Origin of the sequence: Sporolactobacillus laevolacticus DSM 442 (assembly GCF_000497245.1) — a bacterium.
GTDB lineage: Bacteria > Bacillota > Bacilli > Bacillales > Sporolactobacillaceae > Sporolactobacillus > Sporolactobacillus laevolacticus.
Map to the genome: position 1 here is coordinate 54,100 of NZ_AWTC01000006.1, position 115,343 is coordinate 169,442.

Annotated in this window: 129 protein-coding genes, 1 other RNA gene, 2 pseudogenes and 3 riboswitches (1 of these 135 running past the window's edge); of the genes and pseudogenes, 37 read left to right on the forward strand and 95 right to left on the reverse strand. The window is 41.6% G+C overall.

Features of this window, described 5'->3' with window-relative positions:
* The 34 genes from P343_RS26740 to P343_RS26860 all read right to left on the reverse strand — a co-directional run.
* Positions 1–1,031, reverse strand: partial view of a phage portal protein gene (locus tag P343_RS26740; RefSeq protein WP_023509867.1) — the 5' portion only. It extends 427 nt beyond the left edge of the window; only the first 1,031 of its 1,458 coding nucleotides appear in the window; the start codon lies at positions 1,029–1,031; its stop codon lies beyond the left edge, outside the window.
* Positions 1,028–2,254: a PBSX family phage terminase large subunit gene (locus P343_RS26745; RefSeq protein WP_023509868.1), complete on the reverse strand. Its 1,227-nt coding sequence runs from the start codon at positions 2,252–2,254 to the stop codon at positions 1,028–1,030. The genes P343_RS26740 and P343_RS26745 overlap by 4 nt, the downstream gene beginning before the upstream one ends.
* Complete coding sequence (gene terS / locus P343_RS26750) at positions 2,241–3,083, reverse strand: phage terminase small subunit (RefSeq protein ID WP_023509869.1); 843 nt, start codon at positions 3,081–3,083, stop codon at positions 2,241–2,243. Before terS ends, P343_RS26745 begins: the two co-directional genes overlap by 14 nt.
* Positions 3,084–3,119: 36 nt before the next feature.
* Positions 3,120–3,347: a hypothetical protein gene (locus P343_RS26755; RefSeq protein ID WP_031263838.1), complete on the reverse strand. Its 228-nt coding sequence runs from the start codon at positions 3,345–3,347 to the stop codon at positions 3,120–3,122.
* Positions 3,348–3,481: 134 nt separating this feature from the next.
* On the reverse strand, positions 3,482–4,696 hold the full coding sequence (locus P343_RS26760) for a site-specific DNA-methyltransferase (RefSeq protein ID WP_031263841.1): 1,215 nt from the start codon (positions 4,694–4,696) through the stop codon (positions 3,482–3,484).
* A gap of 704 nt (positions 4,697–5,400) precedes the next feature.
* Positions 5,401–5,718 (reverse strand): hypothetical protein, encoded by a 318-nt coding sequence (locus tag P343_RS26765; RefSeq protein ID WP_023509873.1) that lies wholly within the window; start codon positions 5,716–5,718, stop codon positions 5,401–5,403.
* A gap of 118 nt (positions 5,719–5,836) precedes the next feature.
* On the reverse strand, positions 5,837–6,100 hold the full coding sequence (locus P343_RS26770; protein ID WP_023509874.1) for a hypothetical protein: 264 nt from the start codon (positions 6,098–6,100) through the stop codon (positions 5,837–5,839).
* Positions 6,101–6,497: 397 nt separating this feature from the next.
* On the reverse strand, positions 6,498–7,181 hold the full coding sequence (locus tag P343_RS26775) for a hypothetical protein (RefSeq protein ID WP_023509875.1): 684 nt from the start codon (positions 7,179–7,181) through the stop codon (positions 6,498–6,500).
* Positions 7,182–7,385: 204 nt separating this feature from the next.
* Positions 7,386–7,799 (reverse strand): hypothetical protein, encoded by a 414-nt coding sequence (locus tag P343_RS26780; protein ID WP_023509876.1) that lies wholly within the window; start codon positions 7,797–7,799, stop codon positions 7,386–7,388.
* Between the two features lies 1 nt (position 7,800).
* The gene (locus P343_RS37130; protein ID WP_023509877.1) at positions 7,801–7,941 is read right to left on the reverse strand and encodes a hypothetical protein; all 141 of its coding nucleotides are present in this window, start codon (positions 7,939–7,941) and stop codon (positions 7,801–7,803) included.
* A gap of 92 nt (positions 7,942–8,033) precedes the next feature.
* Positions 8,034–8,507: a hypothetical protein gene (locus P343_RS26785; protein WP_023509878.1), complete on the reverse strand. Its 474-nt coding sequence runs from the start codon at positions 8,505–8,507 to the stop codon at positions 8,034–8,036.
* Positions 8,504–8,701, reverse strand: coding sequence for an XtrA/YqaO family protein (locus P343_RS26790; protein WP_023509879.1), 198 nt, complete (start codon positions 8,699–8,701; stop codon positions 8,504–8,506). The genes P343_RS26785 and P343_RS26790 overlap by 4 nt, the downstream gene beginning before the upstream one ends.
* An 84-nt stretch (positions 8,702–8,785) precedes the next feature.
* Positions 8,786–9,193 (reverse strand): hypothetical protein, encoded by a 408-nt coding sequence (locus P343_RS26795; protein WP_023509880.1) that lies wholly within the window; start codon positions 9,191–9,193, stop codon positions 8,786–8,788.
* Between the two features lie 72 nt (positions 9,194–9,265).
* Positions 9,266–10,189 (reverse strand): DUF3102 domain-containing protein, encoded by a 924-nt coding sequence (locus P343_RS26800; protein ID WP_023509881.1) that lies wholly within the window; start codon positions 10,187–10,189, stop codon positions 9,266–9,268.
* Positions 10,186–11,697, reverse strand: coding sequence for a PcfJ domain-containing protein (locus P343_RS26805; RefSeq protein ID WP_023509882.1), 1,512 nt, complete (start codon positions 11,695–11,697; stop codon positions 10,186–10,188). Before P343_RS26805 ends, P343_RS26800 begins: the two co-directional genes overlap by 4 nt.
* 15 nt (positions 11,698–11,712) lie before the next feature.
* The gene (locus tag P343_RS0118735) at positions 11,713–12,075 is read right to left on the reverse strand and encodes a hypothetical protein (RefSeq protein ID WP_023509883.1); all 363 of its coding nucleotides are present in this window, start codon (positions 12,073–12,075) and stop codon (positions 11,713–11,715) included.
* Complete coding sequence (locus P343_RS37465; RefSeq protein WP_023509884.1) at positions 12,065–12,661, reverse strand: hypothetical protein; 597 nt, start codon at positions 12,659–12,661, stop codon at positions 12,065–12,067. Before P343_RS37465 ends, P343_RS0118735 begins: the two co-directional genes overlap by 11 nt.
* Positions 12,662–12,663: 2 nt before the next feature.
* On the reverse strand, positions 12,664–12,837 hold the full coding sequence (locus tag P343_RS37135) for a hypothetical protein (protein ID WP_023509885.1): 174 nt from the start codon (positions 12,835–12,837) through the stop codon (positions 12,664–12,666).
* A 6-nt stretch (positions 12,838–12,843) separates the two neighbouring features.
* On the reverse strand, positions 12,844–13,296 hold the full coding sequence (locus P343_RS26810; protein WP_236620344.1) for a DUF1064 domain-containing protein: 453 nt from the start codon (positions 13,294–13,296) through the stop codon (positions 12,844–12,846).
* Positions 13,297–13,552: 256 nt separating this feature from the next.
* Positions 13,553–13,900 carry a BC1872 family protein gene (locus P343_RS26820; protein ID WP_023509888.1) on the reverse strand — a complete coding sequence of 116 codons (348 nt, stop codon included), beginning with the start codon at positions 13,898–13,900 and terminating at the stop codon, positions 13,553–13,555.
* A gap of 105 nt (positions 13,901–14,005) precedes the next feature.
* Positions 14,006–14,158, reverse strand: a complete 153-nt coding sequence (locus tag P343_RS37140) for a hypothetical protein (protein WP_023509890.1) — start codon at positions 14,156–14,158, stop codon at positions 14,006–14,008.
* Positions 14,159–14,176: 18 nt separating this feature from the next.
* Positions 14,177–15,025 carry a DnaD domain protein gene (locus P343_RS36375; protein WP_023509891.1) on the reverse strand — a complete coding sequence of 283 codons (849 nt, stop codon included), beginning with the start codon at positions 15,023–15,025 and terminating at the stop codon, positions 14,177–14,179.
* Positions 15,026–15,053: 28 nt separating this feature from the next.
* A complete protein-coding gene (gene ssb, locus P343_RS26830) occupies positions 15,054–15,533 on the reverse strand; it encodes a single-stranded DNA-binding protein (RefSeq protein WP_023509892.1) in 480 nt (159 codons plus the stop codon).
* Between the two features lie 11 nt (positions 15,534–15,544).
* On the reverse strand, positions 15,545–16,249 hold the full coding sequence (locus P343_RS26835) for an MBL fold metallo-hydrolase (RefSeq protein ID WP_023509893.1): 705 nt from the start codon (positions 16,247–16,249) through the stop codon (positions 15,545–15,547).
* Entirely contained in the window at positions 16,249–17,388 is a 1,140-nt protein-coding gene (locus P343_RS0118750; RefSeq protein WP_051384736.1) for a hypothetical protein, read from the reverse strand. Before P343_RS0118750 ends, P343_RS26835 begins: the two co-directional genes overlap by 1 nt.
* Positions 17,389–19,380 (reverse strand): hypothetical protein, encoded by a 1,992-nt coding sequence (locus P343_RS0118755; protein ID WP_051384737.1) that lies wholly within the window; start codon positions 19,378–19,380, stop codon positions 17,389–17,391.
* 72 nt (positions 19,381–19,452) lie between these two features.
* Complete coding sequence (locus P343_RS26840; protein WP_023509894.1) at positions 19,453–19,656, reverse strand: hypothetical protein; 204 nt, start codon at positions 19,654–19,656, stop codon at positions 19,453–19,455.
* Between the two features lie 14 nt (positions 19,657–19,670).
* On the reverse strand, positions 19,671–19,844 hold the full coding sequence (locus P343_RS37145; protein WP_023509895.1) for a hypothetical protein: 174 nt from the start codon (positions 19,842–19,844) through the stop codon (positions 19,671–19,673).
* Positions 19,837–19,986, reverse strand: a complete 150-nt coding sequence (locus tag P343_RS37150; protein WP_023509896.1) for a hypothetical protein — start codon at positions 19,984–19,986, stop codon at positions 19,837–19,839. The genes P343_RS37145 and P343_RS37150 overlap by 8 nt, the downstream gene beginning before the upstream one ends.
* Entirely contained in the window at positions 19,983–20,249 is a 267-nt protein-coding gene (locus tag P343_RS26845) for a hypothetical protein (protein WP_023509897.1), read from the reverse strand. The genes P343_RS37150 and P343_RS26845 overlap by 4 nt, the downstream gene beginning before the upstream one ends.
* Entirely contained in the window at positions 20,246–20,860 is a 615-nt protein-coding gene (locus tag P343_RS26850; protein WP_023509898.1) for a hypothetical protein, read from the reverse strand. Before P343_RS26850 ends, P343_RS26845 begins: the two co-directional genes overlap by 4 nt.
* A gap of 53 nt (positions 20,861–20,913) precedes the next feature.
* Positions 20,914–21,222 (reverse strand): helix-turn-helix domain-containing protein, encoded by a 309-nt coding sequence (locus tag P343_RS26855; RefSeq protein ID WP_023509899.1) that lies wholly within the window; start codon positions 21,220–21,222, stop codon positions 20,914–20,916.
* Positions 21,223–21,237: 15 nt separating this feature from the next.
* Positions 21,238–21,366 carry a hypothetical protein gene (locus tag P343_RS37615; RefSeq protein WP_023509900.1) on the reverse strand — a complete coding sequence of 43 codons (129 nt, stop codon included), beginning with the start codon at positions 21,364–21,366 and terminating at the stop codon, positions 21,238–21,240.
* 78 nt (positions 21,367–21,444) lie between these two features.
* Positions 21,445–21,669, reverse strand: a complete 225-nt coding sequence (locus tag P343_RS26860; protein WP_023509901.1) for a helix-turn-helix domain-containing protein — start codon at positions 21,667–21,669, stop codon at positions 21,445–21,447.
* Positions 21,670–21,814: 145 nt separating this feature from the next.
* On the opposite strand from P343_RS26860, the gene P343_RS26865 reads away from it, so the two are divergent.
* From P343_RS26865 to P343_RS26910, 12 genes are all read left to right on the forward strand, one after another.
* Positions 21,815–22,177, forward strand: a complete 363-nt coding sequence (locus P343_RS26865) for a helix-turn-helix domain-containing protein (RefSeq protein WP_023509902.1) — start codon at positions 21,815–21,817, stop codon at positions 22,175–22,177.
* A 112-nt stretch (positions 22,178–22,289) separates the two neighbouring features.
* Positions 22,290–22,778 carry a hypothetical protein gene (locus tag P343_RS26870; protein WP_023509903.1) on the forward strand — a complete coding sequence of 163 codons (489 nt, stop codon included), beginning with the start codon at positions 22,290–22,292 and terminating at the stop codon, positions 22,776–22,778.
* A gap of 310 nt (positions 22,779–23,088) precedes the next feature.
* Positions 23,089–23,322, forward strand: a complete 234-nt coding sequence (locus P343_RS26875) for a hypothetical protein (RefSeq protein ID WP_023509904.1) — start codon at positions 23,089–23,091, stop codon at positions 23,320–23,322.
* 26 nt (positions 23,323–23,348) lie between these two features.
* Positions 23,349–23,936 (forward strand): DUF4236 domain-containing protein, encoded by a 588-nt coding sequence (locus P343_RS37155; RefSeq protein ID WP_168371026.1) that lies wholly within the window; start codon positions 23,349–23,351, stop codon positions 23,934–23,936.
* 84 nt (positions 23,937–24,020) lie between these two features.
* The gene (locus P343_RS26880; RefSeq protein ID WP_023509905.1) at positions 24,021–24,419 is read left to right on the forward strand and encodes a hypothetical protein; all 399 of its coding nucleotides are present in this window, start codon (positions 24,021–24,023) and stop codon (positions 24,417–24,419) included.
* 72 nt (positions 24,420–24,491) lie between these two features.
* Entirely contained in the window at positions 24,492–24,821 is a 330-nt protein-coding gene (locus tag P343_RS26885; protein ID WP_023509906.1) for a DUF4064 domain-containing protein, read from the forward strand.
* A 19-nt stretch (positions 24,822–24,840) separates the two neighbouring features.
* Positions 24,841–25,218, forward strand: coding sequence for a PH domain-containing protein (locus tag P343_RS26890; RefSeq protein ID WP_023509907.1), 378 nt, complete (start codon positions 24,841–24,843; stop codon positions 25,216–25,218).
* A 76-nt stretch (positions 25,219–25,294) separates the two neighbouring features.
* On the forward strand, positions 25,295–26,266 hold the full coding sequence (locus tag P343_RS26895) for a DUF6731 family protein (RefSeq protein WP_023509908.1): 972 nt from the start codon (positions 25,295–25,297) through the stop codon (positions 26,264–26,266).
* Between the two features lie 14 nt (positions 26,267–26,280).
* On the forward strand, positions 26,281–26,964 hold the full coding sequence (locus P343_RS26900; RefSeq protein ID WP_023509909.1) for a hypothetical protein: 684 nt from the start codon (positions 26,281–26,283) through the stop codon (positions 26,962–26,964).
* 154 nt (positions 26,965–27,118) lie between these two features.
* Positions 27,119–27,727 carry an ImmA/IrrE family metallo-endopeptidase gene (locus P343_RS0118765; protein WP_023509910.1) on the forward strand — a complete coding sequence of 203 codons (609 nt, stop codon included), beginning with the start codon at positions 27,119–27,121 and terminating at the stop codon, positions 27,725–27,727.
* Positions 27,705–28,058, forward strand: a complete 354-nt coding sequence (locus tag P343_RS26905; RefSeq protein WP_023509911.1) for a hypothetical protein — start codon at positions 27,705–27,707, stop codon at positions 28,056–28,058. The genes P343_RS0118765 and P343_RS26905 overlap by 23 nt, the downstream gene beginning before the upstream one ends.
* Positions 28,059–28,130: 72 nt before the next feature.
* A complete protein-coding gene (locus tag P343_RS26910) occupies positions 28,131–29,339 on the forward strand; it encodes a tyrosine-type recombinase/integrase (RefSeq protein WP_023509912.1) in 1,209 nt (402 codons plus the stop codon).
* Positions 29,340–29,399: 60 nt separating this feature from the next.
* Here the strand turns inward: P343_RS26910 and P343_RS26915 are convergent, their stop codons facing one another.
* From P343_RS26915 to P343_RS26930, 4 genes are all read right to left on the reverse strand, one after another.
* Positions 29,400–29,639, reverse strand: coding sequence for a hypothetical protein (locus P343_RS26915; RefSeq protein WP_023509913.1), 240 nt, complete (start codon positions 29,637–29,639; stop codon positions 29,400–29,402).
* Positions 29,640–29,862: 223 nt separating this feature from the next.
* Positions 29,863–30,201 carry a hypothetical protein gene (locus P343_RS26920; RefSeq protein ID WP_023509914.1) on the reverse strand — a complete coding sequence of 113 codons (339 nt, stop codon included), beginning with the start codon at positions 30,199–30,201 and terminating at the stop codon, positions 29,863–29,865.
* Positions 30,202–30,213: 12 nt separating this feature from the next.
* Positions 30,214–30,306, reverse strand: a riboswitch (SAM riboswitch).
* Positions 30,307–30,396: 90 nt separating this feature from the next.
* Positions 30,397–30,500: riboswitch (SAM riboswitch) on the reverse strand.
* Positions 30,501–30,592: 92 nt separating this feature from the next.
* Positions 30,593–30,868 (reverse strand): LysR family transcriptional regulator, encoded by a 276-nt coding sequence (locus P343_RS26925; RefSeq protein ID WP_023509915.1) that lies wholly within the window; start codon positions 30,866–30,868, stop codon positions 30,593–30,595.
* A 77-nt stretch (positions 30,869–30,945) separates the two neighbouring features.
* A riboswitch (SAM riboswitch) is annotated at positions 30,946–31,051 on the reverse strand.
* Positions 31,052–31,212: 161 nt separating this feature from the next.
* Positions 31,213–31,668: a MarR family winged helix-turn-helix transcriptional regulator gene (locus P343_RS26930; RefSeq protein WP_023509916.1), complete on the reverse strand. Its 456-nt coding sequence runs from the start codon at positions 31,666–31,668 to the stop codon at positions 31,213–31,215.
* A gap of 222 nt (positions 31,669–31,890) precedes the next feature.
* Here P343_RS26930 and P343_RS26935 point away from each other — a divergent pair.
* Positions 31,891–32,898: pseudogene (locus P343_RS26935) on the forward strand (MFS transporter); the annotation flags it as partial.
* Positions 32,899–33,121: 223 nt separating this feature from the next.
* Here the strand turns inward: P343_RS26935 and P343_RS0118770 are convergent.
* The 3 genes from P343_RS0118770 to P343_RS26945 all read right to left on the reverse strand — a co-directional run bounded on the left by P343_RS0118770 (position 33,122) and on the right by P343_RS26945 (position 36,337).
* On the reverse strand, positions 33,122–34,351 hold the full coding sequence (locus P343_RS0118770) for a class I SAM-dependent methyltransferase (RefSeq protein ID WP_023509918.1): 1,230 nt from the start codon (positions 34,349–34,351) through the stop codon (positions 33,122–33,124).
* Between the two features lie 12 nt (positions 34,352–34,363).
* A complete protein-coding gene (locus tag P343_RS26940) occupies positions 34,364–35,230 on the reverse strand; it encodes a GNAT family N-acetyltransferase (protein ID WP_023509919.1) in 867 nt (288 codons plus the stop codon).
* A 99-nt stretch (positions 35,231–35,329) separates the two neighbouring features.
* On the reverse strand, positions 35,330–36,337 hold the full coding sequence (locus tag P343_RS26945) for an NAD(P)/FAD-dependent oxidoreductase (RefSeq protein ID WP_023509920.1): 1,008 nt from the start codon (positions 36,335–36,337) through the stop codon (positions 35,330–35,332).
* Positions 36,338–36,594: 257 nt separating this feature from the next.
* Here P343_RS26945 and P343_RS26950 point away from each other — a divergent pair, with 257 nt between their 5' ends.
* Positions 36,595–37,059, forward strand: a complete 465-nt coding sequence (locus tag P343_RS26950) for a hypothetical protein (RefSeq protein ID WP_023509921.1) — start codon at positions 36,595–36,597, stop codon at positions 37,057–37,059.
* Positions 37,060–37,086: 27 nt separating this feature from the next.
* A complete protein-coding gene (locus P343_RS26955; protein WP_023509922.1) occupies positions 37,087–37,596 on the forward strand; it encodes a hypothetical protein in 510 nt (169 codons plus the stop codon).
* Here P343_RS26955 and parC read toward each other — a convergent pair whose 3' ends face one another.
* From parC to P343_RS26995, 9 genes are all read right to left on the reverse strand, one after another.
* A complete protein-coding gene (gene parC, locus P343_RS26960; RefSeq protein WP_023509923.1) occupies positions 37,597–40,044 on the reverse strand; it encodes a DNA topoisomerase IV subunit A in 2,448 nt (815 codons plus the stop codon).
* Between the two features lie 2 nt (positions 40,045–40,046).
* On the reverse strand, positions 40,047–42,005 hold the full coding sequence (gene parE / locus P343_RS26965) for a DNA topoisomerase IV subunit B (protein WP_031263865.1): 1,959 nt from the start codon (positions 42,003–42,005) through the stop codon (positions 40,047–40,049).
* Between the two features lie 104 nt (positions 42,006–42,109).
* Complete coding sequence (locus tag P343_RS26970) at positions 42,110–43,621, reverse strand: carboxypeptidase M32 (protein ID WP_023509925.1); 1,512 nt, start codon at positions 43,619–43,621, stop codon at positions 42,110–42,112.
* Between the two features lie 209 nt (positions 43,622–43,830).
* Positions 43,831–44,967 (reverse strand): THUMP domain-containing class I SAM-dependent RNA methyltransferase, encoded by a 1,137-nt coding sequence (locus P343_RS26975; protein ID WP_023509926.1) that lies wholly within the window; start codon positions 44,965–44,967, stop codon positions 43,831–43,833.
* Positions 44,968–45,184: 217 nt separating this feature from the next.
* Positions 45,185–45,573: RNase P RNA component class B (gene rnpB, locus P343_RS36715), an RNA gene on the reverse strand.
* 72 nt (positions 45,574–45,645) lie between these two features.
* Positions 45,646–45,957 (reverse strand): cell division regulator GpsB, encoded by a 312-nt coding sequence (gene gpsB, locus P343_RS26980; RefSeq protein WP_023509927.1) that lies wholly within the window; start codon positions 45,955–45,957, stop codon positions 45,646–45,648.
* 173 nt (positions 45,958–46,130) lie between these two features.
* The gene (locus tag P343_RS26985) at positions 46,131–46,721 is read right to left on the reverse strand and encodes an SLOG family protein (RefSeq protein ID WP_023509928.1); all 591 of its coding nucleotides are present in this window, start codon (positions 46,719–46,721) and stop codon (positions 46,131–46,133) included.
* Between the two features lie 147 nt (positions 46,722–46,868).
* Positions 46,869–48,152: a ribonuclease H-like domain-containing protein gene (locus P343_RS26990; protein ID WP_031263867.1), complete on the reverse strand. Its 1,284-nt coding sequence runs from the start codon at positions 48,150–48,152 to the stop codon at positions 46,869–46,871.
* Positions 48,153–48,154: 2 nt separating this feature from the next.
* Positions 48,155–50,413 (reverse strand): DEAD/DEAH box helicase, encoded by a 2,259-nt coding sequence (locus tag P343_RS26995; protein WP_023509930.1) that lies wholly within the window; start codon positions 50,411–50,413, stop codon positions 48,155–48,157.
* Between the two features lie 115 nt (positions 50,414–50,528).
* On the opposite strand from P343_RS26995, the gene P343_RS27000 reads away from it, so the two are divergent.
* Positions 50,529–51,260, forward strand: coding sequence for an SIR2 family NAD-dependent protein deacylase (locus P343_RS27000; RefSeq protein ID WP_023509931.1), 732 nt, complete (start codon positions 50,529–50,531; stop codon positions 51,258–51,260).
* 11 nt (positions 51,261–51,271) lie between these two features.
* On the opposite strand, the gene P343_RS27005 is transcribed toward P343_RS27000, so the two are convergent.
* From P343_RS27005 to P343_RS27025, 5 genes are all read right to left on the reverse strand, one after another.
* Positions 51,272–51,922: an HAD family hydrolase gene (locus P343_RS27005; protein WP_023509932.1), complete on the reverse strand. Its 651-nt coding sequence runs from the start codon at positions 51,920–51,922 to the stop codon at positions 51,272–51,274.
* Between the two features lie 146 nt (positions 51,923–52,068).
* Positions 52,069–53,178, reverse strand: a complete 1,110-nt coding sequence (menC, locus tag P343_RS27010) for an o-succinylbenzoate synthase (RefSeq protein ID WP_023509933.1) — start codon at positions 53,176–53,178, stop codon at positions 52,069–52,071.
* Position 53,179: 1 nt separating this feature from the next.
* Complete coding sequence (gene menH / locus P343_RS27015; protein ID WP_023509934.1) at positions 53,180–54,016, reverse strand: 2-succinyl-6-hydroxy-2,4-cyclohexadiene-1-carboxylate synthase; 837 nt, start codon at positions 54,014–54,016, stop codon at positions 53,180–53,182.
* The gene (gene menD, locus P343_RS27020) at positions 54,006–55,748 is read right to left on the reverse strand and encodes a 2-succinyl-5-enolpyruvyl-6-hydroxy-3-cyclohexene-1-carboxylic-acid synthase (RefSeq protein ID WP_023509935.1); all 1,743 of its coding nucleotides are present in this window, start codon (positions 55,746–55,748) and stop codon (positions 54,006–54,008) included. Before menD ends, menH begins: the two co-directional genes overlap by 11 nt.
* The gene (locus tag P343_RS27025) at positions 55,745–57,148 is read right to left on the reverse strand and encodes an isochorismate synthase (protein WP_023509936.1); all 1,404 of its coding nucleotides are present in this window, start codon (positions 57,146–57,148) and stop codon (positions 55,745–55,747) included. The genes menD and P343_RS27025 overlap by 4 nt, the downstream gene beginning before the upstream one ends.
* A 295-nt stretch (positions 57,149–57,443) precedes the next feature.
* Between P343_RS27025 and P343_RS0118780 the strand changes: the two genes are divergently transcribed.
* Both P343_RS0118780 and P343_RS27030 read left to right on the forward strand, forming a co-directional pair.
* Entirely contained in the window at positions 57,444–58,040 is a 597-nt protein-coding gene (locus P343_RS0118780) for a DUF1361 domain-containing protein (protein ID WP_023509937.1), read from the forward strand.
* Between the two features lie 575 nt (positions 58,041–58,615).
* Complete coding sequence (locus tag P343_RS27030; RefSeq protein ID WP_023509938.1) at positions 58,616–59,845, forward strand: EAL and HDOD domain-containing protein; 1,230 nt, start codon at positions 58,616–58,618, stop codon at positions 59,843–59,845.
* 19 nt (positions 59,846–59,864) lie between these two features.
* Here the strand turns inward: P343_RS27030 and P343_RS27035 are convergent, their stop codons facing one another.
* Complete coding sequence (locus P343_RS27035) at positions 59,865–60,152, reverse strand: NUDIX hydrolase (RefSeq protein WP_051384739.1); 288 nt, start codon at positions 60,150–60,152, stop codon at positions 59,865–59,867.
* Between the two features lie 403 nt (positions 60,153–60,555).
* Between P343_RS27035 and P343_RS27040 the strand changes: the two genes are divergently transcribed.
* The 6 genes from P343_RS27040 (at position 60,556) to hpaB (ending at position 66,897) form a co-directional block, all read left to right on the forward strand.
* Positions 60,556–61,227, forward strand: a complete 672-nt coding sequence (locus P343_RS27040; protein ID WP_023509940.1) for a response regulator transcription factor — start codon at positions 60,556–60,558, stop codon at positions 61,225–61,227.
* On the forward strand, positions 61,224–62,564 hold the full coding sequence (locus tag P343_RS27045; protein ID WP_023509941.1) for a HAMP domain-containing sensor histidine kinase: 1,341 nt from the start codon (positions 61,224–61,226) through the stop codon (positions 62,562–62,564). The genes P343_RS27040 and P343_RS27045 overlap by 4 nt, the downstream gene beginning before the upstream one ends.
* A gap of 351 nt (positions 62,565–62,915) precedes the next feature.
* Positions 62,916–63,830 (forward strand): ABC transporter ATP-binding protein, encoded by a 915-nt coding sequence (locus P343_RS27050; protein WP_023509942.1) that lies wholly within the window; start codon positions 62,916–62,918, stop codon positions 63,828–63,830.
* Complete coding sequence (locus P343_RS27055; protein WP_023509943.1) at positions 63,830–64,525, forward strand: ABC transporter permease; 696 nt, start codon at positions 63,830–63,832, stop codon at positions 64,523–64,525. Before P343_RS27050 ends, P343_RS27055 begins: the two co-directional genes overlap by 1 nt.
* A gap of 1 nt (position 64,526) precedes the next feature.
* A complete protein-coding gene (locus P343_RS27060; protein WP_023509944.1) occupies positions 64,527–65,261 on the forward strand; it encodes an ABC transporter permease in 735 nt (244 codons plus the stop codon).
* Positions 65,262–65,457: 196 nt separating this feature from the next.
* Positions 65,458–66,897, forward strand: coding sequence for a 4-hydroxyphenylacetate 3-monooxygenase, oxygenase component (gene hpaB / locus P343_RS27065; protein WP_023509945.1), 1,440 nt, complete (start codon positions 65,458–65,460; stop codon positions 66,895–66,897).
* Positions 66,898–66,927: 30 nt separating this feature from the next.
* Here hpaB and P343_RS27070 read toward each other — a convergent pair whose 3' ends face one another.
* The 3 genes from P343_RS27070 to P343_RS27080 all read right to left on the reverse strand — a co-directional run bounded on the left by P343_RS27070 (position 66,928) and on the right by P343_RS27080 (position 72,313).
* Positions 66,928–68,793 (reverse strand): ABC transporter ATP-binding protein, encoded by a 1,866-nt coding sequence (locus tag P343_RS27070; protein ID WP_023509946.1) that lies wholly within the window; start codon positions 68,791–68,793, stop codon positions 66,928–66,930.
* Positions 68,786–70,534, reverse strand: coding sequence for an ABC transporter ATP-binding protein (locus tag P343_RS27075; RefSeq protein WP_023509947.1), 1,749 nt, complete (start codon positions 70,532–70,534; stop codon positions 68,786–68,788). Before P343_RS27075 ends, P343_RS27070 begins: the two co-directional genes overlap by 8 nt.
* Positions 70,535–70,645: 111 nt before the next feature.
* Entirely contained in the window at positions 70,646–72,313 is a 1,668-nt protein-coding gene (locus P343_RS27080) for a PucR family transcriptional regulator (protein ID WP_023509948.1), read from the reverse strand.
* A 281-nt stretch (positions 72,314–72,594) separates the two neighbouring features.
* Between P343_RS27080 and ald the strand changes: the two genes are divergently transcribed.
* The gene (ald, locus tag P343_RS27085) at positions 72,595–73,734 is read left to right on the forward strand and encodes an alanine dehydrogenase (RefSeq protein ID WP_023509949.1); all 1,140 of its coding nucleotides are present in this window, start codon (positions 72,595–72,597) and stop codon (positions 73,732–73,734) included.
* A 194-nt stretch (positions 73,735–73,928) separates the two neighbouring features.
* Here the strand turns inward: ald and P343_RS27090 are convergent, their stop codons facing one another.
* From P343_RS27090 to P343_RS27145, 12 genes are all read right to left on the reverse strand, one after another.
* Positions 73,929–74,444, reverse strand: a complete 516-nt coding sequence (locus P343_RS27090) for a GNAT family N-acetyltransferase (protein WP_023509950.1) — start codon at positions 74,442–74,444, stop codon at positions 73,929–73,931.
* 35 nt (positions 74,445–74,479) lie between these two features.
* Positions 74,480–75,472 (reverse strand): S66 family peptidase, encoded by a 993-nt coding sequence (locus P343_RS27095; RefSeq protein ID WP_023509951.1) that lies wholly within the window; start codon positions 75,470–75,472, stop codon positions 74,480–74,482.
* A gap of 4 nt (positions 75,473–75,476) precedes the next feature.
* Positions 75,477–76,253, reverse strand: a complete 777-nt coding sequence (locus P343_RS27100) for an aminoglycoside adenylyltransferase domain-containing protein (protein ID WP_023509952.1) — start codon at positions 76,251–76,253, stop codon at positions 75,477–75,479.
* Positions 76,254–76,258: 5 nt separating this feature from the next.
* Positions 76,259–76,693: a GNAT family N-acetyltransferase gene (locus P343_RS27105; RefSeq protein WP_023509953.1), complete on the reverse strand. Its 435-nt coding sequence runs from the start codon at positions 76,691–76,693 to the stop codon at positions 76,259–76,261.
* On the reverse strand, positions 76,690–76,878 hold the full coding sequence (locus P343_RS27110) for a hypothetical protein (protein WP_023509954.1): 189 nt from the start codon (positions 76,876–76,878) through the stop codon (positions 76,690–76,692). Before P343_RS27110 ends, P343_RS27105 begins: the two co-directional genes overlap by 4 nt.
* Before the next feature lie 42 nt (positions 76,879–76,920).
* On the reverse strand, positions 76,921–78,642 hold the full coding sequence (locus P343_RS27115; RefSeq protein WP_023509955.1) for an ABC transporter ATP-binding protein: 1,722 nt from the start codon (positions 78,640–78,642) through the stop codon (positions 76,921–76,923).
* A 23-nt stretch (positions 78,643–78,665) separates the two neighbouring features.
* The gene (locus P343_RS27120) at positions 78,666–80,588 is read right to left on the reverse strand and encodes an NAD(+) synthase (RefSeq protein WP_023509956.1); all 1,923 of its coding nucleotides are present in this window, start codon (positions 80,586–80,588) and stop codon (positions 78,666–78,668) included.
* Positions 80,589–80,826: 238 nt separating this feature from the next.
* Entirely contained in the window at positions 80,827–81,636 is an 810-nt protein-coding gene (locus tag P343_RS27125) for a serine hydrolase (RefSeq protein WP_031263873.1), read from the reverse strand.
* A 66-nt stretch (positions 81,637–81,702) separates the two neighbouring features.
* Positions 81,703–82,599, reverse strand: a complete 897-nt coding sequence (locus tag P343_RS27130) for a C40 family peptidase (RefSeq protein ID WP_023509958.1) — start codon at positions 82,597–82,599, stop codon at positions 81,703–81,705.
* Between the two features lie 13 nt (positions 82,600–82,612).
* A complete protein-coding gene (locus P343_RS27135) occupies positions 82,613–83,695 on the reverse strand; it encodes a mandelate racemase/muconate lactonizing enzyme family protein (RefSeq protein ID WP_023509959.1) in 1,083 nt (360 codons plus the stop codon).
* Between the two features lie 50 nt (positions 83,696–83,745).
* Positions 83,746–84,666, reverse strand: coding sequence for a S66 peptidase family protein (locus tag P343_RS27140; RefSeq protein WP_023509960.1), 921 nt, complete (start codon positions 84,664–84,666; stop codon positions 83,746–83,748).
* A gap of 83 nt (positions 84,667–84,749) precedes the next feature.
* Positions 84,750–85,082 (reverse strand): DUF3870 domain-containing protein, encoded by a 333-nt coding sequence (locus P343_RS27145; RefSeq protein ID WP_023509961.1) that lies wholly within the window; start codon positions 85,080–85,082, stop codon positions 84,750–84,752.
* A 389-nt stretch (positions 85,083–85,471) separates the two neighbouring features.
* Between P343_RS27145 and P343_RS27150 the strand changes: the two genes are divergently transcribed.
* Positions 85,472–86,248: a hypothetical protein gene (locus tag P343_RS27150; protein ID WP_031263874.1), complete on the forward strand. Its 777-nt coding sequence runs from the start codon at positions 85,472–85,474 to the stop codon at positions 86,246–86,248.
* Entirely contained in the window at positions 86,241–86,690 is a 450-nt protein-coding gene (locus tag P343_RS27155; RefSeq protein WP_023509963.1) for a membrane protein, read from the forward strand. Before P343_RS27150 ends, P343_RS27155 begins: the two co-directional genes overlap by 8 nt.
* Here the strand turns inward: P343_RS27155 and P343_RS27160 are convergent.
* From P343_RS27160 to P343_RS27175, 5 genes are all read right to left on the reverse strand, one after another.
* Positions 86,657–87,124: a Fur family transcriptional regulator gene (locus P343_RS27160; protein WP_023509964.1), complete on the reverse strand. Its 468-nt coding sequence runs from the start codon at positions 87,122–87,124 to the stop codon at positions 86,657–86,659. The two genes, P343_RS27155 and P343_RS27160, sit on opposite strands and share 34 nt — an antisense overlap.
* Positions 87,125–87,544: 420 nt before the next feature.
* Entirely contained in the window at positions 87,545–87,793 is a 249-nt protein-coding gene (locus P343_RS36720) for a hypothetical protein (RefSeq protein WP_084297756.1), read from the reverse strand.
* A 97-nt stretch (positions 87,794–87,890) separates the two neighbouring features.
* Complete coding sequence (locus P343_RS27165) at positions 87,891–88,208, reverse strand: ArsR/SmtB family transcription factor (protein ID WP_023509965.1); 318 nt, start codon at positions 88,206–88,208, stop codon at positions 87,891–87,893.
* Between the two features lie 85 nt (positions 88,209–88,293).
* Positions 88,294–89,844: an ABC-F family ATP-binding cassette domain-containing protein gene (locus P343_RS27170; protein ID WP_023509966.1), complete on the reverse strand. Its 1,551-nt coding sequence runs from the start codon at positions 89,842–89,844 to the stop codon at positions 88,294–88,296.
* Positions 89,845–90,151: 307 nt separating this feature from the next.
* On the reverse strand, positions 90,152–90,637 hold the full coding sequence (locus tag P343_RS27175) for a GNAT family N-acetyltransferase (protein WP_023509967.1): 486 nt from the start codon (positions 90,635–90,637) through the stop codon (positions 90,152–90,154).
* Between the two features lie 199 nt (positions 90,638–90,836).
* Here P343_RS27175 and P343_RS27180 point away from each other — a divergent pair, with 199 nt between their 5' ends.
* Complete coding sequence (locus P343_RS27180; protein WP_023509968.1) at positions 90,837–91,208, forward strand: hypothetical protein; 372 nt, start codon at positions 90,837–90,839, stop codon at positions 91,206–91,208.
* A 253-nt stretch (positions 91,209–91,461) separates the two neighbouring features.
* Here the strand turns inward: P343_RS27180 and P343_RS27185 are convergent, their stop codons facing one another.
* From P343_RS27185 to P343_RS27200, 4 genes are all read right to left on the reverse strand, one after another.
* On the reverse strand, positions 91,462–92,913 hold the full coding sequence (locus tag P343_RS27185; RefSeq protein WP_023509969.1) for an NADP-dependent glyceraldehyde-3-phosphate dehydrogenase: 1,452 nt from the start codon (positions 92,911–92,913) through the stop codon (positions 91,462–91,464).
* Between the two features lie 722 nt (positions 92,914–93,635).
* The gene (locus P343_RS27190; RefSeq protein ID WP_023509970.1) at positions 93,636–93,854 is read right to left on the reverse strand and encodes a hypothetical protein; all 219 of its coding nucleotides are present in this window, start codon (positions 93,852–93,854) and stop codon (positions 93,636–93,638) included.
* An 86-nt stretch (positions 93,855–93,940) separates the two neighbouring features.
* Entirely contained in the window at positions 93,941–94,426 is a 486-nt protein-coding gene (locus P343_RS27195; protein WP_023509971.1) for a dihydrofolate reductase, read from the reverse strand.
* The gene (locus P343_RS27200) at positions 94,423–95,217 is read right to left on the reverse strand and encodes a thymidylate synthase (protein ID WP_023509972.1); all 795 of its coding nucleotides are present in this window, start codon (positions 95,215–95,217) and stop codon (positions 94,423–94,425) included. The genes P343_RS27195 and P343_RS27200 overlap by 4 nt, the downstream gene beginning before the upstream one ends.
* A 208-nt stretch (positions 95,218–95,425) precedes the next feature.
* Here P343_RS27200 and P343_RS27205 point away from each other — a divergent pair, with 208 nt between their 5' ends.
* The gene (locus tag P343_RS27205; protein WP_023509973.1) at positions 95,426–96,409 is read left to right on the forward strand and encodes a hypothetical protein; all 984 of its coding nucleotides are present in this window, start codon (positions 95,426–95,428) and stop codon (positions 96,407–96,409) included.
* Positions 96,406–97,206, forward strand: a complete 801-nt coding sequence (locus tag P343_RS27210; RefSeq protein ID WP_023509974.1) for a protein-glutamine gamma-glutamyltransferase — start codon at positions 96,406–96,408, stop codon at positions 97,204–97,206. The genes P343_RS27205 and P343_RS27210 overlap by 4 nt, the downstream gene beginning before the upstream one ends.
* On the opposite strand, the gene P343_RS37160 is transcribed toward P343_RS27210, so the two are convergent.
* The 3 genes from P343_RS37160 to trhO form a co-directional block, all read right to left on the reverse strand.
* Positions 97,194–97,346: a hypothetical protein gene (locus P343_RS37160; RefSeq protein WP_023509975.1), complete on the reverse strand. Its 153-nt coding sequence runs from the start codon at positions 97,344–97,346 to the stop codon at positions 97,194–97,196. The genes P343_RS27210 and P343_RS37160 overlap by 13 nt on opposite strands.
* A gap of 95 nt (positions 97,347–97,441) precedes the next feature.
* The gene (locus P343_RS37690) at positions 97,442–98,116 is read right to left on the reverse strand and encodes a type II toxin-antitoxin system HicB family antitoxin (protein ID WP_023509976.1); all 675 of its coding nucleotides are present in this window, start codon (positions 98,114–98,116) and stop codon (positions 97,442–97,444) included.
* Positions 98,117–98,250: 134 nt separating this feature from the next.
* Positions 98,251–99,180: an oxygen-dependent tRNA uridine(34) hydroxylase TrhO gene (trhO, locus tag P343_RS27220; protein WP_023509977.1), complete on the reverse strand. Its 930-nt coding sequence runs from the start codon at positions 99,178–99,180 to the stop codon at positions 98,251–98,253.
* A gap of 180 nt (positions 99,181–99,360) precedes the next feature.
* Between trhO and P343_RS37475 the strand changes: the two genes are divergently transcribed.
* Complete coding sequence (locus P343_RS37475) at positions 99,361–100,746, forward strand: BaiN/RdsA family NAD(P)/FAD-dependent oxidoreductase (protein ID WP_023509978.1); 1,386 nt, start codon at positions 99,361–99,363, stop codon at positions 100,744–100,746.
* A gap of 276 nt (positions 100,747–101,022) precedes the next feature.
* Here P343_RS37475 and P343_RS27230 read toward each other — a convergent pair whose 3' ends face one another.
* The 8 genes from P343_RS27230 to P343_RS37165 all read right to left on the reverse strand — a co-directional run bounded on the left by P343_RS27230 (position 101,023) and on the right by P343_RS37165 (position 105,373).
* The gene (locus P343_RS27230; protein ID WP_023509979.1) at positions 101,023–101,427 is read right to left on the reverse strand and encodes a phage portal protein; all 405 of its coding nucleotides are present in this window, start codon (positions 101,425–101,427) and stop codon (positions 101,023–101,025) included.
* 300 nt (positions 101,428–101,727) lie between these two features.
* On the reverse strand, positions 101,728–101,919 hold the full coding sequence (locus tag P343_RS27235; protein WP_023509981.1) for a hypothetical protein: 192 nt from the start codon (positions 101,917–101,919) through the stop codon (positions 101,728–101,730).
* 436 nt (positions 101,920–102,355) lie between these two features.
* Positions 102,356–102,664, reverse strand: a complete 309-nt coding sequence (locus P343_RS27240; RefSeq protein ID WP_023509982.1) for a hypothetical protein — start codon at positions 102,662–102,664, stop codon at positions 102,356–102,358.
* Positions 102,665–103,203: 539 nt separating this feature from the next.
* Complete coding sequence (locus P343_RS27245; RefSeq protein ID WP_023509984.1) at positions 103,204–103,557, reverse strand: hypothetical protein; 354 nt, start codon at positions 103,555–103,557, stop codon at positions 103,204–103,206.
* A gap of 392 nt (positions 103,558–103,949) precedes the next feature.
* A complete protein-coding gene (locus P343_RS27250) occupies positions 103,950–104,279 on the reverse strand; it encodes a hypothetical protein (protein ID WP_023509986.1) in 330 nt (109 codons plus the stop codon).
* Between the two features lie 13 nt (positions 104,280–104,292).
* Positions 104,293–104,649 (reverse strand): hypothetical protein, encoded by a 357-nt coding sequence (locus P343_RS27255; protein ID WP_023509987.1) that lies wholly within the window; start codon positions 104,647–104,649, stop codon positions 104,293–104,295.
* A 12-nt stretch (positions 104,650–104,661) separates the two neighbouring features.
* A complete protein-coding gene (locus P343_RS0118790; RefSeq protein ID WP_023509988.1) occupies positions 104,662–105,186 on the reverse strand; it encodes a YcxB family protein in 525 nt (174 codons plus the stop codon).
* A gap of 22 nt (positions 105,187–105,208) precedes the next feature.
* Positions 105,209–105,373 carry an XtrA/YqaO family protein gene (locus tag P343_RS37165; RefSeq protein WP_023509989.1) on the reverse strand — a complete coding sequence of 55 codons (165 nt, stop codon included), beginning with the start codon at positions 105,371–105,373 and terminating at the stop codon, positions 105,209–105,211.
* Positions 105,374–105,530: 157 nt separating this feature from the next.
* Here P343_RS37165 and P343_RS27265 point away from each other — a divergent pair, with 157 nt between their 5' ends.
* Positions 105,531–105,716, forward strand: coding sequence for a hypothetical protein (locus P343_RS27265; protein ID WP_023509990.1), 186 nt, complete (start codon positions 105,531–105,533; stop codon positions 105,714–105,716).
* A gap of 917 nt (positions 105,717–106,633) precedes the next feature.
* Here P343_RS27265 and P343_RS27275 read toward each other — a convergent pair.
* Positions 106,634–107,278, reverse strand: coding sequence for a DNA adenine methylase (locus P343_RS27275; RefSeq protein ID WP_317134703.1), 645 nt, complete (start codon positions 107,276–107,278; stop codon positions 106,634–106,636).
* A gap of 69 nt (positions 107,279–107,347) precedes the next feature.
* Between P343_RS27275 and P343_RS37170 the strand changes: the two genes are divergently transcribed.
* Together P343_RS37170 and P343_RS27280 are read left to right on the forward strand one after the other, a co-directional pair.
* The gene (locus tag P343_RS37170; protein ID WP_023509993.1) at positions 107,348–107,521 is read left to right on the forward strand and encodes a YjfB family protein; all 174 of its coding nucleotides are present in this window, start codon (positions 107,348–107,350) and stop codon (positions 107,519–107,521) included.
* 198 nt (positions 107,522–107,719) lie between these two features.
* A pseudogene (locus P343_RS27280) lies at positions 107,720–107,989 on the forward strand (NAD(P)/FAD-dependent oxidoreductase); the annotation flags it as partial.
* Positions 107,990–108,111: 122 nt separating this feature from the next.
* Here P343_RS27280 and P343_RS27285 read toward each other — a convergent pair.
* Complete coding sequence (locus P343_RS27285) at positions 108,112–109,803, reverse strand: formate--tetrahydrofolate ligase (protein ID WP_023509995.1); 1,692 nt, start codon at positions 109,801–109,803, stop codon at positions 108,112–108,114.
* Positions 109,804–109,953: 150 nt separating this feature from the next.
* Between P343_RS27285 and P343_RS27290 the strand changes: the two genes are divergently transcribed.
* Positions 109,954–110,376 (forward strand): reverse transcriptase-like protein, encoded by a 423-nt coding sequence (locus P343_RS27290; RefSeq protein ID WP_023509996.1) that lies wholly within the window; start codon positions 109,954–109,956, stop codon positions 110,374–110,376.
* On the forward strand, positions 110,376–111,302 hold the full coding sequence (locus P343_RS27295; protein WP_023509997.1) for a DMT family transporter: 927 nt from the start codon (positions 110,376–110,378) through the stop codon (positions 111,300–111,302). Before P343_RS27290 ends, P343_RS27295 begins: the two co-directional genes overlap by 1 nt.
* A 200-nt stretch (positions 111,303–111,502) precedes the next feature.
* On the opposite strand, the gene P343_RS27300 is transcribed toward P343_RS27295, so the two are convergent.
* Together P343_RS27300 and cshA are read right to left on the reverse strand one after the other, a co-directional pair.
* Complete coding sequence (locus tag P343_RS27300) at positions 111,503–111,730, reverse strand: IDEAL domain-containing protein (RefSeq protein ID WP_023509998.1); 228 nt, start codon at positions 111,728–111,730, stop codon at positions 111,503–111,505.
* A 272-nt stretch (positions 111,731–112,002) separates the two neighbouring features.
* Positions 112,003–113,445: a degradosome RNA helicase CshA gene (gene cshA, locus P343_RS27305; RefSeq protein ID WP_023510000.1), complete on the reverse strand. Its 1,443-nt coding sequence runs from the start codon at positions 113,443–113,445 to the stop codon at positions 112,003–112,005.
* 350 nt (positions 113,446–113,795) lie between these two features.
* Between cshA and zwf the strand changes: the two genes are divergently transcribed.
* Positions 113,796–115,268 carry a glucose-6-phosphate dehydrogenase gene (gene zwf, locus P343_RS27310; protein ID WP_023510001.1) on the forward strand — a complete coding sequence of 491 codons (1,473 nt, stop codon included), beginning with the start codon at positions 113,796–113,798 and terminating at the stop codon, positions 115,266–115,268.
* Positions 115,269–115,343 lie beyond the last annotated feature (75 nt).

Sequence of the window (115,343 nt, forward strand, 5' to 3'; positions counted from 1 at the left end):
GTCGTCCCAAATGATTCATCTGAGAAGTTCACGGACTTAGAAAAACGCATGATGTTCTCTTCTAGTCGGTCCAGATGATGTTCAATAATGCTGTCATTCAGTTCCTTGGTCAGATACTTCACGTCCTGCGTTTCATCGTCCAGATTGATAACACCTGTACGCTTCATATTCTCCTGATCTGTTTCATCCAGGAACGCACCTTTTGCCACCAGATATGCAAGCCGGTACTGCTCAATTTCGTTGCTCACATCGCTCAGCGTGCGGTCATAAGCATCAATCAGCGGCAGTACCTTTTCAGCGTCGCCTTTCATCTCCTGGTTGTTTGGTACACCGAACAGCGGACAATAGTCGAACATATGTGGTTTAGATTCTTTCAGCAAGTAATCTTCGCCGTCTGTTGATTCGAAATGAAAGATTGTGGCCACATCATAAAAATCAGCGTTAAACACATCCACCTTTTCATCCGGGTTCTTCCCATTAGCACCCCAGGTAAACGTTTTATAGTAACGTAGCGCATACTTCGGATTTGTAATGTCATCCGTTTCCGATAGGATAATAGCTTCCCACGGATTAACGGTCATTGCTGCTTCATTGCCGTCAGGATCAATATAGAGCAACCTGGCGCCGTAACCGCAGATGGTTGCCTTTTTTCCCAGCTCAGAATCAGCATCTTCAATATTGTTCCGCTTATTAAAATCAGACAGAGTCTCTTGTATTCCCGTCTGTTCATCCGCATTGTACGTAATCGGACTACCGAATAAATAGCCGACCTTTGTATCTGTGATTTCCGCGTCATACGCATTGTTGATCTTGTTATTCACTTTGTCATCAATACGGATCACTTCTTGCCCTTTGACCTCATCGTACTTGATCGGCTTACGGGTCAGTATTGGCACCCCAGATGCAGAAGCCTTGTAACGCTCGTAGAAGTTGACCATGCGATCATGATCAGGTTTGTGATCATTAATCATCACTCGTATGATCTCACTTGTAATGCCGTCCTGTTCAATCAGAGGAATATATTCGTTCATGTACTCACCTTCTTTCCTGTCCGTCGTCTGAATGGTTTTAGTTGCGTATAAATGGCGTATCTCAAAGCGTCAAGAACATCGTCCCAAAGCTTTACCGGTTCGCCCGTCGTCTCGTTCCAGACGTACATGTAAATCTCTTTTTTAAATCGCTGGACACGCTCTTTCACGATAAGCAACTTCTTTCGTTTAAACAGCCGCGCAACTTCTTCAATTCCTGAAATGACCGCTTTGTCTGCATTGATCGCATGGAAATGCTCTCGTCTTAAACGCTTAATATGTTCAGGTCGTGCTGTATCACAATAAAAACGGATGTCACCATAGCGGTTCTTTATTCCGCTGGCAACATCCACCCAGTAATCGATCTCTTCAAATTGTTTCGCGTGTTCCTCAATTAAGTAAAAACTCCCTTGATCATCCTCGCCAATGACAACCATAACTCCGTGGTGATCATAACCAAAATCGACACCGGCAAAGTACTTCACAAAGTTAATTTCGCTTAGTTTGGATTCGCTGATGTAGTGAATATCCTTGTTGAAATCCTTGTATACAACGCCTTCAGCAGCGCACCACAGACCATTAATGTCTCTGTCATAGAACATGCCACTTGGTGTTGTCACTTTGATATTCTCCCGGTACCGTTTATTTAGAAATGTGTTATCATCCAGAACAAAGTGAAAGTCCACAATACTTTTATCCGGATTGTCGATGTAATCTCGCTTCAACCAATGCTCCGGTTGATCCGGGTTCGTATCGATCAGGATTCGTGCTCCGTTGGCCGAGCAACGGGATTTGATTTCGTTAAAGACTTCCTCATTGGCAAGCGAACCTTCATTGATGTACGCGCCGTAAGCAGTCATGCCTCGAATTCTGCTCAAATCGTTGATCTTGCTGTGACCTGTACAAACAACAAGAACGCCAAACAGTTTGAATCGGTTGTATTTATCCATGTGAAAGTTAATGCCGTATTTGTTGGTCAACTCAATTAAGACGTTTTTTGCCAGGTTTCCCAGGTTCGCGCCAGCAAGAATGTACTGCGGATTCTCCACGCCTTCATTTGTTGCAATCCGTTTGACACGTTTCAGCTCATACAGGAACAAGTCATTGTCAATGACCGTCTTTCCGGTACGTTTCGCTCCATGATTGATGAGCATAAAATAATCATGGTTGAAAGCGTATCTGAGAACTTCCTGCTGCTTCGGCGTATAGAGTTCACTCAGAGTCATCTCTGAACGCCTCCTCCAGCTTGTCTAGGAGATTGCCAACTTTGTCCTCTGTATTTGCCCCAGTGTCTGTAGATGCCCGTATTTGGTCAATACGAGCCTGCATGAGATCAAACTTCAGCCTTTCTTCACCTTTTGCTTTTATAATTTCTTGTTTTTGCTTTATCGCTTTGATGAGCTTATCGGTCACTCGAGTTAATGCTTCTTCGAGGTTTAGGATATCATCGATCTTCTTAAGCTCTGTTTCCTCTACCTGAGTCACAACAAGCTTATGCGTTTGAACCGGTACCTTAACTTCCACACCATCTTGATCAACCGTATGAACATCTTTGACCTTACGTAATTCTTGGAGAACGCGACGCTGTTTCTCAGTCATCCCTTCTTCGATTCCCTTGATTCGTTTCATCATGCGTCTCTGCCGAATTTTAAGCTCACGAATGGTCATGTCAATTTGAATCAGTGGGTCCGTTGGAATTTCTGCTATAAGAACTTTCTCATCATCATCGAGAAAGTCCCACATCAGCGTTTCAAACTCGCCAGTCCTTACGGCATTCTTGTTCCCCTTTGGTGCGTGGCCACCGGAGTTACCTTTTGCATTTTTGTTGCCGATCGGAGCACCACGCATACCATTTGAACGTTTAGGAGCGCTCCTTTTGGATTTAGGAGCGCTCCCTTTCAATTCGTTATCCCATTTGTCTGTAGCTTTCCACTTTCTGACGGTGCTCGACGAGACATTCATTTGCTTTGCGAGGTCGACCAGCTTAACTTTGCCCCCACTTTTTAACCATATGTCTTTTGCCTCGTCGCGTCTCGGATCTCTCGGTCTCGCCACTTTACATCACCGCCACCTCCACAATTAAGTTTGATTTCATAATTCATCTTTCTGGAGCTGCAGATCGATCTCGATTAGTTTTTTCAGATCGTCCACTGTATCTATTTTTATTTGCCCTTTTTGGAAGTCTTTAACCCATCGAGCGATCCCAGCTTGGACAATTTTTCTATACTTATCTTTTGAGGTTGCTATACCTGCAAGAACTTCAATCTCATGTTGAAGTAAATCTTTTTGCGAACGTTTGTTTTCATTTTCTATTGCCAGCACCCCATTCCTTAACTAAAATAGGAAAAGAGATAGTGGTCTTGTTCAACCGTGGCCACGGCCTTCCACTATCTCCGCTGGGGTGACCAGCTTGTGAGAGAAGGGGATGTTCGCGCATCCTCTTCTTTTTATTTTTATGCTTTCAAAAGCAGCTTAGGTTTGTTTCCCGTTAATTGCTCATATCGTTTCTTGATGACGTCGCAGTATTTGGGATCCAGTTCACTCATATAACAAATGCGTTCCGTTTGCTCTGCAGCGATTAATGTTGTGCCGCTTCCTCCACAACCATCTAGAACAATATCATGTTTTCGTGATGAATTCTGAATGGCTTTTGCAACGAGCGGAACCGGCTTCATCGTCGGATGCTCACCGTTCCTTAATGGTTTATCAAAGTTCCAAACCGTTGACTGTTTACGATCACCACACCATTGATGCGGAGCGCCTGGCTTCCATCCGTAAAGAATCGGCTCATGCTGCCATTGATAATCCTGCCGACCCACCACAAATCCATTTTTAACCCATACGATACATTGCTTCATTAACCAACCTGCATCAAACATTGCTTTCCTGAAGTTGTATCCTTCAGAATCTGCGTGGCAGACATAAATAGCGCCACCCCTCCGGGTTGCGCATAACAGCGTAGTATATAGGTCGAATAAAAATTGATAAAAGGCTTCGTTATCCATCTTATCGTTCATGATTTTTAACGAATCAGCGGTCTTGCCTTCATAGTCCACATTATAAGGTGGGTCAGTAAATGCCATCGCGGCAAGTTGCCCATCCATTAATCGATCGATCGTTTCTTGATCGGTACTGTCACCACAAATTAATCGATGCGGACCAAGTTTCCAAATATCTCCTGGTTTCGTTTCAGGTTCTTCGATGGCAGCAATTTCTTCTTCCACATAGAATTCATCGTCTTCAATCTTAACAGACATCTGATTTTCTAGCTGTTCGATTAACTCATCTAGCTCTTCCTTATCGAATCCAGTCAAGTCGATCCCTATGTCAGTTTCAGTAAGGTCCTGAAGCACTGCGGAAAGCTTTGAATTATCCCAGTCACCACTAATTTTATTCAGTGCTAAATTAAGTGCCTTCTCTTTATCCAAATCAAGATTAACGACAGAGACCTCAATTTCCATTTGGCCACTTTCCTTAAGAATTTTAAATCGTTGATGACCACCAACTAGATTCCCTGTTCTCTCGTTCCAGATTAATGGATCTACATATCCGAATTCTTTGATTGATCGTTCCAGTTTCTGATATTCCGGATTGCTCGGCTGGAGATCAACTCGCGGATTATAAGGAGCTGGATTTATTTTTGAAACTAAGATTTTCTTAATAATCATTAAATCACCTCTCACGTGGAACTCCAAACATCAAATCATATCATTCTAATAATCACGACTAATCATGTCCTTTTTATCATCCGCTCACGACACATCCTGGTTGTAGTTTGTCTGCTTTTGTTTTTATTATTTTTCGGTTCTATTTCATCAACTCATACATATAATCGCACTGAGAAAGTCCTCGAATCACCGGAGCGTGGCAGCGAGGAGTTTAGTATGAAACAAATTATTCAATATGAATTTGCCGTTAATCTGATTTTTGTGAAGTTTAAGTTTTCATTAAAAACGGTTTACTGTCGGTGATTACAATTAAAATATGAGTGCTCACGCCCCGGAGAGGATTTCCTCTTCGGGGTTTAAATAATTAAATTAAATATTTTATTTTAACGACAAATTCTTTTTGAGTATCAAAAATACATTGATGTTAAAGCAAATGTATTAAGAAATAAAATAATTAAATATTTTAAATTACAAAGATGTATTAATATTTAACATTCATGCTCATACAATTTGGTAGAACTGCCTAAGTCGCCTTTACGACCGACTTTCTGTCCATTATTTTTCACACAATTCAGGAACGGGCACAGCCCTTCCCAATCAAGCCACATATTGCCTTACAGCCTCCATCTGGATCTTTAATCACTTATATCGCGCCCTCCTTTGTGCAAAATAAAAGCACCCCGAAGGAGTGCTGATAATATTCTTTATCCATATATCTTCACATATTCAATTAATTCTTCTTTAACATAGCTTTCAGTAACTCCGTCACGGGTTGTAATGACCTTAGGCTTAATTGGTTGATCTACTCTTCCTCCAGAACCAGTGTCCGGATCTTTGAATGCCGCATGGATTGGCTTCTTTTCCCTGAAATAAAACACAATATCGTCAGCATAAGGGGGATTGCTTCCTGAACTGCTCCAACTTGATATTTCCAGTTTTGAATCCAACTGGCTGTATAATTTTCTAACCAGATTAATAATTTCCTGCGCTTCAAAATATGTTTTTTCTTCTTCCTCAGCCATCTTTCCCATCTCCATTTTCAGAATACCTTAGCATTCCACAAAATAGGACAATGTTCCTGCATCTCTGCAAAAGAAAAAGAGCCTAAAGGACTCTTAAATATTTTTAATATATTTCGATTTACTGCCTGTTTGCTGGCATAAGGCTTGATAGCGTTCCAACCATACCCACAACAGCCATTATTATTGAACATTTGAAAATCATTTCATAGAAACCATTCGCAGCTAGTACTTTGTCTATTTGTGCATTTGAGGCATGGCTGAGCCACTGTCCATAAATATAGTATCTATTATGTTCTACTAACCTGAGCATTATATAGAACCCTCCGAAACAAAACAAGAAAACGGCAGAGCCCATTTTTAACGCTTTACCCAAATCAAACATTCTAACACCTCCAAAATGCTAACACGCTTTTATCAAATAAAATTCGCGCTATGGAGACATTTTCCTGCAAAATTTGAAAATAAATAGCACCCTCTCGGATGCTCTTTGCTCTTATTCAATTCAGCACCGCAAGGTGCGTCATATGTTGTGCTTCAATCGAAGTGCTGTTCTCAACTCTCCGACCTGCCTTCCATGGTAACAGCATATCACAAAAAATCAATTCGAAAGTGTACTCTTGGTGTACTCTTAATACACACCTAATAGATCATGAGGCATCTTTCAGCTACCACTTGTATTCATATACAAATCGCTGCTGCTTTTCAGATAAATTTACCATCGTTACATCCCATCTGCCCAATTGCGCAAAATAAAAAATAACTACAATGAGAGCTGAAATTCAATGATTATTATTAGCCAATTTATAAAATCGTCCATTAATAAATTCAAGCTGTCCTTCATTAATTAGTTTATTTAGTTCATTTTTCAACCCTGCTCTTGATATTTGATAACCTATTACCAAAACTCTTGACCATAATTCTTTAAATTCGTATAACTTATCCTTACTCAAACTATTTACTAAACGCTTTGTAATAATATAATCACTATGATCACTAGGTTTATGTTTGATATATCTACTCTCAATTACTACTTTTTTAAGATTGTTCAGATCTTTGTTAAATGTTTCGTTATCAGAATACTTATGCTCCAGTTCATTTACTTTTGTTTCGATTGATACACTGTTTTTTTGTATCCCATTCATAATACTGATTAGGGAATCTCTTAATTGATTGACTTCATCAATACTGCTTCTTACATCTTGAAGATTTTCTTTTAGTTCTTTTGCTGCTTCTTTAAGGTCACTCACTGTATTTTTCTGACCAGCCACATCATCCAAAGTAATAACAATTGCAACCACCGCAAGAACTATAGATACTGCGGTAGCTGCATTATTTAAACCATCGCTAGCAAACTTATTACTCCATGCAACAATTGATAAAATACAAATGATGACAACACTAAAAATTATGGATATGTAGATCAGATCTTTCGCTTGAACATATTTGTGATCTTTATCTTTCATTCTTTATTCCCCCTTTTATCCAATTATCGGATAGAAGGAAAAATAATCAAGAATAATTAAAAACAAAAACGCACCCTATGAACTGCCCCCCTGTAGTTAGACGATCAGAATCCAATTCAGGGGGTTTTATCTTTTATTAAGTTATACCGAAGGTACGCCTGCTATGCACTTATTTACGATATAAGGATAACTCTTGGTGTACAATTACCGACCAGCCCGCGACGCTCTTTTGTATAGCCGATTGCTGAACCTTGCACTAATCCGCTTGATCCAATCATAGCTGTACCCGAGCTCATGTGATATTTCAAGTAACGATTTACCTTGCATCTGCAAAACAGCCACCTTGTAATCCACACCATCAAGTTCGCTGATTTTCGTCTCAAGCCGTTTCTTACAATATTCCTTATCGTCCAGAACATTAAATAGCGGGCGCAGCACATCATCAATCTTATAGATTTCCTCAAGCGCACGATCAAACTTCATTATTGCGCGTACACCCATTTTCCAGTAATACTTTCGCTCTATTTCCAGCTGGTGGATCCGCAGATAAAGACAGTCGATCTCGCCACATAGGTCGTGATACATTTTGAGTGGAAGCAGCTCCGTTGCTTTACTCATCTTACCGCCCCTTCCTACGCAGCGCACCATGACGACGCTCGAGTACTTGATCGAACTCACCCATCATTTTGCGCAGCTCATGCTTTGATAGATCTGGTTTCCGTTTTACTCTTTTACTTGGTTGTTTCTTTTTCTCGTTCATGGTACGCCTCCTTTGGCATAAAAAAAGAGGACGCAGAAACAACGGCGTTTAACCGTCATTTCAACGTCCTCCAGCTGACTGGTAGAACTTAATTATCTTTTAAAATACTTTGTTGGATCAAATATATCTTGAATACCTATCCCAATTGTCGGTCTTGGCAAATCCTCTAGTCTAAAATTTTTAATTCCTAAATAAAGTTGTTCATATGTTTTCTTTTTTTCTTCAGGCACTGCATCAAGTGCTTTTTTCTCTAACCTAGATATTGTTCCTTTATCTTGTTTTCCCCTGATGTGTATATAGAGAGACTCATTTATATTCACATCCCGCAAATTTTGTCTGTATCGTCGCCATTCAACGAATCGAATTACAGCGTGGGGAATATAGATCTTAAAACACCTTTTAATAAATTTCCATAATGCCTTTATTGTGCTCAATAAAAATAGAATTACTGCTTTCAACATACTTGTCAAAAAGACCCCGATAACAGCTGATAAAATGCTTACCAGCAAAGTATCAAATAAAGTTATTCCTGAATCTTTAAATAAGTAGTGATCAAAAAGATTCAAAATTCCTCCCCCTCGTCCCACTTCACACGTTTCACCTTTCCCTGGTGCGTTACGATCGTTGTCTCTCCGTGCTCAGGTAAATCTGTGAATTTAACTTTTCCGTTCCCAATCACAATCACTTTGTTATTTATTCCCATTATATCAACATTCAGCTGCATTGTGGCCGGATCTATCTTCATTTCTTTTAATCTCACGGTAATCCCTCCTGATATGGTAAAATGAGGTATCGGATGATCGGGAGGGATCCCGATTTTTTTGTTGCATTCTTGGTCTGTTTATTAACCATGGTGGCAACTATGAGTAAAATTTAGCTCTTCGATAATTTCTACATCGTCATTATCAAAATGGAGCGCTGCAGGAGGTTCATACTCTCCTGAATTCCAGTCTTTATCGAATTGTTCGCGGTCATCGACATACGTTCCCACAAACGGATCCTGTTCAAGAAGATAAATAAATTCTTTAAATTTCTCGTTATCCTTCTTGTAGTACTCGACAAGTGAGTAGCCATTATCGACAAAGGTATCTGTAACAGCAACTTCTAGTCCATCAATGATGTCATAAGCCTTTATTATGTTCTGTACTACTTCATTACTAGGCTTTGGCCCATCAAAGTCTTTCAAGATCTGTTTCGATGTTTTACCAGTGGTATGAAGTATTGCCCGATAAACTTTTAACTTAAATTTCATTTTTTATAACCTCCATGATTTACTCATGCACTGAATAGTGAATGTTAAACGCTTTACCACCTACATAGGGCATTAATTGTTTACCTTCTCATCCATTTTCATGATCAGGCCGTGTACTGCGCCTTTGTATTTTTGCATCGTTTCTGGATCCGGAATATCAGCTAAGGAGAGCAGCAGATCTCTGAATCCAGAAACCAGATGATCAAAGCATACTTGGAACTTCATAGCCTCTTTCCCACCAGGAACAGATGCCTTTCGAAGCTCTGCTATTTCTGCAACAATCTCATCTGGAATTTTCTCAACGACCTTTGTTACCGGCACGTCGATCGGTTTCTCTTTCAGCTGCTTCTGCAGGTTTTTGTTCTGTTCATCAAGTTCTTTTTGACGTTGTTCGCTAGCATCCAGTTTATCCTGAAGACGCTTGATTGCTTCATCATCACCAGTTGCCTGCACTGTTTTGAGCTGTTCTTTTAACTTGTAGGAAATCTCCAGCTGCTTGCTGAGTAAACCACTTGTTGTCTTCAGTTCTTTCTGATCAAGTTCTGCTTTTGCCGAAATATTATCAAGCCGTGCCTGCAGTTCCTCCTTTTCTTTGATTGCTTTCTTCAGTTCCCGCGTGGACATTTCCTCAACATTGTGCTCCTGGACGAACGTTTCTCGTTCATCCTCTGGAACACTTAGCAATGCAACGGCTTGGGTATAGCTCAAATTCGCAAGCGATTGCGATTTTAAGCTTGTCCCAAAAAGAGCCAGTTGATCATCTCCGTATTGCTGGAATACCTTTATCAGATTGTTAGCTGTGCGCTGTGAATAATCGACACTCTCTTCTAACCACTTGCCCCACTCGCCATGTGGAAGCAATGACTTTGCTTCCGACAGGCGTCGTCCGATCTCAATGCTGTTTACGATCAGCAGCTTTCGCGTCTGCTCCTTGATACTGTTTATTTCCGCCGCAATCATGACTGGTGTTCTTGTCGCTACTTCATTCATGCTCATACCGCCATCACCTTTCTACCCACTTTTTTCTTGAGTTTTGCTTGCGTAAACCGTTCCAGGAACTTCTCAACTTCCTTAGACGGTTGCGTGTCGTTATGCGCATATGCTTGACGAATCTGATTGTCTCTGACTTCAACCGTTACATACGGAACATTTGGCGCCGATTTTTTTCTGACAAATAAAATGTTTGTCGTACCGTTCGCGTACCTTTCCGTGTATGTTCCTACGCAGTGATGCAGCTTCTCGCCTTCGGCAATTAGTTCCTTTGCGCTTACAGCCGGACGGATCAACCATTTACCTGATTCAAAAATGTACTTTTTTTTAAGCAAGCGAACTCGCTTATGAATCTTTTGTTCAATCAGTGCATCTTTCTTTAGTTTTACTTGTTTCATAAGATTGTCATGTTGCCGGCGCAGATGCGGTGGAAAATGAATATATTCGTCATTTAAGTCCATCCCGAGCTCTCTGCAAAATCTGTAATAGTCATCTAATGTTTGAATTACATCTCTTTCAGAACGGAACTGCTTGTCCTTATCCAATTGCTTCTTGATGTAGTTCAATGTCTTCCGGAGTGTGAACGGTCGAGAAACCTTTCCCAGATCGCGTGGATCTATATATCTGTTGGAAATTTCTATGGCCTCGTTAATGCTGAACTTCGATCCATCTTTGATACCCATTTGAAGGTATTTCAAAGCCAATAGATCCACTTTTTCTTTTTGTTTACAGACCATCTTTACCATCTGTTTTGGCAGTTTTAGTACCTTATCAATGCTCTTTCCCCGCCAGTTAATCGCCGAATATGTGCTATTTCCATATAGCTTTGCCTCTACAGCTTCACTAAATCCAAGCTTAGTCAGATACTCAACTGATGGATACGCAGAAGCTAGGGAGAAGAATTTAACATGATCATTGTCATAGTAATTTCCCCATGTGCTATATTGAAAAGGTGTATCCTTAACCGCGTTTTGAATACTTTCAAGAGACCGATAGCATCTAATATGGCTCATTGCCGTGCTTTCCAGTGAATAAACAGATCTATTTTTAATCCATTCCTGATGATAGTCTGCGTACTCATACATCTCTCCTTTATTGCCTGGATCAAACAAGTAAAGGGATCTCGGATAAAATTTTGTTTCAACGCTCCGATAGTCTCTGGAATAATCTCGGTAGACAAAATAGCCTCTAGCCACCATTGCGTTAGGACTGACTAGTGATTTTTCGTAAAAGACAAAATAGCCTCTGTCTTGAAGATATTTGTACCCTCGTCCGCTGGCTTTCACTTGGCAATGTGATCCGCATTGTGGGCACTCGACAAATGATCCGTGACGCAATATCTCTTCATTTCGGAAATCCTGTTTGCAATGCGTGCAATATCCATATTGAAAATGTCCACGACGATATGTGAAAATATATCTGCTGCTCAGGAACACGACATCATCAACGAATTTTTCCATTTCCGGAGTAATCTTTGTGTTAAAATGTTTTCGAACCTTTTCAAATTCACCCAATGTCAGCAGCTCCTCTCACATGAAGTCCTCAAGCTTCACGTCGAATGGATCCGCTTGGTGTTTCTGCTCTTTTTTGATTGGTTCTTGGACTGCCGGCTCTTGCACAGCCGGCTTTCCTTCTATTCCGAAGTATTTCAACACGATAGCGAAACCTTCATCGTCCGTAAGAACCGCTATGCTCCCGACTTTCTTCAGCGACGCTTCATGCTGCATTGCTTTGAGACTTCCCATGATCGTCTTATCTTTGTCTGCCACTCTATCTGCAGTGTCTGGGTTGCTTTCCAGATGATGCAATAAAAATTGTCCGATCACTTGCACATATGGATTTTTCTCCTTCTCCATTTCCTTCTTAATCTTGTCGATCGCTTTATTCGGCATTTTCCAATCCTCCTTCAATTCTGAATCCAACGATTGCACGTTCCGGATGTTTTCGATTGGCCAACCGTTTCTTAGCTGTCGGCGTTGTCAGCCATGAAATGTAGTCTGGTCGGCAATTCAACTTATCTGCACATTCAACTGCTGTTCCTGTACAAATCAGCCTGTCGCCTTTGTAAATGGCATATCTCGTCGCCTTTATCTTTTTTAATTTTTCTTTTACTTCCTTGATTCGTTTCGCGCCGACGAACAGATGGTTCTTGATGTAATTAATGCCCTTGCCCCGGTCGAGTGCCATGGCAATCTCCACATCGCTTGCTTTAGATTTTCTCCCATTAGAAGCCACGCGCTCACTATTAAACTGCCTTTTGAGATAATTCAACCATTCTTCAAGTTGTTTTATTTTCTCAGTTTCCTTAGTTTCACCCATTGTCGAATCAATCGACTTGCCTAATTCCCGAAGTTGCAGATCGATCAACTTTAATTGTTCAAAATCTTCTTTCCCCATTCGGTCTTTCGATCTAATTACTGCACTTTCATCGAGCAACTTGCCGATCTGCACCAGCTGCTTATGATATTTTGATGGCATGGTCAATCCCTCCATTTCCATTCGCCTTTTTTCTTTGCAATCAAGAGTGTCTGATGCGTATATGGCAAGCATTCTTTGACCTGTTCGTCATTCAATCCAGGCTCAAAGATTGTGATCACAGGGTACATTTTGCGTTCAGAATCTATCCGCCTGTGTATGGTCACTCGCCGCTTCATCAGGCGTCACTTCCTTTTGCGTTTCTTGAGCTTGTCCAATGTTGTCCACCCGAGATCTTTGTCATAGGTTACTAGGCTTAATGGCCAAGGATAGCGGTTCATAAACAGTTTTTTCTTCATCCGGAATACCGCCGTTTCGAGACCTTTCACGTCGATTATTTCGATTGATCCATCATTTCGGTATACCTTGAAGTCCGCAACGTATTCAATGCGGCTATATTTTTCGCCATAAGGCGTGATCCCAGCTTCCTGGAGCATGAATCTTGGCTGTCGCTCAAATCGCTTAATCTCACCCGCCTTCTTCAACCATTTCAGCTGCACGTAGTAACGAGCTTCAATCTCTGAATCAAACTGGATTCCGTCAACAGTCGTCTTTTTGGCATTGAACTTCTGTTTCTTTTCTCGCTTTTTCAGCATCTCCTGATACTCTCCTGAGGTCATTGTTTCAGTGAGATCCATAGCCAATTAATTCGCCTCCAGTTTGTGCCCACATATCTGACAATATTGTTGATCATGTTTGAGTTCCTCGTTTTCGCATACGTGGCATACTTTCCTTAAAAACTCTGTTGCAAAGCATCCCCTAAATCCTTCAAGCCACACGACTTTTGAACCGCACATTTCGCTTTCATCCGTTCTGACCGTCCAAACTTTGTCCCTATACTTTTCAGCCTCTCGGCACGTATGCATCACGACTTTGTCACCTTTTTTGAGTGGTTCACTCATCGCTCTTGCTCCCTTCCTGATTCTCAATCACTTTTAATGCTGCCAAACAAATAGCTTTTTCAGCTGATTCATCGCTTTGAGCATTAACTATCGGATGAGCATCGTTCTCATATCTCATTGCGACCCATATATTTAGCGATCGATAAAGTTCATCCAGTTTAAAAAAATTAAATACTTCCCAAGCGTCTTTCATATTTCCAGTTGGGTTCCATTCAGTCCAGTATCCATCTTTAGGTGAACAAGCTCCAATTATGGGATATGGCGAATTATCATACATTACTTCAATATCCGTGTAACCTAACTTCTCAGCTAACTTGCGATCGATCTCAAGATTGTTCATCGCGCCACGCCTCCTTTTTCCGATCTACTTGTCCACCGACAAGCGCGCATATGATTGCAGCTATTCCGAAGGGTAACAGAATCACGGAAGTTGCCATAGCTGCGATCACGATACCTCACCCGGTCCAACTAACGTCAATGCAAGAACAAAAATCGCAGTGAATGTAAGCGCCGGAAAAGCTAGGCTATCTCGCTTGCGTTGACTTCCTAAAACTCCGATGCCGGCAAGGATGATTAATAAAATGCGTATTGCTAACACAGCTATCCCTCCTAACTCCTAAATGCTGTTTAAATACTCCTCAATCTCTTTGGCACGCCGCTTGACCTCTTCCGGATCTTCCGGTGGTTTGTCTTGTTCCTGCTTTTTCATCCACTCAGGTTCAACTTCACGACGCTGTGGGTTAGACGCTCGCTGACCTTGCTGTCGTCGTGCTTGAAAATGCTTTTGCTCTTGCTCAACATCAGCCAAGGTCTTTATGCCTTTAGCGGCCCAATTGTTTAAGATCCCTACAGAGTACCCATAGGGCTTGCCAAGCTCTGCCGACATACGGAACGCTTTGCAGATCACGGCATCTTCTAAACCATCTTGCTCTAGATAAACGGTGATGTTCTGGCATTGTAGAGCATTGGGTTGTTTCCCAAAGCATTGATAATATTCATCGAACCAGTGCTGACGACTAACTGCAGTTGTTTGTTTCGTTTCGTTTTGTTTAGTTTCACTAACAACTAATGCGGAAGCATTGTCGGAAGGTTTGTCGGAAAGGTTGTCGGAAGCATAGCCGGAAAGATTGTCGGCATCTGTTGCCGACAGCAATGATTTCTCGGAAACTTTGTAGGTAATCATTGCCGACAAATCATATAATTGATAGACTGCTGACTTACTTCCCTTCCTTGACCTAAAGTCGATGAACCCTTTCATTTTTAAATCATTTCGCGCGTTTGTTATCGTTCTTTCGGAAAGGCCTGTCTTAATACATAGCACCGATACAGCTACCGCAAATTCTCTAAGCCATCCAGCCTTATTGTTTACGTTCGCCAATGCGTGCCATAAAGCAATTGCTGATGTGCTAAGCTGACTTGTTTCGAGCCGATCATAGAATGCATTAATTAACCGAATGTAGTTCAAGGCCTCACCTCCTCACTTAACACTTGCATTAGAACGGCAGATCATCCTCTGCAATATCAATAGGCTTGCTGTCGCCGGCAAAAGGATCTTCAAAGCTTGGTTGAGTACTCTTAGATTGGCTCCTGCTGGCGCTTTGACTGCCGCTGCTGTAATTGTCTCGACTTGCTAATTGTCCGTCACTAGGAGCCCCCTTAGGTTCCAGAAACTGTACACTATCGGCAACCACTTCCGTGACGTAAACTCGCTTGCCCTCGTTGTTTTCATAACTTCGGGTCTGAATGCGGCCTTCAACACCAGCTAGGCTTCCCTTATGCAGAAAGTTTGCTGCATTTTCAGCTTGACGGCGCCAAATCACAACAGGTACAAAATCAGCTTCGCGCTCACCCTGATGGTTCGAAAATGGCCGATTAACCGCAATAGTGAAACTGGTAACAGCAACACCGTTAGGCGTGTATTTTAGTTCCGGATCCTTGGTCAATCTTCCGATCAAAACCACTCGATTGATCATCCAATCCCTCCTTACGCGATGTAGACCGGCTTGCCGGTTAATTCCATAATTTCTCGCTTAAACCGCGCTGCGTCCGAATTATTATTGGAGAGATGGAGCAGCCAAATCTCTTGGACTTGCGACAAGTCATTTGCTTGTAGGAACTCTTTGACATTTGCCAATGAAAAGTGCGATTTGAGCAATCGCCGACGCATAACCTGAGGTACACGTCCGTCTAAGATGTTTTGGTCTAGAATATCGATCGAGTAATTGCATTCGACCATGATGTGCGTTAATCTTGGAAACTTATATTTGATATAGTAAGTATCCGTTGCAAACAGTAGTTTTTCTCCTGATTGATTGGCCATCAGGTAACCCAATGGCTCGCTCACATCATGCTGAACATCAAATGGCATAATCGTCCAAGTTCCAAGCGTAAACTGTTTCTTTACTTCCACAGGCTTTACTCGATGCCCGGAAATGCCGAGTTTGGAGAACGTACCTTTGCTTGCATAAACATCGATCGCTCCTTTTTTAATAACGTCTTTAACTGCCTTCGAATGATCGCCATGCTCATGAGTAACCAAGCATCCGACCACTTGAGACATATGAAAATCGAATCCTACCTGAATGTCTTTATAATTAATTCCTGCTTCTAGGAGCAGAAGCGTATGGCCATCAGTAACCTTATAGGCGTTACCCGAAGATCCAGATGCAAGCGGCGTGATTTCAATCATCAGAATCCAGGTCCACCTGCAGCTTCTGCCTTTTCAAAATCATCTGTAGGATCGTCTCCCGCTTCGGTCATCGGCTTTTCTACCTTTGTTCTCTCCTGGATAGGATCCTTTTTCTGAATCGGTTCAACATTATCACGATGCTCTGATTGTGCTTTCTCTGCTTTATACTCAGGCTCAGATACTTCAACATCAATCGTTTCGCGGTTGGCGTTCTCTGCTATTTCCTTGCGGACACGCGATGCTTCACCGTCAGTTGATTCCTCGTAGCTCATCTGAATTACCGCATTTCCGAAGTCCTTCGGAATCTTCTTAACGATGTTATTCCGCATTTTGCGGACAATCATCGTCTCACGGCTCTGTGGATCTTTCCAAGCTGGACTGATGTATTCACTTAAATCAGGATCATCCAGAGCACCAAGGCCGAGCTGTGCAGCCTTGACCAGAATCTCCTTTTTCTTTTTATTGATTTCTTGTTTTTGTGCACTGGTTGCTTTAAAGCGACTTTCAGCGATGCCGAAAGTTTCATTCATGAGGTTATTGCTGATATGCGCGATCAAATTTTTTGCCACATCAGCGCGCTCGGAGATATAAAACTCAACCGTGTTATCAGTCTTTATGATGGGATAAACTACTCGGACAATCTTACCGGATCCGGATGGCGTCCATTTTGGAGAGGTCATTTCCAGACCGTTGTATGAAGGATACTCGAACTTATCATTTTCACGAACGAGCCAGAACTGTTTTACGGCTTTCACGTCACGTCCAAAACGGGCAAGGATGGAATCATTTCCATCGCCCTCAATTCCCATTTCGATCTGTTTTTTCCAGATCTTTTCCTTACTTCCCTGCGCCGAAAAGGCAACGTTTCTCAGCTGGAAGTAGACTTCACGTGGGCTTGCTGCTGCATTCAATTTAAGAGCAGCCACTTGGAGAAGCGTATCTGTAATATTACTCTTGTCCAGTTGCTCATCGTTCCAACTGATCAGTTTGCCATCCAAGACATTGTTGATTGCCGAAATGGCTGATAGCACACACTGTTTTGAGTAAGTGTCCATTTTGATTCCGTTATTGGTTAACTGATCCTCAATCATTGGAGCAAATGTGTCGTTGACCTTGGTTAAAGCTGTTGAAAAAGTCATTTAGATTACCTCCTCTGCAATCTCGGATTTATTTACAATTCGCAATTCCTTGTCCTTGGCCGATACAATTAGGCTAATAACCTGTGCGTTAGTCTCAGCAAGGTTTGTTACTGATTCACGGTTGTCCACAAAAATCGGTACGTGGATTCCATAGAATTCAGAAAGTGTGTCGATCACATCAAGACCGACATTAATGCGTGCGGCGTTGTTTAGATCGCTGAACGGCACGCCGTCGTATGTCATTTCGCAAACATCTGTCAAGTCTCCATTGACTTGGCGATCAAAAAGTTTGAACCGAGCAAATTTGAATTTCTCATTAATCCGTTCCTCAAGAAGACTTGATTTCGTTTCAGTAAACAGATTAATCAGGTGCAGGATATATTCTGCTCTTTCAAATTTGGCTGTAAGGTCCCTTTCTTCCATTTCAAGTTCACGGATTCGTTTATCGATCTTCCTTGATTGTTCGAAGTCTTTCAATCCCGCTGTAAAATCAAACAACGATTTTCTTAGTTTGCTTTTTTCTTCGGTCTCCGCCATGATCGCATCATCAATTGAATTGCGAAGATCGTTTATTTTTGCATTGATTTCAGCGATACGGCTTTCCATTTCTTGATATTTAGGATCATCAAGAACCGAAGATGTTCCAGTATTAAGTTCATCAGCCTCTTTTTTCATTGCTTCGAGAACGGCTGTTTTCTTGACTAAATCAGCCTTTATTTGCTCTACTTCGAGGTTTTTTGCACTGATTTCACTTTCGAATCTCTGAACTTCGGCCATTGTTTCTTTACCACTGCTCTGAATGCCCTGCAGGCGTTGAGCCTTGTCTAAGTTAAAATGCTGCTCTGCATGTTTTCTTGCTTCCTCAACCTTATTTTCAGGTAGGTCTTGTTTGCAAGTTGGGCAAACCGTTTCACCGGAAAAGGTAAATATTTCAGCATTAACAGCTGCCCATTCATGGCGAAGATCCTCAGCCTTTTCTTTCAGACGATCAATCTTTGCCTTGGATCTCGAATTTTCTTCGTCAATTTCTTGAATCCGTCTATTTTGTTTGTCGATAACAGTTTTACGATCGTAGTAATCAACGCGAAGACTATCAATCTTCTTATGCAAATCCGACTGGTAACCATTGCGAAATTCCTGCTGTTCGCCACGGATTTTCAAAATTTCGTTTTTTAGTTCAGTTACTTCTCCGCCGGAACGGATTTGAGCAATATGGTCATCAATTTCATCGATTTTCTTTTGCAATGCACTGGCTAATCCTCTCAAATCCTCTTCAGACGAATAATTATCTAAATTTGGTTTGGCGTTTTGATTTTCGTCGATTCGTGGTTCGATGTCTTTGAGATCTGAATTGATTTCCTTTTTTTGTTCGGACACGATTTTTTTGAAATCATCGATGTTGTGATCACCGATAATGTCGGGAAGATCTTTGAGCTCATCATTTGCTTTGACAACCGTATCAATGGACACGTCGCCACAAATATTAAGGAGCACTGAACGCCGGTCTTTCCATGGCATAACTTCGTTGAAGCAAGTTGGAGAAGAAAGTAGTTTGAACAGCTTTTCATCACCATTCACTAAGCTCATAACTTGAAGATCATATTCACGTTTCCGGCTTGGAACACCATTGATGTAATACTTTGTTTCGTGCCCGGAGAAGGTCTCTTTAGGTGAATTTTTCTTCTTGGTCCATATCTCGTGATACACCCGCTTAAGCGCTAAGGGTTTACCATTAACCGTAAATGCACCACTAACTGAATGATCCCTGTGGTGCACCGGCTCACCACTCTTGAGTAAGGTTTTGATTGAGAAGTCCGTTCGATCTCGACTATCTTTACCAAATAGCAACCAGTTGTAACCATCTGCAATAGTAGTTTTACCAGAGGCATTTTCACCGAAAGCATCGATGTCTTGTCCATTTGCAGTAATGAATAGATTACGAATGCCTTTAAAATTAATCAGTTCAAGCTCAACAAGCTTAATGTCTTTCATCTGCGCACCTCCATTTGTTTTTCACCGAATCCCCTGATAAAATAGAGGGGATGATATATCAACACGAATGTTTTAACTAAGGACGCCCTGGCCGGCGTTCTTTTTATATCGCTTGCGAAGTTCGTTATAGCGATGAAGCTGTTCCGCTGTTTCAAATCGGAACATAGGTGGCTTCTTTAAGTCGTCAGGACAATGGACAACGCCGCCTGATTCAGACAAAGCCTGTAGGTTTGGCTTGTTGAAAGTCTGTTCCGTGCACATTACATCGATGCTCATGCTCTCACCCCCTCTCAAGATTCCCAGTAATATTCCGCTGCCTCTTTAGGCGTTTTAAATCTAAATTGATGCGTCATTTCGAGAATTAGCTTCGTTATGTCGACTTCGTCATAGCCAAGATTTCGCATCGCGGCCATCGTATACCCCATGCAAGATTCCTTGCTCCAATTGCTTGCACCCTCAGGCATTCACCCACGCTCCTCTCTTCAAGATCACTTTCAGTTCTGCTAATTCACCTATGAAAAAGCATTGTGCTCTACCTAGACCATCACGTTTGGAAGTTTTGTACAGTTCTTCCAGTTCAGCGATTCGTTCCATGACTTCGTTCATTTCTTTCTCACCACGATTCTCACAATCTTCAGATGCTCCACTGTGGATAAAAATTGTTGTTCTGGCTTGTTGACCAGTGCAATCAGTTCGTCCATGCAGGCGCAAATCTCATCAATGTTTGTGTCAGCATCTTCCAACTCGCCAAGTGCGATTCTTAATTGCCACGCATGAAACATGCGCTCAATGCATTCAATTCGTTCTTGCACGGCTGGAAAATCCTTTTCCGAAAAATGTTCTTTCAGTTCGTCGGTAAAGAGATTCATCCGTACACCTTCTCACGCTCAATGTTGATCAAACGATCCACCGAACTGACCGCCACACGATCAACAAGAGCCTCGCTTGTCCATGCATTCTGTACGTCTACCCAAGCAACACCCCAGTTCATTTCAATTGACATCAACACGCATTCTGCGGATTGATAGGTGTCATCGATTTGTCCTGCATGTTCCTTGATTTCATTGATCTGTCGCTCGTCCAACTTTCGACCAGGCCGCATGTCCGTGCTTATTTCAAGAAGTCTCTGTGCTGATTCGATGCCTTTCTGAGCTTGATCAATGTAATTTACCAACTGCGTTTCAAGTTTTTGAATTAGTCGTGGATCGGTGGGGATACGAGATACTCCGAATATGTGCAGTACCGCCTGTCTTGCTAATCGGTCACCGCACGCATCGCACCAATCAAGCGCTTCGTTTAAGCTGATTCGGCTCACTCCATCTTCAATTGCAGTCATTCGGGCCGTTGTCATGCCTAAATACTTGGATAATGCTACTTTCGTTCGTCTGTTCTCATTGACACTGTACTCACGTGCCGCCTGTAGAATTTTTCCTAAAGCAGACGGCCGATAGACTAGCGCTGGTCGTTCCATGTTCCCCAATACGTTCGCCTCTCTTATATTTTTGATTTGGAATAATATAGAAATATGGAATGCTAGATAACATGGTACTTTTGATGGAATTCAGGTGCGTTTTCATTGATCCATTGAGTATGGTCATCAATCCACTTTTTAAGTAAATGCTTTGGAACCCTAACGCCAGCTTGACGAAAAACCGGAAAATCTTCACGATTTAACAAGTTAGTAACTGTTGGTTGAGTGATGCTGAAAATTTGAGCTAGGTCCTTTCGCGTAAGCATAACGAGGTCATCCGGTTCAACCTTATCTTTCAGCTGTTCAATTTCCGTTTTAAGTGGCTCAATCTCTTTTGCAACTGCAGAACGGATGGCTTCTTCGATAGACATAAGGATCGCCTCCTTTCAGTTTTGTTTTAGGACACCAATGCATTGGATGATTTCTTTAACATCATCATTGAAACCGTCGCGCTCGATGATTTTGTTTGCCTTAACTGCTAGATTTTCAATCAGTTCTTTTTCTGAATCAGTCATTTTTGATCCGCCTCCTTTTGGCTTACGAATTCAAGCTGCAGCCGTAAACTGAAATTAGATTACTTCCTTTTCTTTGTCTTAAGTAGCGTTTTTCGCTACTTCTTGTTCAAAAAAATATTCTGATGGAACCTTGAAAAAATTTGCTAATGCATGTAGTTCATCTGCCGAAAACTTAACATGACCAAGTTCTTTTCTGTTATAGGAATAAATGCTTTTAAACCCTAACAGTTCAGCAAGTTCTTCTTGAGATAGCTTTTTTTCTTTTCTCAGATCTTTGATTTTCTCAAGATTTAGAACTGCCATCTGCCATCACCTCCGTAGCGTTTTTTGCAACTTAATGTTTTTATTATAGATTGCATTTTTCGCTACGTCAATATACTCATAGCATTTTTCGCTATTTATTTTTGCAATAAATGCAAAGATGATAAAATTAGGAGGATGATTATTTATGGGGGTACTTCTATTGAAAAAAGCCCTTGGAGATCGGCTCAAAGAATTGAGAGAATTACGAGGCCTAACTCAGAAAGAGGTAGCTTCACGATTCGGTATTACTAATTTTCAACTTTCTCGATATGAGACTGGAAAAGCAAATCCAGATCCTGATTTAATAGCAAAATTTGCTGAGTACTACGAAGTAACTTCAGATTATTTGTTAGGTTTATCCGTTAAAAAAAATCCCGAAAAGCAACCCGAAGGTCGTTTCTTTTATGACCTCGATAGTGCCTCACAAGAAGATCTCGATGAACTTGAAAATTATTTCAAATTCATGCAAGAGCGTAAAAAAAGAAGAGAAAACAAAGACACCGAATGAACCCACACCCAGAAACCATAACGCTTAATGCGCTCTGTTTAGGTGTGGGTTTCTTTATACATTTTAGCTAGTACTTATTTATCAGATATATATTCACAGGGGGAATATTATTATGCTAAAAAAATGGATAGTGGCATCAATTGTTTTCTTATTATTTCTCAGCTCTCTAGGAAATGCATCTTATGCAAAAACAGTATCTAGACATGCCGGTATCGGAGATACAAAAGCCGCATTCAATAAGGCCTATGGAAAAGGCAAATTTAATGATATTTCCACAGTATATAAACACGGTTATCTAGTTGTTATGTTTTTACATTCTGCATATGATATTTCACTGGAATTTGAATCCACATCAAATCCTCGAAGATCAAAGCAACAAGCTATTAACGCCTACAAAAAAATGATTCCTTCTGACTCGAAACTAATCAAACAATATCACGACTCTGGCAGGCTAATTATGGAGTACAGAAGTCAAAAACTCGCAAAACACGTTAAAAAAGCTCTATTCAATGGTTCAAAACCCGGTACATTTATTGCCATTTTGAAGAAAGACTCTTCGGGTTATTATGCTGTAATTTTAGGTACGGGGGATAATCCATAAACTAAGAAAGGAACATTTTTTTGAAAATTATTCAATCCTTTAGGAAACATACTCGGTTATGTATAAGCGTGACTCTAGTCGTTATATTGGCCTTGTTCCCGTATTCAACATCGCAACATATTGGAATAGGATTTGGCTGGCCCGTTCAATTTCTTATGTTCTACTCGTGGACATTTTTGGGTTTTTGCTTCTATGTAACAGGATTATTTTTAGATGTCTTATTCTTTTATTTAATGGTAACTTTTGTATTTAAAATAGCCAAAGCAATTAAGACTTGATTTGCTAAATATTTTTGATAAGGTGATTCACTATGGGTTTCCGCTTTCGCAAGAGCATCAAGTTCAAATCAAATAGAAATCTCATCAAAAGGCTTATTGACACGCTGATCATTTTGCTACTTTTAGCTACCGCACTCTTCCTGTTCTTGATGCTTCGTGACAAAGATCTAATTCAGGCTGTCCATTTTCGTAACATCGCTAGCGTGCTTACTCTGATCGCAGTTACGTTAATTCTCACTAAAGACTATTTTATAAAAAATATTTAAAGAATAAGTTTCAGGACGTGATTATCATGGGTTTCCGCTTTCGCAAAAGTATCAAGATCGCTCCAGGTATTAAATTCAATATCAACAAAAAGAGCGTAGGCATGACATTCGGGACTCGCGGCGCGCATTTTACAGTTAATTCTAAAGGCACTCGTACAACAAGCGTGGGTGTCCCTGGGACCGGGCTATCTTATACGGATGTCAAAACAACCAAGAAACGCCATCGGACCTCATCAACTGTTTATCAAGATATTAGCCCGTCCGGTCGCAGTGCAGAACCAGTATATGATGCGCCACTACTTCGCAATGACCTGACGAATGATGAACTCATCCTTCTGAACAGCGAGATTAAGCGACGAGGCAAGAATATAGCTGTTGCCTATTTACTAGGCATCCTTCTGGGCATCGTTGGCGGCCACCGCTTTTATCTTGGCAAAGTTGGAACAGCTATTATCATGTTACTGATCACAGCCGGAACCATGGGCTATGGAATTATTGTCACCGGTCCATGGACAATCATCGATCTCTTTCGTATGCCGAGAATGATTGAACAGAAAAATTTGGTATTAGAAAACAGAATTGCACAAGAAATATTGGAGAGAAGACAGAACTAACTTCATCGCTCGCGCACCCACCTCTCCCCCGTTTGGTATTTTGCCAAATGGCATTATATAGATAAAAACATGGGGGAAATCATCATGAAAAAGATTCTCAAACTATTTACAGCAGCTCTCTTATCACTTGGAATTTTGACAGGTGTGGCGCTACCGCAAGGTATTGTCCCGGCAGCGCCGCAAAATGTGGCTTACGCAAAGACAGCGCCACTTAAAGTCACCAGTTCTCTCTTAAACGTCTATCGCGGACAATATGCCTACTTCACCATTAAAGGCAAAAAGAACGTTCAAGGCTATGCAACTGTTTACTACAAGTCAGGAACTAGCAGATCAAAAACTCTTGGGTACCAAAAATCAAACAATCAAGGATTAGTTACATGGCGGTGGAAAGTCGGAACAAATACCACACCCGGAACATGGAAGGTATATGTTAAGTTAGGAAATCAGACTAAATATCTTTATCTGACTGTTCACAGAAGATGATTATATCAGATAAGTAAAAAGCGCCCCGGTTGGGGCATACATAAATTTTATCGTTTTCTATGGAGTGATCAAATGAACAATCGAGTTGAATTTGTCCTTGCCTTGATCGGTACCATTTTGTCAACAATCGGATGGACGTTATCCATACTTTATATCATTAGTTTTGCCGCTATTACTCGACCAGCCAACCCTTCAATTGGTAATTTTCTTGTTGTTATCGCCCTTTCTGAACTTCCGTTTGTCGTTTTTAATTGGGCTGCTACATTTAGATTGAAACACAAATCTGCAGGATGGGCAATTTACTTAATTGTTTCCGGTTGTTTGCTAGTTTTTTCACCAATGATACTCTTTGCTCCATTACTAATCACTGCAGGAGCAATATCATATTGTCATAAAAAATAACTATTTGGGGGATACAATCATGGGATTTTTCGATGGATTAATTGGTAATGCATCAAATGTACAGCCTGAGGAAGTACAGAAAGAAGTCGGCAGCATTTTGACGGATGGCGAAGAAATTACTGCGGCCTTTAAGTTGATTCGCGATCTGATCATCTTTACTGAAAAGCGCCTTATCTTGGTGGACAAGCAAGGTATAACCGGTAAAAAGGTGGACTACCACTCTATTCCGTATAAAAGCATTTCTCATTTCAGCGTTGAAACAGCCGGCCATCTTGATCTTGATGCTGAACTGAAGATATGGATTTCTGGCGCAGCTTTACCTGCAGTTTCGAAGACATTTAGGAAGGATAATCATATTTTTGATGTACAGAAGATTTTGGCACAGATGACCTGTTGATAAATTATATAGTTCAAATAGCTTTAAATATTAACTACTAGGTATAAAAATTATAAAAAATCGGAGGACCTTATTAATGGGACAGACAATAAGATACTACAATTGCTTTATAAATCACAATAATAACCACACAAACTTATCAATTGGTGATTATGTGGATGCAATCATAGGAGTAAACGCAGAGAGACGTTTCAAACATTTAACTTCAGGAAATATATGTCTTATAGGAGCTGAAGCGCCGGGAGATAGAGCATTAGCTCGAAATAACCAGCCTATTGATTATAGAATACGCAGATGCGTTTTTGCAAAGTATCGTGAAAATAAGCCTTATCTGGGAACAATTGGAACTGATAGATTAGATGAAATAGCTGATGATGTCATTGAAACAACATCAGTAACTTTTTTTCCTCAATTTTTCTTGATGGCAATTGAATTTAGTTTCAGTGGCGCACGTGAAAAAGCAGTTACTGACTACTTATCAAGTTTCTTACCATTTGATGATCCCAACAACTCTTGGTCTATTGAATTAGTACAGATTAATACAAATTTAAGATTTGATGATGTAAGACAATCAAGAAAACTTAAACAGGTCGAACTAAAATTGGATCTTTCGGGAAATAATAGGACTATTTTTCACCATAATGAGGAGTATCATTCAGTAATTGGTGACCTAATAGGCAACGCAATAGGAACCAATCAAGAATTAGGAGTTAATACGACCACTCTTAATTTTAGCAAAGGACGCTCTCGAAATAATATATTAAATCACGAATTATTTATCGATCTCCTTGCACATATTGATATGGAAAGTTCACTATTCGAGTCAATAAAAGTAACATATGAAAGCCCAACAACTAACCGTACCGAGACAATTGATTTAAAAAACGAAGGTGTGCTAAAATCGATTTTAGATTTAGACGATAATGCTTCATGGGAATTAATAACAAACGAAACCGTTGAAAATTATTATCTTAAAGGTCAGCCAGGAAGTAACCAGCATAGAAATTATGAAAAAGTACACGATCGTATACCTAACTTAAGATTTTAATGCGAGGGAGTACAATGCATAAATATTTTGATCTATTCTTTTTTTATTGTGAACGATGGGCAATAAATATTATTATTGCCCCCTTTTTTATATTTTGTATTTATAATCATATTTGCTCGGTTCTAAAATTAAAAATTCCTTATTCACTTCAATTGGATAATTGGATAAGTAACTCTGCCAGTTCCACTGTCATGAATCTTCAGGGAACATTACTGACCATTGCATCAATTCTTATTGGTATTTACTTTTCAATGTTTACTTTTTTAATTACGATAAATAAAGAATCAATTTTAGTTAAAATATCCCAAAAAAACTTTAATAAACTTTTAAAGTTTATCACATTTGCATTCGCTGGATCTTTTATCTACATTTTTGCTTCCTTGGTTACCGCATTTGTTTATTCACCAAAAGAAGCCCCCAATTATTACTTTACTCTATTCACAATTATCATTATCGCTTATATGATATTATCTTCACTTAGAATCGGCTTTGTGTTATTTGTTTCTTTCATCGTAGATTTAAAACAAATTACACTGCATGTTGAAGATGAAAAAAGCGTTGAACGAAGAAATAATGAAATTATGGAAAGACTTGACACATATCTTCAATACACTGAATCAGAACGTGGTAGAGCAGCCGCAAGTCGTATTAATCAATTAAACGAAGAACGTCATTCTTCGAATAATGGGAACAATTGAAGCACGAATCACTCGGCCCTTTACGGGCTTTTCTTTTTACTTTATAATACGAACATATATTCTTGTTTATTAGATAAACGGATGACCGGTTACCCACCGGCTATTTTTTATCACTACAAGTCGAACATACATTCCTGTGTTTGGAGATGATTTTATGAATAACCCCTATAATCCCCCGCTTATTGAAAAATGGGTGTCTAAGACTTTCGTACATGCCGGTCTTATCTATCCTTCTGATCTTCGTGCTAACAAAATATGCAAAGCTTTCAATATTGAATATGGTCATCATTTTGGAATAGCTGGTTCGAGAATGGTCGGAAATGATTCATTCATTGTCACAGACGAGCGATTGCAGCTCCCTGAACAACACGAACAGTTCTTGCATGAGTTAGGTCATATTCTCAGACATGACGGAGACCAATGTAACATGCCACAGATGCTACGAGAATACCAAGAATGGGATGCTGAACTGTTTTCCATGTACGCTGCCATCCCCTTCCACATGATCGATTTTGGCCGTCCACACACCGTTCATAGCATCATGGAGGAATTCAAGGTTACGAAAGCTACAGCCTTCAAACGTATGGGAGATATCCAGCAAAAGTCATATTGGGCGGAACGCAGGAAACACGAAAGTAAACGTTCATCCCCTAAACAATTTTTGCTGAAAAATTGTTCATCTGAGACGCAGCGTATCATGAATCAATTAGCTTCTCAACTTGCTGAGAAAGGTGCATCTTATGAAATCAAGAGTTTATTATGACAGCGACTATGAGGGAAATCTGTGCCCGCTTTGGTACACGATCGAGGGATCGATTGATTGGGAACAATCAACATCATATTTTCCAATCAATGCTCCATTTGAACGTATTGACAGCGTTCAATTTAACGATGGTATCATCAGCTGCTCTGTATTTTCCCAAGAGCTCATGGTAAATGATAATAAACCCGAACAATTAGGAATCAACCTTGAGGCTATTATAGCAAGGATTAGCGTACACATTGAGCCTTATAGAGTGGAACGATTAATAATTCAAATTGTTGACATTGAAGAAGTGCTTCAGATCGGAAATGAGCAATTCAATTGGCGTTAAGTGTTCGTTGAGCTGTTCCTCTATCTATAAATGTATTACTTAGATACAGTGCGTTAAAGAGGAGGAAAAATAATGTACTTTGATACAATAAAGTTAAAAAGCGGTACTCGATATATTTGCTCTGAGGATGGACCGCACAATCCAGTAACTGGTAAACGCAGACAAATTCGTCGTAGAGGTAAAACAAAAAAAGAAGCAAAAGCAAAAGTCGAAAAAGTTATCAAACAACTCGAAGGGCTTGTTTATGTTGATGTTAAAAAGTTGGAAAAAACACCTTTTGATCGACTGGCTACTAAATGGTTAGATTTTTACTCTGTAAATGCAGGCGTCAAAAAAAATACCATAAGAAAAAGATCGAAGGAAATTAAAGTACTCAATCGATATATTCCTAAGGTACCAATCGGTAATGTGAGTCCGCTGATGTACCAGGATATTTTAACTGATTTAGCAAATAATGATTACGCAAAAAATACAATTTCTGGAATCCATTGTACAGCAAATATGATTTTCAAACAGGCAGTCGCATGGAAGATGTTAAAGGAAAATCCATGCCAGAACGCTACAATTCCAAAAAAGCCAAAAACGATTGAAGATGTCAAAAAAGAAAGCATTGAAAATAAATATTTCGAAGATGAAGAACTAGATCTTTTTCTTGACGCTGTTGATGAATTTGGACTTTACAATGATCGAGCGATTTTCTACACATTGCCGTTTACTGGCCTTCGTTCTGGTGAACTATGCGCATTACTATGGGAAGATATTGATTTTGAAAATAGCACATTGAGTGTGTCAAAAACAATTTATACGGAAAATGACAACATGCGTGAATTTGAACTGACAACACCAAAAACGATCACATCGGCGCGGATTATTACAGTTGATCCGGACATTATGATGATGTTAAAAAAACATCGATCAATTCAAGCAAAGGTGAAACTTCAGAATCCTGGATACTATGACGATGAAAAATTCGTTATTGCGCGACCTAATGGGTATCCACTATTTCCATATGACATTGGCCGACATATGAAGCGCTTATTAAAGAAAACCACAATTGAAAAGTACTTAACACCTCACGGTCTACGTCACACACATATCAGTATGCTTACAGAAATGGGTACAGACTTGAAATCAATCATGGACCGCGTAGGCCATAAAGATATGAAAACAACGATTGAAATTTACACACACGTCACTAAAAAAATGAAAAAGAACACATCTCAGAAAGTGACCCATTATCTGAGAAATGTTCTTAAAAGAGAAGTAGCAGAAACAAAATGAGCAGTTTTTGCTACTTTTTTATGATTTTAGATCATTGAAAGGCTCAAAAATGCCTTTAGATCACTTCATCTTGCTCATCATGTCCATCATTTTACTCATCATTTCGTCGCATTTGTGCATACAGCTCATCATTTCATCTTTGTTCATCATCATGTCGTCCATCATCATATCCATGCCCGACATTCGTTCCATCATCATATTCATGCATTTCATTTGGCAAACCATCTTTTCCATTTCCATCATCATCATCATGTTCATCTGCATCATCATTGACTTGTTCATCATGTCCATTTTTTCCATCGTAAAATCCCTCCAGAATTTGTTTTGAGGAAAAAAATCGTTTCGACTTAACGAAAAAGCAACGGTAATCGATTCCTTTCCACAACCTAAATTTACCATGGAAAAGAGGCGGAATCAAAGCATATTCGCAGTTTCAAAAATAGTGTGTAATCGAAAAGGGACATGAAAGCTTGCTCCCACGCCTTTTCTCGTATTCTATTAATAAAAAAGATCTATGAGTTACTCAACAAATTCTTTGATTTTGGACTCTCAGCCGATCAATTTCTTTACCTAATTCAATTCTGCGCTGCTTCAAAGTAAATAATTCAGCCTTTAAATCATCAGCTGGAAACTGAGCATCGCTACGTAATTGCTGATACAAGTTGAGAATTCTGCGGTTTACATAAGTAAACTGCTCCTGCAAATCTTTCTCTTTCAGCTTTTCAAAATCGTCTCGGCCATTCTGAAGTTCAGCCAACTTTCTCTTAATCTCTTCCTGCCATTCATGGTCGTGAAGCTGCTTAGCATAAAGATACAAATCCAGATAGTTATCTACTTGCGCGTATTTTGCATGACTTGACATATACAAAACCCCTTCTTATCTTCATTCCGGAATTAGCACGGTACTTATTTTAAGCCCGTTGCTGAGACTTCATGGGGCCGGTCCCTCTGCCTCTCTTGATAAGAATGATCCGGCTATTTTTCACTAAGAAAAATGAAAAGCGATCATTTTCTTAAAGATCAAGAAAAATAATCGCTACATCCGCTCGGCTTATTTTTCTTATCTCTCAGATTTACTCTGCTGGAATTAACACCATGCACATCTAATGTGCTGGTTGTCGGGTTTCATTGGGCCAGTCCCTCCACCACTCTAGATAAGATTTATTTGATTAATGTTATTGTAACCTCAAGAAAAGATCTTGTCAACGATTTTAATATTAGTTTTCCGGTCGGATTTAAATAATTAATGAATACTAGTTCTCCAACGTTGTCCGGGCTTTGTGATACATGCCAATGATGCGTTTCGCGATTGGGACAAGTTTCTCACCTTGATCCGATAATTTGATGCCGCGTCCCTGACGGACAAAAAGGGTGACACCTAAATCATTCTCCAAAGCCTGAATTCGCGATGTAACAGATGGCTGGGATAGAAACAGTTTTTCAGCCGCGATATGGAAACTACTATATTTTGCTACTAAAAGAAATGTATTCAATTGATCAATCGTCAAGGCATCATCACTATCCCTCATTATCAATTCAACGTTATTATCATAAAAAAGAGCCTTCTTCTTATGATAAGAAAGAGGCCCTTAGTTATGCATCTCATCTCTTATCTCTCAGACCCAAACACGAATCTGCCGGAATTAACACCATGCGTTTATGCTGGTTGTCGGGCTTCACAGGGCCGGTCCCTCCGCCTCTCTTGATAAGAAATATTTTGTTGTTTTGATTGTACGACTGACAAATTGTTTCGTCAATGATTATTCCTATTATTTTTATGTGAATTTACTTGTTTATGAGCAAATCGTGGCATTCCATTGTCAAAATGCTATATACTCGATTGTTCATTAATCAAATTTTGGAAGATCTATTCTTACAGGAGGTTCTCCCCTTCATTCATCTTCTTTAATAGCTTCGCTAAGTGTTTTTGTTCTTTTTTCGTAAGCCCTTGAAAACGCTGTGAAAAGTAAGCTTTTTGCTCAGGGACAATCTGTTCGTAGAGCTCCTTGCCTTTATTTGTCAACAGAATGTATTTGGTTTTCCATTCTTGCTCCCTTCGAATGTAGCCCCCTTTTTCCATTTTGATGATTATTTGTGTGATATTTCCTTTCGTAAAAAACATTTTCTCAGCGAGTTCCTTCTGGGATATTCTCGTGTTCTCGACGATTTTCTTGAGTATTTCGTATTGAGAAATGGAGAGGTCCCAATTTTTCAAAAAATGGCTATATAATTTCAACTGAATATGATATGCCCTTGATATCTGAAACCACAACTGGAGACCGGTTTTTGAATACTTTTCTGAGAAATTATCCATTGTGTTTATTTTCAATATATTTCACCTTTTTTGACTTAATATCAGTTTAATGCTAAACTAATTACAAGCCGAAAGATCATCCGGTTATTGCCTGTCAATTTAGCGCTTAACCGAAGGGGATCGGAACTTATCTATTCAGCTGAATACACACTTTCGTTTATCCCCAAATTCACTAATTTATGTAACTTCGTACATCACGATTTTTGACAACCTCATAATTTTCATTCAGATCATTACGAACTGATGATTGTCTCTGGACAAATGCTTGCCTATGTTTTTAATGCAATCATTGCTAATTATTCCGGCGGTTCAACACATATATGGCGTTACATGCTTGTACTAGCCACGCTTCCAGCTATTCTTCTTTGGATTGGGATGTTCTTTGTCCCCGAGAGTCCAAGATGGTACGCATCTAAAGGAAAATTGAAAAGCGCTCTTCGCGTGCTTCATATGATTCGTCACCCAAAACGTGCGAGATTAGAATTGGTTTCCATTAAGAAGGCTGTTCATAACGAGAAAAAAAATGAAAAAGTCACATTCCGTGATTTAAATATACCTTGGATCCGGCGGATTGTTTTTCTCGGTATCGGAATCGCTGTAGTTCAGCAAATCACCGGAGTAAATTCAATCATGTATTATGGAACACATATTCTTCATGACGCCGGATTCCAGACAAATGTTGCACTAGTGGCTAACATCGCAAACGGTCTAATTTCTGTTGGTGCAACACTATTTGGAATTTGGCTTCTTGGAAAGGTAAACCATCGACCGATGCTATTAATTGGTTTGACCGGAACAACATGCGCTTTATTGCTGATCGGAATCTTTTCACTTACACTTCAAGGCACACCTGCACTCCCTTATCTTGTGCTAGGCATGACCGTTGCTTTTCTCGGATTTCAACAAGCTACCATCTCGCCGGTGACCTGGCTGATGCTTTCGGAAATCTTTCCACAGAAACTACGCGGTCTTGGCATAGGCGTCACTGTGTTCTGTCTTTGGATCACAAACTTCCTGATTAGCCTTGTATTTCCTGTGTTGTTGGAATGGATCGGACTTTCAACAACATTCTTTGTCTTTTTTGTCTGCGGGCTTGGTGCGATAACTTTTGTCAAACATTTTCTTCCTGAAACTAAAGGCAAATCTCTTGAAGAACTCGAAAAGCACTTCCGCAGTTTTGGTCGTAAAAAAGTGAAACAAATGTTAGCCAAAATAACTAATGAATTATATTATCTAATTGAATAATCAATGAAATGAAGAGCAGCATAGACTGGTCTTTTTTAGAGGGTGTTCGAAAAGTCCGGGAAAAATTGCCGGCGAATCTCTGTGTCAACTTGCTTTTCCTCTCCTCACGTATTATTTTCATACGCTCCGGTGCTCAAAGCTACGTTTCCTTGACCTTCTTGGCCCTTTTTGTCCTCCATTTCGAACAGACTCTTTTAGTCATGATCGAGAATCTCACACTTTTTTACTTCTGTGATGCTTTTGAACAGACGAGCGTAAACAATTTCGGAAGACCGATATCACTTATTTTCATGTTCGGAGATTCTTCCAAACTCTGCACAATGAGGCCGGATTGTGCAAATGCTGTAATGATTTCACCTAATGTCCATTCTCTTAAGTAAACTTTCTGGGTTTCTTTTTTCTCAAGTTTCTCATCGGCACTATTAAGATGTTTTGAATAGGCAACGTCACGCGTTCTGAGTGATTGATCAAAGTAATTGCCAAAGACGACTTGTCTCTTGCCCCGTGTAGTCACCAATTTCGTTGAGATCGGATGAAATTCTTGAATAACAAATCGGCCGCCCGGTTTCAAGAGAGCAAATACTAAATCTGCGAGTGGTTCAAGATCAATAAAATAATGAAGAATACCTAGTTCCATGAAAACTATATCATATTTTTCTTTATGTTGATCTAATGGTAACTGTAGAACATCTGAAATGATGTAAGTTAACGGAAGATCAAGCGCTGCCGCGACATTTTTAGCATATTCGGCATTTTCAGCTGAAATGTCAACGACTGTAACTTTGGCTCCGAGAAGTGCAAGCGCCAGTGCTTTTCCTGCATGTGATCCTAGCAGATTGATCACATTTTGGCCACGTGAATCGTCAAGATATGGATAAAGCGCCCCCAGTTTTCCTTCCGGATCCCGCTTGATCTTTTCCGCTGCTTGTTCAGGTGTACCAAATCGGTTGATCCAAGCCTGATAAGCTTCATCATTCCAAGCCTGTTCATTTTGAGAAGCATCTGATTCCTGAAGAGTCCGTAAATACTCTTTAATATGTGACCGGACAGGATCATTTGCATCTAAACCACGCATAAACGACCCGATTGATTTGACGGCTATAGTGTCTTTCCCTAATGAAATCAACATACGATCAGGATCAGTCCGAACAACAGTGCCTAGATAACCAATGACTTCAATGGTATAGTGATTCAAATTGAATATAAAGGAACACTGCCTAAGGTCTCTTTTTATGTCAGTTGCGCCATAGATCTTTGCTCGTTCCTGAAACTGTTCAAGCGCATCCCACTGAATGGAGAATCGAATAGGATCATCATTATTAATGCGACATCCCTGGATTCTTAAAGCTGCCATGCCTTCAAGTGTTGCGGGAATATCTTCTTTTTCCAACAAACGCCATGCGTCTAGGACAGATGCTATCCACAGATCTTCGCAAGTTTTTCCTTGGTTCATCAAAATAACTCCTCATAGATCATTTACATGTACTCGATAATAGTCGATCGTTTCTTCTGCTTTAAATCCTAATTTCTGATATACATGAAGAGCCGGCGCATTTCGCGACTCAACTTCAAGTTTTACTTTATTAACCCCACCAGTGAATATTTTGTTGAGGACAAGACTTAGAAATGTACTTCCCAACCCTTTTCCTTGAAATCCGGCGTGCATTCCTAAACCAAACAAAAAAGCTTCAGATTCCTCAAAGCGTGCGAAACAAATTCCAACAATCTTATTATTCAGTATGGTCGCATAGCCCTTCCTGTTGGCAGAAATCAGGGCCATTTCAATAAGGCTTTTAGAATCTTCCCTGCTATCTCCAAAAGCGGACGTACTCACGTCGATCAGCCGCTCCAGATGATCAATTTTCTGATCGATGAGCGTTAGCTGGCTTTGAATTTCTTGAACGGAAAACTGATCACGTTTCAATGCCATCACGTATTCGGAGAAGTCATGGATCGCGCCGAAATGTTTGGCTATTTCAGTTCCAATATAGAAGGGTTGGGATACAAAAAGCAAATCTGGAATTTGATAATTTATTAGTTCTTCACGGGCTCTAAGCAATAATGCCGTGAAGTAACCTTTCCTTCGATAATTTGACAGCGTCAAAGCCGACAGCTCCGCTTCAGACTTTGTCGGTATAAATAAGTGAAGAAAGGCGATTAAATGTTCATCTTCGTAGCATAGAAAGGTGTGGTTCATTTGCTTATCCACATTAAGTGATTCATCTAAATCGGTTAAATAGGTACAGCCGTCCAATTGCGAACAGATGGTTTCTAGTTTCCGTATCTCTGTTTTGGTTTTCGAATCCAAATGATTTAAGGATTTAATAATCATGGCGTGGCTCCGATCTTTTCCCTAATTCGTATTTCTTTTGTATATGTATGCGCAAAAGAAGCCTGAGAAGTTCAGGCTTCTGATGTGTTGAACCACTTTTTACTTAACAAACAATTCGCCAGCGCTTGAACTGTGCATTGGCTGAGCGCGTGAATCCGGATCAATGTAGTGTTTCGCATTATTAACTGCGGTAGGCGCTTCTCCAAGTCCAGTAGCAATAAGTTTAACTTTTCCAGGATATTCGGCAATGTCACCTGCGGCATACACACCTGGAATATTCGTTTCCATTTTACTATTGACAAGGATGGAATTCTTTTCAAGTTCAAGTCCCCAGTCTTTAATTGGACCCAATGCGGACACAAATCCATAATTAACAATAAGATCATCAAATGACAAACTTTCTTCGTTATCTCCTTTCACCTGCTGAATAATCAGTTGGTGAGCGCGATCACCTTTGCCTTCGATTGCTTTTGCGGTAAATGGGGTCTTGATTTGAACCGACGCCTTCTTCAAATCTTCCACACTCGTTTCATGAGCACGGAACTGGTCGCGGCGATGAATAATAGTGACTTCCTTAGCAATTGGTGCAAGCGTGTTTGCCCAGTCAACAGCTGAATCACCACCACCAAGAATAACGACCTGTTTATCTTTAAATACATTTACATCCTGAACATAATAATGGATATTCGTATACGTGTTGACATCCTGCTCCACTTTAAGCGGCCGGGGTGAAAAAGCACCGACGCCTGCAGTAATGATCACTGTTTTTGTTAGATGCGTTTCGCCCGATTCCGTGGAAAGCTCAATCACTCCATCCTCGAGTTTGCCGAGTGATTCGACTTTCTCATCTAAAACAACGGTGGGGTGGAATTGTTCCGCTTGAACAACCAAATTATGAACCAAATCCTTAGCCTTGATTCTAGGAAAACCCGCCACATCAAAGATTTCTTTTTCCGGATACAGAGTGCCGAGTTGTCCGCCTAGCTGTGGAAGGCTCTCGATGATTTTCACCTTCATTTGCCTCATTCCGGCGTAAAAAGCAGCAAAAAGACCCGTCGGACCGCCACCGATAATTGTTAGATCAAAAATTTCATGATTTTCCGACAAAACTACCCCTCCAAACTCCAAACCAAGACTCATTTCAATTGAGAAGTGATGGCTGATTGATATGTAACAAAATATATTCTAATTCATTTTGTGTCAAGACGCTATTATGAACACTTATCTACATTTATAGTTTATTCAAAGACTATCCTCCAGAATGGATAATGAAAAGACAAGCTGTTGAATGAACACAATGAAGAATTTTTTTCTTATGAAATGCTCATGATAATCTATAGTCAAGATGACAAGGAGGCTAATGAATGATTCTTGCTGTCACTTTATGTCTGACATGGATTGTCGTGAATCTTTTCGTCATGCTTCCCAAGAAAATGTCTTGGGAAGAGAACCTTTTCCTTTTTCTGGTGAGTTCAATTACCATTATGTTCGCACTATTAATTCCCGCAAAGCGGATGTATTTCGATGATCCGGGATACAAGTACAGCCTGGAGGGAACAATGGCATTCCTCACCAATCGTAACATCATATTTCCAATTCTGACATTATTATCTGTAAATCTGATTCAATACCGCGGTTTTTGGAAACAAGCATTAGTCGCATTGGTCTCTCTTTTTGTTTTTCTTGCGTTTTGCAGACTTGAAGAAAAACATACAATTGTATCTTCCATAAGTCTCTTACAGTTAACTGTTTTTTTTATTTTCTACTACTCGCTCATGCTCAGCTTGCTGAAATGTTTCCGATTGTTAGCAGAAGAACGGAAGGTATAAAGTAAGCCACCAATTAAGGGGACAATCATGTCATTCAAAGATACAACCATTAATTCTAATGAGTTATTTATTATCATCACAGGTGTGCTCGCATATTTGCTTTTATTTTTCCTGCCGAAACGGTTTACAAGGCAACAGACATTTACGATGCTTTTGATCGGCGGTTACATCAGCACCTTTTTTGATAACACCGTGTGTATTCATCCATTTAATTACTATAGTGTAAATGATACACCGTTTATGGATTTTTGGGATATCCTTTCTTTTGTCATGTTTGGACCTTTTTCCTATTTTTTTGTTTATGCGTACACCGTCATCAGGAAAAATCGTACAACCTACTTCTTCTACATTTCCATTTGGGCTCTGATCTCGATGTTTACTGAAGCCCTGGCTTGGCACGCCGGCGTATACCACTATAAAAACGGGTATCAAATTTTTTTCTCTTTGCCAATCTATTTAATCGTTCTAACACTGACCATGTGTTATTATCAATTCTTTATTAAAAAACAGCCAAGGAAAAACAGGCTGCATAAATGATTAATTATCTTGTTGAGCTTCTTGTTTCACATCTGTCCAAATGTCTATAACTGTGCCGTCTTCATCTTGATCTAAGACAAAAGAACCATTGCTGTATCTGTCAGTAACGCGCAGATCCGAAGATAAAACGGAGCAAAGCTTTCCCTTGTCTGTGCCAAGTACTATTCTATCGGATCTATCGACAAATGCAACACCGACAATGTGATGCGGTCGTGTTTTTAACTCGCGAAGCAGTTGCACGCCGCGCCTTGGCCTGCCGGTTTGTTCGATTTGTCCCTCAATAGCCATTTTTTTCACAGCACCGCGATCGGTAGCAATAAATAAATGCAACGACGATCCGCTAGGTAATGCAACACCACCGGCAAGTGTATCACCGGATTTCAACTGAACCGCTTTAACTCCTGCAGCTCTTAGGCCCACATCCCCTGCTTCTTCTTCTGCAAAACGCAGACCATAACCCATACTTGTTGCGACTACAAGATCACATTGTCCGTTAGTTATAAAAGCAGTAACGCATACGTCGCCTTTTTTTAATTTTAGGGCAGTGAGTGGTTTTGAACGTCGTTGTGCCTTATATTCGACCAACTTTGTACGTTTTACCATGCCAAGTTTGGTAAAGAAGGTTATAAACAGACCATCCGCCTCAAAGCTAGACACAGGAATTGCCGAAACAATCTCTTCTTCAGGATCTATAGGAACAAGGCTTGCAATGTGCTGCCCAAGCTCTTTCCATCGCCGGTCCTGGATCTCATGAACAGGAAGGTAGATATAGCGCCCCATGTTTGTGAAAACGAGCAATGTTTCCGTTGTATTCATTTGCTTTTGGAAAAGCGTATGATCCGTATCTTTCATCGCAACCGTATCATCGGCGCTTGCCGAGAAAGACCGTAAACTGGAACGCTTTATATACCCATGTTTCGTGAGTGATACCATGACTTCTTCCGCGGCAACCATGACTTCAAGATCGATTTTTATTTCTTCTATTTCTGCTTCGATCGTTGTTCGACGGGCATCTGCATATTTTTTCCGAACCTCAACCAGTTCTTTTTTAATGACAGAAATCAATTTCTTTCCGGAGTTAAGAATACCTTCTAGTCTTGCAATGGTTTCATCTAGTTGATGTTCTTCCTCCTGAAGCGTCACAATATCCGTATTTGTCAAACGGTATAATTGAAGGTTAACGATGGCTTCCGCTTGTGCTTCGGTAAAGCCAAAAGACTCGGACAGGTTCTGCTTTGCATTCTTTTTGTCCTTTGATCCACGGATCACGCGAATAACTTCATCAAGAATTGAAATCGCTTTGATCAGTCCACGAACAATATGCTGACGTTCAATGCTTTTTTGGAGTTCAAAACGGGAGCGTCTTGTCACAACTTCCTTTTGATGTTCGATATAAGCCTCAAGGATTTCTTTTAGTCCAAGCTGACGAGGTGCTTTGTGATCAATAGCGACCATATTGAAATTATAAGAAATCTGCAGATCCGTATTTTTAAAATAGTAATTCAAGATTCCGTTTGGATCAGCATCTTTTTTTAACTCGATGATGACGCGCATACCGCTTCGGTCTGTCTCATCACGGACTTCAGCAACACCCTCAACCTTATGATCAAGCCTCAGTTCGTCCATTTTCTTGACGAGCAGCGCTTTGTTCACTTCATACGGCAGCTCATTAATAATAATTTGCTTGCGCCCAGTACGCAAAGTTTCGATTTCAGTTCGTGCGCGCAACACGATCTTACCCTTGCCGGTTTTATAGGCCTTCTTAATCCCATCCAATCCCTGAACAATACCGCCCGTTGGGAAATCAGGACCTTTTACGAAGGTCATCAAGTCATCAACTGTGGCGTCCGGATTCTCCATCAGCATAATCGTCGCATCGATAATTTCAGATAAACAATGGGGAGGAATTTCCGTCGCATAACCTGCAGAAATACCCGTTGATCCGTTCACGAGCAGATTTGGGAATTTCGATGGGAATACCGTTGGCTCTTCTGTCGTATCATCAAAGTTAAGTATAAAATCAACCGTTTTCGCGTCAATGTCACGAAGAAGCTCTGCTGATATTTTTGACAATCGCGCTTCTGTATAGCGCATTGCAGCAGGCGGATCGCCATCCAAGCTGCCGTTATTTCCATGCATTTCGATCAGAGGCATTCGTACCTTCCAGTCCTGACTCATGCGTACCATCGCTTCATACACAGATGAATCTCCATGCGGATGATAGTTGCCGATAACATTACCAACCGTTTTTGCCGACTTGCGGAAAGGTTTATCATTCGTATTGCCATCGCGGAGCATCGCATAAAGAATGCGGCGCTGCACGGGTTTCAAACCATCCCTTACATCAGGAAGCGCACGTTCCTGAATGATATACTTGCTATATATACCAAATCGGTCGCCCATGACTTCTTCAAGCGTCCGATTAAGTAATTTTTCTCTATTTGCCACGATTATTCAGCACCTTTCACAGCGGTCAATCCTTCACTTGCATCTTCTTCGAGCCCGAAAGCGACATGCGATTCAATCCATTTTCGTCGCGGTTCAACCTTATCGCCCATAAGAGTTGTAACGCGGCGCTCGGCATAAGCCTGATCCTCAATTCTTACCTGAATCAGTGTCCGCGACTCAGGATTCATTGTCGTCTCCCAAAGCTGGTCAGCATTCATTTCGCCCAAGCCTTTATAACGCTGGATCGTATAGCCCTTGCCGATTTTCTTGATTGCTTCTTTTAATCCTGCGTCATCCCACGCGTACTCAACCGTTTCTTTTTTGCCGACTCCTCGGCTCACTTTATAGAGCGGTGGTAGTGCTATGTACACTTTACCGGCGTCAATCAGCGGGCGCATATAGCGATAGAAGAAGGTCAGCAATAATACTTGAATGTGTGCACCGTCGTTATCGGCATCTGTCATTATAATAACTTTATCGTAATTGCTGTCTTTGACTGTAAAGTCTGCGCCGACACCAGCGCCAATCGCATAAATAATCGTATTGATTTCTTCATTCTTCATGATTTCTTCCAGGCGCGCTTTTTGCGTGTTAATCACTTTGCCACGCAGAGGAAGAACAGCCTGAAATTTGCGATCGCGTCCTTGTTTCGCTGAGCCGCCAGCAGAATCGCCTTCGACCAAATAAAGTTCATTTCGATCGGCATTTTTCGAAGATGCAGGGGTTAATTTTCCGCTAAGCACAGATTCCTTCCGTTTCGATTTCTTCCCGTTTCTTGCTTCTTCCCTTGCCTTACGCGCAGCAAGCCGCGCCTGACGGGCCTTCATCGCTTTTCGAATCAGCATTTCACTTGTTTGCGGATTTTCCTCGAGAAAATAGGATAATTGTTCCGCAACGACGGTGTCGACTGCTGAACGCGCTTCGTTCGTGCCGAGTTTTTCTTTGGTCTGCCCTTCAAATTGAAGCAGATGTTCCGGTATACGGATTGAAACGATGCCCATAAAACCTTCACGGATATCATTGCCATCAAGATTCTTTTCTTTTTCCTTCAACAAACCTGCCTTTCGCGCATAGTCGTTGAAAATACGCGTCAATGCGGTGCGAAAACCAGATTCGTGTGTACCTCCATCCTTTGTACGCACGTTGTTCACAAAGGAAATCAGACTTTCAGAGTAACCATCGTTGAACTGAAAAGCGCATTCCACTTCCATCTCATTGGACATACCTTCAAATGAAACGACCGGATGAAGCACATCCTTATCTTCATTCAAATAAGAGACAAATTCCTTGATACCTTCTTCATAGTGAAAGATCTCTTCCCGGTCTGAACGTTCATCGGTCAGAACAATTTTCATATTTTTTTGCAGGAAGGCCGATTCACGGAGCCGTTCGCTAAGTACATCAAACTGATAAGTAGTCGTGCTGAAAATGGTCGCATCTGGTTTGAAGTGGATCAAAGAACCGGTTTCTCGAGTCGTTCCAATTTGTTCGAGCGTAGTGACCGGATGTCCGCCGTGCTCAAAGCGCTGCTTGTAAATCGAACCATCACGCCAAATGGTGACTTCAAGCCACTCAGAAAGCGCATTAACAACGGATGAGCCTACACCATGAAGGCCACCGCTAGTTTTATATCCGCCATTTTGGCCAAACTTGCCGCCGGCGTGAAGCACAGTAAAAATGACTTCAACAGTTGGTTTTCCAGTCCGGTGTATCCCTGTGGGCATTCCGCGTCCGAAATCGCGGACACTCACACTTCCATCTTTGTGAATCCGCACAAGAATTTCATTTCCAAAACCGGCAAGTGCTTCATCGACGGCATTATCTACAATCTCATAAACGAGATGGTGAAGTCCCCGTGTATCAGTAGATCCAATATACATGCCCGGACGTTTACGTACCGCTTCCAAGCCTTCTAATATCTGAATCGTGTCATCATCATAAGCAGATACTTGTCTTGCCAAATCAAAAACCCCTTTCTTCATCCTGTTTTAGAAACGAACAGGATTCCCCTCAACAGGCCAATGCCGGTCAAGTTTTTTCTATGCGGACTTCTAAATCATATGGATTACAACCGGTAGATGTCACTGTATTTTCCCGATAAATAGTTAAGGAGATACTGCGGATTCGGTCCTTCCCCGGTTGTATCTGTCAAAATTTCAAGCGGTTTTTTCAAGCTGCCGAACTGGTGAACATGTTTGCTCAGCCAATCCGTAACCACTGACAGATTTCCTGAAGATACATGGTTATCGAAATCAGGAATATCACGCGTCATGACATGTCTAAACTGCGCGGCATATACATAACCGAGCGCATATGATGGAAAATATCCGAAATCACCGCCCGGCCAGTGAATATCCTGAAGCACGCCTTCACGATCATTAGCCGGAGTAATTCCCAGATATTCTTTCATTTTTTCATTCCAGACACCTGAAAGATCTGTAACCTCTAGATCTCCGTTAAACAATGCCTTCTCAATATCATAGCGTACCATAATATGGAGTGGATAAGTAAGTTCATCTGCAAGTGTCCGGATCATTGAAGGATGGGAAACATTAATTGCCCGATAAAAATCATCGAGCGACACATGATCAAACTGCCCGCTTCCATATCGCTTTAATTCATCATAATGGAATGCCCAGAACGCTTTGCTTCGACCAATGAAGTTTTCAAAGAATAACGATTGCGACTCATGAATGCCCATCGAAGTGCCTTCACATAGCGGTGTGCCAACTAGATCACGTGAGATATGTTGTTCATAAAGCGCATGTCCGCCTTCGTGAATGGTTCCGAGCACGGTAGAAATAAAGTCTTGTTCCTGAAAGTTTGTGGTCACGCGCACATCGCCGGGATTAAGAGTAATTTCAAACGGGTGTTCCGTTTCGTCAAGTCTTCCGGCCTCAAAATCATAACCAATTTCACGAAGGAGATGCAGGCACAATGCTTTTTGTTTCTCAACTGGGAATGGCACGGACAAGAAGTCTTTTTGAGGCTGTGCTTTAGATGAAGTAACAGCCTCTACAAGAGGAATCAGTCCTTCACGCAGCTTGCCAAATACTTGATCAATCGTTTGAACAGTCAGTCCTGGTTCATATAAATCCAACAATGCGTCATATTTATTCGTTTTTACGCCCCAATACTCGATGAATTTACGTTTAAATGCCACCATTTTCTCAAGATAAGGCTTGAGCAGGGCGAAATCACTTTTTTCTTTTGCTTCCTGCCATACACTTTGCGCTTCAGATTGCAAAATGACAAATGCTTTACTTTCTTCAGGCGGTATGTTGACATACTGATCGTAAGTCTTCTTCGACTTTTCGATCATCTTCTTTGTGACGAGACTTAATTGATCCTGAATGGATGGATCAGTCAAAGCGTCTATGTATCCTTTCATTTCATCTGAGATTGAACGTTTGAATACTTCATCAGAGAGTGTGCCGACGACCTCAGAGCGTTGTTTAATCCCTTTCTTTGGCGCACCAGTTCTCATATCCCATTCGGCAAGTGCGATTGATTCGTTAAAATCCATGATTTTTTTTACATACTGATTGTATGATTGCACGACTTCTTCAATAGCCAATGAAAACGCCCCTTTTAAAATTAGTGAATGCCGGATAACTTCGTCACATTCTTCATTTCTCTTTGTCTGTCATAATGTCCTGCTAAATCTTAGGAGAAACATAAGTGTTGTGTAAACTACAACTGTTTTTATTGCTTACATAAACGTTTTATGACCGTTTTTTTGAATAATCTATATCTTTATCGGTTAGGATCACTCAAGTATTTATCTCAGTCCGCTTGCTTTTTACCGAAATACTGAAAGTAATCTGTACGAATCCGGCCGTTGTACAATTTTCTTTTCTTGCTGGCCGGACGTCCAAAGAATGATTCGAACTGTTCAAAGGACGAGATGAAATAAAAAGACCACGATTTATAGTTCTTGTAAAGCGAACCGAGATCCTGACAGATGGTTTTGATCTGCTGTTCATCCCCCATTCGTTCCCCATATGGTGGATTGCCGATCATGCAGCCATTCGCTTCTTTCGTAGTAAAATCAGCAACCTGCATTTGCTTAAATGTGATCAAGCCACTGAATCCGGCTTCAATCGCATTATGCTCGGACAATTCAACCATTTTATGGTCAATGTCACTGCCCAAAATAGTCAACGGCTGATCATACTTCGCCAAGTCCTCTGCCTCTTCACGAGCACGCTCCCAGTACTCCTTTTCAATCAACGGCCAGGATTCCGAAACAAACGTGCGATTGAACCCTGGCGCGATGTTCTGTCCGATCATTGCCGCTTCAATCGGCAATGTTCCGGAACCGCAAAATGGATCGACAAAAGGGCGATCAGGTGTCCAACGACTGAGCAAAATCATTGCGCTTGCCAGTGTCTCTTTCAGCGGTGCCAAGTTATGCAAACGCCTGTATCCGCGGCGATGGAGTCCGTCCCCACTAGTGTCAATAGAAAGTGTTACCCAATCCTTCTCGACAGCGACTTGTATTTTAAACATCGGACCGTCTTCCTGAAACCAGTCTTGATGATAGTGAGCCTTTAAGGACTCCACAATCGCTTTTTTAACGATTGCCTGGCAATCCGGAACACTGTGCAATGTAGATTTATGAGATTTTCCTGTCACGGGAAAAAGAGCGTTAGCTGGAAGCAGATCCGCCCAAGGCAGAGCTTTGGTTTGTTCAAAAAGACTGTCAAAGGTTATCGCTTTAAAAGCACCAACCTGGAGCCTTAGCCGATCTGCCGTTCTTAGCCATAGATTGCATCGGCATATATCAGCAGGTCCTCCGGGAAAAGTGATTTTGCCGTTCTCCACCTTAAGATCCTCATACCCTAAATCTTTTAACTCTCTTGCTGCAACGGATTCAAGCCCCATGGCAGTTGTCGCGATTAGCAACCATTTTTTACCCATATCATCTTTTCCCTTCTCAGGAAATTTTTGTATGCTCACATTCTGATGATTATAGCATTAGAAAACCTGGCTCCGTCAAGTCTTTAAAACAAGCGAAGCCTTTATTATATTCTATCTCACATAATATTTTTTACTTTTGATAGGTAAACCTATGTAATTTCAAAAGCAAAAAAAAGCCCGTAAAGGGCTTTTTCTTCTTTAAAATGCATTATTCATGTTCTGTAAGCCATGTTCTGTACTTTCGCACTCAAACGGAGCTGCACGCTCCTCGTACAAAAGCGGCAATCATCTATCTACAGAAGTATCTGTCCCTTTTTCCGTTTGATTCCTTCCAAAGGGTTCCTCTACCAAGTTTGAGTTTCCCGCTCGAGGGGTTTACCGCGTTCCACTTCTTTTGTTTCCAAAAGATATCGTCTCTATGGCACTTTATGGGATGGCAAGCCATATTCCCAAAGGAACACAGGCTTCTCTCCCGCCGTTAACCCAGATTGCTCCGAGCTACCCTGGCTTATGACTTCGCCAGGCACGAACACTACGGTCATCACAGACCGTGCGAGCATGGACTTTCCTCTATATTCGCAAAGAATACAGCGATCACCCGAACACGAACAATGTCACAGCTAATGATTATAATCCATTTTAATTAAAGAGTCAACCCTTGTCTTGAAAAGTTTTGCGTTATTCACCGAGGCGGCTGCCAAAAACGTGCTTTTCAAGATTGGACAACCTTTTCAGAACATCATAGTTCGTCAGTCCCTGATTTTCTACAGGAGCAGCAGTCCTCTGATCCTCACCAGACATTAATTCATTTTTCAGCCGTTTATTTTCTTCGCGCAAGCGAAGAATCTCAGCGTTAAAAACATCATAGTCGTTGATCACAATATCAAGAAATTGATCTACTTCATCCTGCTGATAGCCATGAAAACCCGATTTAAATTCTTTATGAAGAATATCATTTTTCGTCAGTCTAATCGTTTTCTGATCCGCCACGTTAAACCACCTCAACCTAAGTATGTCATCTTATTTTTTCAAATTTAATCTATGATGTCAATGTCGCCCTTTATGCCCATCCTGTTAATTCTGATGGACAAGTGACCTGGCAAAAAAAAGCACATGCAGCAATCAACATTTTAGAGGGATCAACACTAGTAAAACATTCGTCATTACGAATCTCCTTGAGACCAGTAATCCGAATTTTGCTGCTGAATCTCCTCAGAAGCGAATTCTAAATCATAGCGATTAATTGTCCATATTGGATAATTTTGGTTCTTTGCTTTTCGATGGGCTGCACTTAAATAGTACTTTGGTGAGCCGTCTGTTTCTTCGTCATAAACAATCAGCATCGCATCTGTTTTTAAAACTAAAAATTCATTCTTCTGTCGCAGCTGAATCGGATTTTCATACGGACGATTGCTAATCGTTCCGACATAATCTGCTTGTTCGATGATACTGGTGTAGAGCTCCTGCTGCCAATCTTTATAGTGCTCTTCCTGATTAAGAAAGGGCATAAGTATGGCAAGATTCACATTCATTTTTTCATCTCGTTTGAGTTCCAGGCAGACTTCTCCGGCCCATAACTCAACCCCGGTCTGTCCGCTGATCACAAACCATTGTACACCGTTTTCCACGCACTCAAGCATTCTTTTTTTCAATGCATAACGAATAACTTGAATGCCCGGGTGATTAATTGAGAAAATGCCAAGTTCATGTGCTTTGTATCCAGTAACAAGGATTGCTGTTTCATTTTCTGCCATCGTTGCACCTCCTTGCCCTCATAGAAAACAGTGCTCGGCCAGAAACTCATGATTTGTCGAAAAATTGTCAATAGACCGAGAAAAAGAGGCGACTCTTGCCGATTATGGGCATTTTTTGCGCTTGCCCGGGTAATACCTTGATTCTCATCAAGATAATTCCGCAAGACGCTTTTGATCCAAACGATCCATCCGCTTCAAGTATTTTAAATCAATTTCATTATCTGTGGATTTTGTGACTTGATTACTATGATGTAAACATTCAATTGCGCGTTTTGTATAGTAAATGGCACGCTCGTAGTCTTTGAACTGGTGCTCCAGCAGTTTTGCAGCCTCAATACAGGCAGATTCGTCTGTAACATCATTTTCCTTGATCACCAATTCAAATAGATTCAGCGAGGAGTGATAGTCCCCTGCCCTCTTATAGAGTTCGGCAAGTCTAAGCATGGCCTGATTTTTGAAGGAAGAGTTTCCTGCCGACAGCATTTTCCATAATTGTTTTGCATGCTCCAGATCGCCAACTTGTTGATCCCACCTGGCAATTTCATAACTTTCTTCGGCATCACATTCAATTCTTCCCATTACCTTGTTTGAGAGATGGATATAAAGGCTGATTAATGTCAATACATCTTCGCGGTTGTGCTCAATAATGCCCTTCACAAGTTTTGCATCTGGATGTTTAAGAAATTGAAAGTAGAGAAAAGGGGCCATTTTACCAGGAACGTCTTCGCTCCGGCCCATTGAAAGAATGTCCTTTTCCACGGTCTGAAGGCGAACCGATTCAAGCCTATTTTTCCAAAGTCGACGCGAGGCGTGAAGCAAATCAAAATGGCCAAACGCCGGCAATTTCGGCACCTGGTCACGTACAAACTGATGACGCGTTTTTACCCTTGGCCAGTCAAAAGCCTTACCATTGAAAGTCACCAAGTTCTTCAGAGAATGGCAGTCTCTCAAAAATGCGTCATAGAACGCCGCTTCATGACCGGGACCCGGCAAAAAGTATTGTTTTAACTCAATTCCTCTTGCTGTTAGTCTGGCCAGTCCAATTAAAAAGATCATCTGGCCTGTTCCAGAACCTAATCCAGTTGTTTCTGTGTCAAAGAACAGCAGATCTTCAGGGCTCAACCCGCATGCCGATAAAGGGTGCTGCGCATAACCGGATTGCCAGCATTGAACAAGTGATGTCAGATCACTCAAGGCGTATTGACCGATTTTCGTATCCAATGGCAAATATTCAGTATGAACAAGAACATACTGGTTTTCAAAGTAATTGATTGAGGCACCAAGCTGTTCGGCTGCCCGATGTATTTCCCGATCATTCTCGAATTCGATCTGTTCGGGAAAAACGGCCTGCTTTGATTGCGTCTGCTTAGCCGCCATATTCATATCATGAAGCTGCTTCTTGTATAACTGTAATTTCTTAGTTAATGACACATTCATCGATCCTTTAATAGACGCAGCAATGCCAATTTCGCCATCCGGCCTTCGTTCACAAACCCGATGCAGGACGGGCAACCCGATTCGCAGCTGCAGTTTTCAACCATTTCTTGAACTTTCTCCAGTAATACGGGCATGACCTGATACAATTTTTCACTTAAGCCAATACCGCCGGGATACTTATCGTACATGAAAACCGTTGGTTTCTCATTATGCGGCGCCTTAATCTTCGGAACCACGGAAAGATCAGCTTGATCGCACATCACAAAAAGAGGCGCAGCGTGGCGCAGCAAATGGCTTAAACCAACGAGCGCCCCCTGAAAGACTTCCTTGCCAAACGTATCCAGCAGTCCTGGAGAAAAACTAATCCAAGCCGCTGTTGTGTGCATTTCCATCTCAGGGAGATGGATCTTCCCCCAGCCAATATTTTCGTAGGTTTCAAAACGAATTTTTTTGAAAACTGTTGGAAGTGCACGCACGGACACATCCCCGTATCCCTTCTCCAGCTTTTCATTGTCAAAGCTATTGTACTCGTCCTCAGCAAGCACATCGAGCTGAACTGCGAGGTCCGAATCCGTATAGTAGTTGACATTCACTTTGCGCACATAAGCCTTACGTTCCTCTAAATCAAGATCATCTACATGATATTGAGTCCCCTGATGTATGTAAATCGCATCTTCATAAAGCATTGTCATGGCGCCAAACCGGTCCATTTCACCGATAACTTCAGCATGTCCCCGATCTGTTACATCGACAATAGCAAATGAGTCTTGAGCGGCAGACCGGAGGCTGATATTGTTTGCCGGAAATCCGTCACTCATCCAATACCATTTCTCTCTTTGATAATGGAGCACATCTTCCTCAGTGAGATACTCGCAGAGTTCATCCACCTCTTGCCCGCCAAACCGTTCTCCCATTTTAAAAGGAAGCTCATAGGCTGAACATTTGATGTGCTCCATCATGATCATAATATTGTCTGGATTGATACGCACGTCTTCCGGTTTCCTTGAAAAAAAGTAATCCGCGTGCCCCGCCATGTACTGATCAAGCGGATTGGACGATGCGACCATAATAATGACCGCGTCCTCTTGCCTTCTTCCTGCCCTTCCTGCCTGTTGCCAGACACTCGCCATATTGCCGGGATAGCCGGTTAAGATGCAGACCTGAAGCTGACCGATATCGACACCTAACTCCAGAGCGTTCGTGCTTACGACACCCATAATCTCGCCATTTCTGAGCCCTTTCTCAATTCTCCGTCGTTCAAGTGGTAGATAGCCGCCACGATAAGCGCAAATAGTAGCTCGATCCTGACGGCCGCTGTTCAATTTTTGCAAATGGCTGACCAAAAGTTCCACTTTCAGCCTACTTTTTGCGAACACAATCGTCTGTATTTTGTTTTTCAAAAATTCGGTAGCCAGGCGGGTAACCGCGAGGCCTTCATCTTCACGTACGTTCAGCTGTTTATTGGTCACCGGTGGATTATAAATTAGAAAATGTTTGCGCACGCTCGGCGCCCCGTTGCTGTCAATCAGGAACATGCGCCGTCCAGTAAGCGCTTCGGCATGTTCTCTAGGATTGGCGATGGTTGCAGACGTACATATGAATTGCGGGTGGCTGCCATAATAACGGCAGATTCTCTCAAGTCGCCTGATCACATTGGCGACATGACTCCCGAAAACACCTCGATAAGTATGAAGTTCATCTATGACAACAAACTGAAGATTTTCAAATAAAGAGACCCATTTTGTATGATGCGGTAAAATAGAAGAATGCAGCATATCGGGGTTTGTCATCACGATTTGTCCTGCCTGGCGAATCTTCTGTCGGATTGAGCCCGCTGTATCCCCATCATAAGTATGGCTTTTGATGGGGATTCCGATCTCATTGATCAGTTCAGCCATTTCGTTTTTCTGATCCTGAGCAAGCGCTTTTGTTGGAAAGAAATAAAGCGCCCGGCTTTCCGGCTTGGTGATTATCGTCTTAAGCACGGGCAGATTGTAGCATAATGTCTTCCCTGAAGCCGTTGGTGTGACAAGGACAACGTCTTTACCATCCATGACAGACTGATAAGCTTCAGCCTGGTGCGCATAAAGCGACTTCACACCGCGTCGGACAAGAGCTTCGCGCACTCGATGATCAAGCGATTCCGGGAAGGGTGCGTAATGCGCCTCTTTTTTTGGAATCGTATGCCAGTGGACGATATTCGGATTCTCTCGCAACTTGCTCAGAAGAACATCAATTGTTTCGTGCCCAATCATTGGCCGCACCCCAAATTCACAAAAATTAGCATTTGATTCTTGTCCTATTGCCCTTTATTATATCATAACGAATAAACGTTCGCTATTTAATGTAGTGATCAAGGAGTGGAGACGCATGACAACATTAAATGAGTTTATCAGCCACGACCAATCACTCGTAATCCTAACCGGAGCAGGCATCAGTGTTCCATCCGGAATACCGCCATTTCGCGGGAAAAATGGTCTCTATCAGAATGCCGATGTAGAACGCTGCTTGTCGATTCGTTTTTTTCGCAGCCATCCATCAGAATTTTGGGCTTTCTACCGATCCTTATTTGACACCGACCTGTTACTTCAAGCGAAGCCAAATCCCGTTCACTTTTGGATAAGGGCACTTGAGAACGAACACGATGTAACGGTGATTACACAAAATATTGATGGATTGCACATCAATGCCGGCAGCACGAACGTCATCGAAGTACACGGAGCATTTCATCGGTGCGTTTGCCCAAAATGTGGAGCACTATATGAAACACGCGCCGTCCAAAGTCAAAAAGTTCCGCAATGTTCTGCCCTTGTTGAAAAAGGCAAGACGTGCGGAACCGTGTTGAAACCCGATATTGTTCTTTTTGGTGAATCTGTGCATGGGCTAAGGGATGTAGAGATGGCCGTCAGCCGTACCGATCGTTTGCTGGTTCTTGGCACTTCACTTGGCGTTGCTCCAATCAACGTTCTACCCGAGTATGCCAAAGAGTACGGTGTACCTACTTTACTGGTTAATGACCATCCTGCATTACAAATGGAAGCAATAAGCAACTATGTTCAAGCTGACTTTAATAATTTTAACGCAGATGCAATTGAGCTGTAATTCACAAACCATTATTGATTGTTTTTAAGAAGTTCAGCAAATTGGCTCACTTTTTTCCAATAAAATTCTGGATTTGCTGGAAAGGCACTGGACTGAGAAACGGGCAGCCACTGAACAGCAGCGGTGTGAATACCTGCAGCTTTGCCTGCCAACGTATCGCCATTGGCATCACCAACGTAAATTGAAGCGTCTAGATCAGCCTCAAATTTCTCCAGTGTCCGCTTGATTCCTTCAGGGTCCGGTTTTGGACGAGCTACTTCGTCACCTGTAATGACGCTGTCAAATAGCCCCTTAAAACCAAGCTTTTCTTCTGAAATCAGGTAAGATCGACGAGCCTTCCCTGTAATAACGCCTATTTTCATACCCTGATCTTTCAATAGATGCAATAAGTCGATGATTTCTTCATTCTTTTCCACAAAATTATAATGTTCTTTCTCATACAATTCGAAATAAAGTTCGGTCGCTTCGGTGATCGACTCTTTATTTGAAAAATTATCAGCAATCATGCCTTCTTCAGTCGGGCCAAACATTGAGACAATCCCGTCATGGTCAAATGTACGTCCCTCATATTTCTTAAACACGATCTGCATGGCATGGACGGTCAGCGGAAGGGTGTTCGCGAGTGTTCCATCAAAATCAAACAACACATTTCTTAGTTGCATCAAGTTTCTCCTCCAAATCCAGGTTAACTTTTATAGTCTTAGTATCCTATTAATCTCCTGAATTTGTCAAAAAATCTTGTCAAGGGCAGCGTTAAGATAGCGTAAATTTTCTTATGTGATTATTAATGATATCCAAACTAAAGGTATTACCCTTTGTGAAAGGTTCGCTTATGTTCAGTCATTGCTTGAAGTGTTGCATGGTTGATCTTGAAACCAATTCCCGGTCCTTTAGGAACAATAATCAAACCTTGACGGACAGTTATTTCTGGTTCAATGAGGTCATTTGTCCAATAATGGCTGGAGGCAAATAAATCACCCGGAAGCGTAAAGCCTTCTAATGAAGCTAGGGCAATATTATGTGCTTTGGCAATGCCAAACTCGATCATTCCTCCGCACCATAGTGGCATACCGTTGTCCAGGCATAATTTATGAATTTTGAGAGCAGTAGACCATCCGCCGACACGTGCCATTTTCATTGTGAGGATTTGGCAGCTGCCTAGCCGCATCGCAGACTTGGCATCTTGATATGAGCATATGCTTTCATCCAGGCATATTGGTGTTTTCATCTCTTTCTGTAACAATGCATGATCCACCAGATCATTATAGGCGAGTGGTTGTTCAATCATCATCAAGTGAAACTGATCCAAGATCCGTAAATGATCTATATCTGAAAGACTGTAATCGGAATTGGCATCTGCCATTAAGGGGAGTTCGGGAAAGTAGGAGCGAATCCCTGAAAGCAATTGAAGATCATGATCTCGCGAGAGTTTGACTTTGAATCGCTTGTATCCCGTCTCCAACAATCGACCAATCTGCTCAACAGCCTGCACCGGATCCTTTGCTGTAATAACAGCACCAGCTTCAACCTGTTTTCTTTTTGCTCCGAACAGACTGCCAATGTACACGCCCTGCTGTTTCGCATATAGATCCCAAATTGCTTGGCTTAATCCCGATTTTGCCATATGATTGCCGCGTACTGCTTGCCAAAGATGTTCCAGTTCGGCAGGTTCAGAAAAAGAATGTTTTAAAAGAATAGGGATAAGGAAATCAGCAAGAATATGACGGCAAGTCTCAATTGTTTCTTCAGAATACCAAGGGCTCGAAAAAGGATCAGCCTCTCCGTAACCCACTCGTCCTTCGTGATCCATAACCTCAATAATGAGTGCTTCCCGCCGAGTCACCTTCTGAAGATGACTTGTAAAAGGTGCTTTCAATGGTGAAGAAACGAAACGCACAGTCACTGAGCGAAGGTCCATATCATATATCCCCCTTCTGAATACCCGGTGAATGACGAGTAACGAAGTCAGCAATTAACCCGGGATACAGTCTTGCTTGTTCCAAATGAACTGCATGTCCTGAGTTTTTTACAACTTGCCATTCCGCGCGTGAAAGTCTCGTCTTCATTTCTTCAGCAATTTTGCAGAACTTTAGATCCTGCTCACCTGTAATTAACAAAACAGGCATAGATAAGAATGACAGCTGAGACCACCTTGATGGTTGAGCACCTGTCCCCATACCAATCAGACTACAGGCTAGTCCACTGGGGGTATTTGCAAGTCGTTGTTTCCTGAGTGCTTTACGTTTTTGTTCAGGCAGCTGATCCTGGGACGCAAACAATGCAAGCGTTTCCCAGCGATCAACAAAAGATGTGATCCCTTCTTCAAGTATGGATTCAGCGAGCTTCCGGTCATGTGCTCTACGCAAGCGCCTTTCTTCCTCGCTTTTTAATCCAGGTGATGCACTTTCAAGCATCAGACTCAATACACGTTCAGGGAATTGGCAAGCGAAGTTGAGCGCAAGCCTCCCTCCCATTGAATAACCAAGCACATGCGCTTTTGACAAGTGCAGCAGATCAAGTAATGCAACCAGATCCTCCACCACTTCTGACATGGTGTATCGTTCTGGTTGGGTCGGGCAGTCCGTCTTCCCATGCCCGATAATGTCTACGAAAATCAAATGGTATTTGTTTTGGAGCGCGTCTGAAAAAAAGCGCCATGTGTCCATGCTTCCAGTAAACCCGTGCAGGAGCAGCAGCGGTTCTCCCTGCCCGAAATGTTCATAATGATACGAGATACCGCGAATGTCAGCTTTCATAGATCGACTCCTCTGTGAAACGTTCTTGGAGGAGGTTCAATAGATGATGGTGTTTCTTCACGTTATCTGCGCGCTTAGTCGGGACCTCAATAATCTTTATTCCGCGTTTGCGAAAGGATTTCTCTAATGTGAGATTAAAATCATCCCAGCATTCAATCTTTGTATAGTCCGCACCATAAAGCCGAGCTGTATGAGCGAAATCAAGTCCATGCGGGGTGCCGAAAAGCGATTCGAAGTGCATTTTTTCCGAAGCCTGTGGGAGAAACGAAAAAATGCCGCCTCCATCATTATTCACCAGGATGATTGTTAGATCTGCGTGATTCTGTTGTGCCGCCAGCAACCCATTCATGCCATGGAAAAAGCTTAAATCGCCAATTACCAGTATGGTATCTTTCTTCGAGAGCGCGACGCCGACTGCAGTTGATACCACCCCATCAATCCCATTTGCACCTCGATTAGCGAACATTTTTGCGGGACGATTTTTCGCAAATAGGAACGTATCCAGCTCCCGAATCGGCATGCTGTTGCCGACGAACAAACGTGCGTCTTCAGGCAGCCATTCAGTAAGTCTTATGAACAGTTTTTCTTCACTTAATGATTCTTCCTCATCAATGCTGGAAAGCACCGATTTTGTTACTTGGTTCAGTGCTCGCCAAGCATTGATCCAGTTATCATCGTTTTGAATAGAGATCCGTGAGATCAGATCGTCGCAAAAACGTTTTTCATCGCAATAGATCATCTCTGATGCAACACCTGCCGGATCCCTCCAGCTCATACCGCCATCAATTACTAAATTCGCGCACACTTGCTTTTCCATCCAAAGCTTGAGTGCCTTAGAAACCGGAGTAGCCCCTAAGCGGATAATCAGATCCGGTTTAAGTTGTGAGGCAATCGTTTCAACGCGAAGAAACGTATCATAGCTTTCAATGATTGCACTTAGTGAATGTTTCCCGCGCCGGAGCTGGGATAATGGATCAGCGAGAATAGGAAAACCTGTTTTCTTAGCGAGCGCCGTAACACTCAACTCAATTGCCAGCGATTCCATTTCCCCACAAATCAGCACACCTTTTTTCGCCTGACCAATCTGATCTGCAATAGATTGTAACTGTGTATCAGATAACGAGAGTGTCCCCTGTTTAATGGGTATCTTGGTTTTCATTTCAATCTCATCGCTGAATAGGTTTTGTCGTCCTGGTAAAAGCGGTTCCCTGAGCGGTACATTGATCTGCACCGGACCATGTGGAAGACCAAGCGATTCCGCAACTGCTCGTGTAGTTAAAGCCCGATTATAAGGTACATAGCCCAAGTCATGCTCTGAGAGTTCCATCTGAAAGAATTTTTTTACATGATTACCGTACAAATTCCCTTGATCAATAGTTTGAGGCGCGCCAACATGCTGCAGTTCATATGGCCTGTCCGATGTGATGACAATCAGCGGTACTCTTGAGCAATAAGCTTCTATCACCGCTGGGTAATAGTTTGCTGCGGCTGTACCTGAAGTGCAGAGCATCGCTACCGGCTGTCCGGATGCTTTAGCTAATCCAAGTGCCATAAATCCGGCCGAACGTTCATCAATATCAAGATACGTCTGAATCTCAGGATGTTCCTCAAACAGAATAGCAAGTGGAGTCGAGCGTGATCCTGGACTTATAACAACTTCCCTGACATTTTGTTGATATAATGTATGAATAAATGAAGATAAGTAATGTGTCATAAGTTCTTGATGGTTCATAATTTCCTCCCTACAAGCACGTTCATCATCGGTCCAAATTTGATTGCCGTTTCCTCGTATTCCTGTTCGGGAATAGAATCTTCGAGCACACCGCATCCCGCAAAAAGAATGGCTTGCTCGCCTTGAATAAGTGCGGAGCGGATCCCAACGTCAAATTCACCATTGCCATGGGCATCGCACCATCCAATTGGTGACGCATATAAGCCTCTATCCAATTTTTCATGTGTGCGGATCCATTCCAAAGCTTGCGTACGAGGCAAACCGCCTAACGCAGCTGTAGGATGCAGTCGTTCGATCGCATCAAAAATCGACAGTTTTTCATCACAAATACCTTCTACTGGGGTATACAGGTGCTGAATGTTCCTGTTTTTCATCAGTATAGGAACCTCGGGAATGGTCAGCTGATCACAAAGGTTGCTTAAGGACGATCGAACCGTCGATACTACATACTGATGCTCCATTCGGTTTTTTTGATCATTGATCAAGATTTGACCGAACCGTTCATCTTCCTCTGCATCTTTCCCGCGCGCAATTGAACCTGCAAGACAAGCAGAGTAGAGATGGTTTCCGCTTTTTTTGACTAGTCGTTCAGGCGTTGCTCCAAGAAAACAAGATGCACCGGCTTCCATACTGAACACGCAGGTTCCAGACTGCTGTTCACGTAATTTATGAAGTGCACGTTCGCTATTTATAGGCTTTTGAAACGATAGCTTCAACGATCGTGCCAGGACAACTTTCCGTAAATCTGTTGTATCCATGACTTGTACTGCTTCTCGAACCAGATGCATCCAGTCATCAGGATTCTGATCTTGCTTGAAGAGCAATTGATTTTGTTCGTCTTCGAAATCAATGTGAAAACTTAGAAGTGCGTTTTCATGCTCCTTCATCCGCCGTATTAGCAGCTCCGGTTCATCCTCAGGCGTACACACGATCGAACGTGTTAAATACGCTTGGTTCTCTCGCATTGTCAATAAAAAAGTCGGAAGATAAAAAAGACCTTGCCCGAATGGCGTCCAGTCGGCAGATGGCTTTTTCTTTGCATCAAAGGACAATCCGCCAAAAAGCAGCAGACCTGCACCTTCTATGCCTTGCTCTCCTGAAATCACTGCATTTCGTTGAATGCGTGCCCATTTATCCTTAATTTGCACGTCATCTAAAGCTTTCTCAGCCTTTATCGATAACGCAATTCCGACGCCTATTAAAATCAGGTCATGTTCGTTATTTTCCCAATAAAAACGTTCACCTGCGTACCTTTCACGAGCTGATCGATAAAAAAGGAGCGGATCCAATGTTTCAATTTTTCGAGTCATGCAAGCAACACTATTCTGACCGGATTCTTTAGCCCGGGAAATCGCACGATGAATCGTTTCTCTACAATCACTTTCATCTATAACAGCCAAAAGTCTCACCTTAAATCATTTCAATTGTGAACATACGATGTCTTTTTAAAGATAACCTTCACGTTAAGGGCTGTCAATTTCAGAGTTTAGAAACCTCTCCGCTTCATCAGGAGGAGTGCTTAAAGCTCGTCTTTCTTTAATATAATGGTTATGATGCAATACCCTTCGCTGAAAGGACTTTGATTCTATGTTCAATCAAAAAGTGTATGCTTTGAAACCGATTATTTTTTGTTGCTGTGCGTATGTACTTTTTAGTATCATAACCTTCTGTTCCACCAAAAGATTTATACATCTCATGATGGTGTGGAACGTCTTTTTGGCTTTCCTTCCTCTATTCTTTGCGGTCTTTTTTATCCTGAATGATGAACGGCGTATCTGGCACAAGACACTGCTTTGCGGGTTCATGTGGCTATTCTTTTTTCCTAATGCTCCGTATATCGTGACTGACATCATACATCTTCAAGGAATTACCTTTTATAGCATCACAAAATCCTCAACAGCCGTCTATACAACCAATTTTTTATCTTGGATGAGTCTTGTTCATATTTCAATTGGTATCTTTATAGGGACATGGGCAGGAATGCTTTCCTTAATGATTATCCACCAATGGCTGCTTAAAAAAATGTCTCGTTATCTAGTAAGGGGCATTCTGCTTATCATCTTTATCATTAGTGGGTATGCCATTTATATCGGACGTATTATGAGAATGAACTCGTGGGATATTTTCATGCCTGCTCTCTACTCTCAGATTTCCAAAAACATTACTCTATTCTCTATCGGTTTTTCATTACTTTTCGCTCTTTATATTTTTCTTATTTACAGTTTTTTCTCATTTATTTTCTTCAGCTTAGCCGCCGAAAATTCAAGCAATGAGCGCTGGATAAGCAGATAGATTTTTGGAACGTTGCAATGATCTTATCATTCTAAAAGAATCTGTTCAAAAAGGAGGACAAAAAGGGCCGAGGTCAGGCAGAACGCCACGTCCTGTAGCATGCCTGACACTAGCTCGTCTTGAGCGTCGAAGGTCAAGGAAACGCCGTTTCGAGCACCGGAGCGTACTTATATAGGATGTAGTGACTTCAACGTTGCGTACAGGACGTACGCGTTCTTAGTTGAAGTTCCCCTATGAAATACGTGAGGAGCGGAGAAACAAGTTGACGTAGAACTCCCACAGGATGTGGTGATTTCTGCGTTGGGCACAGGACGTGCACGTAATTAGCAGAAGATCCTTCTTACCCCTTTTCCCGGACTTTTTGAACAACCTCTTAAAGAATCGTTGTTTAAGTAAGGAAAACATGCTAGCATATGAAAAAAGGATTGGTTCTGAAGAAGCATTCGTTGTGCCGTCAATTGGTAATGACAAGGTAATCTTTGCTGCGTATTTCTTGTCATTCACTTTTCCCTTCATTTCAAAAAGGTTCCAAATCAAAAGGCATACACCTTCGAAAATCATGAGATGACACGTTTATGGACATTTATGTTGCCAGACAACCCATTTTTGATCGGAAAATGAATCTTTACGGATACGAACTGCTTTATAGGAAAAACGACAAGAATTTTTTTCAAGAGACTGATGACAACCAAGCAACGGCCTCGCTTCTCGCCAATTCTGTTCTTGTGATCGATTTTGACGAATTGATTGAAGGCACCCGAGGTTTCATTAACTTTCCTCAAGCATTCCTGACTCACCAGCTCCCACGGCTTCTGCCCCAACAGAAAATAATTGTAGAGATTTTAGAAAGAGTCGAGCCTGGCCGTGACGTGATCAATGCATGTCAATCACTGAAAGACGACGGCTACACGTTGGCACTTGACGATTTTATTTTTGGTCGGCAAGGCTATGAAGAACTTATCCAACTCGCTGATCTTATTAAAGTAGAATTTTCGAGAGCTAAAATCAAAGATCAGCTGCACCTGATCAATCAATATAAAAAAGAAAAGGTGTTTCTGGCTGAGAAAGTAGAGACGATGCAGGATTACCAGCTCGCACTCGCCATGGGCTATGATCTTTTTCAAGGCTATTTCTTTAGTAAACCCGTTTTAGTAAATGCCAAGGAGATCGGCTTTCAGGAAACCAGCCTGATTCGAGTGTTTAAGGAATTACACCGTCCTGAGCCAGATCTTGATAAAATCGCTAAAATTATCCAACTTGATCTTGGGCTTGCCTATAAGCTATTAAGAGCTGCAAATACTGTTCAGTACGGGGCAAAATACCCGATTAAGTCGATTCGACAAGCGCTCACCCGATTAGGAGCAAAAGAAACGATGCAATGGATCCATGTGATGCTTTTAAAAGGCGTGCAAAAACTTGATAATGCGGAGCTCGTCAAATTATCATTGATCCGAGGTAAGATGCTTTCCTTAATCGCTAACGAAACGGGAAATAACGCCAATGAATCCGATTACTTCATTACAGGTATTTTTTCTTCCTTGGACAGAATTCTTGACCATTCCATGGACAAAATTGTCGGAAGCCTGCCGCTCGACCAAAAAGTCAAAAATGCCCTTCTTGGGGACAGGAATGAATTGAGAATCTGTCTTGATGCCGTGTTCGCATTTGAACAAGCACAATGGGAACGTGTCAACACTTTTATTGATGAGCATAAGCTGACCAACGATCGATTTATGGCTCTATATTTAAAGGCGATAAAATGGCAACGCGCGCTTTCGGATCAAGATGATCACACACATCAGTAGAAGGCAAAAGAACTTACTATCAGCCGTCTAGCATCTGATTCAGTAAGCCTGCAACATGATGTGGCCTGACATCAAGCGAGTTGAGCAGATAAAGTGGCACCCATTGAGGTGTATATGTGCCATTTTCAACGCGTGGATGAATAAATTCCGCACCTTTTCCGGTTCCAAATATGCCATCGGTTATCTCACCGTGAAAAAAATATTGATTACCTTCGAAAAAAATGTTTGCCACAAGAGGACCGACACGTACGTTAACCCCTATTTCTTCTAAGGCCTCACGTTTTGCCGCTTGTTTCTCCTTCTTCAATACCTCCACCAGGAAACACATAATAAAGGGTGTTCTAAAAGTCCGGGAAAAATTGCCGGCGAATCTCTGTGTCAACTTGCTTTTCCACTCCTCACGTATTCTTTACATACGCTCCGGTGCTCAAAGCTGCGTTTCCTTGACCTTCTTGGCCCTTTTTGTCCTCCTTTTCGAACATTCTAATAAACCGATCCCATTTTTTCTCGGCGTATGAGCGCAACTTTTTCCCCATCGAGTAAAATGACTGCAGCACGGTTTCTCATCTTCCCGCCTCCCATAGAATTATTCATTTGCTTAGTTGATAGAGGATAAAATCACCTAGCCCTCACTCTTAAACTTCTCTAATAATTAAGGGCAATTTTACTATGGTATACTAGTTGAATGATGAAAGAAAAAGGTGACCGAATTGAAGCATATTCTTTACTTAGAAGATAACACAGATATAGGAGAATGGATGAAAAATGATCTTACGGACAGAGGCTATAATGTGACCTGGCTGAAATCTGGCGAGGACGTCATGACTGCTTTTCCGTCTGCTGATTTAGTCATTTTAGACATCATGCTTTCCGGACTCGACGGTTTTACAATTGGAAAACGCTTAAAGCAGAAAAGTCCACAAATACCTATCTTAATTCTCTCCGCGCGCACAGCGATCGACGATAAACTTCAAGGATTGCAATTTGCAGACGATTATATGGTCAAGCCTTTCCATCCGGAAGAACTCGCGGCGCGAGTGGACGTTCTGTTGCGGCGTTTTGGTTCTGAGGAGGATGAAGTCCTTCGTCTCAAGCATTTGCAAATCAACCCGCACACCTCACAAATTATTGACTCAAGAACTGGATCAGAACTTATTTTTACCGGTAAACAATACCAGATTTTTATGTATTTAATTAAAAACAGCAATCAGATTTTAACCAAAGAACAAATCTATGAATCTGTGTGGGGCGAACCCTACATTGAAGGCGATAAAACACTCATGGTACATATTCGCCACATTAGAGAAAAAATCGAAGATGACCCAAGTCGTCCGGCGATTATTGAGACAATCAGAGGATTAGGGTACAGGGTGAAAAAATGAAACACATACGCTCACTAAGAACACAATATTTATTACTTATTGTCGTGGCGATCATGCTTCTCCCGCTCTCTGCAATTGTCGCAGCATTGATCTTAAATGTCCCTTTTGAACATTCGAAAACAAACACCATTTATCAGGATACAATTGATTTGGAAAATAAATGGCACCATGAAGCATCAAAATTGGATCATGCATCAAGTACAACAATCACAAATCATCTAATAAAATTCAACCAAAAGTATGCATTAGCCTCCGTTTTCTGGGTCGATAATCAAGGACAAACACGTTACCATAGTCCATCTCTTTCGTCTTTGCCGAATCAATGGTCAACAGCCTATACGATTCAGTTTATGAAACGCAGCTACGATGGTGATCCATTTACGGTTGTCGCTTTTATCGGCAAACAGAAAAATCAAGGGTTTATGGTCCTTCAAATCCCAAGACACTTAATTAATAATGAAAGAGATAAAATAAGCACACGAAGCACAAAAATTTATCCATTCCTCTTCCTTATGATCTTCTTCATTTTTATGTATGTATCATGGGTATTTTTCTCTCGATTCCGCAGGCGCCTGCTCCATCTTCAGCAGGCAATGTCTCAGGCCGAGACCGCTGGAATTCCTGCACAAGTTGAAATTTCACGTAAAGATGAAATTGGCCAGCTAGAACAATCGTTTAATAAAATGATTGATCAACTGAAAGAAAGTCGTATTCGTGAACGAAATGAGGAAGAACTTCGAAAGCAGCTGATTATGAATCTTTCTCACGACTTGCGATCGCCGCTCACCGCGATAAACGGACATGCTTACTCATTAAAAAATGAACATCTGACTGAACAAGGCAAGAAGTCAATGTCTGTTATTTTAAATAAAGTGGACGACTTATCCGGATTAATTGACAATCTGCTGTCCTATACGCTTTTGTCAGCAAAGAAATATCCAATTCATTTGGATGACGCAGATGTTCTACGGGTTCTTCGCCAAACACTTGCTTCATGGTACCCGCTGTTTGAAAAAGACCAATTTACAATTTCCTTTGACATTCCTGATAAGCCGTTAATTTGGAATGCCGACTCTGAAGGATTAAAACGCGTGATTGATAATCTCCTACAAAATGTACTTCGGCATGCTCGTTCAGGTCATTACATCGGTGTCTGCATAACCAATCAATCAATAGTGATTAGTGATCATGGCCCGGGAATGACGGAAATGTCGAGCCATAAAGGTGCCGGAATTGGGCTGACTATTGTCTCGATGCTCCTTCAACAAATGAATCTCGATTGCGACATTCAGACGTCTTCAACCGGGACTACAATAACAATCTTCGAAAAAAAGTAACCATAATCATGAACATGCTTTGTTGCACCGGCAACTCAGCATGTTTTTTTACAGGAGTAGAAAGTATAAATTTTTCGAGGAGCCGTGCTCGTTCAAAAGCTTAAGGGGATGAGACTCCTGCGGAGCGATCCTGTTGATCGCAGGCCAAAGGAGACCCCGCAGGTAAAAGTATGTCTGAGGAGGCTCCTGGACTGCCCGCGGAAAGCGATTCCCCGTAGCGACACGGATCATCTAAGGGCCGATTGTTTTTTGCCTGGTTTTTCTTATATAAGAAATAATTAAACAGAAATTAAACGAAAACGTCCGTCTGGTTAACCTTCGTTTTCTATGATTGAAAACGAGGTGAAAATAGTGACGAAAATAATCGTGCAAACGAATCAATTAAGTAAAGTCTTCAAAAAGCATACGGCTGTAGACCGCGTGAATCTAAAAATTGAAGCTGGAGAAATCTATGGATTCCTCGGACACAATGGCGCAGGCAAAACTACAACAATTCGCATGCTTCTCGGTCTAATGACACCATCGAGTGGAACCATTCAAATTTTTGGAAAGGAATTAAAAAGAGAAAAGAAAGAAATCTTGAGTCAGATTGGTTCCCTTGTTGAGAATCCATCCTATTATGGTCATTTAACAGCAGTAGAAAATTTAGAAGCAATCCGCCGCATTATCGATGTTCCCAAAAAAAGAATTGATGAAGTGCTTTCCATCGTTCGATTAACGAAAGACGCGCGACGGCCGGTCAAAGGTTTTTCTCTGGGCATGAAGCAGCGGCTGGGCATAGCAACCGCCTTACTTGGGAATCCACAATTGCTTATTCTAGACGAACCCACCAACGGACTCGATCCGGCAGGCATACAGGAAATGCGAGAGTTAATTAAAGAACTTCCAAAGCAAACTGGGATGACAATCTTAATTTCCAGTCATTTGCTCAATGAAATTGATCAGATGGCCACTCAAGTAGGAATTATCTCAAAAGGAAAAATACTTTTTCAAGACTCCATTGATGAACTAAGACACCATGCTTTAAACAAAGTAGCTCTGCGTGTCAGTGATCCTGCGTCAGCTCTTGGCTATTTATTGGCAAACGGCGTTAAAGCAAATCATGAACAAGGATGGCTATACTTGGACGCAATTGATGATGACACAATGAGTCTGCTTGTGAACAAACTTGTTGTACAAAATGTGGCCATCTACCGAATTGAAGAACGGAAACAATCGCTCGAAGACATTTTCCTCAAATTCACAAGCGGAGAGGAGAGTTTATAATGTGGGGCGTTTTTTCCTCTGACTTACTCAAGATTAAGCGAAAGCTAATCCTCTTTTTAATTGTGCTTGGACCTTTAGGTGTTATCGGTCTCGAAGCGGTGAATTTCGGACTTCGCTATGACTATTTAACGAAAATATATGCTTCTGATTTGTGGAGTGGTCTTCTGAATAATGTGCAGCAGTTGAGTGTAGTCGTAATGCTTCTCGGCGTTGCGATCATCACCTCGCTGATGGCAACAATAGAACATCAAACCAATGCATGGAAACAAGTGCTCGCACTGCCAATCTCCAGAACAGAAGTCTATACTGCAAAATTTCTGTTTAATGGTTTGCTCCTTTTTGCATCCTGCATTCTGCTTGCTTTCGGAAGCGTTATCCTTGGCATTGTTCTCGGATTTGGCACGGACATTCCTTATACTGGTTTGCTGAAAATAACGGTTTTTCCATTTCTTGCAGCCCTCCCATTTCTCGCGGTGCAAATTTGGCTTGCTGTTACTTTCAAAAATCAATCCATTGCACTAACTTTCGGCATTGTCTATGCGCTCTTTTCAAGTTACACGAGAAATGCACCGGACTGGTTACCACTTAAATGGCCACTGATGATGAATTCTTTTAGTGTCATTACCGGCGTTGTGACGGGTTTGATCGTCTTAACGATTACGTTGGTTGATTTTGCGAAAAGGGATGTGAACTAGATTGCTACACGTATTAAGCAGTGAATTTTATAAACTCAGAAAATCAAAAATCAGTTTGCTAATCTTTGTCAGTCCGATTTTCGCTGCGCTTTTTGGATTCTTTGAAACGGATTCTTCTAAGATTGTCCACGGAAGCCAATGGATGTATAAGTACATGGTCATGGCCGCTGGACACGGACTGCTCTTTCTGCCTCTGCTCACGGGCATATTCTCAGCTTTTATTTGCCGTTATGAGCATGCAGACGGCGGATGGAAGCAGTTGCTGGCATTGCCGGTCTCTCGCTCTCAGGTCTACATCGCAAAATTGATTAGTGTTATGATGTTGCTTGCCCTAACACAGGTGCTCGTTCTTGTCAGTCTGTTAGTTATCGGATGGATCAAGGGGGTTCCTGGTGATTTCCCATGGGCGTTTGTTCTGCGCAGCCTATTCAACGGCTGGCTGGCTAGCGCGCCACTTGCCGCTTTGCAACTGGCAGTCAGTGTATCATGGGCCAGTTTCGCCGCTCCTCTCGCTGTCAACGTTATCTTTGTTATCCCTAACATCCTGGTTATTAATTCAAAATACGCGCCTTTCTATCCATGGGCGCAACCCGTTTTATCGATGTTCGGCAATGAAAAGGAAGCTTTTGGCGGTGCAATCAATATCTCTTTATTTAGTCTAATTGTCGTCGTTATAGGCAGCTTTGTCGCCTTCTTTGCAGCAGGGCTTATCTATTTCCAAAGAAAAAGCATGTAAGACTAACTTTATATAAAGACTGTCTCTTATTCGAAATTACAACGAGAGGCAGTCTTTATTTGTTTGACCTAAATTAACCGCGGTCGTTGCCAATAATTTCGCAAAAAATAACAGATCACGTATTTTAAAGTGTCATTTACTCATTTTTTCGTTCATATTTTTAAAGAACATATCTTAAAATGCGGAGGTGGAGCGAATGTCATGTATCAACGGCAAAACATATCTGGACAGAATTAATCGGCTGCACAATAATGTCTGGATTAATGGAGCAAAGATAACGGGAAATTTATCAGAGCACCCCGCTTTCAAAGGAGTGATGAAAAGTCAGGCAATGCTTTATGATATGCAGCATGAAAAAGCGTTTCAAGATATTCTAACATTTAAATCGCCAAGTACCGGAGATAACGTTGGCACTTCTTATCTCGAACCGAAAACGAAAGAGGATCTAGCGAAACGAAGAAAATCCTTTCAAGTCTGGGCACACCAAAACGTTGGCATGATGGGGCGTTCACCCGATTATATGAATACCGTTGTCATGACCTTCGCTGCTTGCGCCAAACTTTTCGGTGACAAACAATACACAGAAAATATGCGAAATTTTTATACGCACTGTAGAGAGAACGATCTTTCTCTCACTCATACATTTATTCAGCCTCAGGTGAACCGCTCTGCGCTCTATTTTGAGAATGCATCAGATGCAATTGCTGCGCGAGTGATTGAGGAGAACAAAGACGGTCTCGTCATCCATGGCGCACGTTTACTCGCGACACAAGGCGGTATGACCGATGAACTACTCGTTTTTCCAACCGGCGCGTTTCACTTTGATGCAGCCTATGCGTATGCCTTTTCTATTCCTTCAAATACGCCAGGGTTGAAATTTGTTTGTCGCGAATCATTCGATAATGGAAAAAGCCATTATGATCACCCGCTTAGTTCACGTTTTGAAGAAGTGGATTCAGTCGTTCTTTTTGATCAAGTTACTGTTCCATGGGACCGAGTCTTCCTGAACGGCAGCACAGATATTGCAAGTAGGCTTTACACGGACAGCAGTTTCATGCCTCTTCAAGTCCATCAGGTCACATCAAGAAATATTATAAAAACTGAATTTATTCTCGGCATCCTTCAGTCCTTGGTTGATGCGATAAAAGTAGGTGAATATCAGCATATCCAGGAGAAAATAACCGAAGTCATTGTCACACTTGAAACGCTCAAAGCACTACTGACCGCTTCGGAGGTGCACGCATCAATTGATCAATGGGGAACAATGGTTCCTGATCGAAAACCACTGATGGCCGCCATGAATCTATTCCCGAGGACTTACCCGCGATTCATTGAAATCATGCAGCTTATCGGCGCAAGCGGGTTGGTGTCTATTCCTACAGAAATGGATTTTCAGTCTGAGATCGGTGACGAGTTGAGACACTATTTACAGTCTGCAGATCGCGATGGGTATGAAAAAGTAAAGCTGTTCAGGTTAGCCTGGGATTTGTCGATGAGTTCATTTGCAGGCAGACAGATACTCTATGAACGGTTCTTTTTTGGTGATCCCGTTCGATTCGCCACCGGTCTGTATCGTGACTACGATCGGTCTGAATATGTAAAGTGGGTTGAAGAATTTCTTAATCGGCAAAAGTAAACCAGCACTGATAAACTGATTTCGTTCACATCAATCCCCATAATTATCGCTAAAAGAAAACTGGTCACTGTACATTTTGAAGTAGATTCCTTTCTTCTCGAGAAGCTGTTCATGGGTGCCTTGTTCAGCTATCGTTCCGTTCATCACAACTAGAATTTGATCCGCATCTTTAATTGTTGACAGGCGATGTGCAATCACAAAGCAGGTTCTTCCTTTGGCTAATCGCGTCATACCTTCTTGAATCTTTTGTTCTGTTTGAGTATCGACATGACTTGTCGCTTCATCCATAACGAGTATGGCCGGATCAGCAAGCAGTGCCCGAGCAATCGTAAGAAGCTGTCTCTGCCCTTCGCTTAGATTCTCACCATTGCCTTGCAAAATCGTGTCGTAGCCGTTCTCGAAAGCCATAATAAAATCATCGGCATTAGCCGCTACTGCCGCACTGCGAATGTCTTCATCAGTCGCCTCCAGCCGGCCGTACCGTAAGTTATCCTTGAAGCTGCCATGAAATAAATAAGTATCTTGGAGCACCATACCAAACAAACCGCGGTAATCCGATCTTTGGAAATTGTTAATCGGGACGCCATCGACACGAACTTCCCCACTGCTCGGATCATAAAATCTTGTCAGCAAGTTTACAATCGTTGTTTTGCCTGCTCCGGTTGGTCCAACTAGTGCGATTCTTTCACCTGGTTTCACATGGAAACGCACGTGTTTCAAAATCGGATGTTCCGGAGTATAGCCAAACGAGACATCACGAAACTCAATGTCTCCTCTGCAGTTTTTTCGGTTAATCGCTTTTGCTCCCGCTTTGTCCGGCAATTCTTCTTCTTGATCTAAAATGTCGAAAACACGCTCTGCGCCGGCCACTGCAGATAGCAGCGTATTAAAGATACTTGCAACGTCATTAAGCGGACGTGAAAACTGTCTTGAATAGGTCAGAAAACTGGCGATCATCCCTACCGAAATCAGATTGCTTACAGCTAAAACACCTCCGACCGAAGCAACGGCAGCAAATCCTAGATTATTAATGACATTCATTAAAGGCATCATATACCCGGACCATACCTGCGCCTTCATGCCCACATCAGTCAATCTTTGATTAATCTCTGTAAATTTTTCGATTTCTTGACGCCCATGACTGAACGCTTTGATCACACTTAACCCGGAGATTGATTCTTCAATTTGACCATTCAACGTCCCCAGTTCTTTCTGCTGTTCAACAAAAAGTTTAGAAGTTCTCGATGCAATTGTCTTTGTCAGTAGAAAAACAAGTGGGACCATGATCAGGCTTGCCAGCGTCAACACCGGGCTGATCCAGATCATCATGATTAACGATCCTGCAATCATAATCACGTCATTCATCAGCTGAACGGTGGATTGTGAAATGGTAACATCAATGTTTTCAATATCATTGGTCAGCCGGCTCATTATCTCACCGTTGTGATGTCGATCAAAAAAAGCGATCGGCAATTTCTGCAATTTCCGAAACAAACCCGTACGCAAACTGATAATCATCCGCTGTCCGGCAGAAGCCATGAACCACCCCTGTAGAAAAGTAAGCACACCATCTGTAACATAACACAGCCCTAATACCAAAATCATTTCAATCAGCACAAAAAAATTCACTGTATGTACACGCACGCCAATCTGATTAACTGCAATTCCTATAAAAAAGGGGATGAGTAAAGAAACCGCTGCATCGAATAGGATCAAAAAAAAGACGAAAAAGAGTGTCCTTTTTTCATGGGCGAAATAGCCGCCTAATCTTCGAAGCGTCAACATCATATGTCTCGGTTTTTCAACAGGCGCAAATCGTGCTGCACCTCTTCGCCTGCCGTTTCTTCCGGGTACTCCTCGATTTGTTACGATACTTTCAGACTTTTTTTCAGCCACGGCTTCTCTCCCCTTTCGCCAGCTGCAAATCACAAACTGTTCGGTAAAATGGTGACTTTGCTAATAGTTCATCATGTTTGCCCATCGCCTCAATGCGTCCCTGATTCAAGACAAGAATTCGGTCAGCATCCATTATCGAGGATACCTTCTGGGAAATCATGATGCATGTCAAACCTTGAATGGCCTGTTTCAATCGGTTTCGAATTCTTTTGTCTGTTTGCGCATCAACGGCGCTCGTTGCATCATCCAAAATTAGAATTTCTGGTTTTCGGATCAAGGCCCGTGCAATCGAAAGTCTTTGTTTTTGCCCGCCTGATAAATTGACACCGCCTTGCCCAATCATCGCTCCATAGCCATGAGGTAGTTTACGGACAAAGGTATCCGCGTCGGCGATTTTGGCCGCTTCAATGACTTCTTCATCACTCGCATTCTCATTTCCCCAGCGAATATTTTCAATCACTGATCCACTAAACAAGAGCGAATGCTGCGGTACAATGGCAACTTTTTTGCGTAACTGCTCCTCACTGTACTTTTTGATATTTTTTCCTCCAAGTAAAATCGCTCCCTGATCCGGATCATAGAAACGCAAGATTAAATTTGCCAGCGTGGATTTTCCTGAAGCAATCGGACCGATGATGCCAATCGTTTCTCCGGGAAGGACACTGAAGTGAATATCCGTTAAAACGTGCCGACGATGCTCGTTTCCGCTTGAAAAAGAAAAATCTACATGTTCAAATTGCAGCGACCCCATATGGTCAATGACCATATCAGAGCTCTGCAGATTTGGAAAACTCATGTCCGGCTCAATGTTCATAACCTCACCAATACGTTCAGTTGATGCTCTTGCCCGAACAAGCATGCTGAAGGCATTATTCACCATCATGATCGCAAAGAGAAGCTGCATCATATAATTTGTAAAAGCGATAATCGCCCCTACGTGCATTGAACCATTATTCACGCCGATTCCGCCGAACCAGAGGATGGCAATCACCCCAAAGTTCACTGTAAGATTGATCAGCGGTCCGAAAAGGCTACCTATTTGGGAAGCGGTCGCTGACAAACGTCCTAAAATTTGATTGTTCTTATTAAACCGTTCCTGTTCATAGGCGGAGCGATTGAATACTTTCACCACTCGAATTCCGGATAAATAGTCTTGCATCGACCGGTTGACATGATCCAATGCGTGCTGCACCTTTCTGAAGTAAGGATAACTCACCTTCATATTAGCGAAAATCAGCAGTGCAATGATTGGCGCAACCCCAAGTAAGATCAAAGAAAGTCTTGAATTTAGATGAACCGCCATGATCAAGCTGCCGATACCGACAAGCGGAGCCTTCATCATGATCCGCATCATGCCATTGGCAAACGTCTGCACGCGGGTGACATCATTGGTGAGTCTCGTGATCAGCGTTGCATTGCCAAACCGGTCGATTTGGGTCTGTGACAGACTCTGTATTTTTATGTATAAGTCCTGTCTCAAATCCTGAGCAAATTTTTGAGAGACAATTACGGAGAGAATATTTCGGGTGCAGGCGCATATTGCGCCAATCAAAGTAATCAATAGCATCAGCAGACCATATCTCTCAATAAATGAGAGATTCGAATGTGCGACACCTTGATCCACGATCTTTGACATGAGCGCTGGCTGCAACAAATCCGCTAATGCTTCAAGCGAAAGAAAAAAGATTGCCGTTAAAAATTTGAACCGGTACTTTTTCCAATAAATGTGAAGATAACTCATTGAAAGCCTTCTTTCTCAAAGGTACTGCTCTTAATGATGTCTTTAACTAGTATAACAACAAAAAAAGTGCCCAGGTAAGCGGAACACTTTTTCTGACATCCATATTAGCTTTTAATTATCGCTTTTCCGATCATAGATATCCCTTAGTGGATGGCCAAGCAGAGCCATCTCCAGGCAGTGACGCCGATGAGGTTCAAAAAAGTCTTCACCAAGAATATCCCGAATTTTTTCCAGACGATTGTAAAGAGTCTGGCGATGGATAAACAATCTCTTCGCAGTTTCACCTTTAGAGCCCATACACTTAAAATACATATCAAGTGTTTCAATTAGATTTAAATGATGCTTTCGATCATAATCAAGCAAGTCTCCAAGCTGATCATTTACAAAGTCTCCAAGAGTTGGCTGCGGTACAGCTTTCAGCAACTGGTAAACACCCATTTTTGCATAGAAACAGCAGTCTTTCATTGAGGGGACAGTTTGCGAGACTTCGATGACCTGATAGGCTTCCTTAAAACTTAGCCACATATCAAGTAGCTGTGTTTTTGATTTTCCGAACCCAACATGAAACTGGAGCCCTGCTAAAGCTTGATCAATGTACTTCTTAAGTCCTTCAATCAACCCAAATATATTTTTATACAATGCTGGCAGGGACTCATGATTGACTTTCTCTTTTGCGCATAGCAAATAGATTTGATTATTCTTCATCATCAAAAGATGATGCATCTGATACCTCTTCAATAACGAACGAATCAGGACGAGAATGTCTTGGTTTCTAGCTTCCATCCTTTCCGGACCTGCTTCGATCACATTATGTTCAAACTCAATGATGCCTCCGACAAAGATATATTTTTCTCCATTCGGCGAAGGCAGACCCATCCTCATTTGAGCTTGTTCTTCGCTCTCAATCCGCCGACTTAAGATGTCTTGGATTAATTCATTTTGATTGCTCAATATCCTTTCTTCCAGAAACTGCGTACGCAGCAGAACAGTCGCCACTGCTTTCGCCGTATAATCGATAAGTAGTTTCATATATTCGGTAGGATGAGCTTGATGGAGCACCATACCGACGCACGAGAATACTTGACCAAAGCAGACTACCGGTTGAATCAGGATAAAATGAGTTTCATCCATTTTCCATATCTCTGCTTCTTGAATTTGATCGAAATCTTTCATTTTCTTATTACAGAAGGCATTAATGATTTCTGCAGTCTCCGTAGCGACCGGCGGATAAAATTTATTGGACTCAATTGCCGAAAGATAGAGAATTTGTCCTTCTGAGTAGTTTTGCAAAAGACGAAGAATGGCTGGGATGTCAGTACTCCGCAAAACCAGCTGCTGCTGCTGTTGTGAGAATTGTTCAAGATTCTTTAACAAGCCGAAATGCTGATTAATCAGGTAAGAATGAATATCCTGAGTGATTTCTTCAAAACGGATCGGCTGCCGGAACAAAATAAGCGGAAAATCATGTTCATCACAAAGTTCAATGATTTTGTCTGGAATTTCGTCGATGGTCGTGCCGAATTCAATGCAAAGCCCTGAAGTTTCATGATCAATAATCTGACGTGTATACTCTAGTCCTGATTTGACCGATCGCTTTAACCATAGACCGGTGGTCAGGATTAAATCATGCTTGCTGACATAAGGGGCAGCATGTGTAATTTCAAGAATATGGACCCAGCGAACTTCGCGAAACATACCACGTCTGCCCGCAATCAGTGTCGCGCGCTGAAAGAGCGGCCGTTCGAGCACATCTTTTACACAAAAAGGCATTTCATCCATCGACCGAACCCTCCAAGTGTCGTTTTATGTTTCATCAATTGTCATATTATCTGACACGGACATTAAATGTCAAGTTATTTAACGAAAGAGTAGACAAAATGTATGATGAAATGACTGCCTTTTGTTTGTAACATTCTAACTAAGGAATAACACAGACCCGATCCTAGTAAACGAACTTAACTATTTCTAGCAAATTGTTTTGAGATGGTTTATCCGAACTGACCGAGGTATCTGATTATTCAAACATTGGTAAGACTAATTAATTTGGGAGGAATTCATTCATGATTATCGGTATTCCTAAAGAATTGAAGAACAACGAACGTCGTGTCGCCATTACCCCTGCTGGTACGTATCACTTAGTTCAAGAAGGAAACGTTGTCTATGTTGAAACATTAGCAGGTGCAGGCGCCGGATTCTCCGATCAGCAATACGAAGAAGCAGGTGCGGTAATCACTTCAGCTGAAAAAGCTTGGTCCGCTGAAATGGTCATCAAAGTTAAAGAACCAGAACCAGAAGAATATCATTTCTTCCGTGAAGGGCTTATTCTCTTTACTTATCTTCACCTTGCTCCGGCAGTTGGCGCGGAACTGACAAAAGCACTTGTTGCAAACAAAGTCGTTTCGATCGCTTATGAAACTGTACAACGCGCGGATCGTGTACTTCCTCTCCTCCAACCAATGAGTGAAGTTGCCGGTAGAATGGCTGTTCAAATCGGTGCTCAGTACCTCGAAAAATTCAGTGATGAAGCTGGAAAAGGCATCTTACTTGGCGGTGTACCTGGAGTATCCCGCGGCAAAGTTACGATCATCGGTGGCGGTATTGTTGGAACAAACGCTGCAAAGATCGCCGTAGGTCTCGGTGCTGATGTCACAATTCTTGACATTAGTGCAGACAGACTTCGTGACCTGGACGATATTTTCGGCAATTCGTTGAATACGGTAATGTCCAACCCTTATAACATTGCACAATCGGTTAAAGAAGCTGATCTTGTCGTTGGCGCAGTACTGATTCCAGGTGCAAAAGCTCCTAAGCTTGTTACTGAAGAAATGGTTGCTTCAATGAAAGAAAACTCGGTCATTGTTGACGTTGCGATCGATCAAGGCGGTGTAGTTGAAACATCCGACCACAGCACAACTCATGATGATCCTACTTATACAAAGCATGGTGTCATTCATTATGCTGTTGCAAACATGCCTGGTGCAGTTCCAAACACCTCTACACTTGCTCTGACTAACGTCACCATCCCTTACGCTGCAAAAATTGCCAGCAAGGGCTATGCTAAAGCATGCCTTGATGATGAAGCGCTGCTCAAAGGCTTGAACACATTGGATGGCTTTGTAACGTTCAAAGCTGTTGCCGATGCCCATGGTCTGGAATACAAATGCGCAAAATCGTTGCTTGAAACTGCTGAAAAGGTCTGATTTATTAGGCTCACTAACAGCACCAACCTTTTAGTTATTCGCGGCTCTTTATATACACTTTCCTCCTGTTTTCGAACAGGAGGAATTTTTTTTCAATCTCAAAAAGCTTTTGAGAAGCCAAAAGTGTAACTAATTTCTTGAGAATAATCCATTCTTTTCCACTTTCAATACGTTATGAACTGGAAATAAAGAGATCAATTGTTACGATCAATCTTATATTTATACAGAAATTCCTTTTCCTCATCATCGTAAATCGTTCCTAATAACTTCCCATTATTTTTTTCAATTATTTTTCTTGAAGCTGTATTTTCCGTGTTGCACGTTACAATGACCTCTTCGACACCTATTTTCTTAGCCTCTTTTATTGCTAACTTAAGGATTTGTGTACCGTAGCCTCTACCTCTGAAACACGGCGAAATATCATACCCTATATGACCTGCACTTTCGACTTCCTGATGCCTGATCCGCACGACGCCTACCACTATATCCTTGTCGATCAACCAGAATGTTGACGTCGCTACCCAATCTTGTGGTATATTAATTCCTCTTGATTGATCATCCAAATCCTGAATATACCAATCAAAATCATGCAGCGCTTTTTCATATTTTTCAAAATAATATGTATCATTTACCTTTTGATAGGCTAAAGCATAATTTTCAAAACTCGATTGATAATTCTTATTGGGCTTAGTTAAGTACAAATCATTCATATTCGTTCCTCCAAATCGATACACTTGTTAATCATTTAGTTGAGCTGATCAATTGTAACGGATACTTCCACCGGATCCGCATTCATCGTTACTTGAGCTCCAATCGGCATCGTCAGCATTGGCTGTGTATGGCAGCAGTCAAAGTCTGCAATAATTGGCAACTTTGCTCCGTTTAGCACTTCAAGTAAAAGATCAATCGGGGTTCTTCCTGTTCCCTCATCATCAAAGCGTTCATGTTTTCCGAGCAGCAGACCGCCAATTCGATCAAAGACACCATTAACTTTCAGTAGAGAGAAGTTCTTCTCAACCTGCGAAGCGGTTTTCATAGAATCCTCAATGAGAAGGATATCACCCTCCCGAATTTCAGGCATATAGGGACTCCCCCAAAATCCGAGCATGGTATTAAGATTTCCTCCGATTAATCGACCGCTCGCGCAGCCACCATTGAAACCAATCCAGTGATTCTGCCGCCGTTCTTTTTCCCCTACCTTTTCTTCCCAATTAATCCCTTCGTCCGTCCAGTAAAGAGGTTTCGGTAAACGATAAGGAAGTAACTGGTCACCAAAAAACATTCTTAAAAAGTATGCGAATGTTTCCTCAACATAAGGCGGAAATTCACCAAACGAAGGCACAAGTGCAGGACCATAAAATACCGGGATACCTGTCTGTGCATAAATGGCTAAGAGGATTGCTGTGACATCAGAGTACCCAATCATGATCTTTGGATTCTTTCTAAAAGCATCATAGTCAAGATAAGGAAGCAGAGAATTCGAATTGGTTCCCCCTATAGTTGACATAATTATTTTTATGTCTGATTCGCGAATCAGCGTATTTAATTCTGCGGCTCGTTCTTGTATTGAACCTGATCGGTAGTGGTCTGACTTTCCTGTCAAGCTACCTTCTACAATTTCAAAACCCTTCGCTTCAAGAAATTTCTTTGCACGTGTGAATCGTTTTGGTGACGTTGCTGTGATTGGCGATGATGGTGAATAAATGCCGATTTTATCTCCACTCTTTAACGAAAACATAGACTCACTTCTTTCTCAATTCGAGAGACTTTCTTATTTTCTTGAGCAAACAATCACAAAATGCAACCGCATCTTCATAAGAATAGTGCACTTCTGAATCTGATGAACGATAATTGTTCAATGCCGTTCGTATCACCATTCCCCATTGACTTTCTAACGCTGACAATGCCCACTCTGCTCCCTGCTCTTTCGACAAAATCTTACCGCTTTGAAGATAACCTAGTACTCTGCAAAGATTCAGAATGGTGTAAGTCGGCCGGTTGATGATCATTGCCTTCGCATCTTTAATATCATTAACAATGCTTTGGATGTAAGCGTGAGTAGGAATCTCGCCAAATACTTCTGAGATTGGTTTCCCGCATAATACAATTCCACATTGCTTAATTACTTTAAAATGACCGGCAAGATCGGGATCCCGTTTACTTTCTATGGCGCACAAGCTAAGGGGATTCTTCAGGTAAATTTCTCGCCACATGTTTGAAAAATGAAGCTCATAGGGTGTGGGATAACAAAAATGCTGGCAATCACTCACCAGCACAACACTCATTTCGAATCCCTTTTGAGGAGCCATTGTATGATACTTTTCCAATACGTGAAGCAGCGCCAATTTTGCCCCAAGACTCAATTTTGATTGAACGACAACAATAAAATCAAGATCACTTTTCAACGTGTTGAAACAGCCAAAGGCAAGGGATCCATGTAGATAAATGCCAGTTAATTGTTGACCTAAAATATCTTGATAATCCTTCTTAACACAATTAAGAAGTTCCTGTACACTCAAGCTTATCACCTGTCAACCGCTTTTTTAAATACATAGCTGCTACAGTCAAAATTCATTTTATCATGATAAAATCTGTGCGCATCTTTGCGTTGAAGACCGCTTGATAGTGAAACAATGGTGTAACCGTGGTCTGCTGCCCACTCTTCAACAAAAGTAAGCAACTGTTTGCCAAACCCTTTTGAACGGTGTTGTTCATCAGTGACCAAGTCGCACACCCACACAGATGGTCCGTTATACAAGGTCGTCATTGGCATAAATCCAGTAACCGAAACGATTTCGTTTTGCTCAAATACAGCAAATAAATGATAGCCTTCATTCTTATAAGCGTGTTCCACGAGTTCCAAATAAGTTTCTTCATCCAATGACGTTCGTAGTTGTTGCATAACTAAAAATGCTGCCTTCCATTCGGCAACCGTTGTCAATTCGCGAATACAACTCATTGAGGATCTCCTGAGGACGCATTGTTCCCATGATTATTTTTTCGCAGTTCATCACGAATTTCTTTAAGGTATTGATTCCGTTCTCTCATTAACTTTACTGCTGTTATCACCATATAAATGACGAAAATCCAAAAAGCAATCACTATGAGTAAGGGGGTAAATAATCCAAATCCTCCTAACATCATCACTATCAACTCCTTTATAAAATTACCCTTATTTGAAAATACCTACATATTCATTGTAAATTGCGACTCATACAAATGACTGTAAACTCCGTCACGTGCAAGCAATTGTTCATGCGTTCCTTGTTCGCTGATTCCCTCTTCAGTGACAACAACAATTCTGTCCGCATTCTTTATCGTTGCCAGGCGATGCGCAATAATGAGTGTGGTTCTGCCCGAGGACAGTTGTTCAAGTGAGTGTTGAATTGCTGCCTCAGTTTCGGTATCTAATGCAGAAGTGGCTTCGTCCAGAATCAGTATGGAAGGATCTTTAAGAAACATACGGGCAATAGAGAGCCTTTGCTTTTGTCCTCCTGAGAGTTTTACTCCACGTTCTCCTACAACAGTATCTAGGCCGTTTGGCATTCTTGCCACGGTTTCTTCAAGTCTGGCAAGCTTAATCACTCTCCAGATTTCATCATCAGTAGCGTCCAGTTTTCCGTAAGCTACATTTTCTCTGAGTGTGCCTGAGAAAAGGAAGACGTCCTGCTGCACAAGGCCGATGTGCTTTCGCAATGAAGAGAGCTTCATGGCACGAATATCCATACTATCGATGGTAATCTCACCGTCCGACACATCATAAAAGCGTGGCAGTAGGCTGCATAACGTCGTTTTTCCTGCTCCTGTCGGACCAACAAAAGCAACAGTCTCCCCTTGATTTATATGCAGATTAATATGATTCAGGACAGCCTTCTTCCCTTCATAGCCAAAGCTTACATTGCGATACTCAATCTCACCGTGAACAGCATCAACCTCAATCGCATCTTTCGTGTCAACGATCTCAGGAGTCTGACTTTTTAACTTCATAAATCGTTTGAATCCGGCAATCCCTTTTGGATAAAGTTCAATAATCGCGTTAAATTTTTCAATTGGTTGAACGAAAATATTTGCAAGCAGCAAGAATGCAACAAACTGTCCACTGCTGAGTTCGCCATGAATAACGAACCAAGAACCGCTGATCAACGTGAACAGTATGATCAATCGTATAAATAGATAGTTTGTGGTTACACTCGTCGCCATAATTTTATAGGAGAAGAGTTTTGCTTTTCTATATAATTTATTGTTTTCTCTAAACTGCTTCTTTTCATAGTCTTCATTAGAAAAGGCCTGGACAACGCGAACGCCGCCGACCGCATTCTCCACATTGGCGTTAAATACGGCGATATCTTGATAGATTTGATCAGTAGCATGAGTCATCTTCATGTTAAATGAGGTAATGAAAACACCTAAGATCGGAACGAGTACAAAAGTGATGCATGCTAACTTCCAGTTGATCGACAGCATCAGGAAAAAGGCACCGAACAAAGACATCAATGCAATGAATATGTCTTCCGGTCCATGGTGTGCGGTCTCCCCAATATCAAAGAGATCCGTCGTCAGACGCGACATCATATGTCCTGTTTTATTGTTATCAAAAAAATGAAAGGATTGTCTTTGGATATGTTCAAATAGTTCCTGACGAATATCTGTCTCAATATTAATACCAAGCATATGGCCCCAAAAAGTGACAACATAGTGCATAAAGGTGTTAATCAGATAGAACAGAAGCAATCCGACTGACGCGAGCAAAATGATCGACCAATCCTTGCCTGGCAGCAACCGGTCAATCACTTGATTCACCGCCACCGGGAAGATCAGCTCGAGCAAAGCGAGAAGTACCGCACATGAAAAATCAAGAAAAAACAATTTCTTATAGGGCTTGTAATACGAAAAAAAACGGCGAATCACAGGTTTACCTCTCTTTCGTCTTCTTAAAAGTCATTCAACCACAGATTACGGCTAGCATCCGAAGGCATCCGCCAGTCCCCGCGTGGCGACAAGCTTACTGTACCCACTTTAGGTCCATCCGGGATCGCAGAACGCTTGAATTGCATCGCGAAGAACCGTTTAAGAAAAATTTGAAGCCATTTACGGAGCGTTTCTTCATCGTAACGATCAGAGAATGCGGATTTTGCCAAAAACAGAATTTTTGCCGGTGTAAATTCACTGCGCACAAAGTAATACAAGAAAAAGTCGTGGAGTTCATAAGGACCGACAATGTCTTCTGTTTTCTGTGAAATCTTCCCTTCCCCACTCTTTGGAAGCAATTCAGGAGTAACCGGTGTATCTAGTACATCGAGCAAAATTGCGGAAATTTCCGCACTGGTCTCTTCTTCAGCAACATAGCGGACAAGATAGCGGACTAATGTCTTTGGCACTGAACAATTAACGGCGTACATTGACATATGATCGCCGTTGTAGGTACTCCATCCAAGTGCAAGCTCAGAGAGATCCCCTGTTCCAATGACAAGTCCGCCTTCTTTGTTGGCAATATCCATCAGGATTTGCGTACGTTCACGAGCCTGAACGTTTTCATAGGTGACGTCATGTATCGCAGGATCATGGCCAATATCTTTAAAATGCTGCAGACAAGCGGCCACAATGTTCACTTCACAAAAATCAGTTTCTAGCTTCTTGCAGAGCGAAACGGCATTTTGATAGGTGCGATCGGTCGTACCGAAACCTGGCAAGGTCACTGTTATGATGTCTTTCCGGTCATAACCGAGCAGATCAAAGGTTTTGACAATGACCAGAAGAGCCAGTGTTGAATCTAATCCGCCTGAAATGCCAATCACCGCTTTTTTCAGTCCGGTGTGTTCCAAGCGCTTTGCGAGTGCAGCTGCCTGGATACTGAATATTTCACTGCAGCGCTCCTCTCTTTGCTTGGCGTCGGAAGGCACAAATGGGTGTTTATCAATAGGACGGTCGAAAGTTCCAAAATCAGTTTTCTTAAAATTAAATTGTATCTTGCGTGCTTCAAATGGCACGGTCGATGCTGCTTCACGGAAACTTATGTTTTTAATACGTTGCAAATTCAATCGGTCAATGTCGACAATTGAGGTCACAACCTCGTTTTCTCTCTGAAAACGCTCGTTTCTATTGAGCATATTCCCATTTTCAGCAATAAGCAGTTCCCCGCCGAAAACAACATCCGTTGAAGATTCACCTGTTCCCGTTCCAGCGTAGATGTAAGAAGCCATGCACTTCGCGCTTTGCGATTGAACAAGCGCCTTTCTGTAATCCGATTTGCTGACTACTTCGTTTGAAGCGGAAAGATTTCCGATCAATTGGGCGCCCGCTAAGCTTAAATAACTGCTTGGTGGCACGACACTCCACAAGTCTTCGCATATTTCAAAACCGATTTGAAATCCGCCGCTCTGGAATACAAGATCAACACCAAAGGGGATCTCCTTCTGAAAGGAGAGATCCACCGAACGATTAACTATGTCTTTTCCAGATGTAAACCATCGTCGTTCATAGAATTCTTCGTAGTTTGGTATGTAACTTTTTGGGACGATGCCTAGTACTTTTCCATTGAACAATATATATCCGCAATTATAGACAACCGTCTGAGAAAACAGCGGTGCACCGATTGCAATCATAATATCTTTTTCAGCGCTGTAGGCTCGGATTTCTTCTACACCGGCCTCAGCCTCATCCAGCACCAGCTTTTGCAAAAATAAATCGGCACAAGTATATGAAGTGACGCATAATTCAGGAAAAACGATAAGTTTTGCCCGCTGCTCAATCGCTTGATCAATACATGCTTTAATATTGGTAACATTGGCTCGTACATCGGCGACTCGTGTCACAGGGCATGCGGCTGCGACTCTGATAAAATTTAATGACTCCATTGCATATAACCTCCATTTGAGCCCACTGAAAAACTCTTAGTAACTTATCATTTCCAATAATAGATCAAGAAGTGTAATACTGTGCAAAAAGCCTCCCGATCTCAGAGAGGCTTAACTATTATTGTGATTCAATTAATAATCAGTGATGATAAAAGACGTATAGAATTACGTTCATTCTAATGCGACTGTAAATGATTGTCAATAACGGACATTGATTCACTAATTAGTGATATAACGATTAACCAACAGAATGAGCGACCTCAACTAGATACTCCTCAATCAATTGACCGATGTTCTGTATCGGGAAGAGAGCATCCTGCCGATTCTCAATACCTGATGTTAATACAGTAACAGCAACAGAATGACCATTATAGAAGAAATAGGCGGCATCATGGTCGATTTCTTCCATTTCACCAGTCTTATTATACACAGTCACAGGCTGCGACTTCTCGTCAAATAACCCAGGGAGCTTATCTCTGTATTGCTGATGAAGCAGCCATGCTTTAGCATCATCAGGAAGAGGATTTTTCTCAGAAAAAATCTGCTGAATCATCCAATTGGCATCATGGGCGCTGATCCAATTGGTACGCCCCTCTCGTTGAGCTTCCTCGTCCATCATCTTTCGTTCAATCCTTGTTTCGACCAATCCTTGTTTCTCGACCCACGCCTGTAGATTTTCAATTCCGAAAAAATCCATTAATAAATTGGTCGCGGTATTGTCCGATACATTGATCATCAGTGCTAGTAAATCTCTGATTGTCCAATCTCTAAGTGAGAGTATTTGAAGAACACCTGAACCGCTCACGATCTTCTGTTCATCAAGATGAATGGTCTGTTCCAGTATAGACGAATCGAGCTCAGCACTTTTATATGCATACAGCAAGACGGGCAATTTAATCAAACTCGCGGAGAGCATCGGAATATTCTCATGATAGGAAAATGAAAATCCATCCGATCCGCTTATTTCCACTGCAATATGATCACCAAGTGGGCGAACGATCGTGCTAATTGTATCGGCTAATTGTTTATTCAAATCTATCAATGTCACTCACCCCTTTTTTCCATCAAATATTGAGATTGTGTTTATCGTAATCAAGCAAGCAACGTTGCTTGTTCATCCTTTCCAATATCGGCGAATCGCGCATAATTCTTCTTCATATTTCGATCCTTTGAGCACGGTAATGCTGACAATCTTGCCTGGTGTCGGAGAATGAATCATTTTACCGTCACCGTAGTAAATACCGACATGATGCACATACCCTTTTCCTTTTTCATAAGCAAAAAATAGCAGATCACCCGGAAGTGCCGATTGCAGTGTGATTTCTTCACCTTGCAACGCTTGGTCGTCGGCATCACGAGGAATCAGATAGCCACCTGCGCGCAGCATCGAAAAGCTGAATCCTGAGCAATCATAACCGTAAGCGCTCATTCCTGACCACAAATAAGGAAGATCAATAAATTTTTCAGCATTTTTCACAATTTCAAAGCCAGTATGCAAATGCTGCTGCACTGGCATTAGGATGTCTTTCTTATACATGAAACCTGGACCAATTGGGCTATCTACTTTCACTTCATCCTCTGACTCCTCAAGCAGAGGCAAGAATGTACCGAAGCTTAAATCAAAAATCGGTTGTTTTTGCAAGTCATAGAAAGTAGCCACATTACTTTGAACCTTGATCTGCTGACAATCGGTTGCCATCTCTGATTCTACAGATTGTCCGAGCGGCATCCAGCCGGGATACCCACGCTTGTCTTTTGTTGAATATTGAGTAGGTACACAAATTTTCGCCCATGGTCCTTTTACTTCATCAATAAGGATTTCATCACCAAACAAAACCTGAGACTGAAGTCTTTTTTCCCCGCAAAGAGCAATGGTTTCTTCCCTTGTCATTGTTTTAAGCCACGCAACCATATCTGGTTGATCAGCGATAGCTTGAGCATCTATGGATCTGACTGACTCAGGACTGGTCCAAATCGTCGCTACTGGTACAGATACTCTTATTTTTTTCAATGGAAACCCTCCGTCATTTAATCTGAACGTCTTGAATACCTAGACCAGGTTGATCTAGAAGTGTAATTTGGCTTTGCTGGTAAACCGCTCCGCCTATTACCGGATCCGATGCAAACATCAGAGGTGTATCCAGATCGCAACGTGTGACATTCGCTTTCGCTGCAGCAAAGTGGCAGGCTGCGGTAACCGCAACTTTAGATTCAACCATACAGCCGACCATGCATTCAACACCGTAGGCCTCAGCTAAAGCATTTATCTTTTCGGCACCATAAATGCCGCCGGCTTTCATCAGTTTGATATTAACGATATCACAGCCATGCATTGCCAATAGACGCGCCGCATCGCTAGGACTAAAAATACTCTCGTCCGCCATAATCAGTGTGTCAACGTGTTCTGTAACAAATTTCATGCCTTCAAAATCCCAAGCCGGTACCGGTTGTTCAATCAACTCAATGTCCAATCCCAAATCTTCCATTTTGTGGATTGCTGCCACTGCATCTTTGGCGTTCCATCCTTGATTAGCATCCAGTCTCAGCTTGATCTTGTTGCCAACTGCTTGGCGCAAACCCTTCACCCGTTCAAGATCTTCCTCAATCGTCGAATTTCCTACTTTGATTTTCAAGGTATTAAACCCCTTTGCTACAAAGCCGAGTGCATCTTCAATCATTTCATCAACATGATTAACGCTGACAGTAAAATCAGTTTCCAGATGGTTGGCATTTCCGCCGAGCAGTTGATACAAAGGAAGTCCTGCCCTTTTTGCAAAACAATCATAAACAGCTATGTCAATCGCAGCTTTTGCACTCGAATTATGAAGTATCGCCTTATCGGCCACATGGTTGATTCGTTCTTTTTGTTCGATCTCCAACCCAATAATCAGTGGTCGGATGACTTCCATAATCGCATAATCAATGCTGGCAAGACTGTCTCCCGTGATCACATGGGTAGGCGGCGCTTCGCCGATACCAATCGTTCCATCATCACAGGTGATAAAAACAACAACACTTTCAGCGGTACTCACGGTGCGCAATGCCGTTTTAAAAGGCTTAACGAGCGGAATAGAAAGCCGCTTCGTTTGCACATCAACAATTTTCATTTTTAACTTCCTTTCACAGTCCTGATGTTAAATGTTTCATTCGTCTTTTCTTACATCACGCCCGGCTGGATCCAAAGCTGTTTCCGATCAGCGTCCAGCATTGCTTCCACACCAAGCGGTACTGAAAAATTCGGCTGGCAGTGTCCGATGAAAAATCCGCTAACAGCCGGCTTTCCAAGCGTCCCTAAATAGGTTCTGAAAACTTCCTCATAAGTTAACGATGATTCCTTGTCAGGTGGATGATCCGTGTGAAAATCGCCAATAATAAAACCCGCCGCCTGATCAAGCTTGCGTGCCAGTCTAAGCTGATTTAGCATGTTGTCTACTCGGTAAGGCGCCTCGCCGACATCTTCAATCAAGAGCAGCTTATTCCTCGTATCGATCTCATAGGCCGTACCTAAAGTGCTGACAAGCAGTGAAAGATTCCCCCCCACAAGCATACCTTCAGCAGTTCCACCGCTTAAGGCAGTCAACGGCGATAAATGTTCATCATAACGGAGAGACATCGGTTGAAAAAGCTGAGAAAATAATTGTTTTGAGAGTAAAGGAACGTCGGGATCTCCCAAATCCGAAGCAAGCATTGGTCCGTGAAACGTCACCAAACCGGTTTGTTGCCTGATCGATGTATGTAAATAAGTAATATCGCTATAACCCCAAAAAATCTTTGGGTGTTTGCGAATCAAATCAAAATCGATACGATCAGCAAATCGGGCCGTTCCGTACCCGCCACGAGAACAGATCACTGCGCGTACCGTGTCATCGGAAAACATCTCGTGCATGTCTTCCAAACGTTCATCGTCTGAACCGGCTAAGTAGCCATAAACCTGATCAATTTGCTTACCTAACCGTACTTGAAAGCCAAGGTGTTTCAGCCAGTCGGTTGCTTTCGCTAATCGTTCAAGATCCGGAGGTCCTGCGGGACTGATTACCCCTATTGTATCTCCTTCGTATAATCGGCTTGGAAAGATCAATGAACTTCCACCTTTCTGTTCATTACCTGTATAAACGTACAAAATCCAGCTCATCAAATACTTGAACTGGATTTTGTCTAGGATTATTTAGACAAAGCGGTTTGGCTTCTATATTGCTTGTATTTTTTTAATGCATCACCAAAAGCGACGATTAACGCTTTCTGGGAAGAACCGAAATATCTTTGTTCAATGTCCGAAATAATTGACGGATCATCAATCAAACGACCGGTCAACAAGGAGCAAACAAAATGAGCGGTCAATGCGATCGTCGCTGAACAATCAGCATCAACAATTCGCCCGCTTGCTCGATCAACAACGACCCCAATAAAAAACTGATTAAACCGCAGGGTAATCGGATTCTTCTGTGATGATTTGGCATCTCCAATAATATAAATGGTGTCTTTATGATAAGTCATCGTAGTGATTTCCTTCCCTATTCGTGATCAGATGATCTAAGGGGCCGTCAGCCGGAGAGCAGCGGATACTTAGACCGTGAAAACATCAAGGAACAGAATAAGTATATTAGGCTCCTTTTACTTTGTCAATATTTAAAAAATTTGTATCTGTTGTCGTTAGTACTGCACATTTCTTATCGTAGTTTCGGATATATATAGAAAAATCTGTGGCATAATTCCATTCGAATGATCTAATTTCTCTATAAATTGTATACCTCTAAAAAGTGAAGTAATCATCTTTAATGTATGAATCCAAACCTTCGAGGAAAAATAAAAAAAGCTTTAATGAAAATAATTGAAATAAATAAACAATAATAACACTCAGCAGTAATATGGAATGGAGCTTCTCGATGGTACGTAGAAACAAAGCATTAATGGACTTTATTGGTACAACTAGACTAAGTTATCATAGGCCATCAGTTGTTGCCTGGTGGTCAGCTGCCTTTCCCGGGTTTGGGCATATGCTGCTTAACATGCATGTTAAGGGTAACGCTTTGTTTTTGATTGAAATTATCATCAATGTCCAGTCAAAACTCAACCTTGCTATGGTTTATACCTTTATGGGTGATTTTCACCAGGCTACAACGGTTCTCAATACTCAATGGACGTTAATTTACATTCCTTTTTATTTTTTTTGCATTTGGGACAGCTATCGCTCTGCCATTGATATAAATAAGCTGTATTTTTTGACAGAAAATCAGCCGGTTGAGGTTAATGTAATGGACCTGCATTCGTATGAAATCTGCTATCTGGACAAACGTGTACCTTGGGTCGCTGGCATGTGGTCCCTGCTTCTTCCCGGACTTGGCCAGTTCTATGCACGCCGTCTTATTACTTCGTTCTCACTGTTAGCATGGTCGTTGACAATCTATATCATTTCTCACGAGTTACAAAGCATCCAAATGCTCCTTAACGGGACACTTAGTGATGCGACAAAAGTCATTCGTCCTGAATGGCTGCTCTTTATGCCTTCATTAATATTCGGCGCTTCTTACGATGCCTACGCAAAAACGATTGAATATAATTGCCTTTTTGCCGATGAGCAGCGATCTTACTTACATAGAGAGTGGCAGCCCAAAAATTTCCCATTGCCATTTAAGAAAGGGAGGACACCGGATTATGATTGACATTATGTGTCTGTTCCAGCAATCCATAAGAGTTGAAATTGTTCTCTCTGAACTTCAGCGACTATCCGTTGGGCAAAACGATATCGCTTGCTATGTAATGAATCGTCCTGCATTACAGAATCGATCCAACAAAGGTCAATTGGGAAATAACGATGAAACAAGTCGAGCCGATATCAGCTTTATTATTGCAACGATTTTCGGTGTTGTCGGAGCAAGTGTCGGCTTTCGCTTAGCTTGGGGGCCGATCGTTTGGGGAGTTGTTTCAAGCTTTATCGGTTTTTTAATTGGCTTAGTCATCGATTATTTTATATCTAATAAATTCAAAAAAAGGCCCGATCCTTGTGTAGTGATCATTATTCGCTGTCGAAAAGATCAGGTATCATCGGTTGAGCAAATGCTGAACAAGAATCAGACTTTGGGGCTAACCATCATTGAATCATGATTCTTTTTTTCCGTCTCTTTCATTTTCAGCTGACAACTCTTACAGTAACCATAGATTTCAAATTTATGGCCGGTCACCTGAAATTCGGGATCAATTTGTGACAGATCCTGCATCGGGCAAACTTCGATCGTTCGTGTTTTGCCGCAGCTGAGACAGATTAAGTGATGATGGTGGTGTTCAGTGCAATGAAACTGATAAATTTTTTCGCCGTCAAGCTCTGTTTCCTCAAGAATCATCAAATCCTGGAACAAGGAAAGATTTCGATAGATCGTATCGAAACTGATCCCAGGATAACTATCCTTCAACGCGGTCTGAATTTCTTTGGCTGATAAATAGCCGCCTTTTTGATCAAATAGTTCTAATATATCCTCACGTTTATCCGTGTGTTTATAACCTTTATTTTTTAACAATACCATGGCTTCTCGTTTATTCAATGAGAATCACCTCTTTGATCCTAAATTGCTCTTCTACCAGCATACCATTTTTTATTGAAAAAACCTAACAAACCTCTTTTCGACAAGAAAAACAGGCAAGCCCAGTCCTTGACTATCGCTTTTTATGCGGCTTTAATTCACCAAACTTGTGCTTCGACGACACTTCAGTTGCTGGCATCAACTGGTGCGACCGCGGGCGATCCGTGAGCCTCCTCAAACAAGCAGTAATCTGCGGGGTCTCACTTGGCTCGCATCAACAATGGCAGTCCCGCAGGAGTCTCGCACTTTCGTGTTTGAACCTAAATCATGGCGAAGTGACGCCAATCATCCTGGTGACTAAGTCCAAAATCTTATACTTTTGTTTGCAAAAAGGGAGCTTCTCTTAACGAGAACCTCCCTTTTCCTGACCACATTATAGGCTTACCATAAAAAGCCCAGTGCCACTATAGCTGCAATTGAAGCAAGGGCAATTGGAAATCCCCAACCCCAGCCTCCCCACAAAAACAACCCGGGACCACTTAGTGAATTACCACCTGCAGATTGGATATAAACATTTCGATCGTCGACCCGAGACAACACACCACGATGCACAGATCCATCATGGCATCGAATTTCAACCGGTTGGTTGACAAGCCCGCAACACTGAGAATAAATCGATTGATTTGACAAATTGTACACGCCCCATTCACAGATTGTTCTTTAGCACGATATGTTCAAGCTGCTTGATCGGAACGGCTTGTGTACTGGGTATGTATGGATTTCTCTTTTATAGGATTTGACGATGGCGCGTGTGATCTATGGTCTGGGCAAGAAGATTCATCACATGCTCATCTTCCTCAGAGTAATATATGACTTTGCCATCTCTGCGCGATTTAACCAAATGCAAGTGTTTGAGAAAGCTGAGCTGATGCGATACGGTTGACTGTTGCAGTCCAAGAATTTCTGCAATTTCTGTAACAGAACATTCACTTTGTGACAGCAAATATAGTATCCGCACACGTGTTGGATCTGAAACTGCTTTGAAAATCTGTGACACAGCGATCAGCGTCTCTTTATCCAATTCTTCTAGCTTGTGGTCAACCATAATATCACCCTAATCATCTTTAACACATCATTGTTTAACTGTACCAGAGCAGAAATAGAACTGTCCATTTAAGTGTACATTTTTCTTATTTTTTCTTTTTCATTGACCACTCTTCAATATCCCAGATCCTCGTCACCCATTCTTTATAGAATGAAGGCTCATGGCTAACCACCAATACGGTACCTTCATAATCTTCAAGTGCTTTACTTAGCGCCGCCTTAGCATCAACATCCAAATGATTAGTCGGTTCGTCAAAGATCAGCACATTGCTTTTCTGCAGCATCAGCCGTCCAATGCGAACCTTCGTTTCTTCTCCACCGCTAAGTGTATCCATCGGTTGACGCATATGCTCTGCGAATACACCGCATTGAGCCAAATGCTGACGAAGCACCTTTTCGGGAATATCCGGGAATTGATCCATCATCCATTCAAGCGGCGTCAGATGAGGCGGTGCGGATAACTGAGAAAAATATCCAGGCAATACACGATCGCCTCTCATCATTTTACCGGAGAGCGGGGCCAGCTCACCTAATAGTGTCCTCAGCAACGTTGTTTTCCCAATACCATTGTGACCGGTAATCGCGATTTTTTCACCGCGCACAATCTTCGCAGACATCGTCGGGAATAGCTGATGCTCATAACCAACACCTAAATCTTCCGCTGTGAAAATCAAACGAACTGGCTGGCTGCTCACTTTGAAGTGGAACTTGGGTTTTCGAGTTTGAGCAGGCGGGTCAAGACGATCAATTCTGTTGAGCTGCTTTTCTCTGCTTTTTGCCTGTTTCGCTGTGGCAGTCCGCACTTTATTCTTTTGAATATAAGTTTCTAATTTTTTTATTTCCCTTTGTTGCTGCCTAAAAGCGATCTCCTGCTGCTCGAGACGCGCTTCGTGCTGCTTCAGAAACGACTGATAATTCCCGACATAACGGTTCAGCTGCTGGTTTTCGAGATGGTAAACATACTGAGAAATAGCATCCAAAAAGTGTGTGTCGTGGGAGATCACAATAAATGCATGCGGATAGGCATTCAGATAATTGGTCAGCCAGTCGATGTGCACGGTATCTAAATAATTGGTTGGTTCATCCAAAAGAAGCACTTCTGGTTTTTCAAGCAGCAGTTTGGCAAGACAGAGTTTCGTCAACTGTCCGCCACTCAGCTGATCGACATCTGTATCCAGCCCGATTGCTGTCAATCCAAGTCCATCTGCCATCTCGCGGATTCGCGCGTCAATTGTGTAAAAATCATTGGCAATAAGCTGTTCCTGCAGCTGGCCGTACTGATCAATTATTTCTGGATCGGCTTCTGGTTCCTGCATGCTCACTGCAAGCTCATTCATCTTCTGTTCAGCATCAAACAACTCTTTAAAGGCATCCTGCAAGCTTGCATACACACTTTTTTCTTTTCCAAAATGCAGATGCTGCTCAATTACGCCAATTTTCAAGTCCTGTCGTGTATCCATACTGCCGCTATCCGGCAGCAACTCGCCGAGCATCAACTTCAGAAAGGTTGATTTACCCGCACCATTATGACCAACGAGGGCAATATGCTCTCCTTCCATCATACGAAAATTCATATCTTTATAAATCAGCTTATCTCCATATGAGAAAGCCATGTTTTTTGCTTCGATCAGTAACATACGTACACTCCCCTTATTTGCGGCCTTCAAGAAGCGAACAGATAAGGGCCTTTTCCGAATCCATTTGAAAAAGGGCGAAACAATAATGCTTCGCCCTTTTAGTCTGAAGATCAAACGTTAGGAGCAGAAACATCCATGATCTGTTGTCACAACTCATTGGCCTGTTTTAAATGAAAAAGGCAGACTTCACCTGTATCAGGCCATTTTAAGTTGCAGACAATCAGATAAAACCATCGATGTTTCGCTCCTCTTCATTAATTATTTATTCTATTTTAATCCTTCATTCGTTTAAATGCAATGTCAATGGTCATGTTCGATTAAAGTCATACGTCAATTCAAGTTCATGTTCAATCGGAATGCCATCGTTTCCTATTAATGGAATTGATGGTTTCAGCTTTCTCGCTTCAATAACCGCTCCAATCCTCAATCCCGATAAAGTAAAGCCCCTTTTTTGATAAAAATGCAAAGCATGCAAATTGTCGTTCGTTGTTGTCAAATAAAGGCGCCCTAAATTCTGTTCCTCAGTGGCTCGCACGATTGCTTTTAGCAAGGCCGAGCCAATACCATGATGTTCTATGAAACTGTCAAGTGATATGATTTCAATGCCTTCCGATGATTCCCTATAGGTCAGCATGCCAACGAGCTGAGTATTCTCAAATGCAAGGAAGCCCGGCAAGTTTGTAACATCAATAAGTTCCCCATGAATGGCCATCGATCTTCCGCCCCATCTCATAACCACTTGTTTTTCAATTTCTTTCCTGTCTTTCTCACAAATCGGTCTAAACTCAGCCATTAGTTAGTCACCTCTCGCATCAAATTCACACTTACGATCAAAAAAAGCAAAAACTTGATCATTTGCCCCGTACATCATGACAGATGCCCACCCACTTTTTCAACTCAAGCATACTGTAGGATTAGGCATTTGCTCAACGATGACTGGATGTGTTTTCAAAACTCTTGCAAACACTCAAATGATCACAGGAGGTACGAAAATGTCATATCAAAACTATTGGCAAAATCTGCTCAATCAGCCTGTCGAAATTGAATGCAATGACGGCTCGGTTCATTATGGAATCATTGATTCTTTCGATCAGGAAAATGTCTATTTGAGACCTTTGGATAATGATCAGACGCCAGCAGAAACAAGAAATAATGATGAACGATTCTTTGGTTTAGGTGTAGGTGCTCCGGCATTCTTAGGCGGATTTGCAGGAGGTTTGCTCGGCGTTGGATTAGGATCAATTATTGGTGTGAGACCATGCCCGTATTGTCCACCTGGACCATACCCGTACGGACCAGGACCGCGACCGCCTTATTATGGCGGAGGTTTTTACGGACCGGGACCAGGACCGTTTTACTATTAAATGTCGGTCCATAACCGCACACCCACAACGGAGTGTGCTTTTTTTACACTATAAGAATGTATAAAGATCTTTCGAATTATAGTTTAAGTGATCGGATAAAACGCCACGTCCTGTGGCATATCCAACATTAGGCCATCGTGATCGTCACAACTAAGGCTTCACCTATTTTAAAGATTTGGCAAAGCCAAGTTTTCTAATGTAATCAAAAAAGAAGAACCAGTCGCAACTGGTTCTTCCCTTTTTACATAAATCATTATTTCAAGTTCAAAACGGTCACGCGTTCGCGAGACATCGACAGAAGGCTGTGGTGAATACCTTGAACGCCCATACCAGAAGCTTTGACACCAAGGAATGGGAAATGATCCGGTCCACGTTCTGTCCGGCCATTGATTTGAACTGTACCTGCTTCAACCTGTCTCGCAACGGCAAGCGCACGGTCAATGTCTTGTGTGAAGACACTAGCTTGCAGGCCGAACTCAGATTTATTGGCAATTTCAATCGCTTCATCATCCGATTTCACACGAATGACAGGAAGTACAGGACCAAATGGTTCGATCCAGGCAACGTCCATATCTTCTGTTACATTGTCCAGCAATGTTGGATAAATCAGGTTGTTCTCACGTTTATTGCCCGTAACAAGCGTCGCATTTTTCGCAAGCGCATCGTCAATTAAGCCCTGAACAAAATCAGCAGATTTGTCATCAATCAGCGGAACAATTGTGCTGTCCACTTCTGGTGAACCAACGGTCAATTTCTCAACCTTTGCTTTTAATCTCGAAACCAATTCATCAGCAACACGCTCGTTTACGAGCACACGCTTGATCGCCGTACAGCGTTGACCTGAATAAGAGAAAGCACCATTCATAATGCTGCTAACTGCCACATCCAGATCAGCGTCATCACAAACGATTGCCGGATCTTTTCCGCCGAGTTCAAGAACAAGCGGGATCATTGTCGTTTGTTTTGACAAGTGACGGCCAGTGCTTGAACCGCCGGTAAAGCTGATCATATTGATGCCCTTGTGTTCCACGAGGTAATCGCCAATAACCGAACCGCGGCCGGTTGTCAGGCTGAGCAACCCTTTCGGAAGTCCCGTTTTATCCAAAGCCTCAATCATTTTAATACCGCTAATTGATCCTTGTGTTGCTGGTTTGAAAATAACAGCATTACCAACCATCAATGCCGGAGCAATTTTTGAAGCTGCCAAGTTAACCGGATAGTTGAATGGCGCGATAGCAAGTACAACACCAAGAGGAGCTCTTTCAACAATACCGATTTTCTTTTGATCGCCGCCAGGGAATCCATCGCCTCTCAGGCTTTCACCATGCATATGGAGCGCTTCCTGTACGGTATAGCGAATCAAGTCTGCTGTACGGACAACTTCTTTTTGAGCGTCCTTGAATCCTTTTCCGACTTCCTGCATAATCGCTTGAGCAATTTCCTCACTGTTTTTAACCAGTTCGTCTGCCCATCGATCTAAATATTCTCCTCTGGCGCTTAAAGATAACCCAGCCCATTCCTTCTGTGCATTGTGCGCTGCAGTAATTGCATCATCCACTTCATCCTGCGTAACTGCTTGCACGTAACCAATCGTCTGTCGAAGGTAAGGGGATTGAATCGCGATGGTCTCACCAGATGAACTTTTCTTCCATTCACCTTCGAGGTAAGCCATATAGGTGGTCAATTCTGATACGTTAGAAGCCATACCTGTTCATTCTCCTTTTTTGCCAATTCTGTTCTTTATCGAGATTGCTGTTGCCAATCTGCAAAAGTCTAGCCGAAACAAGCACTCTCATTGGCAATTATTTTCGTTAAGCCATTTCAGCAATACAATAAGATTTTCAATGAGTACTCATCTTTTACAGGATTATTTTCGCACGAAAAGCGCTTAATTTCCAATCTTCTGCTCACTGACTGTGTGACTTTTTCGTTACTAAAAAAGCATGTAATAAAAATATTTTACCTGTTTATTATAAGGTTTTAAAGCAAATTCATATATTTGTCAAGAAATTAAATTCAATAGCACCTGCGTGAACAAAATCATTTTTCCTTATTCACTGATCAGGAATCGCGATAATTTTCACCCGATTACTTATAGGACATGGCTTGAGCGCCAATCTACTTCTAACCGTCGACGAACTTTCGTTTAAACACACGTTGATTTTTGAAGTCGGTGCGGATTTTAAAAAAGATAAAATCAGAACCGGTAAGATCTATGGCGTGATCACCTAGATGCTGCTTGGCCAATTCTGCAACAGGCTTATAGAAACATCTCTATAATTTCTCACTTTTCTTTTGTTGAATAACAAATTACAGAGAAAGAGGCTCCTCCATTCTGGAACCTCTTTCTAATATATAGGGTATTATCATATTGAAATTAATCTAAGCATGATCGAATCATCCGAGGTCCTCTTTACGCCAAGATCTCTAATAATCACTGTCCTGAGACAAACGGAACCTGTTCGCTAGTGGTGCTGCAATTAATGTAAGGACAGCTATTGGAAGCCAAGCGACCAGCAATAGAAAAAATGCAGCGACATGCTTGGTTTGCCACGTGCGCCAAAACGGGAGAAGACCTAACATTGATCCCATGATCAGTCCAATAATTCCGTAACACAGCCCAAATTGCAGATATGATATGAACATTCTGATCATCTCCGTCACTCTTTTTAACAGTTTATGCAAACTGCTTAAAGAGGTGAAAGTCCATGAACTCCATGCTGGCTTTGTGATTAAGCGCGCTCATACACGCAAAAAGAATGCGGGAAGATATTCTTTTGATCTAATTTTCCAGATGTGCAACTGACAAGCCGCCATTCTTCCGGATTAAAGCCCGAGAAATAGGTATCGCCATCAAACTCCGCTTCAATATGTGTGATGTAAAGCCGGTCTGTAAAGGGAAGAAACGCTTCAAAAATTCTCGCTCCTCCGATGACAAAGCATTCATGCCCATAAGACTGGCCGCTTTTTAAGAACTCATCAACCGATGAAAAGCGATCTACATGACTTTTTGTAAAATCCGGATTATGCGTCAAAACGATATTTCTTCGACCAGGCAGCGCTTTTCCAATCGAATCGAACGTTTTTCTTCCCATAATAATGGAATGTCCAAGTGTTTTCTGCTTAAAGTAGCGCAGATCATCCGGCAAATGCCACGGAAGAGCATTATCTCGGCCAATCAGCTGATTTTGGTCCATAGCGAGCAGACATGAAATCATACCGAAACCTCTCCTTTTATTGCCGGATAAGGATGATAATCATTGAACTCAAAATCATCATAATCAAAATCAAAAATAGATGATACAGTCCGTTTGATTTTAAGCGTCGGCAGTTTTCTCGGCTCACGTTCAAGCTGCTTTCTGACTTGATCAAGATGGTTTAGATAAATATGAGCATCGCCAAACGTATGTATAAAATCTCCGACTTTCAGTCCAGTGACATGGGCGATCATATGGGTAAGGAGCGCATAGGACGCAATATTGAAAGGAACGCCAAGAAAGATATCCGCGCTTCGCTGGTAGAGCTGGCAGCTCAAACGACCGTCATTAACGTAAAACTGAAAAAGACAATGACATGGTGGCAAAGCCATATTGGGTATATCTGACGGGTTCCATGCGGTCACAATCAGACGTCTGGAATGCGGATTGGTTTTGATTTCATGAACGACATTACTGATTTGATCAATCGTTTCGCCATTTTTTCCTGGCCACGAACGCCACTGATGCCCATATACCGGGCCAAGATCGCCTTGCTCATCCGCCCATTCGTTCCAGATACGCACACCGTGTTCCTGTAAATACTTAACATTCGTATCCCCTTTAAGAAACCAAAGCAGTTCGTAAATAATGGATTTAAAGTGCAGCTTCTTGGTTGTCATCAACGGGAATCCATCCTGAAGATTGAAGCGCATCTGATGGCCAAACACGCTGACTGTCCCCGTACCGGTACGGTCAGATTTTTCATGGCCTTCGTCTAGCACCCTTTGGCAAAGGTCTAAATACTGTTTCACGACTCATCACTCCACTTTTCTCTTGCTGACTTATAGTTTAACATAATCTGTTCCGTTCAGAAACGACATTCACGATGTCTGCCAATTTATGGCAGACACCTTTCCATACTCTCCTCATGAACCGCTCTTCTTTCATTGTGGTTAAAGCATAAAAAATACATAGGGGCATAAGCATGTTACAAGGTTTACGACACTGGAGGGAAACACGATGAGCGCTGAGAACCAGCAGAGCAATCCTTTAAATCATTTACGGCATGAGCAACCGGACGCACTTATCGAAGAATGGAATAAAATCAGGAGTACTGACCATGAACGTGCTTTGACGCTGATCAATGATCCGGGACTTGAGTTTCCTGTACTTTATATGCTACGTGATCAATTGGAAACTCGTTCGGACGACCTCGATCATCGCACTCGAATAGCATTATCGCATATACGCAATGTGCTTCATGGCGCCGATTTGGGCATCACCCATGCTGCTTCATTTGCAAATCAGCATGATGAAGTTGTCGGATCAATGCTCTGGATTCTGCAAACCGGGTGGAAAAATATCGTTTCAACAGATTATACGCAAGTCATAGATCAGACAGCTATTAATCTCTTGCATACGTTTCATGAGAATTGGCTTAAAGAAATGGTGGATTTGGTCTTTTACCGTTATAAAAACAAGAGCCAGCGCCATTATTTGATCAGCGCGATGTGGGAGACGGCGCAGCCCATCTGTCTCGTCTATATGTCAAATTATCTTTTATCTGATCAGACTGTTGAGAGCAATTACGCACGCCGTATGCTCTCGTTTATCCCTGAAGTACGGCACGCAGTTGATAATCCTGCAGCCTTGCTCACTTTTGAAACGTGGTATGAAGAAAATGCACATTATCTTGTTTATACAGGAGAGACCAATGATGCGGTTCCAGGAGGCCATCCGTACCGCATTCACTACAGCGCAAAGTATCTCGGTAAAACCGTTTCCCCGCTAAGCGGAGAGCCCGTTCAGACATTAATGCCGAATGAGAAAAAGAACTATTATGATTTTATTAAGCTACCACTCCGCCTCCAAACCAGCCTTTCCGCATACTCGAGCCTGCTTCGAAAACAGCAGCCGCAAATTTGGAGAGCCTGGATTATTGATCCGCTTAAAGAGCAACTGCAATCGATAAGTAACCCAGCGCACGGGGGGTATGGTCTATGATTATTGCCGCAAACCAGCAGCTGTCAGCTGATGATTTCGGAAGTTTTGCCATGAACGGGCGTTTTGCTCCGGTAATCTTCAAGACTATGGTAGAATCTCAAGAAATATTCGCCTATCCCTCGCGTAAAGAACTCAACTTTGAAATAAAACTGAGGAATGAAACAATCGAGTCCTCATACGCATTACAAGCAAGTGGCGTATCCTTCGCGACATTCTACTATTCTCAGTGCAATGATTACTACTGGACATTAACGGGAGATGGTGGCTTTGAATTAAAACCGGGGATTCAATCCTCTGAAGCAATTCGAGACATCTTCGTCAATGGTGAAGCTTATGCTTTCGAATGTGCAACTGCAATGATGATTATTTTTTATAAAGCGCTGATAGAAACAATTCCCAAAGAACGATTCAATGAAGTCTTCCAGCATCTGTATCTTTGGGACTGGCAAAACCATCCTTTTTTCCCTTTAAGAAATGTTTCACGGGTAGGCGGCGGCATTCCCGGAGATGTGCGCTACTTCAAAAATCCCGATGTCAGTCCACAAACACCTCAATGGCAAGGGGAAAATGCCGTTGATTTATCTAATGGCCAATTTTTTGGCCATGGCATAGGAATCATGCCTGCAGATCAAATCATCGTTGAGCTAAATAAATACCGGAGACCGAACGCAATGGTTTCTGCCTTTCTCATGAACAATGCCACACGACCGAACTACCTTGCGCTCTCCGCACTCGCAGACGGCGCACAGATGGACGGCATCCGAATTGCCGCCGGAACATCATTTTACACCTTCTGATGCTCTTCTTTCGGCAAGTGGTTAGGAAGCAGCAGTGCAAGTAATACTGTAATCAGCGCAAGAATCAGAAACACGGTAAAAAGCATATGAATGCTGATTGAGAGCACTTCACGCAGCGCGTTCAGTACGGACTTCGGCAACTGTTCGTGCCCACGAGGGAAATTACTCAACCAAAATAAGCCCAAGAACAGGTTAATCTGCTCTTAGACTTATAAAGATTGATCCTATTGTTTTTTTACCTGTTCAGCTTATCAAGCAATCGATTAAGCTTTTCGTTCAAACGCTGGTATTCTTCAGAATTTTTCAGTCGTTCGGCAACTTCACTAAGTTCTTTTTTTACATTATCAATCTCATTTTTAATCAAATTCATGTTTTGATCTGGTTCGTCTTTATTAGCATCATCCGCCATGTTGACATGGACGCGAATTTTCGACAAGTCTCTCAGGCTCTTTTTAACTTTTTTAAGTTGCTTATTCAGCTTTTCCTGAACAGAGAATGAATGATCATTTTCATCAATATTGAGTTCATCCTTTAACGCATCCTGCAGAATTCTAGAATAATTCAAGTCGGCATCTTTTGCTGCATCGTCAAGCCACTTTGGAATGGTCAGTGTTTTTTTAACTGCCTGATTCTCCATTTTTTTACGGAATGGCGGCATCCACGTCTCAATTAGAGTCACAAATTGATTTTCTCCCGTCTGAATGCCAACTACTTCTGATGGTTCAGGAATGATTTCTCCGTTTTCTTCCAAACCGTAAAGATGCAGCGCGAGCGCTTCTTTGGCATTGGCAAATCCCTCTTCTACGTTGTCGGCAGAAGCCTTACATTCCGGCAGATCTGGAAAAGCAATCGACAAATGTTCACTTTCCTTCGTAAAAACAGCGGGATAAATGTATTGATCTTTGCTCATTATGATCACCTCACATCCATTATAACACGTGTTTTATACGTGTAAAGTATTTATTAAGCACGTGTTGTTACCCAATAAAATAAAGAACCGGACAACTAAATCCGGTTCAGCTTGTTATTCAATTACACTACGAATTACACTCGTACTGCTGGTTGCGCAACTTCTTGGTCATATCGATTACGCGGATGATGGAAGCATGCATCACTGCATGAGCGATGATATTCATGTTCACATTCCTCACAGCAAATAAATTGTTTATTGCATTCTGGGTTGGCACAGTTAACGATACGGTCACAAGTCTTCCCACAATGATGACAATGGCCGACGACTACATCCTCGTCCGTGCGATTAACAGGAACAGAAATCCGTTGGTCAAAAACATAGCACTTTCCATCGTAAAGTCTGCCCTTTACTTCCGGATCTTTGCCGTATTCTACAATTCCGCCTTCCAACTGGCTGACATCATGAAAACCAGCACGCAGCAAGTAACCGCTGAACTTCTCACAGCGAATGCCGCCGGTGCAATAGGTCAGTACTCTTTTATCCTTGTAGTCAGCTAAATTGTGTTCAATCCATTCAGGCAGGTCACGAAAGTTTTTAACATCAGGAAGGATCGCATTCCGAAAACGGCCAATTTGGGTTTCATAATTGTTTCGCGCGTCAATGACAAGCACATTCTCATCCTGAATCGCTTCATAAAATTCTTTAGGTTTTAGGTGTTTACCGGTCACCTGATGCGGATCAATATCTTGATCAAGCTTGAGCGCGACGATTTCCTTACGCGGTCGGACATGCATCTTTTTAAACACATGCCCATCTGCTTCATCAATCTTAAACGGCATATCTGCAAAACGCAGATCACGATGCAGTGTATCCATGTAAATTTGTGTTTGTTCAGTTGTTCCGGACAACGTCCCGTTCAACCCTTCACGTCCGACGAGAATACGGCCCTTCAATCCCAGTTCTTTGCAGAAACGCAAATGAGCCTGAGCAAATGTTTCAGGATCTTCAATCGTTACATAATGATAATATAGCAAGACACGAAAAGGCTTGCTTTCCTTCATTTCTTCCACCTCATTTTGTCAAAGCATCACTAGCGATCGCTCAACATAATTCTTTATTTATCCTATCAAATTTCTCGAGGTGTGACAAATGTCACATTTGATTATTTTCAGTACAAAGATGAAATTGGCTCTGGATTCTGTTAATGTAGCGTTAGTATATCGAAGAAACGAGGGCTAATTATGGATTTTGATGTCATTGTCGTTGGAGGAGGACCCGCGGGGTTGATGGCAGCGATTGCTGCAGCAGAGCAAGGTGCGCATGTTCTCCTATTAGATAAAGGAGATAAATTAGGCAGGAAGTTGGCTATTTCAGGCGGCGGCCGCTGTAATGTGACGAACGCAATGCCGATTGACGAATTGATCAAGCACATCCCAGGAAACGGAAGATTCTTGCATAGTGCCTTGGCCGCTTTTGATAATCAGGATATCATCACTTTTTTCAAAAATTTAGGAGTCGAGTTAAAAGAGGAAGATCACGGACGTATGTTCCCGGTTTCGAATGACGCAAAATCTGTAGTAACCGCTCTATTGAACAAAATGAGATCCTTACATATTAGTGTTCGAACAAATAGTCCGGTACAGACTGTACTCTACTCAACACATGCTTGTGGTGTTAAGACCATGAATGGCGAAAAGCTGTATTCAGAAGCTGTTATAGTTGCTGTTGGGGGAAAATCCGTACCTCAAACAGGTTCACCTGTGGGAGTGACAGGCACGTCTAATCGTGTGATCGGCGTAAAAACACGCAGTGGAGAAACCTATTACGCAAATTCAGTTATTGTTTCTGTCGGAGGTAAAAGCGTTCCAAATACCGGCAGTACCGGGGATGGTTACGCGTGGGCTAAAGCTGCCGGGCACACCATCACTGAATTGTATCCGACTGAAGTGCCGCTTACTTCAGAAGAATCGTTCATTAAGGAAAAAACACTTCAAGGCTTATCGTTATCCGATGTTGCTGTAACGTTAATAAATCCAAAAGGAAAAGCGATTCAAACCCATAGATGGGACATGCTGTTTACCCACTTCGGTCTTTCAGGACCTGCTATACTCAGACTCAGCCAGTTCGTCGTAAAAGCACTTAAAAAGTTTAAAACAAAGGACGTCACCGTGCTGATCGATGTCAAACCGGATGTCCGCGAAGAAGAATTGGTTCAGAATCTTCACCATCTTGCTGAATCCGATCCAAAAAAAGCAGTAAAGAATGTATGGAAAGGTATCGTTCCGGAACGTTATCTGCTTTTTATATTTGATCAAATTGGACTCTCCCCAGATCGTAACTTTCATGAGCTGTCAAAGGAAGATATTCGCCAGATGGCAAAAATGCTTAAAGGGTTTCCTGTTCGAATTTCTGGCACACTGTCCATTGAAAAAGCGTTTATAACAGGCGGTGGCGTTTCTCTCAAAGAAGTGAATCCAAAAACATTGGAATCAAAGTTAATGCCCGGTTTGTATTTTTGCGGAGAAATTCTCGACATTCATGGCTATACGGGTGGCTACAACATTACATCCGCTTTTGTTACCGGGCATGCCGCTGGTCTTGCAGCTGCACAGTCTTACGTACATTGAAAAAGATGTTTCTCTGATCTTAACATTAATGAGATGACTTTATCTTTTTCACTAGAAATAAATTGCAGATATTGGATAATGTTCTTGTGGCTATAAGTAATTGAGGAATTGGCTGAGTAATATAAAAATACCCATCTTGGATAAGGATGGGTATTTTTATGCGCTACTAATTCGGCAGCTAGTAAGGAGCCCATCTTTATTTTGATTGCTTAGTCGTTGTTCGCGACCATAAACACTCTCCGCAGCAATCGCCGCATCTCGTGCATACGACCCATTTCATCCTAAATGTTCGTAAAAAAACAGAAGTAGACCTGGTAGTGTCTGTTCGCTAACCACACCTTTAAGCGCAACCGATGCCTGAGTATCTGAAAGAATATCATCCGGGAGTTTCCGTTTAAACTGAAAATCAATATGCAAGTAATCATCTGGGTTGGCCAGTCTCTTTTTCGCCCATACCGTACAAATCACCTTGAATCGATCCCTTAACCCAGCTGTCATCTTTCGGTCCATTGTGATCGCCTTATGTTCAAGAGCCATAAGCTTGTATCTCATTGCAACTCCGGTCACCGTCGTCCCGAACGAATCATCAAAGAAGTTTACCGATTTGGCAAATCGTGAAATGTTTTCTGCCAGTCGATCTAAGTGCTGCTCGATGATGCTGTCATTCAGCTCCTTGGTCATACTTCACATCCTGAGTTCCATCATAAAGGGGGGGTAAAGTGAAAAAAGAAAATACATTTTTATAGTTAATTTGCTGATCATTCGTCTTTATTTGATCTATCGCTAATTGATCGAAGAATATAAATGGTGTTTTGCGAATGAAATGGGGTTCCCTCCCCTTGAGCAGATGAATTAATTAAATATGACAAATAAACAAGTCACTAAATCCCTTCCGCATACTCCACTTTCAACTCATCCATCCGCTTTGAGATCTTGTCATTCATTCTAATGTATTTGTTATTTAATTTAATTACTTTAACCTTATCCACCGGCAAGTTTTGGCACTCTTTCTGAATCTTCTTTAGCAGCGATTGCCTGTGCATCCATCAAATAAACTGTATACTTTCGATTGCAGTTTGGACAAACAAAAAAACCGACAATGAGTTTGCCGACTCGTTTTTCTTGGTTATTCAGCTCGAATTCTTTGTGGTAGGGGTCGCAGGTGACTTGCATTTTATTTACCCCGCTTTGATCGTTTATGGTTATCTATTATATTTAATTAATTTATACAATAAAATAGTTGGTTAGCACTTGTCATATTTTCCCCATAGCAAAAATAAAAATCAACTTAAAGCTAGATTCTGTGCTTTAACTCAAAATTGATTTTAAGGGGTGCTGCATATGAAAAAACTGTTCAAAATAATGATTGAGTATTTTATCCTTGGCTTATTTATGCTTTGCCTTACAGCAATGTTCCTACATCTTACGTAACACATATTATGAATTAAACGATGTTTTCAAGTGAGCTAATCTAAGCTCACTTTTTTTATTTTTATTTAATTTATTTATATTCATGAAGCAAAGAAATATTATATTTAATTATTTAATACTAAAAGCGCCCTCCCGGATGCCCTTTACTCTATTCATTTAAGCACCGAAGGTGCGCCAATTATTTATCATCAGTCCAACAATACAAAATATCTGAGATACCGGTTTCCACTGCTTCATCAAAACACTGGAGAGAATCTTCGTCATCAGGATCGTTTTCATGATAGAAGTCACGAGTCACAACGAATTGATCTTCAACCTCTACGATCTCCCATCCTTCATCGTTATTAAGAAAATTTTCTGCTTTGCTATAAGCAGATTTTATATCATCAGCTTTAACCCAACAACTAATAAAAGCTCCTTGATATACATCTTTTTCTGGATTGTCGTCAGATGGTCTAGCTTCAAACATGAAATAGAAAATTGACATGGGCACTGCCCCTTCAAAGCTTTTTCGACCATTATAGCACCGAAGGTGCGCCATGTACTGTGCTTTGATCGAGGTAAAACTCAACTCCCCGACCTGCCTTCCATGCTACATGACACTTACCTCCGTTTGTTCTATATTCTTTTCATATATGAAAAAAGCCACCAAAATTGGCAGCTTTTCCCGTGAGTACTGTAATTAGCTTTTGCTCAAACTATTCAAGCGACAATAAAACCAAATAAAGGAGACGATAACCAATATGAACAATAACATATGGGCAATCATTGTCCTTATTGTTATCCTTCACTATTTGTAAATGAAGGTTGGTGTGTAAATTTGAAGTGGCGTTGTATAGGAACGCTACTTCTTAATTTTTACATTATAGTTATGTCTTATATTTAATTATTTATACATTGTCAAGATCAGCACCGTAAGGTGCGCAACGTCTTCTGTTCTGGCTAGAGAGCCTTGTCCTATCCGACCCGCCGTCCACGTTATCATATTATCACAGATTTTCATCAAAAAAGTTCCTTCTTGATTCCTTATTTAATTTTATTTGATTTCGGATACAGCGTAAGGTGAACACTATCTACAGTGCGCTTTCCGGATCCTTCACTTATCTTTTTAATCCATCCGTAACTATACCCCAGCTTGTCAGATATCTCTGCCAATGCCAGCCCCTGCATGCGCCAGTACGCAACCAAGTAATCCAGTCCTTCAAACTTGCCTATACTCTTCTCCATTTTCGTCTTAACCTGTTCTTTTTCAACCATCACTCTGTTTAATATATTTAATTTTATATCGATCTTGGTGATGTGCTCCAGAGCGCGGTCAAAAGGCATCAGCGTGAAGTTGTGGCCCACACGTTCCTCGTCATAATTAGCAGCTCCGATCATACCCCTATGTTGCGTGCTCATTTTCTAGTAATATTTACGCTCATGCTCTAGCTGAGTTATTCTCATATTTAATAAATCTATTTCACGGCACAAATCACGGTACTCGGTAATCCGCAATAGATCTGCAGCCATACTCATTGCTCCTTCCTACGCAGTGCGTGATTATGCCGTTCATATTGTCTCGGTCAATACCTATCAAATTCTCGATCGTCCGTCTCGACAGCTTTTCGGAACGATAACCATGTTTTCACGAACGATTGCCCTCTGAACTGGTCCTTTTCTGCATTTTTCGGAACGATTCATAATATTACCCCCTTTTAAGCAAATAAAAAGAGGACAAGAATCCAACGGCATTTAACCGTCGATTTTGTCCTCCAGCTGACTGGTAGAAATTATTGCTGATTCATTTTTATTAATTCACTTTTAACAGAATTTGCGTACACTTCTATAGTATTGATTAAGGGATCTAATCTGTTTAGGTGATCAGTCCAGCGTTCCTTCATCTTATTTTTGTCAAATTCGTTATTTGTTAAATAAATTGGTATTGATGAACCCATCTCTATACAAAGAATCAATGGAGTTAGATAATCACGATATTTCAAAGCAGGTACAATATTCCAGTCGCTTGAATATTTAAGCGTGCTAGTGTCATTAACTATAATAGTTGAATATGCTTGTAATTTTTGAATCGTTTCATACTTTTTTGATGTATCTTTAAGCAACTTATCTGCCTTACTACATATTCCCTCTTATAGATCTAACCTCAAGTAAATAATTTTCATTAAACTTAACCAATTTATTTAGATTTTCTTTTCTTATTTCATCTAAATTCGCTTTAATTTGTCTATTCCCTACTTCAATTGCATATTTACCAGCTAACCAGGCACCAGCAAAGGATCCAAATAATGTACCAACGGTCTGTATCCAAGCATTAGCATCTGTATTCCCTATCCATGACCTAATATTTATTAACCAGAAGAGAATTATCATTATGATCATGCTTGAGAAGATGCCTATAAATAACCCAAGAATTTGGATCTCTTTGAACTTTTTAATAATCCAATCTTTCCCTTTTGAGAGTTTTACCTTCAAAACTCCTCCCCCTCATCCCACTTCCCCGTTCTTACTTAAATGAACTTTCTTTTTTGGCATCGATGTGCTGATCAATCTCCGAAAGTCGCTTATTACATCATCATTTTTGAAGAATCTCTTTGGAAGAACTACTGCCTGATTCTTTGATACGTGAATCTGAAACATATCTTTATGTTCGTATGCAGAAATGAAATCTTCCCACTTGAAAAAAGTCTTTGATTTTCCACGAGTTTGCACAACTTCGTCTTTATTAACATCATACTGAATTTCTTGTTTAATTAATTGATTACTTGAGTATTCATTTCTGACTTTAAGAGGAAAAATAATCGTAATCAATATCCATAAAACTAGCGCAAAAGCTGCTGCCATTGTAAATGAAATAAGTATTTTGTGAAACAGGATTATATATATCAAAAATAAGATGAAAAAAAATGAAATGCTTGTTATTGTAAATAGCTTTCGTCTTGCATAAAAATTATACTTTTTAAATTCACGCCAAGTTAATGTGCCGCCACAATGCACCTCTTCATTTTTCATCGGTTCAACTCCCTGACTGTTATTAAAACTCTTCGCCTTCGTCCCATTTCACGCGCTTCACTTTGACCTGGTGCGTCACAATTATCTTCTCCCCGTGTTTCGGAAACTTGGTCATTCTCGCCTTACCGTCGCGCGCAACAATGGCAAATGGTTCCCTATTTCCAATTATATCAATATTTAATTGCATTGAGCGTGGAACTATCTTCCGTTCATTTCGGATTTCATTGTTCGTGGATCAATCGGAACTAACTCTTTATTAATGTTCATCGGAAATCCTTCTTATGGTAAAATATTCATATCGGTTGATCGGGAGGAATCCCGATTTTTTATTAGGAGGAAATTCAATGAAACTTTTTAAATATTCATTGTTTGCGATTATCATCTTGACTGGTATATATATGATCTGCGATTTTCTTTTCGGACTTGAGCAAAGCTATCCTCAAAGCTTGTGGATAAGACTTCCGAAACTATTGTTCTTCGTTTCAGTTTTTATTTACGTGATTTCTTTTTCAAAGAATAGAAATAACTGATGCTACACTTTAGTGTCATACTGCAACAAACAGGACGCTTTCTTGTAATGATCAACGTAGAGTAATAGAGATTAATCAGCAAACTTGTTTAACTAAATATATCAGGAGTGACTTCTATGTTTGATTTAATTAGTTATATTGTTGCGGATATCATCGGAAGCTCATTAAGTTGGTTGTACCGTAAAGTGTTCCGAAAAAATTAAAATTAAAATTTGTAAGTGTTTCTTATTCAGGTTAGCTGCCTACTCTGATACAGCCCACTGATACTTCATTACGTACATCTCTGGCATGTTCGGTCTCACCAAAACTTCCACGATTATCTCTCTGAATAAATCAAGCTGCATAACTGGCAAAAATATTCTCCTCCCGGATAAATAGTGATAAGATAAACAAAAATCATGTTTGGAGTAGTCATGCAAATCATAAAAAACGCGTTAAAGGTTATCTTTTTAAGCGCATTGCACGCAGTATGTCTTTTTATCGTTACCTTTCCAATGTTTCGGCCATTTCAAATAGCCTCTTGGTTTCGTATTTTTTTAATACCTTTGAACATATCTATTTCACAACAATTATTATTGGGGCAATTGTTTATTTTTACTTGATTGTTAGGATGACATCCTCATTGATAAACGGCCATCCAATATCTTTTTTAACTACGTTGCTATGGATTCCTTTTTGGATTGCTATCACCTACTTCTCAACATGGATTCCTAATGCTAATCCTAATGACGGAGATAACTACGGTGCTGCCTTTATCCTGTTGTTTCTACTCTGTGTATATCCTATCTTTATTGGAGTCGCGTGCGCTTTTGGGATTGAAAGAAAAAATAATCAAAACAAAGACTCCTGATAAAACCCCGTCCGCGCAGCTATCGGGTTGATCCATAAGACTTCAGTACGTTTCTGCCCTGTCTCAATCACTTGACTTGATTCCTCACGTACCCATCCAGACATCGTTTCATCATGCAATTGGCTTGTGTATATCCAAATATGATAACCGGTCCTGGATGATCAATCAGAGTTGCAAGCAAGTCAGCGTGTTCATCATCAGTCATTTCGTACTTATAAATGTTTCCATTTCTCGTTTCAGATAGATTTGGTGGATCTGTATAGATTAATACATCTTTCCTTTTGTACCGCTTGATGATATCTAGAGCAGGCCGGCATTCAATCCGTACTTCTTTAAGTCGCTCAGCTACTCGTTGCAGCTTATCCGGTATACTGTTCCATTGCTTAATTCGATAGGAATCATCCGCTGTTCCCCGTTCTAAATTCTTATCACCACCAAATTGACAGGATAGATACTCTTCACGGCTGTATGGGGTCCATTGGACTGCTCTTGCAAGTTCCTCAGGATAATCCCGAATCACCCGAAATAAATTAACCACATTACCGTCAATGTCATTGATGGTGCCTTGTTCTGATCTTAACTTGTTGAAGAACACCGCACCACTGCCGAAGAACGTTTCCAAATAAGTGCTATGTTCCGGCATGTGATTGATAATCCAGCTGGCCATGCTCCATTTACTGCCGGGATAATGCAGGATACGCGGTATGGACATTGCTCTCATCCTCCTATCTTTTCAAAAATTTCAGCACCATTCCGATATAATAAGAAGGAGGCGAATTACTTGGATATTGCATCTGCATCAATTGGTATGAACCAAACATTACTCAGTCAGAATGTAAGCCTTGCTGTTACTAAATTGGCTTTGAACAGTGCTCAGCAAAACGGAGCTCAATTTATTCAAACGCTTCAGGCTTCAGATCCGAATTTGGGAAATATCATCGACCTAAAAGTATAAGGATCGAAAAAATGTATCTCAATTGGGATGCATTTTTTCTTCTCCTCACCATTTCTTCTCACTGACTCCTTTCCAACCATCCCGTAAACGCACGTTCATCGTGTATCTGTAACAGCTCATACAGGTGCACTTTTTGGTCCCCTTCCAAACGAAAAAGCATTATCCACCGTAATATCAAAAGAAGATGTTCGCCAGATGTCAAAAATGCTTAAAGGGTTCCCTGTCCGAATTTCCGGCACACTATCTATTGAAAAAGCATTTATAACAGGCGGCGGTGTTTCTCTCAAAGAAGTGAATCCAAAAACATTGGAATCAAAGCTTATGCCCGGTCTTTATTTCTGCGGGGAAATCTTAGATATTCATGGTTATACGGGTGGATATAACGTTACATCTGCTTTTGTTACCGGGCATGCCGCAGGCAAAGCAGCCGCCGAGCGAGCAATTTATGTACATAAACAACAAGAATAACCTTTGAGGTATGATCATTACGATAAATTCGTGAAATCCTAACCTGAAATAGAAAAGGAAGCGCCACAGAATATCGGCGCTTCCTTTTCTATTTCAATATATACTTATTTTCTTGTCGAACATTAAAACAAGCCAACAGCTTTCCCGTTTGCGTCAACATCCATATTAAGTGCTGCCGGCTGTTTCGGCAACCCTGGCATCGTCAACACACTTCCTGTCATGACAACAATGAATCCTGCACCAACGGATGCCTTTAATTCACGCACATGAATCGTGAAATCCTTCGGCCGTCCTATCTCTTTCGGGTTATCCGAAAGAGAATACTGAGTTTTCGCGATGCAGACCGGGAATTTATCCCAGCCATTTTTCTTTATTGCTTTGAGCTGTTTTAACGCCTTTGGTGAGAATTCAACATCTTTACCGCCATATACCTTCTTTACTACGGCATTGATTTTATCTTCAACAGAGTCGGTAAGCTCATAGATGGGCTTAAAGTTATTCTCTTGCTTCTCTACGGTCTCTACTACTAATTGAGCCAGCTCCTTGCCGCCTTCACCGCCTTGTTCCCACACTTTAGCTAAAGCGACCGGATGTCCGTTAGAGGCACACCAATCCTTCACATAAGCAACTTCACGATCTGTGTCAAAAATGAAATGATTGATCGCAACGACATATGGTAAGCCAAATGCCTGGATGGTATCGATGTGGCATGCCAAGTTTTCCATGCCACGGGCAAGAGCGTCCAGATCTTCATGTTTCAGTTCTTCTTTGGTCAGTCCGCCATGCATCTTCAGCGCGCGGATTGTAGCTACGATGACGACCGCGCTTGGTTCGAAATGTCCGGCACGTGTTGTGATATCCAAGAATTTTTCAGCACCCAAATCAGCACCAAATCCGGCTTCTGTAATCAGATAATCGCCAAGTTTAGCTCCTATTTTCGTTGCTAACACACTGTTGCAACCATGCGCAATATTCGCAAATGGTCCACCATGGACGAATGCCGGCGTGTTTTCCAGGGTCTGGACAAGATTCGGATGAATCGCTTGTTTAAGCAACAAGGTTAATGCGCCTTCAACCTTCAAATCACGAACAAACACCGGATTACCTTCATATGTATAGGCAACCAACATACTGCTAAGGCGCGACTTAAGATCGACAAGATTTTCCGATAGACATAGAATGGCCATAATTTCGGAGGCAACAGTTATATCAAACCCATCTTCACGAGGGACACCGTTAGTCCGCCCCCCAAGCCCGACAATAACATGCCTCAGAGCCCTGTCATTTAAATCTAAGACACGTTTCCAGACAATGCGTCGCGGATCAATATTCAGTTCATTTCCTTGTTGAATATGGTTATCAAGGAAAGCTGCCAACGCGTTATGTGCGGTTGTAATCGCGTGAAAGTCACCCGTAAAATGCAAATTAATATCTTCCATTGGCACAACTTGCGCATAGCCTCCGCCAGCTGCCCCGCCTTTCATACCCATCGTTGGTCCGAGAGATGGTTCGCGAAGAGCGATCACGGCTTTGCGCCCAATTTTATTAAGTGCTTGTCCCAACCCTACAGTTACCGTTGACTTTCCTTCTCCAGCCGGTGTCGGGTTAATTGATGTGACGAGAATTACTTTGCCATCAGCTTTATCGTTCATTTTTTCCAGCGTGTCAACTGATACCTTAGCTTTATAGCGCCCGTAAGGTTCCCAATCGCTGTCCTTCAGCCCGAGTTGTTCGGCAATTTTCCCGATCGGTTCAAGCACTGCCTCCTGAGCTATTTCAATATCCGATTTAACTGTTTTCGATGTCTCTGACATATTCTCTTAATCACCCATTCAATAATAAAGTTGTCCAGCCATTTCTCTTTTATTATGATAACATAATGTGAGTGCCGCTAAAATGTCAGGAAAGTAATTCGTACGGCAATTTTTCTATATGCATGAACATTTCACAAGGATGTGTTGAGCTTGATCGAAGTTTCATTCGATGGCGCGGCAACTGGTAATCCAGGGCTCGCTGGCGGTGGATTGTATATAAATGAAGGAAACGGAAAAGAAATTAGGCACTCATTTGCTCTGGGTACGCTCTCCAGCAACCATGAGGCGGAATTTGCTGCACTTGTAACAGCTTTGCAATTCTGTGTTGATCAGGGCTATCGCGCAGTATCCTTCCGGACAGATTCTCAACTTGTCAATCATGGACTAGAAAAACAGCATGTCAAAAATGCGCTCTATTCACCCTATTTACATCAAGCTATGGAACTCATTGAACACTTTGATTTGTTTTTCTGCAAATGGATTCCGGACAATCAAAACAAAAATGCGGATTCACTAGCCCGTCTTGCGATTCAAAAACAACTGCATGCTAAACAGAAAAAGGAGGACGTTTAATGAATCTAAAACGTGTGTTAATGGCAGATTCTGCTTTGCTCGGAATCACCTTCGTTTGGGGCACGACCTTTATCATTGTCCAGAACATTCTCGATAAGCTGACACCGCTGACTTTTAATGCCTGGCGATTTTTTTTCGCAGCTTTATTTTTAGTGTTGTGGCAGTTAATCATTAAGAAGAAAAAAAGCGGTTCGAGCATTCGCCGTTACAATTGGAAGCTGATCGCGTCAGGTGGGCTATTGGGCTGCTTTCTTTTTGCAGGATATGTCTGTCAAACCATTGGCCTGCTTTATACTTCTGCTTCGAACGCGGCGTTCATCACGGGTCTAAGTGTTGTTCTCGTCCCTGTTTTCTCAGCGCTGTTATTGCGGAAGCCGCCACAATCAGCAGCTATCGCCGGCGTGATCTTTGCCGCCATCGGCTTGTTTTTCCTGACTACGAAAGGCCAATTTTCATTGAATAAAGGCGACCTGATTGTTCTTGTCAGCGCTGTTACGTTCGCCTTACATATTATATTCACCGCAAAAATCACTGAGCATTTCAACAGTATGTCTCTAACTATTGTTCAGCTTACTGCTGTTGCGATCCTTGCATTCGTTATCGGCCTGATTTTTGACGGAGGAAAAGTAATTGATACCCATACACTTTTTCAGACGGATGTTATTCTGGTCATTCTATTTATGGCATTATTCGCTACCGCTTTTGCCTTTCTGCTTCAAACCGCTCTGCAAAAAGAAACACCTGCCACACATGTTGGTATCATCTACATTATGGAACCCGTATTTGCGGCGTGGACATCAGTTATTTTTCAAAACGCGCGATTAGGGGTTGGAGAATTAACAGGATCGTTGCTTATCCTTATAGGCATGCTGTTTGCCGAATGGCCTGGGAAGCGTGGGAAACATCAAAAAGTTGAGTCTCAATGAATATCAATCAAGTGAAAAAATTGGATATGATATTAAATTTAACACACACAAAAGGAACCCGACATATGTACGGGTTCCTTTTGTGTGTATGTGTGTAGTAATGAATCGCGAAACAAATGAATAACTTGGGGAATAAAGATGACCCATTCACCCTTGACTATAACTCAATCATTCGCTTCTTTTATTGATCCGCTGTTGAATCAACGGGTTAGCGCCATGTATTCTTCAGTCAATTTCATAAATAGTGCTTCATTCCTTGAATCCAAGCTTGCATCAATCTGCTCGCGCAACTGTTTAACTTTCTGATTGAATTCCATTTCATCAAGGATCATTTGGGCATACATTTCGACAACCGAGACCTTCGCTTGCTGTTCTTTGTAAACAACTAGCGCCTTCGTATTTTCCTGGAAAGAGTGATCATTGTTCATCTTTATTGCCCCCTTTGCACTTTTCATTATTCTACACTACTTTTCTGAAAGTTACAACCATTTAAAATCATTTTCTTTTAATTTTTCCAACTATTTTGATAAAATTGGATTATATTAACAATGCAGGCCTTAAGGCCTGCATTGTTAATCAGCATATATATAAATAAAGATAAATAGTTAGAACCAATAAAATGGTCTAAATTGTTAATTTTTTTCATAGAGTAAAAAAGAAAGAAGCCATCTCGGCTTCTTCCTCCTCATCCTTTATTGCATTAATAATGCTGTGACTTTTGTTTGCTTCTTCCTCTGTAATTGTTGCTCTGGCGGTGATCGCGTTCACGAGAATGGTAATTACTCTTTCCTCTTCCGCCTTTTTGCGGACGTCCGGATCTTTTTACCATAAGCGGCGCTTCACGCGTCAGTCGAACCGGTGTTGTGTCAGGTTCTTTGGTCATGATTTTTAAAGCAGCGGCGACGAGTTCAACCGCATCATGATCGTCGAGTAATTGTTGCGCTTTAACTTCGTAGGCATGATAATTTCCGGATTCCAGCGTCTCCTTCAAATTATCAACTGCCAATTTTTGTTGACCTGCCAGTGCTTCATCAAAGCTAGGAGCGTTGATCTGCTTCATTGGCTGCTTTGTCAACCGTTCGATTGAACGAAGGTGCGGAAATTCACTTGGCGTGATAAAAGTTAGTGCCATACCCGTTCTACCCGCACGTCCAGTACGGCCGATTCGGTGCACATAGCTTTCAGGATCCTGTGGCAGATCAAAGTTATATACGTGTGTCACATTGCTGATGTCGAGACCGCGAGCGGCAACATCTGTTGCCACAAGCAATTTGACTTCATTTTGTTTGAAGCGGCGAAGAACAAGATCACGCTTGGACTGTGTCAAATCGCCATGAATGCCTTCCGCTTCGTAACCGCGTTTTTGCAACGCGCGCATTAGTTCGTCAACACGGCGCTTCGTTCTGCCGAATACAATTGCGCGTTCAGGTGATTGAATGTCAAGGAACCGGGTCAGCGCATCAAATTTTTCTAATTCTCTTACTTTGACATAGTTCTGTTCAATCAGTGATACCGTTAAGGTTTTTGCCTTGATTTGCACTTTCTTCGGTTCATTCATAAACTTTTCTGCGAGCAATTGAATCGGTTTCGGCATGGTCGCTGAGAAAAGAAGGGTTTGACGATTCTGCGGGGTGCTTTCAAGTATTTCATGAATATCGTCAATGAAACCCATGTTCAACATTTCATCTGCTTCATCCAAAACAATCATTTTGATCTGGTCCAAGCGAATGGTACGCCGTTTGATGTGATCGAGCAGGCGTCCAGGAGTCGCCGATATGATGCTCGGGCGCCTCTTTAAATCGCGAATCTGTTTCTGAATGTCCTGGCCGCCATAGATAGCAACTGTTTTAACTTTTTTAAAGGAACCGAGAGCATTCAGTTCCTGTGCATTCTGTATGGCAAGTTCACGTGTAGGTGTAATGACTACACCTTGAATTTCCGATTCATGAGGGTCTGAAACCTCAATCATCGGTATACCGAAGGCAGTTGTTTTTCCTGTTCCGGTTTGGGCTTGGCCAATTAAGTCCACACCCGTTTTCGCAACCGGAATGGCTTGCTCTTGAATTGGGGTCATATCAACGAACCCCATCCGTTCGGTTGCCTTTTTAATTTCGTCGCTAATTTCGAGTTCTGCAAATTTCATTAAGCTATACTATCTCCTTTTTCATGTTCAGTTTGATCAAACAAATGATTAGGCATTCCCCGCGACGGACGGAAAATGCCTACTAAACATTGAACGAGACATCATCGTTGTTTTCAAAAGTAAACCTCTTCCATCCCTTTAATTACCTAAACACATAATTTCACCATAACATGTACGGACATGAAATGCAATGGAAGCGACATTTAAATCAAGATTGAAACATTTTTAAACGGGCAATACTCACGATTATTCACATTCATTTCATATGAATTGGGTTTAAAGTGTAACACATTAGCCTAAAAGTGTGATAACATTCAAGTATAATGAACGAGGAACGAGGGAAATTAGACATGACTGAAACCACAAAAGAGCCAGTACTTATTTTTCTGTTCGGAGCAACTGGGGATCTCGCCCGAAGGAAACTCTATTCCGCTCTTTATCGGTTATACAAGAAAGATCAGGATTTTGCAGTAATTGGACTTGCGCGCCGCGCGCATACAGATGCAACGTTTCGTGACTTAATTAATGATTCGTTGCCGTCTGAAGCCGGACAACGCAAGCATTTTCTGGAACGATTCTACTATCGCCGTCTTGATATTACGCGGCCTGAAAGTTTCGTTCAGTTGAAAAATTTTAGTGATGAACTCGATGAACGCTACCAATTACATGGAAATAGAATTTTCTACTTATCGCTTGCGCCCGCCCACTTTGGCTTGGCGGCAAAGCATCTAAAAGAGTCCGGCTTGGCAACGACACCAGGCTGGAAACGACTGATAATTGAAAAACCGTTTGGCCATGATCTACAATCTTCTAAAGAATTGAATGAAAGTTTGCTGCATGCATTTAATGAAAATGAGATCTATCGTATTGATCACTATCTTGGAAAAGAAATGGTTCAAAACATTGAAGTTCTTCGTTTTGCAAATCCAATATTTGAAGCAGTCTGGAATCGGCGCTATATCTCAAATGTGCAAATCACGCTAAGTGAAACGCTCGGTGTTGGGGAACGCGCCAATTATTATGACCAGACCGGTGCACTGCTTGATATGGTACAGAACCATATTATGCAGCTTCTGACACTGGTCGCAATGGAGCCGCCTACTCGATTAGAGACGGATGATGTTCGATACGAGAAGGTTAAGGTACTTAAAGCGGTCCGTCCAATGAACGAGAATAATGTTGTCGAACAAATCGTACGTGGACAGTATACCCGAGGAATGACTCCGGAACGCAAGAAATTGCGTGGTTATCTTGATGAAGAAAACATAAGCAGCGCTTCTGATACAGAAACCTTCGTTGCCGCCCGTTTCCTAATCGATAATTATCGCTGGTCAGGAGTACCCTTCTATGTACGAACTGGGAAACGGATGGCGGAAAAATCAACTCAGATTGTCATTCAATTTAAGAAATTGCCGAAAAATCCGTATTTCCATAACGTTAATCATGTCGGCCCTAACCTGCTGGTCATTTACATCTCGCCCGACGAAGGGCTTTCCCTTAAACTGAACGTTAAAGAAACCGGAGAAACAGGAAATACGATTCCAATCTCTATGAAATTTCGCAATAATGAACTCGCAATGGAAAATATGCAAGATGCCTATGAACGGCTCATGGCTGACTGTATTAAAGGCGATTCAACCAATTTTACACGTTGGGATGAAGTCGCTTATTCATGGGAAATCGTAGATTCCATTGTCGATTCATGGAAAAAACGTCGTGTTCCTGTTGACTACTATGAAGCAGGAACAATGGGGCCAACTTCCTCTGATGAACTATTAGAAAAATATGGTCATCGATGGTGGCCGCTCATGCATATGGAATAACAGTATGTAATAAAAAAGACGCGTTTCGGTATTTTTTACGAAACGCGTCTTTTTTTAATTGAATTATGTCAAATA

Excerpts from the sequence above, each read along its gene's own strand:
- P343_RS26745 (WP_023509868.1), bottom strand. The coding sequence starts at position 2,254 with ATGACTCTGAGTGAACTCTATACGCCGAAGCAGCAGGAAGTTCTCAGA.
- P343_RS26760 (WP_031263841.1), bottom strand. The coding sequence starts at position 4,696 with ATGATTATTAAGAAAATCTTAGTTTCAAAAATAAATCCAGCTCCTTAT.
- P343_RS26765 (WP_023509873.1), bottom strand. The coding sequence starts at position 5,718 with ATGGCTGAGGAAGAAGAAAAAACATATTTTGAAGCGCAGGAAATTATT.
- P343_RS26770 (WP_023509874.1), bottom strand. The coding sequence starts at position 6,100 with ATGTTTGATTTGGGTAAAGCGTTAAAAATGGGCTCTGCCGTTTTCTTG.
- P343_RS26775 (WP_023509875.1), bottom strand. The coding sequence starts at position 7,181 with ATGAAAGATAAAGATCACAAATATGTTCAAGCGAAAGATCTGATCTAC.
- P343_RS26780 (WP_023509876.1), bottom strand. The coding sequence starts at position 7,799 with ATGAGTAAAGCAACGGAGCTGCTTCCACTCAAAATGTATCACGACCTA.
- P343_RS37130 (WP_023509877.1), bottom strand. The coding sequence starts at position 7,941 with ATGAACGAGAAAAAGAAACAACCAAGTAAAAGAGTAAAACGGAAACCA.
- P343_RS26795 (WP_023509880.1), bottom strand. The coding sequence starts at position 9,193 with ATGAAATTTAAGTTAAAAGTTTATCGGGCAATACTTCATACCACTGGT.
- P343_RS26800 (WP_023509881.1), bottom strand. The coding sequence starts at position 10,189 with ATGAGCATGAATGAAGTAGCGACAAGAACACCAGTCATGATTGCGGCG.
- P343_RS0118735 (WP_023509883.1), bottom strand. The coding sequence starts at position 12,075 with ATGCCGAATAAAGCGATCGACAAGATTAAGAAGGAAATGGAGAAGGAG.
- P343_RS37465 (WP_023509884.1), bottom strand. The coding sequence starts at position 12,661 with ATGCCATCAAAATATCATAAGCAGCTGGTGCAGATCGGCAAGTTGCTC.
- P343_RS37135 (WP_023509885.1), bottom strand. The coding sequence starts at position 12,837 with ATGAAGCGGCGAGTGACCATACACAGGCGGATAGATTCTGAACGCAAA.
- P343_RS26810 (WP_236620344.1), bottom strand. The coding sequence starts at position 13,296 with ATGGATCTCACTGAAACAATGACCTCAGGAGAGTATCAGGAGATGCTG.
- P343_RS26820 (WP_023509888.1), bottom strand. The coding sequence starts at position 13,900 with ATGAACAATCTTGAGATCGATCGCAAGTTAGCTGAGAAGTTAGGTTAC.
- ssb (WP_023509892.1), bottom strand. The coding sequence starts at position 15,533 with ATGATCAATCGAGTGGTTTTGATCGGAAGATTGACCAAGGATCCGGAA.
- P343_RS26835 (WP_023509893.1), bottom strand. The coding sequence starts at position 16,249 with ATGATTGAAATCACGCCGCTTGCATCTGGATCTTCGGGTAACGCCTAT.
- P343_RS0118750 (WP_051384736.1), bottom strand. The coding sequence starts at position 17,388 with ATGACTTTTTCAACAGCTTTAACCAAGGTCAACGACACATTTGCTCCA.
- P343_RS0118755 (WP_051384737.1), bottom strand. The coding sequence starts at position 19,380 with ATGAAAGACATTAAGCTTGTTGAGCTTGAACTGATTAATTTTAAAGGC.
- P343_RS26840 (WP_023509894.1), bottom strand. The coding sequence starts at position 19,656 with ATGAGCATCGATGTAATGTGCACGGAACAGACTTTCAACAAGCCAAAC.
- P343_RS37145 (WP_023509895.1), bottom strand. The coding sequence starts at position 19,844 with ATGCCTGAGGGTGCAAGCAATTGGAGCAAGGAATCTTGCATGGGGTAT.
- P343_RS37150 (WP_023509896.1), bottom strand. The coding sequence starts at position 19,986 with ATGAACGAAGTCATGGAACGAATCGCTGAACTGGAAGAACTGTACAAA.
- P343_RS26845 (WP_023509897.1), bottom strand. The coding sequence starts at position 20,249 with ATGAATCTCTTTACCGACGAACTGAAAGAACATTTTTCGGAAAAGGAT.
- P343_RS26855 (WP_023509899.1), bottom strand. The coding sequence starts at position 21,222 with ATGTCTATCGAAGAAGCCATCCGTTCTGCAGTTGCAAAAGAGATTGAG.
- P343_RS37615 (WP_023509900.1), bottom strand. The coding sequence starts at position 21,366 with ATGACTGATTCAGAAAAAGAACTGATTGAAAATCTAGCAGTTAAGGCA.
- P343_RS26860 (WP_023509901.1), bottom strand. The coding sequence starts at position 21,669 with ATGGCAGTTCTAAATCTTGAGAAAATCAAAGATCTGAGAAAAGAAAAA.
- P343_RS26865 (WP_023509902.1), top strand. The coding sequence starts at position 21,815 with ATGGGGGTACTTCTATTGAAAAAAGCCCTTGGAGATCGGCTCAAAGAA.
- P343_RS26870 (WP_023509903.1), top strand. The coding sequence starts at position 22,290 with ATGCTAAAAAAATGGATAGTGGCATCAATTGTTTTCTTATTATTTCTC.
- P343_RS26875 (WP_023509904.1), top strand. The coding sequence starts at position 23,089 with ATGGGTTTCCGCTTTCGCAAGAGCATCAAGTTCAAATCAAATAGAAAT.
- P343_RS37155 (WP_168371026.1), top strand. The coding sequence starts at position 23,349 with ATGGGTTTCCGCTTTCGCAAAAGTATCAAGATCGCTCCAGGTATTAAA.
- P343_RS26880 (WP_023509905.1), top strand. The coding sequence starts at position 24,021 with ATGAAAAAGATTCTCAAACTATTTACAGCAGCTCTCTTATCACTTGGA.
- P343_RS26885 (WP_023509906.1), top strand. The coding sequence starts at position 24,492 with ATGAACAATCGAGTTGAATTTGTCCTTGCCTTGATCGGTACCATTTTG.
- P343_RS26890 (WP_023509907.1), top strand. The coding sequence starts at position 24,841 with ATGGGATTTTTCGATGGATTAATTGGTAATGCATCAAATGTACAGCCT.
- P343_RS26895 (WP_023509908.1), top strand. The coding sequence starts at position 25,295 with ATGGGACAGACAATAAGATACTACAATTGCTTTATAAATCACAATAAT.
- P343_RS26900 (WP_023509909.1), top strand. The coding sequence starts at position 26,281 with ATGCATAAATATTTTGATCTATTCTTTTTTTATTGTGAACGATGGGCA.
- P343_RS0118765 (WP_023509910.1), top strand. The coding sequence starts at position 27,119 with ATGAATAACCCCTATAATCCCCCGCTTATTGAAAAATGGGTGTCTAAG.
- P343_RS26905 (WP_023509911.1), top strand. The coding sequence starts at position 27,705 with ATGAAATCAAGAGTTTATTATGACAGCGACTATGAGGGAAATCTGTGC.
- P343_RS26910 (WP_023509912.1), top strand. The coding sequence starts at position 28,131 with ATGTACTTTGATACAATAAAGTTAAAAAGCGGTACTCGATATATTTGC.
- P343_RS26915 (WP_023509913.1), bottom strand. The coding sequence starts at position 29,639 with ATGGAAAAAATGGACATGATGAACAAGTCAATGATGATGCAGATGAAC.
- P343_RS26920 (WP_023509914.1), bottom strand. The coding sequence starts at position 30,201 with ATGTCAAGTCATGCAAAATACGCGCAAGTAGATAACTATCTGGATTTG.
- P343_RS26925 (WP_023509915.1), bottom strand. The coding sequence starts at position 30,868 with ATGAGGGATAGTGATGATGCCTTGACGATTGATCAATTGAATACATTT.
- P343_RS0118770 (WP_023509918.1), bottom strand. The coding sequence starts at position 34,351 with ATGAACCAAGGAAAAACTTGCGAAGATCTGTGGATAGCATCTGTCCTA.
- P343_RS26940 (WP_023509919.1), bottom strand. The coding sequence starts at position 35,230 with ATGATTATTAAATCCTTAAATCATTTGGATTCGAAAACCAAAACAGAG.
- P343_RS26950 (WP_023509921.1), top strand. The coding sequence starts at position 36,595 with ATGATTCTTGCTGTCACTTTATGTCTGACATGGATTGTCGTGAATCTT.
- P343_RS26955 (WP_023509922.1), top strand. The coding sequence starts at position 37,087 with ATGTCATTCAAAGATACAACCATTAATTCTAATGAGTTATTTATTATC.
- P343_RS26975 (WP_023509926.1), bottom strand. The coding sequence starts at position 44,967 with ATGGGTAAAAAATGGTTGCTAATCGCGACAACTGCCATGGGGCTTGAA.
- P343_RS26985 (WP_023509928.1), bottom strand. The coding sequence starts at position 46,721 with ATGGCAGAAAATGAAACAGCAATCCTTGTTACTGGATACAAAGCACAT.
- P343_RS26995 (WP_023509930.1), bottom strand. The coding sequence starts at position 50,413 with ATGATTGGGCACGAAACAATTGATGTTCTTCTGAGCAAGTTGCGAGAG.
- P343_RS27000 (WP_023509931.1), top strand. The coding sequence starts at position 50,529 with ATGACAACATTAAATGAGTTTATCAGCCACGACCAATCACTCGTAATC.
- P343_RS27005 (WP_023509932.1), bottom strand. The coding sequence starts at position 51,922 with ATGCAACTAAGAAATGTGTTGTTTGATTTTGATGGAACACTCGCGAAC.
- menC (WP_023509933.1), bottom strand. The coding sequence starts at position 53,178 with ATGGACCTTCGCTCAGTGACTGTGCGTTTCGTTTCTTCACCATTGAAA.
- menH (WP_023509934.1), bottom strand. The coding sequence starts at position 54,016 with ATGAAAGCTGACATTCGCGGTATCTCGTATCATTATGAACATTTCGGG.
- menD (WP_023509935.1), bottom strand. The coding sequence starts at position 55,748 with ATGAACCATCAAGAACTTATGACACATTACTTATCTTCATTTATTCAT.
- P343_RS0118780 (WP_023509937.1), top strand. The coding sequence starts at position 57,444 with ATGATGGTGTGGAACGTCTTTTTGGCTTTCCTTCCTCTATTCTTTGCG.
- P343_RS27030 (WP_023509938.1), top strand. The coding sequence starts at position 58,616 with ATGGACATTTATGTTGCCAGACAACCCATTTTTGATCGGAAAATGAAT.
- P343_RS27045 (WP_023509941.1), top strand. The coding sequence starts at position 61,224 with ATGAAACACATACGCTCACTAAGAACACAATATTTATTACTTATTGTC.
- P343_RS27055 (WP_023509943.1), top strand. The coding sequence starts at position 63,830 with ATGTGGGGCGTTTTTTCCTCTGACTTACTCAAGATTAAGCGAAAGCTA.
- hpaB (WP_023509945.1), top strand. The coding sequence starts at position 65,458 with ATGTCATGTATCAACGGCAAAACATATCTGGACAGAATTAATCGGCTG.
- P343_RS27075 (WP_023509947.1), bottom strand. The coding sequence starts at position 70,534 with ATGAGTTATCTTCACATTTATTGGAAAAAGTACCGGTTCAAATTTTTA.
- P343_RS27080 (WP_023509948.1), bottom strand. The coding sequence starts at position 72,313 with ATGGATGAAATGCCTTTTTGTGTAAAAGATGTGCTCGAACGGCCGCTC.
- ald (WP_023509949.1), top strand. The coding sequence starts at position 72,595 with ATGATTATCGGTATTCCTAAAGAATTGAAGAACAACGAACGTCGTGTC.
- P343_RS27090 (WP_023509950.1), bottom strand. The coding sequence starts at position 74,444 with ATGAATGATTTGTACTTAACTAAGCCCAATAAGAATTATCAATCGAGT.
- P343_RS27095 (WP_023509951.1), bottom strand. The coding sequence starts at position 75,472 with ATGTTTTCGTTAAAGAGTGGAGATAAAATCGGCATTTATTCACCATCA.
- P343_RS27105 (WP_023509953.1), bottom strand. The coding sequence starts at position 76,693 with ATGAGTTGTATTCGCGAATTGACAACGGTTGCCGAATGGAAGGCAGCA.
- P343_RS27110 (WP_023509954.1), bottom strand. The coding sequence starts at position 76,878 with ATGATGTTAGGAGGATTTGGATTATTTACCCCCTTACTCATAGTGATT.
- P343_RS27120 (WP_023509956.1), bottom strand. The coding sequence starts at position 80,588 with ATGGAGTCATTAAATTTTATCAGAGTCGCAGCCGCATGCCCTGTGACA.
- P343_RS27135 (WP_023509959.1), bottom strand. The coding sequence starts at position 83,695 with ATGAAAATTGTTGATGTGCAAACGAAGCGGCTTTCTATTCCGCTCGTT.
- P343_RS27145 (WP_023509961.1), bottom strand. The coding sequence starts at position 85,082 with ATGACTTATCATAAAGACACCATTTATATTATTGGAGATGCCAAATCA.
- P343_RS27150 (WP_031263874.1), top strand. The coding sequence starts at position 85,472 with ATGGTACGTAGAAACAAAGCATTAATGGACTTTATTGGTACAACTAGA.
- P343_RS27155 (WP_023509963.1), top strand. The coding sequence starts at position 86,241 with ATGATTGACATTATGTGTCTGTTCCAGCAATCCATAAGAGTTGAAATT.
- P343_RS27165 (WP_023509965.1), bottom strand. The coding sequence starts at position 88,208 with ATGGTTGACCACAAGCTAGAAGAATTGGATAAAGAGACGCTGATCGCT.
- P343_RS27170 (WP_023509966.1), bottom strand. The coding sequence starts at position 89,844 with ATGTTACTGATCGAAGCAAAAAACATGGCTTTCTCATATGGAGATAAG.
- P343_RS27175 (WP_023509967.1), bottom strand. The coding sequence starts at position 90,637 with ATGGCTGAGTTTAGACCGATTTGTGAGAAAGACAGGAAAGAAATTGAA.
- P343_RS27180 (WP_023509968.1), top strand. The coding sequence starts at position 90,837 with ATGTCATATCAAAACTATTGGCAAAATCTGCTCAATCAGCCTGTCGAA.
- P343_RS27185 (WP_023509969.1), bottom strand. The coding sequence starts at position 92,913 with ATGGCTTCTAACGTATCAGAATTGACCACCTATATGGCTTACCTCGAA.
- P343_RS27190 (WP_023509970.1), bottom strand. The coding sequence starts at position 93,854 with ATGTTCATATCATATCTGCAATTTGGGCTGTGTTACGGAATTATTGGA.
- P343_RS27195 (WP_023509971.1), bottom strand. The coding sequence starts at position 94,426 with ATGATTTCATGTCTGCTCGCTATGGACCAAAATCAGCTGATTGGCCGA.
- P343_RS27205 (WP_023509973.1), top strand. The coding sequence starts at position 95,426 with ATGAGCGCTGAGAACCAGCAGAGCAATCCTTTAAATCATTTACGGCAT.
- P343_RS27210 (WP_023509974.1), top strand. The coding sequence starts at position 96,406 with ATGATTATTGCCGCAAACCAGCAGCTGTCAGCTGATGATTTCGGAAGT.
- P343_RS37690 (WP_023509976.1), bottom strand. The coding sequence starts at position 98,116 with ATGAGCAAAGATCAATACATTTATCCCGCTGTTTTTACGAAGGAAAGT.
- trhO (WP_023509977.1), bottom strand. The coding sequence starts at position 99,180 with ATGAAGGAAAGCAAGCCTTTTCGTGTCTTGCTATATTATCATTATGTA.
- P343_RS37475 (WP_023509978.1), top strand. The coding sequence starts at position 99,361 with ATGGATTTTGATGTCATTGTCGTTGGAGGAGGACCCGCGGGGTTGATG.
- P343_RS27230 (WP_023509979.1), bottom strand. The coding sequence starts at position 101,427 with ATGACCAAGGAGCTGAATGACAGCATCATCGAGCAGCACTTAGATCGA.
- P343_RS27235 (WP_023509981.1), bottom strand. The coding sequence starts at position 101,919 with ATGCAAGTCACCTGCGACCCCTACCACAAAGAATTCGAGCTGAATAAC.
- P343_RS27240 (WP_023509982.1), bottom strand. The coding sequence starts at position 102,664 with ATGTCAATTTTCTATTTCATGTTTGAAGCTAGACCATCTGACGACAAT.
- P343_RS27245 (WP_023509984.1), bottom strand. The coding sequence starts at position 103,557 with ATGATCGGAGCTGCTAATTATGACGAGGAACGTGTGGGCCACAACTTC.
- P343_RS0118790 (WP_023509988.1), bottom strand. The coding sequence starts at position 105,186 with ATGAAAAATGAAGAGGTGCATTGTGGCGGCACATTAACTTGGCGTGAA.
- P343_RS37165 (WP_023509989.1), bottom strand. The coding sequence starts at position 105,373 with ATGCAATTAAATATTGATATAATTGGAAATAGGGAACCATTTGCCATT.
- P343_RS27265 (WP_023509990.1), top strand. The coding sequence starts at position 105,531 with ATGAAACTTTTTAAATATTCATTGTTTGCGATTATCATCTTGACTGGT.
- P343_RS27275 (WP_317134703.1), bottom strand. The coding sequence starts at position 107,278 with ATGTCCATACCGCGTATCCTGCATTATCCCGGCAGTAAATGGAGCATG.
- P343_RS27285 (WP_023509995.1), bottom strand. The coding sequence starts at position 109,803 with ATGTCAGAGACATCGAAAACAGTTAAATCGGATATTGAAATAGCTCAG.
- P343_RS27295 (WP_023509997.1), top strand. The coding sequence starts at position 110,376 with ATGAATCTAAAACGTGTGTTAATGGCAGATTCTGCTTTGCTCGGAATC.
- P343_RS27300 (WP_023509998.1), bottom strand. The coding sequence starts at position 111,730 with ATGAACAATGATCACTCTTTCCAGGAAAATACGAAGGCGCTAGTTGTT.
- cshA (WP_023510000.1), bottom strand. The coding sequence starts at position 113,445 with ATGAAATTTGCAGAACTCGAAATTAGCGACGAAATTAAAAAGGCAACC.
- zwf (WP_023510001.1), top strand. The coding sequence starts at position 113,796 with ATGACTGAAACCACAAAAGAGCCAGTACTTATTTTTCTGTTCGGAGCA.